This is a genomic window from Streptomyces sp. NBC_01012 (assembly GCF_045162755.1).
Classification (GTDB): Bacteria; Actinomycetota; Actinomycetes; order Streptomycetales; family Streptomycetaceae; genus Streptomyces.
On record NZ_CP108688.1, the window covers coordinates 7,025,834 to 7,141,176 of the forward strand.

The 115,343-nt window shown below is 70.9% G+C and carries 80 protein-coding genes and 2 pseudogenes (3 of these 82 only partly in view); 38 read left to right on the plus strand and 44 right to left on the minus strand.

Annotation, left to right across the window (positions count from 1 at the left end; all coding sequences use genetic code 11):
- A protein-coding gene (locus OG623_RS31455) for an ABC transporter ATP-binding protein (RefSeq protein ID WP_406150981.1) crosses the window boundary here: on the minus strand, window positions 1-3 show its start. 1,779 nt of this gene lie to the left of the window's left edge; 3 of the gene's 1,782 nt are visible here — the first part of the coding sequence; the start codon lies at window positions 1-3; its stop codon lies off the left edge, out of view.
- Window positions 1-1,886: the 5' portion of an ABC transporter transmembrane domain-containing protein gene (locus tag OG623_RS31460; protein WP_406150982.1), read on the minus strand. The gene continues 1 nt to the left of window position 1, outside the view; 1,886 of the gene's 1,887 nt are visible here — the first part of the coding sequence; the start codon lies at window positions 1,884-1,886; the stop codon is cut by the window's left edge — 2 of its three bases fall inside, at window positions 1-2. The genes OG623_RS31455 and OG623_RS31460 overlap by 4 nt, the downstream gene beginning before the upstream one ends.
- 228 nt (window positions 1,887-2,114) lie before the next feature.
- Window positions 2,115-3,587, minus strand: coding sequence for a Gfo/Idh/MocA family protein (locus OG623_RS31465; protein ID WP_406150983.1), 1,473 nt, complete (start codon window positions 3,585-3,587; stop codon window positions 2,115-2,117).
- 250 nt (window positions 3,588-3,837) lie between these two features.
- Window positions 3,838-6,780 (minus strand): FAD-binding and (Fe-S)-binding domain-containing protein, encoded by a 2,943-nt coding sequence (locus tag OG623_RS31470; protein WP_406150984.1) that lies wholly within the window; start codon window positions 6,778-6,780, stop codon window positions 3,838-3,840.
- A gap of 46 nt (window positions 6,781-6,826) precedes the next feature.
- On the minus strand, window positions 6,827-7,273 hold the full coding sequence (locus OG623_RS31475) for a MarR family winged helix-turn-helix transcriptional regulator (protein WP_406150985.1): 447 nt from the start codon (window positions 7,271-7,273) through the stop codon (window positions 6,827-6,829).
- 185 nt (window positions 7,274-7,458) lie between these two features.
- Between OG623_RS31475 and OG623_RS31480 the strand changes: the two genes are divergently transcribed.
- Window positions 7,459-9,267, plus strand: a complete 1,809-nt coding sequence (locus tag OG623_RS31480) for an ABC transporter ATP-binding protein (protein ID WP_406150986.1) — start codon at window positions 7,459-7,461, stop codon at window positions 9,265-9,267.
- Window positions 9,268-9,548: 281 nt separating this feature from the next.
- Here the strand turns inward: OG623_RS31480 and OG623_RS31485 are convergent, their stop codons facing one another.
- Window positions 9,549-10,706 (minus strand): NAD(P)-binding domain-containing protein, encoded by a 1,158-nt coding sequence (locus OG623_RS31485; protein ID WP_406150987.1) that lies wholly within the window; start codon window positions 10,704-10,706, stop codon window positions 9,549-9,551.
- A gap of 83 nt (window positions 10,707-10,789) precedes the next feature.
- On the opposite strand from OG623_RS31485, the gene OG623_RS31490 reads away from it, so the two are divergent.
- Window positions 10,790-11,215, plus strand: a complete 426-nt coding sequence (locus OG623_RS31490) for a secondary thiamine-phosphate synthase enzyme YjbQ (RefSeq protein ID WP_406150988.1) — start codon at window positions 10,790-10,792, stop codon at window positions 11,213-11,215.
- 90 nt (window positions 11,216-11,305) lie between these two features.
- Here OG623_RS31490 and OG623_RS31495 read toward each other — a convergent pair whose 3' ends face one another.
- Together OG623_RS31495 and OG623_RS31500 are read right to left on the minus strand one after the other, a co-directional pair.
- Complete coding sequence (locus tag OG623_RS31495) at window positions 11,306-11,656, minus strand: DoxX family protein (RefSeq protein WP_406150989.1); 351 nt, start codon at window positions 11,654-11,656, stop codon at window positions 11,306-11,308.
- Between the two features lie 33 nt (window positions 11,657-11,689).
- The gene (locus tag OG623_RS31500) at window positions 11,690-12,469 is read right to left on the minus strand and encodes a short-chain dehydrogenase/reductase (protein WP_406150990.1); all 780 of its coding nucleotides are present in this window, start codon (window positions 12,467-12,469) and stop codon (window positions 11,690-11,692) included.
- 137 nt (window positions 12,470-12,606) lie between these two features.
- Between OG623_RS31500 and OG623_RS31505 the strand changes: the two genes are divergently transcribed.
- Complete coding sequence (locus OG623_RS31505; RefSeq protein WP_406150991.1) at window positions 12,607-13,191, plus strand: TetR/AcrR family transcriptional regulator; 585 nt, start codon at window positions 12,607-12,609, stop codon at window positions 13,189-13,191.
- A gap of 93 nt (window positions 13,192-13,284) precedes the next feature.
- Here OG623_RS31505 and OG623_RS31510 read toward each other — a convergent pair whose 3' ends face one another.
- Both OG623_RS31510 and OG623_RS31515 read right to left on the minus strand, forming a co-directional pair.
- A complete protein-coding gene (locus tag OG623_RS31510; RefSeq protein WP_406150992.1) occupies window positions 13,285-14,556 on the minus strand; it encodes a hemolysin family protein in 1,272 nt (423 codons plus the stop codon).
- Between the two features lie 163 nt (window positions 14,557-14,719).
- Complete coding sequence (locus OG623_RS31515) at window positions 14,720-15,622, minus strand: universal stress protein (protein ID WP_406150993.1); 903 nt, start codon at window positions 15,620-15,622, stop codon at window positions 14,720-14,722.
- Between the two features lie 340 nt (window positions 15,623-15,962).
- Between OG623_RS31515 and OG623_RS31520 the strand changes: the two genes are divergently transcribed.
- The 3 genes from OG623_RS31520 to OG623_RS31530 all read left to right on the plus strand — a co-directional run bounded on the left by OG623_RS31520 (window position 15,963) and on the right by OG623_RS31530 (window position 18,479).
- The gene (locus OG623_RS31520; protein WP_406150994.1) at window positions 15,963-16,955 is read left to right on the plus strand and encodes a TerC family protein; all 993 of its coding nucleotides are present in this window, start codon (window positions 15,963-15,965) and stop codon (window positions 16,953-16,955) included.
- Between the two features lie 77 nt (window positions 16,956-17,032).
- The gene (locus OG623_RS31525; RefSeq protein WP_406150995.1) at window positions 17,033-18,049 is read left to right on the plus strand and encodes a helix-turn-helix domain-containing protein; all 1,017 of its coding nucleotides are present in this window, start codon (window positions 17,033-17,035) and stop codon (window positions 18,047-18,049) included.
- Window positions 18,018-18,479 carry a cupin domain-containing protein gene (locus OG623_RS31530; protein WP_406150996.1) on the plus strand — a complete coding sequence of 154 codons (462 nt, stop codon included), beginning with the start codon at window positions 18,018-18,020 and terminating at the stop codon, window positions 18,477-18,479. Before OG623_RS31525 ends, OG623_RS31530 begins: the two co-directional genes overlap by 32 nt.
- Window positions 18,480-18,547: 68 nt before the next feature.
- Here the strand turns inward: OG623_RS31530 and OG623_RS31535 are convergent, their stop codons facing one another.
- Window positions 18,548-19,087: a GNAT family N-acetyltransferase gene (locus OG623_RS31535; RefSeq protein ID WP_406152091.1), complete on the minus strand. Its 540-nt coding sequence runs from the start codon at window positions 19,085-19,087 to the stop codon at window positions 18,548-18,550.
- 315 nt (window positions 19,088-19,402) lie between these two features.
- Here OG623_RS31535 and OG623_RS31540 point away from each other — a divergent pair, with 315 nt between their 5' ends.
- Window positions 19,403-20,185 (plus strand): alpha/beta fold hydrolase, encoded by a 783-nt coding sequence (locus tag OG623_RS31540; RefSeq protein WP_406150997.1) that lies wholly within the window; start codon window positions 19,403-19,405, stop codon window positions 20,183-20,185.
- 21 nt (window positions 20,186-20,206) lie between these two features.
- Here the strand turns inward: OG623_RS31540 and OG623_RS31545 are convergent, their stop codons facing one another.
- The 7 genes from OG623_RS31545 to OG623_RS31575 form a co-directional block, all read right to left on the minus strand.
- Entirely contained in the window at window positions 20,207-21,199 is a 993-nt protein-coding gene (locus tag OG623_RS31545; protein WP_406150998.1) for an NAD(P)H-dependent flavin oxidoreductase, read from the minus strand.
- Window positions 21,196-22,818: an AMP-binding protein gene (locus OG623_RS31550; protein ID WP_406150999.1), complete on the minus strand. Its 1,623-nt coding sequence runs from the start codon at window positions 22,816-22,818 to the stop codon at window positions 21,196-21,198. Before OG623_RS31550 ends, OG623_RS31545 begins: the two co-directional genes overlap by 4 nt.
- Complete coding sequence (locus OG623_RS31555) at window positions 22,815-23,627, minus strand: enoyl-CoA hydratase/isomerase family protein (protein ID WP_406151000.1); 813 nt, start codon at window positions 23,625-23,627, stop codon at window positions 22,815-22,817. The genes OG623_RS31550 and OG623_RS31555 overlap by 4 nt, the downstream gene beginning before the upstream one ends.
- Window positions 23,628-24,833 carry a CaiB/BaiF CoA transferase family protein gene (locus tag OG623_RS31560; RefSeq protein ID WP_406151001.1) on the minus strand — a complete coding sequence of 402 codons (1,206 nt, stop codon included), beginning with the start codon at window positions 24,831-24,833 and terminating at the stop codon, window positions 23,628-23,630. It lies immediately after the preceding gene.
- On the minus strand, window positions 24,830-25,597 hold the full coding sequence (locus OG623_RS31565) for an enoyl-CoA hydratase/isomerase family protein (RefSeq protein ID WP_406151002.1): 768 nt from the start codon (window positions 25,595-25,597) through the stop codon (window positions 24,830-24,832). Before OG623_RS31565 ends, OG623_RS31560 begins: the two co-directional genes overlap by 4 nt.
- A gap of 49 nt (window positions 25,598-25,646) precedes the next feature.
- Window positions 25,647-26,597: a hydroxymethylglutaryl-CoA lyase gene (locus tag OG623_RS31570; protein WP_406151003.1), complete on the minus strand. Its 951-nt coding sequence runs from the start codon at window positions 26,595-26,597 to the stop codon at window positions 25,647-25,649.
- A gap of 62 nt (window positions 26,598-26,659) precedes the next feature.
- Window positions 26,660-27,145, minus strand: coding sequence for a MarR family winged helix-turn-helix transcriptional regulator (locus tag OG623_RS31575; protein ID WP_406151004.1), 486 nt, complete (start codon window positions 27,143-27,145; stop codon window positions 26,660-26,662).
- Between the two features lie 107 nt (window positions 27,146-27,252).
- On the opposite strand from OG623_RS31575, the gene OG623_RS31580 reads away from it, so the two are divergent.
- Window positions 27,253-28,611, plus strand: coding sequence for an MFS transporter (locus OG623_RS31580; RefSeq protein ID WP_406151005.1), 1,359 nt, complete (start codon window positions 27,253-27,255; stop codon window positions 28,609-28,611).
- 98 nt (window positions 28,612-28,709) lie between these two features.
- On the opposite strand, the gene OG623_RS31585 is transcribed toward OG623_RS31580, so the two are convergent.
- Window positions 28,710-29,462: an SDR family NAD(P)-dependent oxidoreductase gene (locus OG623_RS31585; RefSeq protein ID WP_406151006.1), complete on the minus strand. Its 753-nt coding sequence runs from the start codon at window positions 29,460-29,462 to the stop codon at window positions 28,710-28,712.
- 164 nt (window positions 29,463-29,626) lie between these two features.
- Between OG623_RS31585 and OG623_RS31590 the strand changes: the two genes are divergently transcribed.
- Window positions 29,627-30,466 (plus strand): helix-turn-helix transcriptional regulator, encoded by an 840-nt coding sequence (locus OG623_RS31590; RefSeq protein WP_406151007.1) that lies wholly within the window; start codon window positions 29,627-29,629, stop codon window positions 30,464-30,466.
- Window positions 30,467-30,523: 57 nt separating this feature from the next.
- On the opposite strand, the gene OG623_RS31595 is transcribed toward OG623_RS31590, so the two are convergent.
- Window positions 30,524-31,975, minus strand: coding sequence for an amidase (locus OG623_RS31595; RefSeq protein ID WP_406151008.1), 1,452 nt, complete (start codon window positions 31,973-31,975; stop codon window positions 30,524-30,526).
- 125 nt (window positions 31,976-32,100) lie between these two features.
- Here OG623_RS31595 and OG623_RS31600 point away from each other — a divergent pair, with 125 nt between their 5' ends.
- A complete protein-coding gene (locus tag OG623_RS31600; protein WP_406151009.1) occupies window positions 32,101-32,724 on the plus strand; it encodes a TetR/AcrR family transcriptional regulator in 624 nt (207 codons plus the stop codon).
- 87 nt (window positions 32,725-32,811) lie between these two features.
- On the opposite strand, the pseudogene OG623_RS31605 reads toward OG623_RS31600, so the two are convergent.
- The 5 genes and pseudogenes from OG623_RS31605 to OG623_RS31625 all read right to left on the minus strand — a co-directional run.
- Window positions 32,812-33,109: pseudogene (locus OG623_RS31605) on the minus strand (ATP-grasp ribosomal peptide maturase); the annotation flags it as partial.
- A gap of 18 nt (window positions 33,110-33,127) precedes the next feature.
- The gene (locus OG623_RS31610; protein ID WP_406151010.1) at window positions 33,128-33,781 is read right to left on the minus strand and encodes a DUF6357 family protein; all 654 of its coding nucleotides are present in this window, start codon (window positions 33,779-33,781) and stop codon (window positions 33,128-33,130) included.
- Window positions 33,782-33,838: 57 nt separating this feature from the next.
- Window positions 33,839-42,313: a type I polyketide synthase gene (locus tag OG623_RS31615; protein ID WP_406151011.1), complete on the minus strand. Its 8,475-nt coding sequence runs from the start codon at window positions 42,311-42,313 to the stop codon at window positions 33,839-33,841.
- Between the two features lie 150 nt (window positions 42,314-42,463).
- Window positions 42,464-42,979 (minus strand): DinB family protein, encoded by a 516-nt coding sequence (locus OG623_RS31620; RefSeq protein ID WP_406151012.1) that lies wholly within the window; start codon window positions 42,977-42,979, stop codon window positions 42,464-42,466.
- A gap of 145 nt (window positions 42,980-43,124) precedes the next feature.
- Complete coding sequence (locus tag OG623_RS31625; protein WP_406151013.1) at window positions 43,125-43,511, minus strand: ArsR/SmtB family transcription factor; 387 nt, start codon at window positions 43,509-43,511, stop codon at window positions 43,125-43,127.
- A gap of 96 nt (window positions 43,512-43,607) precedes the next feature.
- Between OG623_RS31625 and OG623_RS31630 the strand changes: the two genes are divergently transcribed.
- Complete coding sequence (locus tag OG623_RS31630; RefSeq protein ID WP_406151014.1) at window positions 43,608-45,602, plus strand: heavy metal translocating P-type ATPase; 1,995 nt, start codon at window positions 43,608-43,610, stop codon at window positions 45,600-45,602.
- Window positions 45,603-45,662: 60 nt separating this feature from the next.
- Here OG623_RS31630 and OG623_RS31635 read toward each other — a convergent pair whose 3' ends face one another.
- A complete protein-coding gene (locus tag OG623_RS31635; RefSeq protein WP_406151015.1) occupies window positions 45,663-46,031 on the minus strand; it encodes a VOC family protein in 369 nt (122 codons plus the stop codon).
- 363 nt (window positions 46,032-46,394) lie between these two features.
- Between OG623_RS31635 and OG623_RS31640 the strand changes: the two genes are divergently transcribed.
- Entirely contained in the window at window positions 46,395-46,610 is a 216-nt protein-coding gene (locus OG623_RS31640) for a DUF6243 family protein (protein WP_406151016.1), read from the plus strand.
- 102 nt (window positions 46,611-46,712) lie between these two features.
- Here the strand turns inward: OG623_RS31640 and OG623_RS31645 are convergent, their stop codons facing one another.
- Entirely contained in the window at window positions 46,713-47,327 is a 615-nt protein-coding gene (locus tag OG623_RS31645; protein WP_406151017.1) for a TetR/AcrR family transcriptional regulator, read from the minus strand.
- An 84-nt stretch (window positions 47,328-47,411) separates the two neighbouring features.
- On the opposite strand from OG623_RS31645, the gene OG623_RS31650 reads away from it, so the two are divergent.
- Window positions 47,412-48,149 carry an SDR family NAD(P)-dependent oxidoreductase gene (locus tag OG623_RS31650; RefSeq protein WP_406151018.1) on the plus strand — a complete coding sequence of 246 codons (738 nt, stop codon included), beginning with the start codon at window positions 47,412-47,414 and terminating at the stop codon, window positions 48,147-48,149.
- A 119-nt stretch (window positions 48,150-48,268) separates the two neighbouring features.
- On the opposite strand, the gene OG623_RS31655 is transcribed toward OG623_RS31650, so the two are convergent.
- From OG623_RS31655 to OG623_RS31665, 3 genes are read right to left on the minus strand one after another with little or no spacing between them, the layout of a single operon-like run.
- Complete coding sequence (locus tag OG623_RS31655; RefSeq protein WP_406151019.1) at window positions 48,269-50,980, minus strand: ATP-binding protein; 2,712 nt, start codon at window positions 50,978-50,980, stop codon at window positions 48,269-48,271.
- Between the two features lie 46 nt (window positions 50,981-51,026).
- Entirely contained in the window at window positions 51,027-51,731 is a 705-nt protein-coding gene (locus OG623_RS31660) for an SRPBCC family protein (protein ID WP_406151020.1), read from the minus strand.
- Between the two features lie 32 nt (window positions 51,732-51,763).
- Window positions 51,764-53,266, minus strand: coding sequence for a multicopper oxidase family protein (locus OG623_RS31665; RefSeq protein ID WP_406151021.1), 1,503 nt, complete (start codon window positions 53,264-53,266; stop codon window positions 51,764-51,766).
- Window positions 53,267-53,408: 142 nt separating this feature from the next.
- Between OG623_RS31665 and OG623_RS31670 the strand changes: the two genes are divergently transcribed.
- Window positions 53,409-55,097: an alpha/beta hydrolase gene (locus tag OG623_RS31670; protein WP_406151022.1), complete on the plus strand. Its 1,689-nt coding sequence runs from the start codon at window positions 53,409-53,411 to the stop codon at window positions 55,095-55,097.
- 34 nt (window positions 55,098-55,131) lie between these two features.
- On the opposite strand, the gene OG623_RS31675 is transcribed toward OG623_RS31670, so the two are convergent.
- Window positions 55,132-55,878, minus strand: coding sequence for an MgtC/SapB family protein (locus OG623_RS31675; protein WP_406151023.1), 747 nt, complete (start codon window positions 55,876-55,878; stop codon window positions 55,132-55,134).
- 166 nt (window positions 55,879-56,044) lie between these two features.
- On the opposite strand from OG623_RS31675, the gene OG623_RS31680 reads away from it, so the two are divergent.
- Entirely contained in the window at window positions 56,045-56,710 is a 666-nt protein-coding gene (locus OG623_RS31680) for a response regulator transcription factor (protein WP_406151024.1), read from the plus strand.
- A 389-nt stretch (window positions 56,711-57,099) separates the two neighbouring features.
- Window positions 57,100-57,843, plus strand: a pseudogene (locus OG623_RS31685) (sensor histidine kinase); the annotation flags it as partial.
- 46 nt (window positions 57,844-57,889) lie between these two features.
- Here the strand turns inward: OG623_RS31685 and OG623_RS31690 are convergent.
- On the minus strand, window positions 57,890-59,458 hold the full coding sequence (locus OG623_RS31690; protein WP_406151025.1) for an aromatic amino acid ammonia-lyase: 1,569 nt from the start codon (window positions 59,456-59,458) through the stop codon (window positions 57,890-57,892).
- A gap of 62 nt (window positions 59,459-59,520) precedes the next feature.
- Between OG623_RS31690 and OG623_RS31695 the strand changes: the two genes are divergently transcribed.
- The 4 genes from OG623_RS31695 to OG623_RS31710 are packed head-to-tail and all read left to right on the plus strand — an operon-like array spanning window position 59,521 to window position 65,175.
- Window positions 59,521-61,104: an NAD(P)-binding domain-containing protein gene (locus OG623_RS31695; protein WP_406151026.1), complete on the plus strand. Its 1,584-nt coding sequence runs from the start codon at window positions 59,521-59,523 to the stop codon at window positions 61,102-61,104.
- On the plus strand, window positions 61,101-62,171 hold the full coding sequence (locus OG623_RS31700) for an alpha-hydroxy acid oxidase (protein WP_406151027.1): 1,071 nt from the start codon (window positions 61,101-61,103) through the stop codon (window positions 62,169-62,171). Before OG623_RS31695 ends, OG623_RS31700 begins: the two co-directional genes overlap by 4 nt.
- Window positions 62,165-63,535, plus strand: coding sequence for a cytochrome P450 (locus OG623_RS31705; RefSeq protein WP_406151028.1), 1,371 nt, complete (start codon window positions 62,165-62,167; stop codon window positions 63,533-63,535). Before OG623_RS31700 ends, OG623_RS31705 begins: the two co-directional genes overlap by 7 nt.
- Window positions 63,532-65,175 (plus strand): MFS transporter, encoded by a 1,644-nt coding sequence (locus OG623_RS31710; protein ID WP_406151029.1) that lies wholly within the window; start codon window positions 63,532-63,534, stop codon window positions 65,173-65,175. The genes OG623_RS31705 and OG623_RS31710 overlap by 4 nt, the downstream gene beginning before the upstream one ends.
- Before the next feature lie 18 nt (window positions 65,176-65,193).
- Here the strand turns inward: OG623_RS31710 and OG623_RS31715 are convergent, their stop codons facing one another.
- A complete protein-coding gene (locus OG623_RS31715) occupies window positions 65,194-66,651 on the minus strand; it encodes a class I adenylate-forming enzyme family protein (RefSeq protein WP_406151030.1) in 1,458 nt (485 codons plus the stop codon).
- A complete protein-coding gene (locus OG623_RS31720; RefSeq protein WP_406151031.1) occupies window positions 66,644-68,188 on the minus strand; it encodes an NAD(P)-binding domain-containing protein in 1,545 nt (514 codons plus the stop codon). Before OG623_RS31720 ends, OG623_RS31715 begins: the two co-directional genes overlap by 8 nt.
- A gap of 456 nt (window positions 68,189-68,644) precedes the next feature.
- Between OG623_RS31720 and OG623_RS31725 the strand changes: the two genes are divergently transcribed.
- Together OG623_RS31725 and OG623_RS31730 are read left to right on the plus strand one after the other, a co-directional pair.
- Window positions 68,645-70,873: a serine/threonine-protein kinase gene (locus OG623_RS31725; protein ID WP_406151032.1), complete on the plus strand. Its 2,229-nt coding sequence runs from the start codon at window positions 68,645-68,647 to the stop codon at window positions 70,871-70,873.
- A gap of 201 nt (window positions 70,874-71,074) precedes the next feature.
- The gene (locus OG623_RS31730) at window positions 71,075-73,996 is read left to right on the plus strand and encodes a phosphatase PAP2 family protein (protein WP_406151033.1); all 2,922 of its coding nucleotides are present in this window, start codon (window positions 71,075-71,077) and stop codon (window positions 73,994-73,996) included.
- A gap of 63 nt (window positions 73,997-74,059) precedes the next feature.
- Here the strand turns inward: OG623_RS31730 and OG623_RS31735 are convergent, their stop codons facing one another.
- Window positions 74,060-77,014 carry an alpha-glucuronidase family glycosyl hydrolase gene (locus OG623_RS31735; RefSeq protein WP_406151034.1) on the minus strand — a complete coding sequence of 985 codons (2,955 nt, stop codon included), beginning with the start codon at window positions 77,012-77,014 and terminating at the stop codon, window positions 74,060-74,062.
- Between the two features lie 203 nt (window positions 77,015-77,217).
- Between OG623_RS31735 and OG623_RS31740 the strand changes: the two genes are divergently transcribed.
- Window positions 77,218-79,179 carry an acyl-CoA dehydrogenase family protein gene (locus OG623_RS31740; RefSeq protein WP_406151035.1) on the plus strand — a complete coding sequence of 654 codons (1,962 nt, stop codon included), beginning with the start codon at window positions 77,218-77,220 and terminating at the stop codon, window positions 79,177-79,179.
- Here the strand turns inward: OG623_RS31740 and OG623_RS31745 are convergent.
- Complete coding sequence (locus OG623_RS31745) at window positions 79,079-80,398, minus strand: MFS transporter (RefSeq protein ID WP_406151036.1); 1,320 nt, start codon at window positions 80,396-80,398, stop codon at window positions 79,079-79,081. The genes OG623_RS31740 and OG623_RS31745 overlap by 101 nt on opposite strands.
- A gap of 158 nt (window positions 80,399-80,556) precedes the next feature.
- Here OG623_RS31745 and OG623_RS31750 point away from each other — a divergent pair, with 158 nt between their 5' ends.
- Window positions 80,557-81,060 (plus strand): MarR family winged helix-turn-helix transcriptional regulator, encoded by a 504-nt coding sequence (locus tag OG623_RS31750; RefSeq protein WP_406151037.1) that lies wholly within the window; start codon window positions 80,557-80,559, stop codon window positions 81,058-81,060.
- A gap of 4 nt (window positions 81,061-81,064) precedes the next feature.
- On the opposite strand, the gene OG623_RS31755 is transcribed toward OG623_RS31750, so the two are convergent.
- Window positions 81,065-81,700: a ScbR family autoregulator-binding transcription factor gene (locus OG623_RS31755; RefSeq protein ID WP_406151038.1), complete on the minus strand. Its 636-nt coding sequence runs from the start codon at window positions 81,698-81,700 to the stop codon at window positions 81,065-81,067.
- 576 nt (window positions 81,701-82,276) lie between these two features.
- Between OG623_RS31755 and OG623_RS31760 the strand changes: the two genes are divergently transcribed.
- Window positions 82,277-82,957, plus strand: a complete 681-nt coding sequence (locus tag OG623_RS31760; RefSeq protein ID WP_406151039.1) for an HAD family hydrolase — start codon at window positions 82,277-82,279, stop codon at window positions 82,955-82,957.
- A gap of 106 nt (window positions 82,958-83,063) precedes the next feature.
- On the opposite strand, the gene dhaL is transcribed toward OG623_RS31760, so the two are convergent.
- Together dhaL and OG623_RS31770 are read right to left on the minus strand one after the other, a co-directional pair.
- Window positions 83,064-83,735 carry a dihydroxyacetone kinase subunit DhaL gene (gene dhaL / locus OG623_RS31765; RefSeq protein ID WP_406151040.1) on the minus strand — a complete coding sequence of 224 codons (672 nt, stop codon included), beginning with the start codon at window positions 83,733-83,735 and terminating at the stop codon, window positions 83,064-83,066.
- Window positions 83,736-83,793: 58 nt separating this feature from the next.
- Window positions 83,794-84,792 (minus strand): dihydroxyacetone kinase subunit DhaK, encoded by a 999-nt coding sequence (locus OG623_RS31770; RefSeq protein ID WP_406151041.1) that lies wholly within the window; start codon window positions 84,790-84,792, stop codon window positions 83,794-83,796.
- Window positions 84,793-85,091: 299 nt separating this feature from the next.
- Between OG623_RS31770 and OG623_RS31775 the strand changes: the two genes are divergently transcribed.
- Complete coding sequence (locus tag OG623_RS31775) at window positions 85,092-87,059, plus strand: family 20 glycosylhydrolase (RefSeq protein WP_406151042.1); 1,968 nt, start codon at window positions 85,092-85,094, stop codon at window positions 87,057-87,059.
- Window positions 87,060-87,086: 27 nt separating this feature from the next.
- Here OG623_RS31775 and OG623_RS31780 read toward each other — a convergent pair whose 3' ends face one another.
- Both OG623_RS31780 and OG623_RS31785 read right to left on the minus strand, forming a co-directional pair.
- The gene (locus OG623_RS31780; protein ID WP_406151043.1) at window positions 87,087-87,455 is read right to left on the minus strand and encodes a VOC family protein; all 369 of its coding nucleotides are present in this window, start codon (window positions 87,453-87,455) and stop codon (window positions 87,087-87,089) included.
- Between the two features lie 71 nt (window positions 87,456-87,526).
- On the minus strand, window positions 87,527-88,303 hold the full coding sequence (locus tag OG623_RS31785; RefSeq protein WP_406151044.1) for an oxidoreductase: 777 nt from the start codon (window positions 88,301-88,303) through the stop codon (window positions 87,527-87,529).
- 81 nt (window positions 88,304-88,384) lie between these two features.
- On the opposite strand from OG623_RS31785, the gene OG623_RS31790 reads away from it, so the two are divergent.
- Window positions 88,385-88,978 carry a TetR/AcrR family transcriptional regulator gene (locus tag OG623_RS31790; protein ID WP_406151045.1) on the plus strand — a complete coding sequence of 198 codons (594 nt, stop codon included), beginning with the start codon at window positions 88,385-88,387 and terminating at the stop codon, window positions 88,976-88,978.
- Between the two features lie 21 nt (window positions 88,979-88,999).
- Here the strand turns inward: OG623_RS31790 and OG623_RS31795 are convergent, their stop codons facing one another.
- Together OG623_RS31795 and OG623_RS31800 are read right to left on the minus strand one after the other, a co-directional pair.
- Window positions 89,000-90,319: an MFS transporter gene (locus OG623_RS31795; protein ID WP_406151046.1), complete on the minus strand. Its 1,320-nt coding sequence runs from the start codon at window positions 90,317-90,319 to the stop codon at window positions 89,000-89,002.
- A 298-nt stretch (window positions 90,320-90,617) separates the two neighbouring features.
- The gene (locus tag OG623_RS31800) at window positions 90,618-94,853 is read right to left on the minus strand and encodes a molybdopterin-dependent oxidoreductase (protein WP_406151047.1); all 4,236 of its coding nucleotides are present in this window, start codon (window positions 94,851-94,853) and stop codon (window positions 90,618-90,620) included.
- Between the two features lie 359 nt (window positions 94,854-95,212).
- On the opposite strand from OG623_RS31800, the gene OG623_RS31805 reads away from it, so the two are divergent.
- The 7 genes from OG623_RS31805 to OG623_RS31835 all read left to right on the plus strand — a co-directional run bounded on the left by OG623_RS31805 (window position 95,213) and on the right by OG623_RS31835 (window position 101,614).
- Window positions 95,213-95,782 (plus strand): molybdopterin-dependent oxidoreductase, encoded by a 570-nt coding sequence (locus OG623_RS31805; RefSeq protein WP_406151048.1) that lies wholly within the window; start codon window positions 95,213-95,215, stop codon window positions 95,780-95,782.
- A gap of 154 nt (window positions 95,783-95,936) precedes the next feature.
- Complete coding sequence (locus tag OG623_RS31810; protein ID WP_406151049.1) at window positions 95,937-96,683, plus strand: DUF1684 domain-containing protein; 747 nt, start codon at window positions 95,937-95,939, stop codon at window positions 96,681-96,683.
- Window positions 96,684-96,722: 39 nt separating this feature from the next.
- Window positions 96,723-98,240 (plus strand): ABC transporter substrate-binding protein, encoded by a 1,518-nt coding sequence (locus OG623_RS31815; protein ID WP_406151050.1) that lies wholly within the window; start codon window positions 96,723-96,725, stop codon window positions 98,238-98,240.
- Entirely contained in the window at window positions 98,240-99,205 is a 966-nt protein-coding gene (locus OG623_RS31820; protein ID WP_406151051.1) for an ABC transporter permease, read from the plus strand. Before OG623_RS31815 ends, OG623_RS31820 begins: the two co-directional genes overlap by 1 nt.
- Window positions 99,202-100,056: an ABC transporter permease gene (locus tag OG623_RS31825; protein ID WP_406151052.1), complete on the plus strand. Its 855-nt coding sequence runs from the start codon at window positions 99,202-99,204 to the stop codon at window positions 100,054-100,056. Before OG623_RS31820 ends, OG623_RS31825 begins: the two co-directional genes overlap by 4 nt.
- Window positions 100,053-100,853: an ATP-binding cassette domain-containing protein gene (locus tag OG623_RS31830; RefSeq protein WP_406151053.1), complete on the plus strand. Its 801-nt coding sequence runs from the start codon at window positions 100,053-100,055 to the stop codon at window positions 100,851-100,853. The genes OG623_RS31825 and OG623_RS31830 overlap by 4 nt, the downstream gene beginning before the upstream one ends.
- Window positions 100,850-101,614: an ABC transporter ATP-binding protein gene (locus tag OG623_RS31835; protein WP_406151054.1), complete on the plus strand. Its 765-nt coding sequence runs from the start codon at window positions 100,850-100,852 to the stop codon at window positions 101,612-101,614. Before OG623_RS31830 ends, OG623_RS31835 begins: the two co-directional genes overlap by 4 nt.
- A 17-nt stretch (window positions 101,615-101,631) precedes the next feature.
- Here the strand turns inward: OG623_RS31835 and OG623_RS31840 are convergent, their stop codons facing one another.
- Window positions 101,632-101,856, minus strand: a complete 225-nt coding sequence (locus OG623_RS31840; RefSeq protein WP_406151055.1) for a hypothetical protein — start codon at window positions 101,854-101,856, stop codon at window positions 101,632-101,634.
- A 139-nt stretch (window positions 101,857-101,995) separates the two neighbouring features.
- Between OG623_RS31840 and OG623_RS31845 the strand changes: the two genes are divergently transcribed.
- The 4 genes from OG623_RS31845 to OG623_RS31860 form a co-directional block, all read left to right on the plus strand.
- On the plus strand, window positions 101,996-103,129 hold the full coding sequence (locus OG623_RS31845; RefSeq protein ID WP_406151056.1) for an SDR family oxidoreductase: 1,134 nt from the start codon (window positions 101,996-101,998) through the stop codon (window positions 103,127-103,129).
- Entirely contained in the window at window positions 103,107-104,690 is a 1,584-nt protein-coding gene (locus OG623_RS31850; protein WP_406151057.1) for a PfaD family polyunsaturated fatty acid/polyketide biosynthesis protein, read from the plus strand. Before OG623_RS31845 ends, OG623_RS31850 begins: the two co-directional genes overlap by 23 nt.
- 43 nt (window positions 104,691-104,733) lie before the next feature.
- The gene (locus tag OG623_RS31855; RefSeq protein WP_406151058.1) at window positions 104,734-110,766 is read left to right on the plus strand and encodes an SDR family NAD(P)-dependent oxidoreductase; all 6,033 of its coding nucleotides are present in this window, start codon (window positions 104,734-104,736) and stop codon (window positions 110,764-110,766) included.
- Between the two features lie 112 nt (window positions 110,767-110,878).
- Window positions 110,879-115,343, plus strand: the 5' portion of a protein-coding gene (locus tag OG623_RS31860) for a beta-ketoacyl synthase N-terminal-like domain-containing protein (RefSeq protein WP_406151059.1). 3,308 nt of this gene lie beyond the right edge of the window; only the first 4,465 of its 7,773 coding nucleotides appear in the window; the start codon lies at window positions 110,879-110,881; its stop codon lies beyond the right edge, outside the window.

The window sequence follows — 115,343 nt, forward strand, 5'->3', positions numbered from 1 at the left end:
CATGCTCGCTCCTCGAATTCCTCGACCGTGCGTGCCGTGTGGGCCGCAGGGACCTGGTGCGGACCCTCGGCCGCGAGGATCCTCTCCCGCGCCTCGGCCTCGGTCGCCGTTTCGGCCTCGGCCTCGGTCTCCGTCTCACGGGTCACGACCGCCCGGTAGCGAGGTTCGTCCCGCAGCAGTTCGCGGTGCGTGCCCGCTGCCACGACCGTGCCCTCGTGCAGGAGCACCACCCGGTCGGCGAGGTCCAGCAACAGCGGTGACGAGGCGAACGCCACGGTCGTACGGCCCCGGCGCAGCTCCTCGATCCCGGCGGCGACACTGGCCTCCGTGTGCGAGTCCACGGCGGACGTCGGCTCGTCGAGCACGAGCGCCTCCGGGTCGGTGACCAGCGAACGGGCCAGTGCCAGCCGCTGCCGCTGACCGCCCGACAGGGACCGGCCGCGCTCGGTGATCCGCGTGTTCATCGGGTCGCCGTCCGTGTCGACGGACGCCTGCGCCAGCGCGTCCAGTACGTCACCGCACCGGGCCGCGGTGAGCGCGTCCTCGGCGGTCACGCCTCCCGATGAGGGGACGTCCAGCAGCTCGCGAAGCGTCCCGGAGAGCAGCACCGGGTCCTTGTCCTGCACCAGCACGGCGGCCCGCGCCGCATCGAGCGGCAGCTCGTCCAACGGCACCCCGCCGAGCAGGACCGAGGGCGCCGAGGCTGCGGCAGCGTCCTTGGCCGGTCCGGCTCCGGCGTGGCCGCCGAGCCGCTCAGCCAGCCGTCCCGCCTCGTCGGGGTCACCGCAGACCACGGCGGTGAACAGGCCTTGCGGCGCCATCAGTCCGGTCACCGGGTCGTACAGATCGCCCCGGGGCGCGGCGGTGACGTCCGCGGTCGGTGGTTGGGTGCCGCGGCGCAGGGACAGCACCCGGACCGCGCGCTGCGCGGACGGCCGTGAGAAGGAGTACGCCATCGCGATCTCCTCCACATTGCGCAGAGGGAAGAGCATCAGGGTCGCCGCGCTGTACACGGTGACCAGCTGGCCGACGTCGATCCGGCCGTCGCGGGCCAGCGTCGCGCCGTACCAGACCAGCGAGATCAGCAGAACTCCCGGCAGGAACACCTGGATCGCCGAGATCAGCGCCCACATCCGCGCACTGTGCACCGCGGCCTTCCGGACCTCCTGGGACGCACGCCGGTAGCGCCCGAGGAACAGCTCCTCGCCGCCGATGCCGCGCAGCACCCGCAGTCCGGCGACGGTGTCGGAGGCCAGCTCCGTGGCCCGGCCCGCCTTCTCGCGTTGCAGATCGGCGCGGTGGGTGGCCCGGGGGAGCAGCGGCAGGACGGTCAGTGCCAGGACGGGGGTGGCGACGGCGACCAGTACCCCGAGCGAGGGCAGATAGAGGACAAGACCGACGCAGATCAGCACGAGTGCGGTCGCGGCCGCCAAGAAGCGTGACAGGGCCTCGACGAACCATCCGATCTTCTCGACATCACCCGTCGACACGGCGACCACCTCACCGGCCGCCACCCTCCGGGTCAGCGCCGAGCCCAGCTCGGCCGTCCTGCGCGCCAAGAGCTGCTGCACCCGGGCCGCCGCGGTGATCCAGTTGGTGACGGCCGTGCGGTGGAGCATGGTGTCGCCCAGGGCGATGAGGACGCCGAGAGCGACGAGCAGGACACCGGCCACCGCGAGGCCCCGGCCGGAACGGTCGATGACGGCCTGCACCGCCAGGCCCACGGCGAGCGGGAGGCCCGCGATCGCACAGTGGTGAAGCAGCCCCCAGCACAGGGACTTGAGCTGGCCGGTGAGCTGCTGCCGCCCGAGCCAGACCAGAAAACGGGGGCCGGACCGCACATCGGGATCGCCGGGATCCGAATACGGAAGATCGCGAATCTGCATGACGTCCCAAGGATCGGAAGCGGAGATCCATGACGGACCTCGTGGAACAGGAGGAACTGGGCACTGGATGAACTGGGGAACAGCGGGGGACCAAACCGTGCAAGGTTCGCTTCCTGGCCCCGTGCACGGCAACCGATTATTCGGCCGTGACGGCCGGTTCCGTCTTCCGTGGGGGAGGGGAGCCCCGCCACCTGCCGGGGTTGGCGGGGCTCCGGCCGACAACTCCGGCTACTCCTCGGGCTTCTCGGAGTCCATGCCGGCGCGGGCCTTCCTCCACTCGCCCCGGGTGAAGTCGGGGATCTCCTGCGGCGCGCCCTTGGCCTTGATCGACAGATGGCTCAGCGGCACGGGCGCGGTCCAGGTGGCGGCGTCGTACACATCGAAGTCCGGGACGAGTCCGAGCCGTATGCACTGCATCAGCCGGAACACCAGCATGTAGTCCATCCCGCCGTGGCCGCCGGGCGGGTCGGCGTGCTCCTTCCACAGCCAGTGGTCCCAGTCGGCGTACGCGCCGAAGTCGCCCCACTCGTCGTTCGAGTGGTCCGGTTCCAGGTAGATCCGCTCGGGGTAGTCCTCGAACACCCCTTTGGTGCCGCCGAGGCTGTTGATGCGCGAGTAGGGATGGGGCGTGGAGACGTCGTGCTCCAGGCGGATCACCCGGCCCTTGGCGGTCTGGACGAGACTGATCGTCCGGTCGCTCTCGATGTACGTCTCCTTCCAGCTCGGGTCGCCGGCCGGCATGTGCTCCTTGCGGTAGGCGGCGAGCCCGAGTGAGGGAGAGCCGACACTCGTGATGCTGACGGCGCGGTCACCGCGGTTGACGTCCATGTAGCCGGCGACCGGCCCGAAGCCGTGGTTGGGGTAGAGGTCCCCTCGCATCCGGGTGTGCCACAGGCGTCGCCAGGGGCCCTCGTAGTAGTCCGGGTCGAACATCAGGCCGCGCAGATCGTGGTTGTACGCGCCCGCCCCGTGCAGCAGATCGCCGAAGAGACCGGCGTGCGCCATTCGCAGCACCCGCATCTCGTTCTGTCCGTAACAGCAGTTCTCCAGCTGCATGCAGTGGCGTCTGGTCCGCTCGGAGAGATCGACCAGCTCCCAGAGCTGGTCCAGTCTCAGGGCTATCGGACACTCGACACCGACGTGCTTGCCGTTGAGCATGGCCGTCTTCGCCATCTCGAAGTGGAAGTCCCAGGGCGTGGCCACGTAGACGAAGTCGATGTCTCCGCGCGCGCAGAGATTCTCGTAGTCGTCCTCCCCTTTGGTGTACACGGCGGGTGCCGGCTGGCCGGCGGCCGTCACCTTCGCGGCGGCCTGCTCGGTCTTCTCCTTCACCGGGTCGCAGAGGGCGACGACCCGCACCCCCTCGACGGCGAGGAAGAGGTCGATCATGCTGCCGCCGCGGTTACCGAGGCCCACGATGCCGACGCGCACCGTTGAACGCCGGTCGAAGGGGACCCCGGCCATGGTGGCGCCCTTGCGGGGAGGTACGGACAGAGGACTGCCGGCGTGTGTGTCCCGCGCGTCCTGCGCGGCCGATGCCGGGCCGGCGCCGAGTGCTCCGAGCCCGAGCCCGGTGCCGGCCACTCCCACCGCGCCGGCCGTGGTGCGAAGAACGGAACGACGGCTCAGCGAGCCGTCGTCCGTGGCCCGAGGGTCCTGCCCCTGGGGGTTCTGGTCCTGTGGTGCGTCGTCGTCATTCATCGGGCCTCCAGAGAGGGGATTCGACGGTGCGCATACGAGGTTCAGGGACCCGCGTGAACCGGCGGATCCCTGAACCTTGGTGAGGACCTTGGACGGTGGTGCTGTTCCGACGCAAGGGAAGCGGTTGGACTCCTGTGTCTAAACCATGGACTTCTGGACCCCGCTCCCGGTCCACGGGCAGCCTCCGACGGCCGAGCGGTGGCAGGGCGGTGGCAGGGCGAGTGGCGGAGCAGGCGGCGCCGGCCTCGGGTCAGAGCGTCGGCCGGGTCGCCCGCTCCAGCTCGATCAGCGCCGAGTGGTAGCGGTGGCCCGTCGCCCGGTCCATCCCGATCTCGCACATCCGGTTCGCCGACAGGTAGGCGTCGTACTCCCGGGTGCCGACCTCCGCCGCCTCCTTGGCCGTCGCCGAGTCGGTGAGCTCCTTGTGCAGCATGCCGCGGTCGCCGGCGAACCCGCAGCAGCCCGCGTCGTCCGGCAGGACGACCTCGTCGGCGCAGGCCTCGGCCAGCGTACGCAGCTGTGCCACATCGCCCAGATGCTCCATCGAACAGGTGGGATGCAGGACGGCGGAACCCGTCCTGCGGAACACGGTCAGCGTGGGCAGCAGCTCATCGGCGGCCCAGACCAGCGAGTCGAGGACGGTCAGCTCCTCGTGCAGCGCACGGTTGTCGTCGGAGAGATACGGAACCACCTCGTGCGCCAGGCCCAGCGTGCACGAGGAGGCGTCGACGACCAGCGGCAGCACGCCGCCGGCGGTCCAGCCCCAGGCGGCCTCGACGATGCGGTTGGCCATGACCGCGTTGGCCGTGTGGTACCCCTTGGAGTGCCAGATCGTCGCGCAGCAGGTCCCGGCGACGTCCTCGGGGATCCAGACGGGCCTGCCCGCCCGCGCGGACAGGGAGACGACGGAATCGGCGAGTGACGACGTCGCTTCGTCCTCCGGGCCGGCGAAGATGCGGTTCACGCAGGCGGGGTAGTAGACGGCGCTCGCACCCGCCCTGGTGGTGGGCGGGAGACGGCGAGAGGCGGCACCGGGGATACCGGGCAGCCACTCCGGCACCAGATCCGGGCGCACGGCCCTGCGGGCCAGCCGGGTCACGGCCACCGGCAGCCGGTCGCCGCCATGACGCGTGACGGCGTCCGCCACGCCGATGGCGATCCGCGCCGAGGTCTCGACCGCCTTGAAATACCGCGCGGTCAGCGCCGCGACCCGCTCCTCACGCGGGGAGTGCCGGTGATGCCGGAAGTCCCTCATCATCGCCCCGGTGTCGATGCCCACCGGACACGCGAGCTTGCACGTGGAGTCGCCCGCGCAGGTGTCCACCGCGTCGTAACCGTAGGCATCGAGCAGCCCCGCCTCGACCGGGGAGCCGTCGGGCTGCCGCATCATCTCCCGGCGCAGCACGATCCTCTGACGCGGCGTCGTGGTGAGGTCCTCGCTGGGGCAGGTCGGCTCACAGAACCCGCACTCGATGCACGGGTCGGCGACCGGCTCGACCTTGGGGATGGTCTTGAGCCCGCGCAGATGCGCCGCCGGATCCCGGTCCAGGACGATCCGGGGGGCCAGGACGCCGTCGGGGTCGATGGCCTGCTTCGTGCGCCACATGAGCTCGGTGGCCACGGCGCCCCACTCCCTCTCCAGGAAGGGCGCGATGTTGCGGCCGGTGGCGTGCTCGGCCTTCAGGGACCCGTCGAAGCGGTCGACGACCAGCGTGCAGAACGCGTCCATGAACGCCGCGTACCGCTCGACGTCGGCCGGTTTCGCGGCGTCGAACGCGAGCAGGAAGTGCAGATTCCCGTGCGCCGCGTGCCCCGCGACTGCGGCGTCGAACCCATGGACCGCCTGGAGCGCGAGCAGCGCCTCGCAGGCATCCGCGAGCCGGGACGGCGGGACGGCGAAGTCCTCGGTGATCAGGGTCGTGCCCGAGGGGCGGGAGCCGCCGACGGCGGTGACGAACGCCTTGCGCGCCTTCCAGTAGCCGGAGACGGTGGCGGCGTCCCGGGTGAACGCGTTGGTCACGGAGAGGGCCGGAGTCACCAGGTCGAGGTCCGCGACGACCGATGCGGCGGCCCGCTCGAAGTCCGCCAGCGCGCCGTCGTCCGGGGCTCGGAACTCCACCAGGAGCGCCGTCGTCCCCTGCGGGAGCCCCGCCCAGTCGGAGGGGACGCCTTCGACACGGACGGAGGCGCGCAGGGTGTTGCCGTCCATCAGCTCCACGGCGAGCGCACCCGCCTCGTTGAACCGGGGCACCGCCGCCGCTGCCGCCGTGAGCGAGGGGAAGAACAGCAGGGCGGACGAGACGCGCCGGTCCAGGGGCAGGGTGTCGAAGACGACCTCGGAGATGAAGCCGAAGGTGCCTTCGGACCCGACCATGAGGCCACGCAGGATCTCCACGGGCGTCGATCCGTCGAGGAACGCGTCGAGGCGGTAGCCGTTGGTGTTCTTGATCTCGTACTTGGCGCGGATCCGGTCGGTGAGCCGCTCGTCGGCCTCGATCTCCGCCTTGAGGGCCAGCAGCGTGTCGCACAGGTGCGGTTCCGCGTGACGCAGCAGTTCGTCGGCGTCCGTGTCGGCCGTGTCCACCACTGTGCCGCTCGGCAGGACGAAGGTCAGCGAGGAGACCGTACGGTAGGAATTCCTTGTCGTCCCCGCGGTCATCCCCGAGGCGTTGTTCGCCACGACACCGCCGACGGTGCAGGCGATGGCGCTGGCGGGATCGGGGCCCAGGATCCGGCCGTGCCGGGCGAGAGCGGCGTTGGCCCGCATGACGGTGGTCCCTGGCCGGATCCGGGCGCGGGCGCCACCGTCCAGGACCTCGACCCCCGTCCAGTGGCGGCGTACGTCGACGAGGATGTCCTCACCCTGCGCCTGGCCGTTGAGACTGGTGCCGGCGGCCCTGAAGACGACACCACGGCCGTTGCCGTGGGCGTAGGAGAGGATCGCCGATACGTCGTCGAGGTCCTCGGGGACCAGCACGACCTGCGGCAGGAAGCGGTAGGGGCTGGCATCGGAGGCGTATTTCACAAGGTCGGAGACCTTCCACAGGACCTTCTCAGGACCGAGCAGCGCGGTCAGGTCGGCCCTCAGCCGCGCCGGGGTCCCCGAGGCCTTCCAGCCGGGCACCCGATCGGGGGACGGCGCGCGGGCCGTCCGAGGGCGCAGGGCTTCCGGGTCCGGCTCCAGCAGCGGCATGTCAGGATCCCCTCGACGGCGCGGTGCGGTGGCCGCACCGGGTGCCTCAGCAGCGGCGGCGCTCCGGCATTCCGTCGACCAGAGCGGTGAGCAGCCCGCCGAGCACCTCACGCTGTTCGGCGGTCAACGGGGCCAGGATCTCCTCCGCGGCGGCCTTGCGCCCGTCGCGCATCGAGCGGAGCACCGCCCGGCCCTCCTCGGTGATCTCGATACGGATCACCCGGCGATTGGCCGGATCCGGGGCGCGCCGCACCCGGCCACTCGCCTCAAGGCCGTCGACCAGGGTGGTCACCGCCCGGGGGACGACGTCCAGGCGCTCGGCGAGATCGGCCATCCGGGGTGGGCCCTCGTAGTGCGCGGTCGTCCGCAGCAGGCGGAACTGGGCAGGGGTGATGCCTATCGGCTCCAGCTGACGGCTCTGAATGCGCTGGAGACGGCGGGTCAGCCGCAGCAGCTGCTCGGCGAGCATGCCGTCGGAGTCGGGGGATTCCATGGGGGAACACTACCAGGACCTGGCTCATTGTGTATAGAGGTAACAATGAGCTACGCTCTCAAAAGCCCGCTCATCTGTCAGCTCTTCCCGGACCTCCGCCTCTTCGCCCCGGACCTCCGCGTCGGCTGCCGGCCACACGGGCACCCCACCCGTCGCACGCCCGCCGCACGCTCTCGAAGGAGCCCATGAAACCCGACGAACCCACCTGGACACCTCCGGCCGAGGAACCCGGGCAGCCGCCCGCCGAGCTGCGCCGCATCTTCCGGCTCTTCCGTCCCTACCGAGGCAGACTCGCCGTGGTCGGACTGCTGGTCGGCGCCTCATCGCTGGTGTCGGTCGCCTCTCCCTTCCTGCTCCGCGAGGTCCTGGACACCGCGATCCCTCAGGGACGCACGGGTCTGCTGACGCTCCTCGCGCTCGGCATGATCCTCACCGCCGTGATGAACAGCGTCTTCGGCGTCCTGCAGACCCTGATCTCCACGACGGTCGGCCAGCGCGTCATGCACGACCTGCGCACCGCCGTCTACACCCAGCTGCAGCGGATGCCGCTCGCCTTCTTCACCCGGACCCGCACGGGCGAGGTCCAGTCCCGCATCGCCAACGACATCGGCGGAATGCAGGCCACGGTCACCTCCACCGCGACCTCCCTGGTCTCCAATCTCACCGCCGTGGTCGCCACCGTCGTCGCCATGCTCGCGCTGGACTGGCGGCTCACCATCGTCTCGCTGCTCCTGCTGCCCGTCTTCGTCTGGATCAGCCGTCGCGTGGGCCAGGAGCGCACGAAGATCACCACCCAGCGCCAGAGGCAGATGGCGGCGATGGCCGCGACGGTCACCGAGTCGCTGTCCGTCAGCGGCATCCTGCTCGGCCGGACCATGGGCCGCTCGGACTCCCTCACACAGGCGTTCTCCGAGGAGTCCGAGCGTCTGGTCGACCTCGAAGTGCGTTCCAGCATGGCGGGCCGCTGGCGGATGTCGACCATCGGCATCGTGATGGCCGCCATGCCCGCCGTCATCTACTGGGCGGCCGGCCTCACGCTCCAGTCGGGTGTCACGCCCGTCTCCATCGGCACCCTGGTCGCCTTCGTCTCGCTCCAGCAGGGCCTTCTCCGGCCGGCGGTGAGCCTGCTCTCCACCGGTGTGCAGATGCAGACGTCACTCGCCCTGTTCGCGCGCATCTTCGAGTATCTCGACCTCGAGGTGGACATCGCCGAGCCCGAGAAGCCCGTCAGGCTGGAGAAGATCCGCGGCGAGATCGCCTTCAAGGACGTCGCCTTCAGCTACGACGAGAACAGCGGCCCGACCCTGAGCGGTATCGATGTGACCGTGCCCGCGGGGAGCAGCCTGGCCGTCGTCGGCCCCACCGGATCGGGCAAGTCCACGCTCAGCTATCTGGTGCCGAGGCTGTACGACGTCACCGGGGGCCGGGTCCTGATCGACGGCGTCGATGTGCGCGACCTGGACTTCGACACCCTCGCCCGAGCCGTCGGCGTCGTCTCCCAGGAGACGTACCTCTTCCATGCCTCGGTCGCCGAGAACCTCCGCTTCGCCAAGCCGGACGCCACGGACGAGGAGATGGAGGCCGCGGCCCGCACGGCCCAGATCCACGACCACATCGCCGGGCTGCCCGACGGCTACGACACCCTCGTCGGCGAACGCGGGTACCGGTTCTCGGGCGGTGAGAAGCAGCGGCTGGCCATCGCCCGCACGATCCTGAGGGACCCGCCCGTGCTGATCCTCGACGAGGCGACCAGCGCGCTCGACACGCGTACGGAACACGCCGTGCAGCAGGCTGTCGACGCCCTCTCGAAGGGCCGCACCACACTCACGATCGCGCACCGGCTCTCCACCATCCGGGACGCGGACCAGATCGTCGTCCTGGACGAAGGCCGCACGGCCGAGCGCGGCACGCATGAGGAGCTGCTCGCGCAGGACGGGCGCTATGCCGCGCTGATCCGCCGCGACAGGGGCCATGCGGCCCCGGCGGCGGTCTGAGGCGGGGCGGGGCGGGGTGCGCGGGGCGGTCCGGTGTGGGGCCGGTGTCCCTGGCCGCGTTTCTCTACGCCGCACCGACACACGGCAGCGCCGCCGCTCCCGTGGGACGGGGAGCGGCGGCGCCGTTGTGCGGAGACGGTCAGACGAGCCAACCCACGAAGTGGACGATGCCGGCAAGCAGGTCGGTCAGGATGTTCATTCGGTGTTTCTCCTTGTGCGTGGTGCAAATGTGGGACGCGCGCAGTTGCGGTCTGCAGCCCGTTGTGTGCGCTCAGTAATCATCAGCTGCCGTGGGGTAGTTGAGCAACCAATCCCGGAGCGACCACGCGTTCGAGCGAACACCCGATCCCCTGTTCGTGTGTTCTGCTCTCTTGAGTGCCCAGCAACCGGCTGACGGAACGGACCGCGGCCCGGCCCGCCCGGTTGGCCCCGATCGTGCTGGCGGACGGCCCGTAACCGACGAGATGTACACGCGGGTCCCGCACCGCCCGGGTGTTCTCCACGCGGATGCCACCGCCCGGCTCCCGGAGTTTCAGTGGCGACAGATGGTCGACCGCGGCACGGAAGCCGGTCGCCCAGAGGATCACGTCCGCCTCCACGGTGCGGCCGTCGGACCAGGCCACGCCGCCCGGCGTGATCCGCTCGAACATGGGCAGCCGGTCGAGGACGCCCTGCTCACGTGCCTGCCGTACGGCGTCGTTGACCGGAAGTCCGGTCACACTCACCACGCTCTGCGGCGGGAGCCCGCGGCGTACGCGCTCCTCGACCATGGCCACTGCGGCCCGCCCCTGCTCCTCGCCGAACGGCCCCTCCCGGAACACCGGAGGGCGTCGTGTCACCCAGTACGTCTCCGCAGCCACCTCGGCGATCTCCATCAGATGCTGGGTGCCCGACGCGCCCCCGCCGACGACGACCACCCGCAGACCGGCGAACTCCGCAGGACCCGGATAGTCCGCGGTGTGCAACTGCCGCCCCCGGAAGGTCTCCTGACCCGGATAGCGCGGCCAGAACGGCCGGTCCCAGGTGCCGGTGGCATTGATCAGCGCACGCGTGGCGTACGTCCCCTCGGAGGTCTCGACCAGCAGCCGACCGCCCTCGCCCTCACGTACGGCGGCCACATCCACCGGCCGGTGCACCCGCAGACCGAAGTGCTGCTCGTAGTCGTCGAAGTAGGCGCCGATCACCTCGGACGAGGGCCGGGAGTCGTCCGCGTCCGTCAGCTCCATACCGGGCAGGGAGTGCATGCCGTGCACCTTGCCGTACGTGAGAGAGGGCCACCGGAACTGCCAGGCGCCCCCGGGCAGGGGTGCGTGATCCAGCACGACGAAGTCCTGGTCGGGCCGGTGGCCGGCCCGCAGCAGGTGGTAGGCGGCGGACAGCCCGGCCTGCCCGGCGCCGATGACGACCACGTCCAGCTCTCTCGCCCCAAAGTAGTTCACGCTTCTACCAACCGAGGGCGTGCCCTGGATCTTCCCGGATCTTCCCGGGGCGCGATCCGTCTCGGCGGCGAGAGAATGGGCTCATGTCATCCGACACCTTCACCACGCACCTGCTGAACGTCATCACAGGACGCACCGAAACGGTCCGGGACCTGACCGAGGACTGCGCGCGGTTCCTCGCGCGGGCGGCCCACGGGCGGGACGGCCTGCTCAACGTCTTCGTGCCCCACGCCACCGCCGGGATCGCGATCCTGGAGAGCGGGGCCGGCAGCGACGACGACCTCCTGGCCACCCTGAGGACCCTGCTCCCCAGCGACGACCGCTGGCACCACCGCCACGGCACCCCCGGCCACGGCCGCGACCACGTGCTCCCGGCACTGGTGCCACCACATGCCACCTTGCCGGTGATCGGGGGACAACTGGAGCTCGGAACCTGGCAGTCCGTCTGCCTGGTGGACACGAACGTCGACAACACGGACCGGCAGGTGCGGCTGAGCTTTCTGGGCTGACCAAGATCGTTCAGCTGGGGCGCGCCGCCGGTTCTCCGTACCGTGCGTGCGTGAACGGACCTCCGGCCTGCTGAGGGTGGTCCCCTTCTGTCACTGCACGATGCCGACGGCCGCCGTGGCGGCGGACGCCAGAGCAAGCCAGGCCGGGGGGATCAGGGCCGGTATGGCGTCACCGGCGCGCCGGTGCGCGAGCACGGCGCCGATGAGCAGTGCCACCAGCCCGACCGCCGCAGCCGTGCCCAGTGGCGTCCAGGCAAGGCCCGCGAGCAGCCCGAACGTGGCGGCGACCTCCAGGGTTCCGATCACTCGGAACGACCGGGCGGAGTAGCCGAGATGCTGTGCGGCATGGACGGTCCACCGCGCGCGGAGGATCTTGGCCGAGCCGGTGGCGAGGAACACCGCCGCCAGGGCGAGTGAGAGACCGACGAACGTGTAGTGCACGACAAGCGCCTCCTTGGGCCGGTACGACAGGGGTTAGACGCTGGATGCAGCGGTCATGCCGCCGTCCACGGTCAGGACGGCGCCGCTGGTGTAGGCGGAGCGGTCCGAGGCGAGGAAGGCGACGGTGTCGGCGATCTCGCGCGGGGTGGCGGCTCGGCCTCGCGGGAACCGCGCGGTGAGTTCGGCGTAGCGGTCGGCATCGCCCAGCCGTGCCTCGGCGAAGCTCCTGAGCAGCGCCACGATGCGTTCGGTGTCGACCGGTCCGGGGCTGACACCGACGACCCGGATACCGTCGAGGAGGCTCGCTCCGCCGAGGGTGCGGGTGAACGCTGTCAGCGCGGCGTTGCCGGTGCAGCCGGCGATGTAGGTGGCGTCGAACCGCTCGGCCGACGCACCGATGTTGTTGACGATCACACCGCCACCACGCTGCTTCATGCCCGCGTAGATGTGGCGGGTGAGGCCGATGTACCCGAGCACCTTCAGGTCGAAGGCGTGTCGCCAGGCGTGGTCGTCGAGGGTGTCGAGAGGCCCGCCGGGAATGTCGCCGGCGTTGTTGACCAGGATGTCGATGGAGCCGACCTGCTCGGCAAGGGCGGCGACGGCGTCCGGATCCCGCAGATCGACCGTATGGACCCGTGCCGCCACCCCGTAACCCGTGCTGATCTCCTCGGCCAGGCTGCGCAGAGTCGGCGCGTCCCGGGCAACGAGGTCCAGCGAGCAGCCCTCATCGGCCAGCACCCGCGCGATCGCGGCACCGATGCCCCGTGACGCCCCGGTCACGACGGCCCGGCGCCCGGTGAGGTTCAAGTCCATGCGAGACCTCCTGAGTTCGGCAGAGCACAACGGATCGTCGCGGACTGCCGCGGATCGGCGAGCATTTACGGAAGTCCTTGTTTCCGTTTTTACGGTGCCAAATAACAGAAGTCAAGGTTTCCGTTAAGATCGCGGGCATGGAGGATGCGACGAGACCGCGTGGCCGGCCCTTCGACCCCGCCGTCGGCGAGGCGGCGCTACAGGCCACCCGGTCCCTGCTGGAGGAACGGGGCTACGCAGGGCTGCGGGTCGCCGACGTGGCGCGATCCGCCGGGATCGGGCTGGGCGCGCTCTACCGCCGCTGGCCGGACAAACACACCCTCGTTCTCGAAGCGCTCCGGGGGGCCGTCAGCCACCAGGAAGTGCCGCAGACCGAGGACCCGATGGCCGATCTGCTCGCAGGGCTCGACACGCTGGCCGTGGGCCTGGCGGAACGTTCGAAGCCGCTCCTGGCGGTCGTCCTGTCCGGCAGCGACCCGCAACTGGCCGCGGCGGTCCGGGAGGCGAAACTCGCCCCGCTGCGGCAGGGACACCGCGACCGGCTGCGTCGGGTCCTGGGCGACGTACCGGATCTGGACGCGCGCGCCGACGTCGGACCGGCACTGATCATCCTGGACCTGCTCCTGCACGGCCGTCCGCCGTCCGCCCGAGAGATCCGCGAGCGCATCGTGCCGCTCATGCTCGCCGATCGAGAGCCGGACGCACCCGACGGCGACGGTTGACGGATGGGTCGAAGGTGCCGGCGGCCTTCCGGAATACGTGGGTGCATCCGACGACGAGCGAGCAGGGGACGAGGCTGCCCTGCCCCCCGCCCTTCACACCGGGCGGAGGCGGACGGCCGTGATCGCGTGCCGTTCGACGCCGGTGACCTCGATGGTCCATTGTCCGAGCCGGACGGTGTCCCCGGGCTGCTGTGGCAGCCGCCCGAGGAGGTCCAGGACGAGGCCGGCGATGGTCGTGTACGGGCCGTGGACGGAATCGCCGAGGTCGACCCCGAGGTCGGGCAGCTCATGGACGGGGAAGCTGCCGGGCAGGAGCAATGACCCGTCGGGCTGAGGGCGCACGATCGTCGTGTCGCTGTCCGTCTCGTCGTAGATCTCACCGACGATCTCCTCCAAGAGGTCCTCGATGGTGAGGATGCCGTCGATGGAGCCGTGCTCGTCGACCACGAGAGCCAGCTGCTCGTGGTCGGCCATCAGCCGTCGTAGCGCTTCGGAGACCTTCACGAAGTCTGAGAGGAACGGCGCCGGGCGGGCCAGTGCGCTGACGGAGGCCGTGTCCTCGCCGATGGTCAGGTCGCGCAGGTGTACGACGCCGACGACATCGTCGATGTGCCCGGCGCGCAGGACCGGTGCGCGGGAGTGGCCGGAGCGGGCCAGGGCGAGTCGAGCCTGGGCCGTCGGCATGTCGTCGGGCAGGGTGAACACATCCCGGCGCGGAACGAGGACCGCGCGCACCGGCAGTTCCTGGATCTCCAACGCGCTGGAGATGATCGTGCGCTGCTGTGCGGTCAGGCCACGGTGGCTGATGACCATGTCCCGCAGTTCCTCCGGGCCGGGCGGCTGCTGAGCCTCACGTGGATTGCCGCCCAGCAGGCGCACGATCAGGTCGGTGGCCCTGCCCAGCGTCCACACGGCGGGCCGGGCCGCGGTGGCCAGAAGATCGAGAGGGGTGGCTGCCACCAGAGCCCAGCGCTGGGCGTCCTGCATCGCCAGTCGTTTGGGCGCGAGTTCCCCGGCCACCAGGGTGACGAAGGTCAGCGCCAGGGTCACCAGGGCGATGGCCAGCGGTTCGGCTACCCGTCCGGTGAATCCCAGGAGAGGGACCAGAGGCTCGGCCAGGGACACCGCGGCGGTGGCGGAGGCCAGGAATCCGGCCAGTGTGATGCCGATCTGGATGGTGGCCAGGAAGCGGTTGGGGTCCTCGGTGAGGTGGACCAGCCGTGCCGCCCGGCTTCCCCCTCGGCGCCGCAGACGGCGCAGTTGGCCCTCGCGCAGGGAGATCAGCGCGATCTCGCTGCCGGCGAAGAGCGCGTTCAACAGGATCAGGATGGCGATGAGCGCCAGGTCGAACCCGTAACCGTTCATGGAGCCACCGTGTCATCAGCCAGGGCACACCGCTTTCATGACGCCGCCATCGTGGTGTCGCGGACGGAGGCGGTGTAGCCAGGCAGATCGCGCCCTGCGGGGAGACGAGCGGGACCGTGCATCCCGGCTTCAGCGAGGTTCGATATGGCCCCGTACTACGGTGTCAACGCGGCTCGGTGGGGCCCCGTACCACCGCCACGGGGCAGTGCGCATGGTGCAGCATGGCCTGGCTGACCGATCCCAGCAGCAGCCCGACGAACCCACCACGCCCCCGGGCTCCGACCACGAGCATCCGCGCGGCGCGGCTCTCCTCGATCAGTGCCTCACGGGTCCGGCCGCGGGTCACCCGGTGTTCCACGGTCACCCCCGGGTACCTCTCCCGATGGCCTGCCAGCGTCTCCGAAACCAGACGCTCCTCCGCGCAGGCGAGTTCACCCGACTGGTTCGCATACGGCTCCGCGTCATCCTGCGGCGCGGGCAGGGGCGCATTCCACGTGGTCCACGCATGCAGCGCCACCAGGGACGATCCCCGCAAGGAGGCTTCCTCGAAGGCGAAATCGACCGCCGCGTCACCAGCTGGTGAGCCATCGACGCCCAGGAGAATCCGACCACCGGGAACCGACTGCTCCCGCGCCACGAGGACCGGGCAGTGGCTGTGCGCGGCCAGATGCACCGCCGTCGATCCCAGCAGCAACCCCACGAAGCCCCCCAGACCCCTGCTGCCGACCACGATCAGCGCGGCGTTACGGGACTGGGCCTCCAGCACCATCAGCGGCTCACCCGTGACCACCGCGTTGGTGACCTCCACATCCGGCTCGACCGAACGCGCGCGCTGCACCGCCTCGGCCACCATCCGGCCCATGATGTTGCGCAGCCCGCCTCCCGGAGGGCCCAGCGACGACGGCCCCAGCGCCGACGTCCCTTGCGGCACGTGCATCATCGGCCAGATGAAGGCGTGCACCACCTTCAACCCGCGCCCTCGCAGCCGTGCTTCGCGGGCCGCGAGCTCCACCGCGCTCAGACTCGATGCCGAGCCATCCACACCCACGACAACAGGCGCACTCACGGCGAGCCTCCGATCTCCACATACGTTGCGCGCGACCGGCCGACGGCAGTCACGGCCGGACGCGACGCCCTTCGCCCCCGCCCTTACGCCCCCGTCCTACGCCTCCGGGCTTCGAGGAGGGGACCACGGTCCAGGGTTCCGCCCGGCCGCCCGGTCTCCCTCACCACGTTTCCTCATACGTGCCCGTCACGCCAACGCGGACGCACTCCCGCCCCGCCCGCACACACCGGTCCACCGACCAGAGGCCGCGGCACCGGTGTGTGCGGGCGACAGGCCGGAACCGCTGGGGCAGAACCCTGGCAGAGGTGGGCGCTCACCCCGCCCGTGTGAGGGGTCTGCCGTGCTCGACGTGCCGTTCTGGCTCTGGGCGGCCTTCGCTGTCACCGTGGTCGTGTCCCTCACCGTGGACCTGCTTGCGCACCGGGACACGCATGTCATCGGGTTCAAGGAAGCCGCCGCCTGGAGCGCGGTGTGGGTCGGCCTCGCCCTCGTCTTCGGCGCGATCGTCTTCCTGGTCCTGGGCGCGACACCAGGCGTCGACTACACCACCGCGTGGCTGCTGGAGAAGAGCCTGTCGGTCGACAATCTGTTCGTCTTCGCGCTGATTTTCGCCTACTTCAAGGTGCCGCGCGCCTACCAACACCGTGTGCTGTTCTTCGGCGTCATCGGCGCACTGGTGTTCCGGGGCATCTTCCTGGCCGCCGGAGTGGCCCTGGTCAACCGGTTCACCGCAGTGCTGTTCGCCTTCGCCGCTGTCCTCTTCTACAGCACGTACAAGATCCTCAAGGAGGAGGAAGGCAGTTTCGACCCGGGCAGCAGCATCGCCGTGCGGCTGCTGCGCAAGGTCGTGCCGGTTCGGGACGAGTACGCCGGGATGAAGTTCTTCGTGAAGGAAGCCGGCAAGCGCGTCGCCACCCCACTGCTTGCCGTTGTCGCGGCGATCGAGGCAGCTGATCTGATCTTCGCGCTGGACAGCGTGCCGGCCGTACTCGCGGTCAGCGATGACGCCTTCATCGTCTACTCCAGCAACGCGTTCGCCATCCTCGGACTGCGGGCGCTGTACTTCCTGCTCGCCGGGCTGCTGGACCGGTTCCATCACCTCAGCAAGGGCATCGCGCTCATCCTCTTCTTCATCGGCGTGAAACTGATCCTCCAGGCGTCCCACAAGCTGTTCAGCAGCAGCATTCCGGAGATCCCGTCGCCCATCAGTCTGGCGGTGATCGTCACGATCCTGGCCGCGTCCGTCCTGTTGAGCATCCGGCGCCCCGGCTCGGCCACCACACAGAAGACACAGAAGACACAGAAGACACGGCATTCGGGCGACGACGACTGACGTGGAACGGTGACCTCGCTGCGGTACGACCTGGCCCGAACACCGTGCCCGCAGAAGCGCCGCCATATCATCGGCCGGTGACCGGCAACCTTGAGTCCTTCCAGGACGAGCTGGCCGCCAGCGGGTTTCCGCGGCTGGTCAACAGACTGGCCGGGGCCGATTTCCGGGGCGGGATCGCCACCCGTGACCTCGGGCCGCTGCGGCTGGTCTCCCTCGACACACCCGCGAGCGCCTGCATCGGCAGGGAGCGCGACGCCTCCGACGGCGAGAACCTGGCGATCAAGGTGATGACCAGGGGCCGGACGCGGATCGAGCAGGGGCGCGGTGACGCCGAACTCGGGCCGACCGACCTGGTACTGCTCGATCCCACGCGTACGCTCCGGTTCGAGAGCACCGCCGCGGCGCACGTCACCATCCTGGTTCCGCGCACGGAGCTTCGGATCAGGCCCGCGCAGATCGACCGGCTCATCGGCGTACGCATCGACGGCAGCCACGGCCCGGGCGCGCTCGTCTCCGTGCTGGCCCGGGAGTCGGCGCGGTCGGCGACCGCGTTCCGCGAGGCGGAGGCGCTGCGGTCGGCGGCGGCTGTCGTCGAGCTGATCGCGGTCGCACTGGAGGCCCGGCTCGGCGACGAACAACCGGCCCCGGACGAGTGGCTGCGGAACCGGATCGCCGGCTACATCGAGGCCCGGCTGGCCGATCCCGAGCTGTCCCCGCCCGGCATCGCCGCCGCCCACCACATATCCGTACGCCGACTGCACAAGCTCTTCGAGGACCAGCCGCTCACCGTCGCGGCCCTGATCCGCCGGCGCCGCCTGGAGCGCTGCCGGGCCGAGCTGACCGGAAGCGGACGTACGGTCACGGTCACCGCTGTGGCCGCCCGGTGGGGATTCTCGGATCCCACCCATTTCAGCAAGCTCTTCAAGGCGACGTACGGCTACAACGCTCGCGCACTCGTAACCAGCAACCGTGCACGGACGACCAGGACGCGCACAGCCGGTCCGGAAAAGGATGGTGGTGACCAAGACAGGCAAGAGCAACCCAAGAGCAACAGGAGAAGTCGTGGCGAAGGTAAACATCGTCCGCCCCGGTGAGGGCGAGATCCTCGGCAGCGGGGCGCAGCAGATCCGCATCCTGGAAAACGGCGAACACACCGAACACCGGCTGGGGTTCGCCGAGGTCACCATCCCGCCGGGCACCCCGAGCCCGTTGCAGCACCGCCACGCCCAGCATGACGAGGGCTTCTATGTGCTGGCGGGAACCTTCCGATTCACCGTAGGCGAAGACCACTACGACGCCGGGCCGGGCACCTGGGTCATCGTGCCGACCGGGGCACCGCACACGTTCGCCAACGTCGGCGACGAGAACGCGGTCATGCTGAACACCTTCACGCCGGATCTGTATGTGCAGTACTTCCGCGACTTCAAGGCCATGATCGATTCCGGACAGCCGGTCAACGCCGAGACCATGCAACCGCTCTGGAAGAACTACGCCACGGAGATCTCGAACGAGTACGCCTCGTGAAGCGCGCGGATCGCTGAGTCCGGGTTCGAGCCACCACGCCCGGTCCGGATGAGGTTCTCGTCCGCGTCTCAGCGGCGCGCGCCGCCGTCGGCAGGGCGAACGTCGCTTGATCCGGACGTGGTACTGAACGAGATCCACACGTCAGGGGCCAGGTCGGGCCGGTTCGGCACCGGTCTGCGCTCCTCGGTCCAGGCGTCGCCGGCGATCTCTGTGGCGACACGACGCCAGAACCGCACCGCGCCCGGGTTGGCATCCTGGAACGCGATCTCCCACGGTCCCGGATGCCGAGCCACGATGTCCTGAGCAGCGTGCGTCCCCGTCCCCGCCCGTCGTGCCCCTCGCACCACGAAGAAGCTGTTCATCACGCGCGTCGGACCCAACAGACCGCGGACGAACGCGAACCCGACGGGCCGGTCACCGCTCGTCAGGAGATACGGTGCCCGATCGGGTTCGGAGAAGGCCATGTGGAGCCGTTCGTCTCGGAAGGATCCGTCAGGGTTGGGCAGGTCACCCTCCCACTCCGACATGTCATGTCGGAACATCAGCCACAGGCGTTCGGCTGTGGGCTTGTCGGCAAGGTCTGCGCGGCGCAAGGCGATGTCTGGCACGAGACTCCGTGGTGAGGGCTCCGTGGTGAAGGTGGTCGACTTCAGCACGAGGCAATCTGCTTCCGGGCATGAAAAAGCCTCCCTGGGGGATACCAACTCCTCACCAGGAAGGCGAGTTACTCAAGGTGAATCTAGCAGGCAAGTGCGCCGGAGGGTGCCCCGATCGGACGTGTGCTGTGGTGGCTGCATCGGCCGCTTCATTCCTCGGTTGCTCCGCAGATGGCATGGAGAAATCAAGCACAGCGGCGAACACGCAGGTCATACAGTCCTTGCGGTACTCGATTACGGACCTGCCCACGAGGAGTGACGACCTGAATGCCGCACACGACGACGCCTGACGGGGTGGATATCGCCTATCAGATCCGAGGGGAGGGGGAGCCGCTGGTTCTGCTGGCGGGCCAGGCGAACAACCATCACTGGTGGGACGGTGTGCGTGACGACTTCCACGCCGGCCGCAGCACCATCACGCTCGACTACCGCGGAACGGGTGAGAGCGACAAGCCCGACAAGCCTTACAGCACCGAGGACTTCGCTCTGGACGTGATCGCGGTGCTCGACGACCTCGGTGTCGACCAGGCCGACGTCTACGGGACGTCCATGGGCGGACGCGTGGCCCAGCAGCTCGCGGCCCGCCATCCGGACCGGGTGCGTGCCCTGGTTCTCGGTTGCACGTCGCCGGGCGGTCCGCACGGCGTCGAACGCGACGACGCCGTACGCACGTCGCTGGCGCAGGCCCAACCGGGCGCGGCCCGACAGGCACTGCTGGAACTGATGTACACCCCGGCCTGGCTTGCGGCCCACCCGGGCCCGTACCGGACGCTCGGCGACCCGGGCATGCCCGCCCACGCCCGGCGTCGCCACCTGGTGGCGAGCAACCAGCACGACGCGTGGCAGCTCCTCCCCGATATCGACGCACCCACCTTGGTCGTCCACGGGAGCGACGACCTGCTCAACCCGGCAGTGAACGCCTCCCTGATCGCGAACCGGATCCCCGGCGCCCGGCTGCACATGATCCCCGGAGCACGGCACGCCTACTTCGAGGAGTGCCGCGCCGTCGCAAGCCCACTCGTCCTGGACTTCCTCACCACGGTGCCGTAGGTCACCGTCCGGCTCCTGAGGTCACCCTGAGGTCACTGCGGGCGATACCTCGACGGGCAGGGGCAAGGGCAGGCGGCTGAGCGCGGTCCGGTACTCCGTGACGATGCGCGTGACGATGTCAGCGGCGGGAAGGACCGTGTCGACGAGCCCCGCCGACTGGCCGGCTTCCACCTTGCCGTCGCGTATCCGGCCATGCAGGGCGGCGTCCTTGAGACTGGCGGCCTGGAACTCCTCACGTCGTACGTCGAGTCCGGCGGCGGACTCCTCCAGGTCCTGCATGCGCCTGGTGAAGTCGTTTTCGACGGCGCGGATGAGCCCGAGGCCACGGCCGACGGTGCGGGTGTCCTCCACACCGGCGGCGAGAACCGCAGCTTTGTAGCCGGGGTGCACGGTGGCCTCCTCGCTGGCGAGGAAGCGGGTGCCGAACTGGGCGGCGCCGGCGCCCAGGGCCAGCATCGCGGCCAGCCCGGCCCCGTCGGCCACGCCGCCGGAGGCGATCACCGGGAGCTCCGGAACAGCTGACACCACGGCCCGTACGAGCACTTGTGTGGTCACCATGGCGGGCGGCGGGTGTCCGCCGGCCTCCGCACCGACGACGACCAGGCCGTCGACTCCCGCGTCGGCCGCCTTGCGGGCATGTTCGACACCTGCCACCACATGCAGGCAGATGGTGCCGACGTCGTGGAAACGCTCCAGATAGCGGCGCGGACCGCCCTGGGAAGCGATCAGTACCGGTGGGCGCCTGGAGAGGAGCAGGTCGATGGTGTCGTCGGCACCCGCGCGGTGGAGCGGCAGGTTGACCGCCCAGGGCTGGTCGGTGCCGTCGGCGGTTTCGTCGAGTACACGGGCGAGGTCACGCAGCCGCATGGGCCCCGCGGCGACGACTCCGAGCCCGCCGGCCCGGCTGACCGCGACGGGCAGCGCGGAACTCGACGAGGCCCAGGACATGCCCGCCTGGATCACCGGGAGGCGCACCCCGAGCAGGCGGGTCACCGGAGTGGGGATGCTCGTCATGCCGACACCTCTGCGTCCTGCTGGGCGAGGAGAGTACGGGCGTGCGCGGCGAGCCGGTTCTTCTGCACCTTGGAGCTGGCGGTCATACCGATGCCTTCGAAGCCCTCGACGATGCGCAGATGCCTGGGCACCTTGAAGCCCGCCATCCGGGTGCGTGCCCAGGCGATCAGATCGTCCCCGGTGGTGCCGGGTTCGGTCAGGACGACGAAGGCGAACGGCACCTCGACCAGTCGTTCGTCGGGGACCCCGACCACGACGGCCTGGCGGACGTGCGGATGACGGTGGAGTGTGTCCTCCACATCGGCCGGTGCGACGTTCTCGCCGCCGACCCGGATGATGTCCTTGGTACGGCCCATGAAGTGCAGCCGCCCGGTGGCATCGAGCGCGCCGACGTCACCGGTGGTCAGCCAGCCCTCGGAGTCGATGGCGGCTGCCGTCGCCTCGGGTGCGTCGAGGTAGCCCTGCATGACGTTCCAGCCGCGTACGAGAATCGAGCCCGCCTCATCCGGGGCGCAGTCCCTGGTTCCGTCCGCGGCGCGGATACGGACCTCGACGCCGGGTTCGACCAGCATCGCGCCGGACGCCCGGACCGCGTCATCCTCCCACCAACAGGACTGGGCGACGTTCGGTGAGGCTTCGGACAGCCCGTAGCCGGCCACGCACTCGACCGCACCCAACTCGTCGATCACCCTTCGGATGACGGTGGGCGAGGCCGCGACCCATGCGCCGCGCAGGTGGAGCGTACGCAGCGCCCGGTCGGGGTGGTTGAGCAGCATCAGGGCGATGGTGTCGTTGCCGGAGAAGTGCGTGCACCGCTCACTCTCCAGGAGACGGAGCGCCTCGGCCGGTTCGAATTTCGGCATCGTCACGAGGGTGGCGGCCTGCTGGACGGACGCCAGGACGGAGAGGGTGCTCCCGGCCACATGGAAGAAGGGCCGGGCGCTGTGGAAGCGGTCCCCGGGGCGCAGACCGAGACGCGCGCCGGAGAAGAACGCGTCGGCGCACATGCTGCGCTGTGTGAGCAGCACGCCTTTGGGCCGGGAAGTGGTGCCCGAGGTGTACTGGACAAGCAGGATGTCGTCCGGAGCGCCGGTCGCGGGGACCTCGCCGGGGGTGGCTTCGGACAGGAACCGCGACCAGGACATCGCCCAGCCGGGCGCTTCCTCCGCGCACACCACGACACGCCTCAGGTCGGGCAGACGGTCACCGGTGGCGCTGCCGTCCCGGCCGAGGCCGAGTTCGTCCAGGACGGTCAGGAAGTCGACGCGCAGCACCCGGTCGGCGACGAACAGAGTCGAGACCTTCGCGTGTACGAGGGTGTGCTCCACCTCGTCCGCGGTGTACCGGGTGTTGACGGGCACCGTCACCGCGCCGACCGAGCCCAGGGCCACGAACAGGGCGACCCAGCGGGGCCCGTTGCCCAGGCACAGGCCGACGCGATCGCCCCGGCCGATGCCCGCGGCGGCGAGAGCGGCCCGGATCCGGGCGACCTCCGCGGCGAGCGCGGCGTAGGTGATGCGCTCCTCGGCGGTGACAACGGCCTCGACGTCGGGAGCGAGCAGAGCGGCGCGCTCCAGCGCCTCGTGGGCGGTCAGCGGGCATACCGGCCTGAGATTCATCGCTGCTCCACATCGGTGGTCACGGAGTGGTCGGTGCCGCGGCGGGCGAACCGGTCGACGCCGTCGCGCCAGCCGCCGTCCGCCAGGCACTGTTCGATGGCGGCCATCTCGATTCTGATCCCGCGGTCGAGGTCGGTCTCGCTGCCGAGATCGACGGCTCGCTTGGTCAGCGCGATGGCCAGCGCCGGCGCCGTCGCGATGGTGGCCGCCACCTCCGTGCCGGTCTGTGCCAGCAGGTCGTCCGGTACGACCTGGGAGACGACACCCAGATCGAGGGCCTCGGCGGCGGGCATGGGCCGGTTCGTGAAGAGGAGTTCCTTCGCGCGGCGCTTGCCGATGGCCCGTTGCAGGCGCTGGGTGGCGCCGACCGTACCCCAGTGCGGCTCCGGGAAGCGAAAAGTGGTGCTCTCGGCTGCGACGGCGAAGTCGGCGGCCAGGGTGATCTCACCACCTGACCCCACGACCGCGCCGTGTACGAGGGCGATCACCGGGTGGCGGCACTGTTCGATCGCCTCGTAGGCGGCGAAGGAGGCGAGGCGCCGGCGGCGGACCCAGCCGGCGTCCCGGCCGTCCCGTTCCTTGAGGTCGGCCCCGGCGCAGAAGGCGGGTCCTCGGGCGGACAGGAGTACCACGCGGACGTCGTCGGCGGCATCGAGTTCCTCGAAGACGGTCCGCAGTTCCCCGCACATCGGCAGGTCGACGGCGTTACGGGCGTGCGGACGGGCCAGTTCGACATGGGCGATGCCGTCGGTGACCGCGCAGGTCACCCGGGGCGCGTCCGGGACGGGCGGCTCGGTGGACACGGTCATCTAGATCACTCCTGCGGCCCGCAGGCCCTCGATCGCGTGGTCGTCGAGCCCGGCGAACCGGGCGAGTACGGACTCGGTGTCGGCGCCCAGCAGTGGTGGGGTTCCCGCCGGCGCCGGCTCGCCACCGGTCTCCCGCAGCGGCGTACGCAGGGCCTTGAATGTGCCCTCCGTGGGGTGCTCGAAATCGGTGACCACGCCTCGTGCCCGTGCGTGCGGGTCGCTCAGTGCCTCACGTACTCCGCGTACCTCCCCGACCGGGACGTCGGCGGCGCGCAGTTCCTTGAGGAGCGGCTCGCGTTCCCGCCCGGCGACGGCCGCCCGCAGGGCGGTCATGACGCGGTCACGCTGGGCGACGCGTCCGGCGTTGTGCCGCAGCTCCGGGTCTGCCCCGAGGCCGGGCAGACCGAGCACGTCACACAGCGGCGCCCAGTGCTGGTCGCTTCCGCTGATGTGCAGCCACTCGCCGTCCGCGGCGCGGAAGGCGGCGGACGGGACCCGCCCCGGGTGCTGGGTGCCGGTGCGGACCGGGTCCTCGTCCAGGGCGAACAGGCGGGCGGCATTGAGGGCCTGGAGACTGAGCTGGACGTCCATCATGGAGACGTCGAAGTGCCGGCCGCGGCCGGTGGCACCTCGGCCGGCCAGGCCGGTGAGGGCGGCGATGGCGACCCAGAGCCCGGAGGTCATGTCCGCCACCGGGACACCCGCCTTGCTGGGCGGGCCCTCGGGCTCTCCGGTCATCGCCATGACCCCGGACAGTGCCTGGAAGACGGTGTCGTAGCCCTTGCGGCGGCGGTCGGGACCGCTCTGTCCGAAACCGGTGGCTGAAATGTACACCAGGGCGGGGTTGTCGGCGGAGAGGTCTTCGTATCCCAGCCCCAGCCGTTCCATGGCACCGGGAAGGAAATTCTCCACGATCACGTCGGCCCGGGCGGCCAGCCGTCGGGCGACCTCCTGGCCGCGTGGGTCCTTCAGATCCAGGGTGATCGAGTGCTTTCCGCGGTTGAAGGCGAAGAAGTAGGCGCTCTCGCCGTGCGGCAGGCGGGGTTCGAAGCCGCGGGTCTCGTCGCCGGCACCGGGCCGCTCGACCTTGATGACGGTGGCCCCCTGTTCGGCGAGGATCTGCGTGGCCATGGGGGCCGCGAGAACCCGGGAGAAATCGAGGACGGTGACGCCGTCGAGCGGACCGGGCGTGGTCGTGTGTGTCACCGGCGGAACCCCCGCATGAGTGCGTTGACGTCCTGGCCCACGCGCATCGCCGCTTCGGTCGGCAGATCCGCGACACGGTAGAACAGGTCCTTCGCCGCACGGAGAGCACGGGGTTCCACCGCGGCCCACCGCTCCGCCGTCTCCAGCGCGGAGTCGAGCACCTGGTCCGGCTCGACGACGCGGTTGGCCAAGCCGTGTTCCAGCGCTTCGGCTGCGGTCAGCAGCCGTCCCGTGCTGATCAGCTCGAACGCGAGTTTGCGGTTCAGGTGCCGCTGGAGCCCGGTCATCACCAGGGCCGGAACGATGGAGTGCTTCAGTTCGGGATAGCCGAACCTGAGGTCCGTGCCCACGACCGTCATATCGGCTCCGATGGCGAGGCCGGCACCTCCGCCCACCGCCGCACCCCGCACGGCGGAGACGACGGGCGTCCCCATCTGCTGCATCTGGGTCTGTACGCGTGCGGTGAGCGCCGCCCGCTCCAGCACGGCGTCCGGCTGGTCGGGGGTGAGAGCCGAGAACTCCGACAGGTCGGCGCCCGCGCAGAAGGCGCGGCCGGCGCCGGTGAGGACGACCGCACGCACCCCGTCGTCGTCCTCGGCCGCGGTCAGCGCGCTGCTCAGCGCCCGGGTGAGGGCCGTGTCCAGAGCGTTCAGTCTGTCGGGACGATGGAGGGTGAGAACACGGACGGGGCCGTGGTCATCGACGCGTAGTACGTCGGTGGTGGCACCCGCGTCGGCCGGCTGCCCGCTGGTCGTGACGGTCACGGAAGGTTCTCCTCGCTCGAGCGGTGGGAGGGGGGAGGGGGAAGGGGGTTCAGACAGTGGCGGCGGCGGCGGTGGCGGCGGTGGAGCGGTGGAAACCTGCGCGGGCCACCATGCTGTGCAACGGGCGACCCAGCGCCTCCTCGCAGGCCCGGGAGGCAGAGGCGAGCGCATCCAGGTCGATGCCGGTGTCCACGCCCATCGCGCTGAACAGGCTCACCAGGTCCTCGGTGCAGACGTTTCCGGTCAGGCCCGCTCCGTAGCCGATCTTCGACGGATGGCCGCCGACTCCTCCGATGGCACTGTCGAAGTGGCGGCAGCCGGCGTCGAGGGCGGCGACCGCGTTCGCGACAGCTGTCCCACGGGTGTTGTGGAAGTGTGAGACGACCGCGAGGCCGGGGTGCGCCCGCTCCAGACGCTTGAAGAGAGCGGTGACCGTCGGGGGAGTGGCGACCCCTGTGGTGTCTCCCAGCGTGACGGCGTCCGCGCCCAGGTCGACGAACCGGGCGACGTCCTCGGCGACGCGTCCGGGGTCGACGTGCCCCTCGAAGGGGCAGCCGAATGCCACGGACACCACGCCCACCAGCCGGAACCGGCCGTCGGCCAGGGCGACCATCTCCTCGACGCGCTGCCACTGTCGCATCCGGGAGGTGCGCAGGTTCTTTTCCGTGTGGCTCTCACTGGCCGATACCAGCAGGCTCAGTTCCTCGGCCCCCACACCGCGGTCGAGGTCTGCCAGAGCCCGTTCGACAGCGCGTGGGTTGGGGCACGTCGCCTTGAACGCCACCCCGGGGCGTCGGGTGACACCACCCAACACCTCGCCGGCATCGGCGAAGGCGGGCACCCACTTCGGATGGCTGTAGCTGGTCGCCTCGATGCGGCGGAAGCCCGCGGAGGCGAAGGCCTCCAGCAGATTGATTTTGGTAGTGGTAGGCACGAACGTGGGTTCGTGCTGCAGCCCGTCCCGGGCAAAACACTCGCAGACGGTGACCGTGTCGGTCATCGAGCCACCTCCTTGGGATGACTCGACAACACTTACCCGCCCTCTGTTGATAAAGTCAACAATCAGTTGTCGTCGAGGTGCTCCCGCTCCTGTCGTTCGAGGGACAGTGCCAGCTCGGCCAGTTTCTCCAGGGCGCGCTCCAGGGCGAGGGTCTCGTCCTCGGAGAGGGCCGCGGCGAAGGCGGCATCGCGTTCGTTCGCGGCGCGGATGAGCCCCCGGTACGCCTCGATACCGGAGTCGGTGAGGGCCAGCTGGCGGCTGCGGCCCGTGCTCTCGGTGCGCGTCACCAGGCCGCGTTCGACGAGGCCCCGCACGACGCGGCTCATCTGGGCCTTGTCCAGGCCGGCCCGTCTGGCCAGCCGGTTGAGCGTCAGGGTCGGATCGGCCGCGATGAGCGCGATCGACCGCCACTCGCCGAGGCTCACGTCGAACTCGCGACGGTATCTGAGCGCCGCGCTGCGCGACAGGGCCGACGAGGTCCGCGTGAGCCGGTAGGACAGTAGTTCGGAGATCGGCACCAGGTCTTGGCCGTCGTCACGTTTCACCATGGAGGCATGCTATCTCCGCCAAGGTGTTGACTTTATCAACTCAGGCGACGGAAACTCGCCCTGCCCGCCGCTCTCGGCGACATACCCCGACAAAGGAGTCGTACGTCGTGGCCGACCCCTCGACCTCCATCGAACCGCAGGACGCAGTCGACACCTCCGGAGTCGACCGCGCCGCGACCTATCGCACCATCGCCTGGCGCGTCATGCCGCTCCTGGTCATCTGCTACATCGTCAGCTTCGTGGACCGCACCAACATCGGAATCGCCCAACAGGGACTTGAGCGCGACCTCGGTTTCGACTCCGCCGTCTACGGTCTGGGCGTCACCCTGTTCTTCGTCGGGTTCATCCTCTTCGAGGTGCCCAGCAGCGCTCTGCTGGCCCGCCTCGGTGCCCGTAGGACACTTGTCCGCATCATGGTGTCCTGGGGTGTCGTCACCGTGGGCACCTCACTCGTCCACAACGAGATCACCTTCTACATCGCCAGGTTCCTCCTCGGCGTCGCGGAGGCCGGCTTCTTCCCCGGAGCCCTGTACTTCCTCTCGCGCTGGTTCCCCTCCGCGCGGCGTACGCGCATGACCGCCGTGTTCTTCGCCGGTGTCCCCGTATCCGGCGTCCTGGGCTCACTCATGTCGGGCGGCATCATGAAGGCCTTCGACGGCGGCACCGGCATCGCCGACTGGCAGTGGCTGTTCATCATCGAGGGAATCCCTCCCCTCCTGCTCGCCGGCGCCGTCCTGTTGTGGCTCGTCGACGATCCCGAGCAGGCGCGCTGGCTGACTCCCGCCCAGCGGGCAGCCGTCCGGGCGGACCTCGACGCGGACCAGCAGCGCAAGAAGGGTGAGCCGAAGACCGGAAAAGGACACGGAGGGCTGCTGCTCGCGTTGCGGGACCCCAAGGTGTGGATCATCGGCCTCTGTGCCTGCGGTGCTTACACGCTCGCCAACGCCGTTTCGTTCTGGACTCCGCGAATCATCGCAGAGGCAGGCGTGGGTGACGTCCTCGACCTGGGGTTCTTCTCCGCCCTGCCACCCCTGCTCGGCATCGTCGTGATGCTGATCGTCGGGCGGCACTCCGACCGCACCCTCGAACGCCGCTGGCACGCGGCCCTCAGCTGGACCGTCGCCGCTCTTGCCATGGTGGCGATCTCGGTCGCCGGAGACGATGTCGCCCTGGTCGTGGTCCTCCTCGCGGTCCTGGCAGCCGCCCATTACTCGGGCCTCACCGTCTTCTACTCGATCCCCTCCATCTACCTCGGTGAGCGTGCGGCAGCCACCGGGATAGCCCTTGTCACCTCCATGGGATCCTTCGCGGCGGCCGCGTCGCCGTCCCTGCTCGGGTTCATCCAGGGGCGCACCGGCAGCCTGTCACTCGGTCTGCAGATCAGCGCCGGAATCGTGCTGCTCGCAGTCGTCCTGCTGCTGGTCGGGGTCAAGGCGAAGGATCTGCGGGAACGGCGCCCGTCCTGATGTTCCGACTGATGTCCCGACTGATGTCCCGACTGATGTTCCGAAAGGGCGCGAGGACATGCGCGCGTACGGCGAACTGCGGCTGCCCCATGAGGGGGTCAGACCTGGCCGTATCCGCCGTCGACCTGGTAATCGGCGCCGTTGACATGGGAGGCCGCGTCCGAGGCGACGAAGGAGATGACGGCGGCGACCTCTTCCGCGGTACCGGCCCGGGTCATCGGTGTCCCGGTGCCCATCGTGGCGATGAGCGCCTCGCGCTCCTGGGCGGTGGCGGCCAGCTGCGCGATACCAGGCGTGTCCGTCGGGCCCGGGCTCACCACGTTCACCCGGATCCCGCGTGGGGTCAGCTCAAGGGCCCAGGTGCGGGCGAGGGCGCGGACCCCGGCCTTGGAGGCCGCGTAGAGACTCCGCCCGCGCGACGCCTTGTGCGCGGCCATCGAGCCGGTGAGGACGATGACGCCACCGTTCGCCAGCAGCGGCAGCGCCTTCTGCACGGTCATGACCGTGCCGGTGATGTTGACGTCGAAGACCGTCCTGATGACGTCCTCGGTGATGGTGCCCAGCGGTGCGGTCGCGATAGCCGCCGCGTTGACGATCAGCACGTCCAGCCGGCCGCTGCGCCGCTCCACCTGCGCGAAGAGCCGGTCGAGGTCGTCGGTCGAGCGCGAGTCGGCCCGCACCCCGATGACATCACCCGGTAGGTCCGCGGCCGCCGTCGTCACGGCGTCCAGGTCCCGTCCCGTGATGTAGACGGTGCCGCCCCCTTCGGCGATCTTCCGCGCGGTGACGTGGCCGATACCGGCACTGCCGCCCGTCACGACCGCGACCTTGTGGTGAAACGCGTTGCTCATGGAACTCGTCGTCCGTTCGTCCTGGTGATCGTTCCGAAGGGAACGTCCTGGGATACCCAGGCGGTGCGAGCCTGCGCCCTGTGCGGACACCGGTGCCAGGAGCCCGCTGATACGGGTACTGGCAGCACCAGGCCGACACCGTCCGGCTCTGGCACAGTGGACCTGTGCCGACCACCACGAACCGGACCGAACTACGGGAGTTCCTGCGCTCACGACGCGCGCGGGTCTCACCCGAGGACGTCGGCATCCTCCCCGGCCTCCGGCGGCGCACCCCAGGACTGCGCCGCGAGGAGGTCGCCCAGCTGGCCGGTGTCGGCATCACCTGGTACACGTGGCTGGAGCAGGGGCGGCCGATCAACGTCAGCTCCCAGGTGCTCGACGCGGTGGCCCGCACGCTGTCTCTGGATGCCGCCGAGCGCGACCACTTCTACCGTCTGGCCGAGGTCCCCCAGCCGCCGGTCACCAGCGATCCGCCGTCCGAACTCCCGGGCCACCTCGACACCGTCCTGGCAGCCCTGGACCCGTTGCCCGCCATGTTGGTCGACGCCCGTACCGACGTGCTGCGCTGGAACCGCGCATACGCGGCCCTGCACCCCGCTCTGGTCAGCGCCCCGCCCGGCAGGCGCAACACCCTCTGGCACCTTTTCGCGGCACCGGAGGGGCAGTACCGCATCGTCAACCGCGACGAGCAGGCGCCCGAGGCCGTGGCGGGGTTCCGCTATCGCTACAGCCAGAACGCGGGCGACCCGCGATGGCAGGACTTCGTCACCCGTCTGTGCGCCGCCAGCCCGCTGTTCTCCCGGCTCTGGGCCACGCACGACGTCGCTCCACCGCACCTGTGCGACAAGCGCTACGACATCACGGGAATCGGCGAAGTGAGCCTGCGTGCCACCGGCATGGAACTGACCGACTACCCCGGCGTCCGTCTCGTCGTCCAGACCCCCACCGACGGGTGCAGTCACGAGAACATCGACCGGCTGCTACGCCGGGCGACACGCCTGTGACTTCTGGGCCGGGGCCCGGGTACCGAGTGCCGATTCGTTGCGTGCAGGCGGCGTTCGTCAGCTGCCCGGCTGGTTCCCCGCCCATACCGTGGGGGTCAGACCCGACCACGGACTTGCCTGCTCCAGTTGTCCGGCGAGGCGGAAGAGCCGGCTTTCGAGGCCGTATCCGGCAGCGAACTGCATGCCGACCGGGAGCCCCGTCGCGGCGTCGGCGGTCATGGGCACGGACATGGCGGGCGTGCCTGCGACGTTGAACGGCATGGTGAACGGCGCCAGGTCATTGATGCGCTCGATCCAGCCGAGGCCGTCCAGTGCCTCTGCACCCTCGGTATGGGTGCCCAGGGGCAGGGGAGGCTCCGGCAGAGTCGGCGTGAGGAGGATGTCGTACGCGTCGAAGTACCGCGCCAGGCTTCGGGCCACCCGGTTCCGCATCGCGAGAGCGGTGAGGAATTGCGCACCGCCGACCCGCTGCCCGTAGTGGTAACCGGCGAGTGTCACCGGCTCGAGGGTCGAGGCGTCGACGGGACGGTCGAAGGCGTTGGCCAACCCGTCGACCAGGGTGGTGAGGTTCACCGCCAATAGCCGGGCATTGGCCAGGACGAACTCCTCCCAGTCGGCGCCGAGGCCGATCTCGGCCTCCGTCACCTGGTGGCCGAGGGATTCGAGCAACCGTACGGTGCGGGAGAGGGCGTCGGTCACCGGAGCGGTGGTGGGGCGCCCGCCCCACGCGCGGGCGAGGACACCGATGCGCAACGAGCCCGGATGACGGGTGACTTCCTCCGCGTACGGCCGTGACGGCTGCGGGGCGAAGTAGGGGTCGCCCGATTCCGGCCCGCGTATCTGGTCGAGCAGTACCGCACTGTCGCGTACGGTGCGGCTGACGCTGCCGTGCACGGCCAGGCCGTTGAAGACCTCGTCGACGTCGGGCCCCATGGACACCCGGCCACGGGTGGGCTTGATCCCGAAGAGGCCGTTGTAGGCGGCCGGGATACGGAGCGATCCGGCGGCGTCGGTGCCATGGGCGACCGGGACCACCCCGGCGGCGACAGCCGCGGCCGCGCCCCCACTTGATCCGCCCGCACTCCGCTCCAGGTCCCACGGGTTGCGGGTCGCGCCGTACAACGCGGATTCCGTCGAGATGCCGTACGCCATCTCCGGCGTCGCGGTGCGCCCGAACGTCACGAGGCCCGCGCGACGGAAGCGCAGCATCAGTGAGGAGTCGGCACCCGCGACGTTACCGGCCGCCAGGCGGCTGCCCAGCTCCATGCGCCTCCCGGCCATGGCCACCGCGATGTCCTTGATCAGAAACGGGACGCCGGCCAGTGGTGCGCTGCCGGGGACAGGCTCGTCGTCGGTCTGCCATGTCTCCACGACGGCGTTGATCTGCGGATCAACTGCCTGTACAGCCTTGCGCGCGGCTGCCTCCAGTTCGGCTGGGGACACCTCGCCCTTGGCCACCAGCTCCGCCAGCCCGACCGCGTCAAAGCTCACGTACTCAGAAACTCTCACTGTCACTCCCTGACAAGAACGATACCGCTTGGTGCTGGGCGATACCATACGGTATCGAAGAGGTCGGGCTGGTACCGTGAGGTGTGTGAACCCCACGATTGACCGGCCGGAGTGATGGAGCAGCGATGGCATCGACCCTCAGCAGGCCGAGCAGAGTGGCGAAGCTGCCACCTCGTGAGCGGATTCTCGACGCGGCCGAAGAACTCTTCCAGAAGGAAGGGATCCGGCAGGTGGGGGTCCAGGCGATCGCCGACAAGGCCGAGACCACCAAAATGGCGATCTACCGGCACTTCGAGACCAAGGACGCGCTGGTCGCCGAGTGGCTGCGGATCGTCGCCGCCGATTATCGGGCGGCCTTCGACCGTGTGGAAACCGAGTACCCCGGCCGGCCCGAGGAGCAGATTCTGGGCCTGGCCCGCTTCATCGCCGAGGGGCTGCCGACGATCTCGTACAGGGGCTGCCCGTTCATCAACTCCCTCGCGGAGCTGCCCGACCGCCTTCATCCGGCACGGCAGGTGATCGAGGAGCACAAGGCCGACCAGACCCGCAGGCTGATCGGCATGTGCACCGAAGCCGGGATGCCCGACCCGGGACAGGCCGCGGCCGAGATCACCTTCGTACTCGAAGGGGTGCAGGTCAGCACAGAGAACGGAAGCATCGATCGGACGGGAGACCGGCTGATGAAGATCGTCGAGGGAATCGTGGACCGGCACCGCTCACACGTCGGCGCACCCAGGGTGGCTGACTGACCGGTCAGCCATCGCCGACACCATGGGCAGCTCCGTCTCCGCCTGAAGCCACGCCCATTGACCCGACGGGTCGCACTCCAGGAACCCGGATGTGATCAGCGTGGGCGGGACGAGCAGCCCGGCGTCGACGGCTGCGGGAGCCCGGACGGTTTGAACTCCGCGTCCCCGATGCGGTGCGGATGGTTCACGTACAGGCAGGCGGGCAGCGAGGCGAGGACACCGCCGAGTCCGTAGCGGGCCTCAGCGACCGCGAACCTGGCGGTCTGCGCCTCCAGCCCCGGGAAGGTGACCCGGACGGCCGTCGGTAGGACAGCGGGCACACCGAGGCCAGGTCGGCGATCCGGCTCGGCGTAGACAGCGTGCCGCTCAGCCCGTTGCCCGCGATCGTCGATGTGCCATCCGTTCATGACCACCGTTCGAATGCGGCGTCGAGGCGGGTATCGGTGCGGACCCAGACTTCGCCGTCGGAGGACTCGGCCGGGGTGTCGACTCGGTCGATACCGAGAAATTCGATCAGCTTGAGCAGCTCGGCTCGTTCGGCTCGGTCATCGCCGGCATCGTGCGAGTCGAAGAACACGTAGTACTCGTCACTCGGATCCACGATGCCCGAATCCGCCCAGATCCGGGCGACTTCTTCGATGGCTGCGGCTTCGGTCGTGATCGTGTCGGCGCGGGTGGCACCGCGAGTCTCCGGCGACGCGTCGAGATCCGCGAGGTCCGAGAACCACTGGCCGAAGCGGTCGAGGCCGGCACATCCCTTCTCGAAGAACAGCATCGTGCTCGGCAGGTAGCGGTTGGCCCTGCCGACTCGGAGGTATTCCGACCGCGGCTGCTGCGACGTCTCGATCCGGGCGATCACACCTTGACCGGGCATGAGCACCAGCCTCTGGCGCGCCGGTTCGTCCTCGATCGTGTAGATGTCGGAGTCGCGACTCCCGAAGAACGCGGAGAACGCTTCGTACGCCTCCTGAGGGTCGCTCACGGAGACCTGCTGGTCGTTGCCGTCACCGGCGGCGAAGACGAACTGCTTTGGTCCGGGGTGGTACGGGCGAGCCACGTGCGTCCTCCTGCTGTAAGTATGACAACCGCACCAGCGTAGCCGCGTCCGAGCCGCTCACCGTGTGGCGTCCTGTCCTGGCGTGGCCGCCGGGCGGTGCTCGGAGAGCCAGGTGTGGATGGCGAGGGCGGCTGTACGGGAATGGTCCTCCAGCACGGTGAAGTGGTCACCGGGCACGGTGATCTCGGAGTGCGGCAGGCCCCATGGCTCGGCCGCCTCGATGCCGGGCAGGCGGTCCGCGGCCCGTACGAACAGGGTGGGGGCGGCAACGGCCGTGGGCTTCCAGCCGGCGAAGAGCGCCAGGTAGTGCGCCATCGCGGTGAGCCGGCCGGTGTCGGCCGAGGCGAACTGCGCGGCGTTGTCCAGCATGCCCGCGGTCATCGCCGAGAGTGCGGGGCTGTCGCCACTGCCGCCGCCGGGACCGCTCTCCTCGCCCGGATAGGTGTCGATGAGGACGACGGCGGACGGAATCATGCCCGCGCTCTCAAGCTCCTCGGCGACTGCGTGCGCCACCCATCCACCGGCCGAGCGCCCCAGCAGGACGAACGGCTCGTCGCCCGCGCACGCGCGCACGGCAGCAGCCTGCGCCGCCACGAAGGTGGCCAGCGTGGCGGGCAGCCGTTCCTGTGGCAGGAACCCCGGGTTCGGCACCACCGAAACCGGGCGCTTGCCCTGGAGGCCCGGCCCGAAGCGGGCGTACTCGTGAGGCCCTGACAGCGTGCTGAAGGCGGGGAAGCAGATCAGGCGTGGCCCGGAACCCCCTGTCGCGAGGGTGACGGCCGAGGGCGCTGAGCCGGGGACCTCGGCGGCATCGAACACCTCACGGAAACGTGCCGCGATCGTCAGGAGAACCATCCCGTCCCACGCCTTGCCACGAGCGCATGCCGTACGGAAGAGCGCGGACAAGGAATCGGCGTCCCTGCTCTCCGGGGCCGGGGTCCCTCCCACCGCGCTGTCCGGCTGCCGGGGCGGGACACCACCCGGAGCCACGTCGGCCGATGCCGGACCTGCGGTGCCTGGAGTGGCCGAGGGGCCGGGTGCTTCGAGGGCCTCCAGGGACCAGCGTTCCTCCAGGTGGGCGGCGACCCCACGCGGCGTCGGGTAGTCGAACAGGAGCGTGGCCGGCAGGGCAAGCCCCGTCAGCGACGCTAGCCGATTACGGAGTTCGACCGCGGCCAGTGAGTCGAGGCCCAACTCCGCCAGCGCGCGGTCCGCCTCGACCGCGCCACCGTCAACTCCGTGGCCGAGTGCCAGGGCGGCCTCCGCGCGGACCCGCGAGAGGAGCAGAGCACCTCGTTCGCCCGGGGGCACGGCCGCCAGCTGTCGGCGCAGGGAGTCCTCGTCCTCGGTGCCGGGCCCCGTGAGCGAGACGGAAGACCTCCTCCGTTCGGGCTCCCTGCCCGGTACGCGGGAGAGTGGCGCCGTAGGTCCCCCGAAGGCCCGGGGCGCGGACTGGTCGAGACGGGCGGCCACGACGGCAGCGTCCTGCCCCTCGATCGCGGTGTCGAAGAGCGCGAGGCCCTCCTCGGTCCGCAGCGGGACGAAACCGGAACGGGTCATCCGGCGCAGGTCCGCGGCCCGGAGCCCGGCCGTCATCCCGCCGCTCTGCTGCCACGGCCCCCAGGCGAGTGAGGTGCCGGGCAGCCCGAGCGCCCTGCGGTGCTGTGCCAGCGCGTCCAGGAACGAGTTCGCCGCCGCGTAGTTGCCCTGGCCGCCGGAGCCGAACACCCCGGCCACCGACGAGAACAGGGCGAACACCGCGAGGTCGCTGTCCCGGGTCAACTCGTGCAGGGCGAGGCCCGCGTCCACCTTCGGCCGCAGGACGCGGTCGAGCCGTTCCTCGGTGAGCGCCGGGACGACGCCGTCGTCCAGCACCCCGGCGGTGTGCACCACACCGGTCAACGGGTGTGCCCCCGGCACGCTCGCGAGCAGAGCGGCGAGGGAAGTCGGGTCGGCGACATCGCACGCCGCCACCGTCACCTCCGCGCCTCGCTCGGTGAGTTCCGCGCGCAGTTCGGCGGCTCCGGGCGCATCGGCTCCCCGCCGCCCCACGAGCAGCAGGTGACGCACTCCGTGCGCGACCACGAGATGCCGGGCGAATGCCATGCCCAAGGAGCCCGAGCCCCCGGTCACCAGGACGGTCCCGTCCGGGTCCAGGTGACGGGACGCACCATCGGCCGTTGCCGGTGCGGTTGTTGTGGGAGTCGCAGCGTGGGGTGGTACGCGGACCAGTCTCGGTACGTACGTGGCACCGTGGCGTACGGCCGTCTGTGGCTCCGAGTTCGTCAGGACTCCGGCCAAGGCGGCCGTGGACGCGGGATGGCCGTCGATGTCGATCAACGAGAAGCGGCCCGGGTTCTCTGTCTGGGCCGAGCGGAGCAGCCCCCGGACGGGCGCGTGGACGAGAGCGGCGTCGCTGTCGAGAGTGTTTCCGTCCGGCTCCACTCCGACGGTGACGGCTCCCGAAGTGAGGATGACGAGACGCGAGTTGGCGAGACGGTCCTCGGCGAGCCAGCCCTGGACGAGCCTCAGCGCCCAGCTTGCCGCACGGTGTGCGGCCGAAGCGCGATCCGCTCCGTCCGCTCCGTCCGCTCCGTCCGCTCCGTCCTCTCTGTCTGCTCCGGTGAGCGGAGGACAGGCGACCACGACGGCCGGGGCGTCGGCTGCCGCCGATGCCGGATCCGCGTAGACCGTCGACAGGAATCCCGACTGCCGGAGTGTCTCGGTCAGTTGGGCGCCTGGATCGCCCAGGAGCCCGCACCGAGGTGGCTCCGCCGGCGTCGGGGCGGCGGGATCCGGCAGACGTGTCCAGTCCAGGCGGAACAGACAGTCGCGCGGTGCGCGTACGCCGCCCCACTGCTCGCGGGACAGCGGCCGCAGTGCGAGTGCGCGCACCGTGGCCACGGGAGCTCCGGCCCTGTCGGTCAGCTCCAGCCGGGCCGTGTTCCCCTCTGCCCAGGACACCCGCACGCGCAGTGTGCGGGCGCCGGACGCGTACAGCCGCACACCGCTCCAGGCGAACGGGAGCGACAGCACCGCCCCGGCTCCGCCCGCGCCCGCGTCCGGGCGGCGGTGACCCAGCGTCAGGGTGTGCAGCGCAGCGTCCAGCAGAGCCGGGTGCAGGATGAACCGGGCGGCGTTTGCGCGTTCCTCTTCCGGGAGTTCGACCTCGGCGAGCAGCTCGTCACCCAGGCGCCAGGCTGCCCGCAGGCCCTGGAAGGCCGCTCCGTAACGGAGTCCGCCCTGTGCGAGTTCCTCGTAGAGACCGCTGCCTGCCTCGGCGGCGAGCGGGAGCGGTACGGCGCTCGCCGGAGGCCACGGGGACGGCGCGTCCACGGAAGTCCGTACGTGCGAAGGGTCGGAGTCCGCTGGGCTCAGGACGCCGGAGGCATGGCGGGTCCAAGGACCCTCGCCACCCTCGCCGTATCCGGGGGCGTGCGTCCGTGCGTGGAACACCACGGTGCGGCGCCCGTCCGTGTCCGCTCGCGCCACCTTCACCTGGAGCTCGGCCGTCTCGTCGAGGGTCAGCACGAGCGGTGCCGTCAGCGTCAGTTCCTCCAGCAGGGAGGCTCCCGCCAGGTCCCCGGCGTGGATCGCCATGTCGACGAAGGCCGTCGCCGGTAGAAGCACCGTGTCCAGCACCGAGTGGTCGGCGAGCCAGGGTTGGTCACGCAGGGACAGCCGGCCCCTCAGCAGCAGACCGTCGTCGTCAGCCGTCGTCGTCGCCTCCCGCAGGAACGGGTGGGACGCGGCGTCGGGCTCCGCCGCCGAACCGGACGGGTCGGCCTCCAGCCAGTACCGCTCACGCTGGAACGCGTACGTGGGCAGCGCCGTGCGCCGTGCGCCGCGCCCGGCGAAGAACGCGTGCCAGTCCACCTCCACACCGTGGGCGTGGAGGGCGGCCACAGTGGTGAGAAGCGCGTCGGCCTCCGGCCGTGGGCCGCGCAGTGTCGGGACGACCAGGAGTGCGGGGCCGTCTCCGCCGTCGTCGGACGCGCCCGCCGCCATCTCATCCTCGACCGGGCGGCGGCCGGAGGAGAGGACATCGCGTGTCAGGCCGGCGAGCACACTGTCCGGGCCGAGTTCCACGAAGTGTGCGGCCCCCTGCTCCCGCAGGTATCGCACCGAGTCGGCGAACCGGACCGGTCGGCGTACGTGGTCGGTCCAGTACCGGGGCGAGCAGATCTCCTCGACGGTTGCTGGTCTGCCCGCCACGGCGGTGACCAGGGGAATCCTTGGAGCGGAGTAGCTGATTCCGTGCGCGACCCGGCCGAAGGCTTCGAGCATGGGTTCCATACGCGCCGAGTGGAAGGCGTGGCTCACCCGCAGACGGGTGGTCGCGCGCCCCTGTTCGCGCCAGTGTGCGACGACCTCCAGTACCGCGGGCTCGTCCCCGGAGACCACCACCACGGATCGCCCGTTCACGGCTGCGATGTCAACGCCCCGCACCTCGTGCGCCCCGGCCGCGAGGTACGCGGTCATCTCGCTTTCGTCAGCCTGTACGGAGGCCATCGCCCCACCGCTGGGCAGTGTGTCCATCAGACGGCCGCGTGCCGCCACCAAGGTGCAGGCGTCCGCGAGGGACAGCACCCCCGCGACGTGTGCCGCCGCCAGTTCGCCGACCGAGTGTCCTGCGACCATGTCCGGGCGTACGCCCCAGGACTCCAGCAGCCGGAACAGGGACACTTCCAGAGCGAAGAGCGCGGGCTGCGTGAACCGCGTCGTGTGCAGGAGCCCGTCCGTCCGCGAGCCCCCGGAGCCATCGGCGGCGTCAGTGCTCTCGGCGGCGAAGACCACGTCCCGTAGTGGCTCCGGGAGAAGCGGGTCCATCAGCGCACAGATCTCGTCGAAGGAACGCGCGTAGGCGGGATGGGTCTCGTACAGACCCCGGCCCATACAGGCTCGTTGGCTGCCCTGGCCGGTGAACATGAAGGCGACCGGGCCCGCAGGACGAGGGCCGCCCGTGCTCAGGCCCGGCCGGTAGCGGCCTTCGGCCACCGCGTCGAGCGAGGCGAGCAGTTCTGCGCGGTCACCGGCCACCGGTACCGCGCGGTACTCGAAACGGGCACGGGTCGTGGCCAGGGAGAAGGCGAGGTCCACGAGGTCCGCCAGGTCTGCGTCGGGACGCCCGCTCACGTGGGCATGCAGCCGTCGGGCCTGTGCGCGCAGCGCCGGTGCGCTCCTCGCCGAGACGAGGAACGGCACGGCTGTCACCGGTGCCGGCTCGGTCGTCACCGGGAACGGTTCTGCCGGCACCGTGACCGCTGTCGGCGGGTCGGCCGGGGCCCCGTTCTCCGGGTGGACCAAGGCCCCGGGCTGCTCCACGGGCGCCTGCTCGATCACCACATGCGCGTTGGTCCCGCTGATCCCGAAGGACGACACGCCCGCCCGCCGGGGACGCCCGGTCCGGGGCCAGGGCACCGAACGGGTGAGCAGCGACACCGCGCCCGACGACCAGTCAACGCCGGGGTTCGGCTCCTCGGCGTGCAGCGTACGCGGCAGTACGCCGTGTGCCATGGCCTGGATCATCTTCATCATGGCGGCCATACCCGCCGCCGCCTGCGTGTGCCCGATGTTGGACTTGACCGAGCCGAGCCACAGCGGGTGTTCCCGCGAACCGGCCTGCCCGAAGGTCTCCAGGAACGCCTTCGCCTCGATGACGTCGCCCAGGCGGGTGCCCGTGCCGTGCGCCTCCACCGCGTCGATCTCCGCGGGGGCCAGGCGCGCGTCCGCCAGAGCCTGACGGATCACCCGTTGCTGCGCCGGGCCGTGCGGTGCGGTCAGGCCGTTGCTGGCGCCGTCCTGGTTCACCGCGGAACCGCGCACCACGGCCAGGACCGGGTAGCCGGCTCGTCGGGCCTCCGACAGCCGGGTCAGCAGCAGCATTCCCGCGCCTTCGGCCCAACCCGTGCCGTCAGCCCCCGCCCCGAACGCCTTGCAGCGGCCGTCGGGGGCGAGGGCCCGCTGCCTGCTGAACTCGACGAAGGAGCGGGGTGCCGTCATCACGGTGGCGCCTCCGGCGAGCGCGAGCGAGCACTCGCCCCCGCGTAACGCCTGGGCCGCCAGGTGCAGGGCCACCAGTGACGACGAGCACGCCGTGTCCACGGTGACAGCAGGCCCCTCCAGGCCCAGTGTGTAGGCGATGCGGCCGGAGGCGACGCTTCCCGCGTTGCCGATGCCGAGGTAGCCCTCCACCCGTTCGGGTGTGCGGGCGAGACGGCCGGCGTAGTCGCTGTACATGAGTCCGGCGTACACACCGGTGGGCGTGGAGCGCACCGTGCTGGGATCGATCCCCGCGTGTTCGAAGGCCTCCCAGGCGACTTCGAGCAGCAACCGGTGCTGCGGGTCCATGGCCAGCGCCTCGCGGGGCGAGATCCCGAAGAAGGCCGGGTCGAAGCGGTCCACACCGGTCAGGAAGCCTCCCTCACGTACGTAGGTACGGCCTGACCGCCCGGGTTCAGGGTCGTACAGCCCGTCCACGTCCCACCCCCGGTCGGTGGGGAAGGGCGTGATGGCGTCGATACCGTCGTCGACGAGCCGCCACAGATCCTCGGGGGCCTTCACACCGCCGGGGAAGCGGCACGCCATGGCGATGATGACCACGGGGTCCTCGTCGGTGCCTGCCGCTTCCGGACGGCTGGGCGTGGCAGCCGCCGTTCCGCCAGTGAGCCGCGCCCGAAGATGCGCGGCGAGCTCGGCCGTGGTGGGGAAGTCGAAGGGCGCGGCCTCGGACAGCGGGAGACCGGTCGCCGCCGACAGCCGGTCGCACAGCACCGTCGACGTCAACGAGTCCAGCCCCAGGTCACGGAACGCGGTGCCCTGCTCGACCTCGTCCACGGCGCAGCCGAGCACGGCGGCGACCTCGGTCCGCACCAGAGCCGTCAGGTCCACTGCCGGCGCACCGGTCGGTGTGGGGGCCCCGGTGGGGGCCCCGGGCGGCAGACGGCGTGCGGACAGGTCTGCGAGCGCGTACCGCCTGATCTTGCCCGATGCGGTGCGCGGGATCGTGTCCACCTCGTAGAGGGCGGCAGGCACCTTGAACGGTGAGAGATGTTCCCGGCACGCGGCGAGGATCTCCCTCGTGTCCAGGACTCCGTCGTCCGCCGGGACCAGATAGGCGGCCGGGATCTCACCGACCGCGTCATCCGGAAGGCCGGCGACGGCGGCATCCTGGATTCCCGGCAGCGCCAGCAGTACCGCCTCCACCTCGGAGGGGTGGATGTTCTTCCCGGCCCGGATGATCAGCTCGCTTGCGCGGCCGGTGAGGGTGATTTCACCGGCCGCGTCGATTCGGGCCAGGTCGCCGGTGCGGTACCACCCGTCGCGCAGCACCTCGGCGGTGTCGTCGGGCCGTTGGTGGTACCCGGCCATGACACCGGGCCCGGAGACCCACAACTCGCCCTCGCCCTCGCCCGTGGCTTCGGCACCGGATCCGTCGCCGATACGTGCCCGCATGCCCGGCAGTACACGGCCGCAGGAGCCGGCCACCCGGGCGGCACCGGGCGCCGTCATGGTGACGGGCCCCGCCTCGGTGCTTCCGTAGTGTTCGAGGAACGGAACCCGGCACACGTCCTCGAACTCCCGCTGGAAAGCGGGAGCCGCGGCCGCGCCCCCGCTGACGCAGCCACGCAGCGCGGGTGCCCCCAGCCCGCCGTCACCCACCGCGTCGAGGAGCTTGGCGTACGTCGCCGGGACACCGGCCAGCAGCGTGAACCGAGCGTCCGTCCGGCGTAGTTCACCCAGTACGTCCGTCACGGAGAACCGCGGCAGGAGCACGGCGGATGCGCCGGTCGCGGTCACCCCGAGTACGCACAGGACCTGCCCCATGGCGTGGTGAAGAGGGAGGGGCCAGAGGAGGAGGTCGTCAGCCGTCAGGCCGAGAACGGTGACGAGGCCGGACGCCACCGAAGACAGCCGGCTGCGCTGGGTGGACAGCACGCCCTTGGGCCGGCCGGTCGACCCGGAGGTGTAGAGGAGCCAGGCCACTTCGTCGAGCCCGAGATCATCCGGAGCCTGCACGGGCGGCTCGGTGGCGACCAGGGGCGCGTAGCGGAACATGCCCGCCTCGTCGGCCGGTCCGCCACTCGCCCCCGCCGCGGGGGATCCACCTTGCGCTCCGTCATCCTGGACGAGCACCACGCTCAGCCGAGGGCGGTTCGGCAGTAATGGCAGCAACTGACCCAGCGAGGACTGGTCGGTGAAGACGACCCGGGCTCCGCTGTCGTCCAGCAGATACGCCAACTCGGCGCCGGTGCTCCGCGGATCCATCGGCACACCGACCGCGCCCGCCCTCACGACCGCGAGCACGCTCTCGACGGCCTCCACCCGGCTGCCCAGAAGAATCGCCACTCGCTCGCCGTGGCGCAGACCGAGGTTGACGAGATGCCCCGCGAGCCGGCCGGTTCGCAGCTCCAGCTCCCCGTAGGTCACACCGCAACGGCCGTCCTGGAAGGCGGTCTTGGTACCGAGGCGCCGGGCATGCTCGCGGAGCAGATCCGACAGAGGACGCAGGGCGGGCATGTGCGCTGTCACCGAAATGAACGCCTTCTCTGGATTGCGAGAGTTGCCGGTTTTCAGGATAGGCGAACCGCGCCCGGGAGGGGTGATGGTTCGCCTGAGGTCCTCCTCGTACGGGCCTGGCTACTCGGACGAGGGGCCCGCGCCCGCCGCGCGCAGCCGCGCTTAGTAGTAGCCCTTCGCGCCGTCGAGCAACTCCCGGACGATGTCCGCGTGCCCCGCGTGCCTCCCCGTCTCCTCGACGAGGTGGATCAGCATCCAGCGGAGGTTGGCACTGCCGGCACGGAAGTCGGGGTGCCGGCCGATGTCGTCGAGTGAGGCCGCGGCGACAATCTCATTGCTGCGGGCGCACTGAGCCTCGTACTCCGCGAGGAGCTCGGTGAGGGGGCGGCCATCGGTGTGCCAGTCGGCGTCCTCCCTCGACTCGTCGAACGACGGGTTCTGCTCCTTGTCGCCGCCGAGGAACGCCACCTCCAGCCACACGTGTTCGGTCCAGCGCATATGGGAGATGAGACCGGCCATCGTCATGGCCGGTGACGTCGGGATGACGGAGCGGTGCGCGTCCTCGTCGCCCAGCCCCTCGCACTTCCAGCGCAGGATCTGCCGCTGCAGGTCCAACCAGCCGATGAGCGCGGTGCGTTCGTCCGCTTGGAATGGAGGGCGTTCCAATTTCGATGTCATGCCGGCGCACGCTACCGGGGCGGCCTGGAGAGGGGCACCTGGGTTCGTACCGGCTTCGCCACGCGGGCGCCGACGATGCCCAAGCCGGGTAGCTACAGCGGAGGTTCGGCGCGGGTGGATCAATGCGCCGGTGCGGGTGCCCTCGTCAGTGGGCGACGGTGGCGGCGGGTTCGCCGGCGGGGGCGTCGTGCAGTCCGAGACGCAGGTGCTCGACGTGGTAGAGGGCCTGGTCGAGGAGTTCGGCGACGTGGTTGTCGTAGAGGGAGTAGACGATGCTGCGGCCCTGGCGCTCGCCGGTGACCAGGCCGAGGTTGCGCAGCAGGCGGAGCTGGTGGGAGCAGGCCGAGTTCTCCATGCCGACGGCTTCGGCGAGGTCGCCGACCGAGCAGGGGCCCTCCTGGAGGCGGGCCAGGATGTAGAGCCGGGAGGGGGTGGCCAGGGCCTGGAGAGTGGCGGCGACGTCGCCGGTGCCGACCGCGTCGAGGCGCTCGCGGGTGCTGGCGCTGGTGATGGTGTCGCGTCCGTGGCCCATATTCACCATCATAGCGACGACATGTGAATACATGTTCATGTGTTCCTGTACGGTGTGAGTGTTGCCCTCGGCCCGCCTGTGAAGGGTTCCTTTGCCATGTCTTCCGTCCTGGACCAGCGGTCCGCGCCGCCCGCCGGCGGCCCCCGCCCGGCCCCGCCCCGGCGCCACACCCGTCTGCTCGCGCTGCCGGAGGCCCGGTGGGCGCTGGCCTCCCTGGTGCTGTTCCTGCTTGCCCTACCCGTCTACCTGCTGGACGGCCCCGGCCGGCTGTGGGGGGCGCTGTTCGCGGTGACGTACGTCGCCGGCGGGTGGGAACCGGGCTGGGAAGGGCTGAAGGCGCTGAAGGACAAGACGCTGGACGTGGATCTGCTGATGGTGGTGGCCGCGCTCGGGGCCGCCGCGATCGGCCAGGTCCTCGACGGCGCGCTGCTGATCGTCATCTTCGCCACCTCCGGCGCCCTGGAGGCCCTCGCCACCGCGCGGACCGCGGACTCCGTGCGCGGTCTGCTCGACCTCGCCCCCACCACTGCGACTCGCCTCCTGCCGGACGGTGGCGAGGGGACGGTGGACGCCGAGGAGACGGTGGACACAGAGGACCTGGCGGTCGGCGACCTGATCCTGGTCCGCCCCGGTGAGCGTGTCGGTGCCGACGGGCAGGTGGTGGAGGGCGCAAGCGACGTGGACCAGGCCACCATCACCGGCGAGCCGCTGCCGGTGCCCAAGCGGACGGGGGACGAGGTGTTCGCCGGTACGGTCAACGGCACCGGCGCCTTGCGGGTGCGGGTGGAGCGGGATCCGTCGGACTCGGTGATCGCCCGGATCGTGAAGATGGTCGAGGAAGCCTCCGAGACCAAGGCCCCCACCCAGTTGTTCATCGAGAAGATCGAGCAGCGGTACTCGATCGGCATGGTCATCGCGACCCTCGCCGTCTTCGGCGTCCCGCTCGTCTTCGGTGACGCCCTCGATGCGGCGCTGCTGCGGGCGATGACGTTCATGATCGTGGCATCGCCGTGCGCGGTGGTGCTGTCCACCATGCCGCCGCTGCTGTCCGCCATCGCCAATGCCGGGCGCCGGGGCGTGCTGGCGAAGTCCGCCGTCGTGATGGAACGCCTCGGCCGGATCGACACCGTCGCCCTGGACAAGACCGGCACCCTGACCGAAGGCGCCCCCTACGTCACCGACATCCGCCCGCTGCCCGGCAGTCATCTCGGCGACGCCGCGCTGCTGGCCCTGGCGGCCTCCGCCGAGCACCCCAGCGAACACCCGCTGGCCCGTGCGATCGTCGCCGCCGCCCGGGACCGTGGCCTGGACCTCGCCGACGCCATGGAATTCACCTCGACTCCGGGCCAGGGCGTCACCGCCACTGTCGACGGCCGCACCGTCACGGTCGGCGCTCCCGACCGGCTCCTCACCGACACCCGGGACACCCCGCACCGCAGGACCGTGAGCGAACTGGAAGAGGCCGGACGTACCGCGGTGACCGTCCTGTCCGACGGCGCCCCGGTCGGGGTGCTCGGCGTCGCCGACCGGCTGCGCCCGGACGCGGCGGCCACTGTCGCCGCCCTCACCCGGCTGACCCGCCGCGCCCCCGTCCTGCTCACCGGCGACAACGAGCGCGCCGCCGTGCGCCTGGCCGCCGAGGTCGGCATCACCGAGGTCCGCGCCGGGCTGCTGCCCCAGGACAAGGTCGCCGCCGTCAAGGAGTGGGAGGCGCAGGGCCGCAAGGTGCTGGTCGTCGGCGACGGTGTCAACGACGCGCCCGCCCTTGCCGCCGCGCACTCCGGTATCGCGATGGGACGGGCCGGATCGGACCTCGCTCTGGAGACCGCCGACGCGGTCGTGGTCCGTGACGAACTGGCCACCATCCCCTCCGTCGTACAGCTCTCACGCATCGCCCGGGGTCTGGTGCTCCAGAACCTGGCCATCGCCGGGACGTTCATCGCCGTCCTCGTCGCCTGGGACCTGATCGGCACCCTTCCCCTTCCGCTCGGTGTCGCCGGCCACGAAGGCTCCACCGTCATCGTCGGCCTCAACGGCCTGCGCCTGCTGCGCGAGGCCGCCTGGCCCCGCCTCACCAAGGACACCGCGTGACTGCACGCACCCGCCGAGAAGGAGGCCGACCGGGGCCTGGCCGCCGGACGCGGTGCAGCGTCACCGAGGCGGGATCGGCTGGGTGAGGTTCACCGGGTTGCCGTCGGGGTCCTGGATGTGGGCGACGCGCTGTCCCCACGGCATGTCGTTGGGGCCGCCGCTGACCGAGCCGCCCAGCGCCTCCACCCGGCCGAGCGTCTCGTCGACGTCGTCGACACCGATGCTGAGCAGGATCCGTGGCCCCGCCCCGGTCCCCGCGTCCTCCTTGGCCACCAGCCCGAGGTCGGTGTCGCCGATGCGCAGGCCGAGGTAGAAGGCCGGGCCTTCCTCCGGTACCCGGAAGATCTCCTCAGCGCCGAACAATTCCGTATAGAAGCCGAGCAGAACGTCCTGGTCAGCGGTCAGGATCACTGGCTGGATGGTGGACATGGCACTCCTGTCGAGAACGGTCGTGTCGATGGATGGACCGTTCGAGGACGCTGAACTCATCGGCAACCACCCCGCCGGACGATCTGCACCCCAGGCAGCCGCCCACGACCAGCACGAGCACCCCGAAACGAGGTCACGCCACCCCACTGACCAGCCACTTCAAGGTGGCGGAGCTTCTTTCTTGTCGGGGCGGCGAAGGTGTTGGTGTGCGGGGCCGGCGGAACCGGGTAACGTCTTCGGCATGTTCTTCGGACGCCGATGTGTGAATGGGCGCGTGATGGGGCCCCGCTGACGTCCTTCGATGTCGCCGCCCCCCCCGCCGATGAATCCGTAGATCACTTCACATCACTTCCAGGAGAACCCATGACCGTGAGCAAGAACATCAACAACCCCGTGGGCATGGGCGGCGGTCAGCGCAAGAAGCTGTCCCGGACCGAACGGCAGAACAACGGTCCGCACCGCAACCTCGACCGCCAGGGTGCGGCCGACCGGAAGGCGGAGCTGGTGCGCAAGATGCGCGAGAAGGCAGGCTCAGCTGAGGGCGCCGGGCAGGCGGGCGACGACACCGCACAGGGCTGACACAACGCAGCACCGGGCTGATACGCAGCACAGAGCTGGCACACCGCGCAAGAGCTGACCGCCCAGCGTCAGGCCAAGGGCAGGCCGGCAGCTCCGGCGCCGTCACGGGTGGCGGTCGTGGCCCCCGGGCGTCGGCAGGACCGCCAGTGCGGTGTCCGCGATGTTCCGTACCTTCTCCGGGGCCAGGCCGGCCTTGCCCACCGCCTCGATGCCGCGGACCACTGTCAGCAGCAGTGCCGCCAACCGCTCCGGATCCGCGGCGCTGTCGATGTCGCCGTGGCGCTGGGCGGCGCTGATCTCCGTCCGGAGCAGGGTCAGCAGTGCCGTCATGGTCTCGGCGGACCGGTCGGCGACGGTCGGATCCTGCTCGGCCAGTTCCGCCGCGCCCTTCGCCAGCAGGCACCCGCGGCGCTCCGTGTCGGAGGCGGTGTTCTCCGCCATCAGGTGCACGTATCCCGACAGCCGGGCCAGGGCCTCCGCGTCCGGACCACCTGCCAGCCGTCCTTCGGCCACCTCGACGACCGCGGTGCACCAGTCGCCGAACACCTGGTGGAACAGCTTGGCCTTGTCGCCGAACGCACCGTACAGGCTGCCCTTGCCCAGGCCGGTGGCCCGGGCGATGTCGTCCATCCGGGTTCCCGCGTAGCCGGTCGCCCAGAACTGTTCCCGGGCCCGTTCCAGGACTTGGCGTTCGTCGAATGCGCGTGGTCTCGGCATGTCCTCAGACTATCCATTCTTGACTCGATCGTCCATTACTGCCTACGTTGTGGACGATCCATTCCACAACTGAAGGGGATCGACATGGCAGGCGTGCTCCAGGAGAAGGTGGCCGTGATCACCGGCGGGACCAGCGGGATCGGGCTGGCCATCGCCCACCGTTTCGTCCGGGAGGGCGCACGGGTCTTCGTGACCGGCCGGGACACCGACCGTCTCGAAGCGGCGGTCGAGGAGATGGGCCCGGCGGCCACCGGCGTACGGGCCGACGTCTCGGTCCTGGCCGACCTGGACGCGCTCTACGAGCGGGTCCGCGAGGAGGCAGGACACATCGACGTGCTGGTGGCCAACGCGGGAATCGCCGCGGACGCCGCGCTCGGCGCCCACACCGAGGCGAACGTCGACCTGACCCTCGCCGTCAACGTCAAGGGCCCGCTCTTCACCGTCCAGAAGGCGCTCCCGCTGCTGTCGGAGAACGCCTCCATCCTGGTCATCGGCTCCAGCAACAGCATGCGCCCCAATGAGCAACTCGAGGTCTACAGCGCCTCGAAGGCGGCGTTGAGCAACCTGGTGCACAACTGGGCCCGGCAATCGCGGGAGCGCCGATTCCGGGTCAACGTCCTCAGCCCGGGACCCACGCGGACCCCCGCTCTGCGGCGTGCCGCGGGGCAGGACGCCGACCGCTTCGCCGAAGCCGTCGTGCCACTCGGGCGGCTGGCCGAACCCGAGGAGATAGCCGAGGCCGCCCTCTTCCTGGCTTCGGACGCCTCGTCGTTCGTCACCGGCGCCGAACTCTTCGCCGACGGCGGCTACACCCGGGCCTGAACGACGGCCGGTGGCGCGGACGCGGACCGGGTTTCCTGGAGCGCTGCAAGGCGGCAGGACAGCGGCACTTCGAGCGGCGGTGGAGTGCGCTCAGCCGGGCAGTGCTCGGTGGAGTTCGCTCAGCCGGGGCCGTCGGCATCGGTGGGGTCCGCCGATCGTAGGTCGGGCCGGTCCCTGAGCTGTCTGCGGGAGTTGATGCCCAGCTTGCGGTAGATGTTGCGCAGGTGCGCGTCTATGGTCCGTGGGCTCAGGAACAGCCGGGCGGCCACCTCTTTCGATGTCGCGCCGGTGGCGACCAGCCGTGCGATGTGCAGTTCCTGCATGGTGAGCTGGTCGCGGGCGTGATCGGTGCGGCTGCGCGCGGTCTCGCCCGTGGCCCGCAGCTCGTTGGCGGCGCGCCGGCCGAACGCTTCGAGCCCAGCGCCGGAGAACAGCTCGTGCGCGGTGCGTAGATGGGGACGGCAGTCCTGCCTGCGGCCCTGCCGCCGCAGCCATTCCCCGTACAGGAGGTGGGCCCTGGCCCGGTAGGGGAGCATCGGTGTGTCGGTGAGGTGGACGATCGCCTCCCGGTAGTCGCTCTCCGCTCCCGTCACCAACGCCCGTGCGTACGCGGCGATCCCCAGGCCCGAGGGGGTTCCAGAGGCCTCGGTGCGTTCGGTCAGCGAGGCCAGCGCGGTGACGGCGGTGGCGTGCTCGCCGCAGCGTACGGCGGCCTCCACCAGCTCCGGCAGGGTGAAACCCGCGGTGAAGAGCTCCCCGTCGGCGGTGGCACGCCGCGCGGCTGCCAGCGCCTCCTCGTAGTTGGCCAGGCCGTTGTTGAGTACGGCGCTCGCCCAGTGGATGTTGGAGACCACCTGCCCCGTGGCGGTGGCCGTCGCCATGACGGCTCCGAAGAGCGCCGATGCCTCGTCGCGGCGTCCGCGCATCGCGGCCAACTGCAGCCGGTGGTAGATGACCGGAGGCGCACCGGTCGCGTCCGCGATCGCCTCCTCCTCCGTGATGGCGTCCATCGCCCCGTCGAGGTCGCCGGAGAGCGCGGCGGCCGAGGCGGCCTGCGCGAGACCGAGCCGCAGGACGTGCGGTGAGCCGGACTCACGGCCGTGCTTCAGGAGCCATTCGACGATGCGCATATGGGTGTCCAGGTCCCACAGCTCCGCCGCGATGATGATCGCGAGCGCGGGGTGCCGGGTCCACAGGGGGCCCTCCGCCCCGTCGAGAGCCTCCCTGACCAGGCTCACGGCCGCCCGGTGCCCGTTCGATGTGAGGATGTCCAGCGCGTCCAGGATGTCCGGCGGGTGCGGCGCCGCGGATCTCGCCTCGGCGAGGACCGTGTCCATCACACCGTTCGGGCGTCCCATGAGCAGACTCATCTCGAGCGCTTCCAGGTAGCTCTCCCGGGACCGCTCGGGGTCCAGGGGCGCCAGCCTCCGCGCGGCCCGCAGCATCCACGCGGGACCCTCGCTGTCCTCGGCCCTGACCAGGGCGATCCGGCCCCTCAGCAGGTCGGTCTCCGCCTGCTGGAACCTGTCGAGCCCCGAGCTTCCGGCCGTCCTCAGCAGGGCGGCAGCCCTGTCGGTGTCGCCCGCGTCGAGATGGGCCCGGGTGGCCGCGAGGGTCCGTTCGATCCGCTGTGCGGCGTCGGGCGACAGCTCCGCCGCGCGTTCGAGGAAGGCGGCCGTGGCCACCGCGCCTCCACGCGCCCGGGCCCGGGACGCCGAGCGTTCCAGCTCGGTGGCGACATCCTCGTCGGGCACCGCGGCGGCCTGGGCGCGGTGCCACGCGCGCCGGTCGGGGTCGGTGACCGGGTCGGTGGCCTCGGCGAGCACACGGTGGGCCAGCCGCCGCTCGCTCGTCGCTGCGGCGCCGTACGCCGCGGTCCGCGCCAGGGGGTGGAAGAAGCGCACGCGAGTGCCGAACTCGACAAGGCCGGTGGCGGTGGCGGCCTCACCCGCCGCCGCCAGGTCGATGCCCAGACCGCGCGCGGCCGGCCAGAGCAGCCCGGGATCGCCGGTCGGGTCGGCGCCCGCGATCGTGAGCAGGAGCCGTGCCTGCGCGGGCAGCCCGGAGAGCGTGGCCCGGAATTCGTGTTCGACCCGGGTCGGCGCCGAGGTGGGTCGAGGCGGGGCGAACCCACCGGCCCTGGGCAGCGCGACCAGCGCCAGGGGGTTGCCCCGGGCCTCGTCCACGAGCCGGTCACGCACCTGCTCGTCCAGCGTCTCGTGGCTCTGCGCGGCGAGCAGCGCCCGTGCGTCGGTGTCGCTCAGACCGTCGACGCCCAGGCCTGGCAGGGCGTCGAGCTCCTCCGTCTCGCACGGCAGTCGCACGGCGAGCAGCATGGCGACCGGCTCGGCGGAGACGCGCCGGGCGAGGAAGGTCAGCGCCTTCGACGAGGCCGCGTCGAGCCAGTGCGCGTCGTCGACGACACAGAGCACCGGGCGCTCCTGGCCCGCCGCCGACAGCAGCCCCAGGGTCGCGAGGCCGGCCCGGAACACGTCCGGTGTCCCGGACGCCAGGTCGAAAGCGATCAGGAGGGCCTGACGGTGCTCGTCGGGCAGCTCGGCCAGGTGCCCCAGCACCGGAAGGCAGAGCTGGTGCAGCGCGGCGAACGGCAGCTCCGCCTCCAGGGGTGACCCACCCGCGCGAAGCACGCGGAATCCGGACGCGGCCCCTTCCGCGTGCTCCAGCAGCGTGCTCTTGCCGATGCCCGCCTCACCGCGCAGGACGAGCGCGCCGCCCCGGCCCGTCCGTGCGGCGCCGATCAGCTCGCGGATGCGCTCGGTCTCGTACTGCCTGCCGAGCAGCGGACCGTGGGTGGGAGCCGGCGTGTGCACAGCGCGTAGGCTACCGCCCGCAGGTCAGCCGGCCCGCCAGGGGCGGTCAGGCCGCCTGGGCCTCGACTTCCTTCTTCAGGGCCTGGATCCAGACGTCAAGACCTCCGCCGAGCATGTCAGCGACGGCGTCACGGTCAGCCCCCTGCAGCGAGTCCAGGAGCGGGGCGTCCCAGGACTCCTGGGTGTGCACATGGGTGCCCTTGTCGGTCTCGGTGAAGATCCAGAGGTGCGTTCCCTTGTCGATGGTGATCGCCTCGCCCTTCGCGGGCCCTTCCCAGATCACGCACGTGCCGGGCTCCGCGTGCTGGACGCTCGATGTGATCGTCAGTGTGTCGGCCGGAGCGAATTCCGACTTGGGCACGGGAGTCGTCCACCGGAACGTGGATGTGGACGAGAAGTCGCCGGAGTCGAGGCGCTCGATGGTCAGCACCGCGTCCTGCCACTCCTTCCACTTCACGACATCGGTGTGCACGTCCCAGACCTTGTCGACGGGCGCGTCGATGTCGATGTCGGACGAGCGGGTGAGGGCCGCGTCGGGGTCCGTGCTCTTCCCGCCGCACTGGTTGTCCTCGGTCGGTCCGGCCGCCCCGGTGGCGGATGCGGAGGCCGACGCGGTCGGGGTGTCCTGTGCTTCGGTCCCGGAGTCGTCGCCGGAGGAACAACCGGTGAGGGCGATGGCCAGGCCCAGGGAAGCGGCGATCGTGGCGGCGGCCTTGCCGGCGGAGCGGCGCGGGGAAACGGAGACGTGCATGGCGATCCTTGATCTGGTCGGGGGTGGGGATTTCAGGAGTGGTGGTGTGTGTGCGGTACGGCGCCGACCTTCTCGCCCTCGCCCAGGACGACGAACTGGCCCATCATTCCGCTGTCCTCGTGCTGCAACAGATGGCAGTGATACATGTACGGCGTGTTCGGGTCGGTGTCGCCGTGAAAACGCATCGCCAGCCGGTAGTGCTTTCCCTGCACCAGCAGGACGGTGTCCTTCCAGCCGCGCAGGTGTGGTTCCGGCTTCCCGCCGTCGACCGTCAGCACCTGGAACTGCACGTCGTGTACGTGGAAGTTGTGCAGGAACCCGTTGTCGTTGACCACGTCCCACACCTCGACGGTGCCCTCGCGGACACCGAAGTCGATACGGTCCATCGCCATCGACCGGCTGTTGATCTGGTCGGACGACAGGACGAACGAGCGTTCCTTGGTGACCTTTTCGCCGGCGAGGTCCGGTGCGACGCCGAGCGAGGCGGGTATGTCGGTGTCGTCGGACAGGGTGTCAGCGGCCCGGAACCGGCAGATGTCGAGACGGTCGTCGAAGCCGTCGACCCGCCCCAGGGTGCCGCCGTACTCCGACGGGTAGGAGCGCAGCTCCACCTGCTCGCCCGGCTTGAAGGCGACCACGATCTCGGCGCGTTCACCCGGCGAGAGGTACAGGCGCTCGGTGTTCCACGGCCGGGAGAGCAGGCCACCGTCGGTGGCGACGAGCGAGAACGTCCGGTCGTCGGAGAAACCGAAGTTGTACAGGCGGGCGTTGGAGCCGTTGAGCAGGCGCAGCCGCACGAGCCTGGTCGTGACGTCGACGTACGGGCCGATGGTGCCGTTGACCAGCACCTCGTCGCCTATGATGCCCAGCGAGCCGCCCAGCGGCGTGCGTTGCTCGAACTGGTTGTCCCCGTCGAACGCACGGTCCTGGACGATCATCGGGATGTCGTCCACGCCGTACTCGGACGGCAGCTTCGACGCCTCGGTGGTCTCGTCGTCGAGGATGAACAGTCCGCCGAGTCCCCGGTACATGTGGTCGGCGGTCGAGCCGTGTACGTGCGGGTGGTACCAGAGCGTCGCGGCGGGCTGGTCGACCGTCCACCGCGGCTGCCAGGTCTCTCCGGCCGCGACGACCTGGTGCGGTCCGCCGTCCATGGCCGCGGGCAGGTGCATCCCGTGCCAGTGGAGCGAGGTCTCCTGGTCCAGGTCGTTGCGTACGGCGAACTCGACCTTCTCGCCGCGCGCCGCACGGATCGTCGGCCCGAGGTACGTACCGTTCACACCCCAGGTGCGGGTGGCTGGGCCGTCCTTGAAGGGGGTCTCGCCCGAACGGATGTCGAGCGTGAAGACCCGGGCACCCGAGGCGTCGGTCTTCGACTCGGCCAGCGGCGGGATCGACAGCGCCTTGTCGAAGGCGACCTTGCCGAAGGTGTCCTGCTTCGCGACGGCGTAGTAGACGCCGTATCCGCCGCTCGTGAGGACGACCGCGCCCCCGACACCGAATCCGAGGGCCTTCAGCGCTGTGCGTCGTTTCATGGGAACACGGTCCCGCGCCGGACGGACGCTTCGCGTCAGCGGAAATTACGTAGACCGGGTGCTGGACCGACGGCTCGGCGGCCGTGCCCTCGAACGGACTACACGCTGTGCGCCTCCGGTCTGCCCGCCCGAGGCTGGGTCCATGCCACCGATGCGAGTGATATCCGCTGCTGTCCTGTTGTCCGCCGCCGCCCTGCTCTCCTCCTCCCTGGCGGCCTGTGGGCCGGCGGCGCAGGACGCCGACCAGGACGCCGACCAAGGTGTCGGCCGTGGAACCGCGGCCGAAGGACCGGACAAGGACCGTCTCCGGAAGCAGTCCCTGGACTGGAAGGACTGCGCCGCCCCCTCATCCCTCCAGGGCGGTGGCGAGGCCCCCCGCCCCCTGCCGGACGGCACCCGGTGGCAGTGCGCCACCATGCGGGCGCCTCTGGACTGGAAGAAGCCGGCGGGGGAGTCGATCGGCATCGAACTGATCCGGGCCGGCTCCAGCGCCCGTGCGAGCGACCGCATCGGCTCGCTGGTCTTCAATTTCGGCGGCCCCGGAGCCTCGGGAGTCGCCACCCTGCCCGGCCTCGCCCCCGACTACGAGAAACTCCGCTCCCGCTACGACCTGGTCAGCTTCGACCCGCGCGGCGTCGGCAACAGCCGGGGCGTTCGCTGCCTGGACGCGGGCGCCGCCGATGGCGACGGCGATGACGACGGTGTGGACGAGACCCCCGACGACGGCGACGACGAGATCGACGCGCTGGTCGAGTACAACCGGGAGACGGCCGCGGCGTGCGAGAAGAACTCCGGCGACATCCTCCCGCACGTCGGCACCACCGAGGCGGCCCAGGACCTGGACCTGATGCGGCACGTCCTCGGCGACGACAAGCTCCGCTACTTCGGGATCTCGTACGGCACCGAGCTCGGCGGTGTGTACGCCCATCTGTTCCCCCGGAACGTCGGCCGGGCCGTCCTGGACGGCGTCGTCGACCCCACCCTCAACACGATGGAGGAGGTCCTCGGGCAGACCGGCGGGTTCCAGCTCGCCTTCGACCACTTCGCCGCGTGGTGCGTCGAGCGGGGCTGCACGCTCGGCGACAGTGCCGCGGAGATCGTGGAGACCGCCGTCGAGCTGGAGGCCGAGCTGGACGACGCTCCGCTTCCCACATCGGACGGCAGCGAGCTCGACGGCGACACGTTCACCGGTGCCATCAGCAGCGCGCTCTACAAGCAGGACTACTGGCCCGCCCTCCTCGTGGGCCTGGAAGCGGCGGTCGACGGCAAGGGCGACACCATGCTGGACCTGGCGCAGCAGCTGGGACAGCGCCGTTCCGGCGGCGGTGACGGAGGAGGTCACGGCGGCGACGGCGGCGGTGACGGCGGCGCCGACGACGACGCGAGCAACGAGGACGACGCCTTCAGGGCCATCACCTGCGCCGACCACAGCGACCGCTACACCGTGGCGGACGTCGAGGCGAAGATGCCCGAGTTCGTCGAGAGGTCGCCCCTGTTCGGGCCCGGCATGGCATGGAGCGCGCTGTCCTGCGACGGCTGGCCGGTGCCGGGGGAGGCCGAGCACCCCGAGGTGAGCGCGCCGGGCGCGCCGCCGATCCTGTTGGTCGGCAACACCGGGGACCCCGCCACCCCTTACGAGGGCGCGGCCCGCATGGCGGAGCGGCTCGGCAAGGGCGTGGGCTTCGAGCTCACCTACGAGGGCGAGGGCCACGGGGCGTACGACAGCGGGAACGCGTGTGTGCAGAGCGCGGTCGACGCGTATCTGCTCGGCGGGCAGCTCCCCAAGAGCGACGCGGTCTGCGAAGCGGAGCCGCTGCCGGAAGGCAAGTAGGCAGGCTCGCAGGACGCGGCGGAGGCCGGCGGTGTCATTCGTCGGCCAGATCACTCCTGCTGCAGGCGAGCACGCCGGACGTGCCGGCGAGCCGCGCGGTGAGAGCGTCCACGTCGCCGCGTCCCTGGACGCTGAGTGCGATCTCCACGGTCCCCTCGGCCGAGCGCGGCGCCTCGCGCTGCCGCCGGCGGAACATGCCCCCGGCCGTCAGGGTGGTCAGCTCAGAGATGGAGAACCCGGCGTCGGTGCAGTGGTTGACCAGCTCCCGCAGGGTGCCCATTCCCTCGGTGTAGGTGATCCGGTACCCGATGGAGAGGTTACGGAGCGCCGGGAGCTTGTGCGCGAGCGGTCGTACCCCGTAGGCGACCAAGAAGTACGAGAGAGTGGTCAGCGTGGCGAGGACGGGAAGGCCGGCTCCGGCGGCAGCACCGATCGCAGCCGTGAGCCAGATGGAGGCCGCCGTGGTCAGGCCCCGGACGGAGCCCCGGTGGACGAAGATGACGCCACCGCCGATGAAGCCGAGCCCGGAGACGATCTGCGCCGCCACCCGCGAGGGGTCGAGCTCCACCTGTCCCTCGACCAGGACATCGCTGAAGCCGTACTTGCTGACCAGCGTGAACAGGGCCGCCCCCAGCCCGACGATCGTGTACGTGCGCAGCCCCGCGGCCTTCTGGCGGATCTCCCGTTCCAACCCGATCGCGCAGGAGAGAGCGAACGCGATGCCGAACTGAGCGGCATGCGTCCAGTTCTGTCCGAACGGTTCATTGATGTCGAGTGCCACTGTCCCGCCCTCTCTGTCCTGTGTTATCCGATCTGATGCGAAACAGTAGTGGCCCCGCGGCCCGGCCGGGACGTGCCCCGCCCGGCCGGGAACCCCATGACCCACAACGGCGTTGACTGGTGTTGCGGGGAGGGGTGAGGGGACTGAGACGTTGAAACAGGGGCGTATGCGGGATCCGTGGCGGCTGTTGCTCGTCGAGGACGACCGCGAGCTGGCCACCATGCTCTCCGAAGTGCTGTGGGGGGAGGGGTACGCGGTCGATGTGGCGGCCGACGGCCAGCGGGGCCTGCATTTCGGCCTCACCCGGCGGTACGACGTGCTGGTCCTCGACCGGCGCCTGCCGGTGCTGGACGGCATCGATCTGCTGGAGCGGCTGCGGTCGAGCGCGGTCCACACACCCGTACTGCTGCTCACCGCGATGGGCACCGTGCACGACCGGGTCGACGGACTCGACGCGGGCGCCGACGACTACCTGGTGAAGCCCTTCTCCCTCGACGAACTCAGCGCTCGATTACGGGCGTTGTGCCGCCGGGCGCTCGACGGCACCGATGTGCTGAGCATCGGCTCGGGGCGTCTGCACGTCGGGCACCGGGAGGTCAGGCTCGCCGACGGCGAGCGGATCACCCTCGCGGCCCGCGAGTTCGAGCTGCTGTGGGTGCTCGCCTCGCACCCGGAGACCGTGCACTCCCGGGAGCAACTGCGCCGGACGGTGTTCGAGGAGGCATCCGCCTCCTCCCTCGTCGACACCTATGTCTACTACCTGCGCCGCAAGCTGGGCCGGCGGGTCGTCCGCACGGTCCGCGGAGTCGGTTACCGCCTGGGGGCGTTGTGAAGTCATCGGCCGACACGGAGCGGGCGGCGGTACGCGCCGCGCGGCTGCGGATCGCGGTGATCACCGGGGTGACCATCACCCTGCTGATCACGGTCGCCGGCGCCGTCTCGTACGGGGTGATGGTGCAGGCGCAGAACGAACAGGTGCGGCGGGAACTGCACTACGGTGCGGCGTACGGCGACCTGTCGAGCCCGCCCGTCTGCACCTGGCTGTACGCACCCGGCGCGACCCCGCTGCCGAACGCCCCCTCCGGTTTCCCGATACGCGCCGACATCGACCAGGTGCTCAGGACACGCGAGCCCGTGGAGCGCACCGTACGGCGTAACCGCACGGAGTATCTGGTGCGCACGCAGGTCCGGGACGGGATGCCCGTGCAGGCGGTGTTCGACATGCGTTTCCAGCTCGCCGACCGGGACCACCTGTGGACCGCGCTGGGCGTCGCCGAGCTGGTGGGGCTGTTGGCGGCGGCCGTCACGGGGGTGGTCCTCGGCCGCCGGGCGGTGGAGCCGCTGGCCGAGGCGCTCGCCCGGCAGCGACGGTTCGTCACCGACGCCAGTCATGAGCTGCGCACCCCGCTCACCCTCGTGTACACGCGGGCACAGGTGCTGGTGCGGCAGGCGGCCGCCGACGAGCTGCCGGGAGCGCATCGTGAAGGGCTGACCCGGCTGGTCGGTTCGGTCGGTCGGCTCGGCGACGTGCTGGACGACCTGCTGCTGTCGGCCAGCCTCGCCACGGACCCGGCACGGCGCTCGGAGCACCGGCCGGTCGATCTCGTGGCGCTGGCCGGTTCGGTGGTCGCCGAGGAGTCCGACCGGGTGCGGGAGGGACACCTCGTGGCCGTCGTGGAGAGCCCGCCGTATCCCCTGTACGTCGACGGTGTCGAGTCCGCGCTGCGCCGCGCCGTCGGTGAACTGCTGTCCAACGCGATCACCCACACCCCGGCGGGCGGGCGGATCGAGGTGACCCTGACCCGCTCGGCCGGCACGGTCGGTCTGTCCGTGTCGGACACCGGACCCGGGTTCGAACTCGGCGGGGCCGAAAGGCTGTTCCAGCGATTCCACCGCGCCGGCGACCGCGGCCGGTACGGGCTGGGGCTCGCGCTGCTGAGGGAGGTCGTCACGCACCACGGCGGCACGGTCGCCGCGGCCGGCCGGCCGGGGAGCGGTGCCCGGTTCACCATCACGTTCCCGGAGTGCGCACCCCGGCCCAGCCCTGCTCAGGCACGTCCGGTCGGGGCAGGTCGCGGGTGGCGAGCAGGCGGGCAGCGGCGCGTACATCCGCATCCAGCGGACGGTCAGGATCAACGGGCGGGATCAGGTCGATGAGGGCGTCGAGGAGTTCGGCGCACCCCGGGGCGGTGGGACGCCGGGCGCCGACATGGACGGTCTGGCGCAGGCCGAGCGCGAGCGACCCGCACAGCAGACCCAGCAGTTCCGCCATGTCGTAGGAGCGCAGGGCCGCCTGCGTCCCGAACGGCACGACGTCCTGGTTGTGCAGGTTCGTCGGCAGGCTCTGCATGCCGGCCGGTGTCGCCGCCCGGCGGATCTCCGCCACGAACGCGGTGGTGGCCAACTGCACGCCCTGCAGACCGTGCTGGGCGCCCGGCACCGTGGCGAGCATCGGCGGCAGGCCCCCGTTGCGCGCCGGATCGATCAGCAGGTCGAGCTGGCGCTCGGCGAGATTGCCCAACTGGGCGGTCACCGAGGCGAGCAGGTCGGCCGCGAACGCGGCGGGCTGCCCGAAGAAGTTCCCGCCGTGCACCACCTTGGCGCTCACGTCGTCGTGGTCATCGGGGAAGAACAGCGGGTTGTCGCTGACGCCGGCGAGGTCCGCGGCGACGACACCGTCGACGTAACGCAGCGCGTCCTCGGCCGCGCCGAGCAGCTGCGGGGAACAGCGGATGCTGTACGGCTCCTGCAACGGCCGGGTGCCGGACGGCATGGTGCCCGAGAGGGTGCGCCGCATGTGCGCCCCGGCGTCGATCGCACCGGCGTGACCGTAGGCGCGCAGCAGATCCGCGTCGAGGAAGCCGGGGTCACAGCCGAGCAGGTCGGCCAGCAGACAGGTCAGGTCCATCAATGAGCGATGTGCCGCGCGGACCGCGTCGTGGGCCAGCGCCAGGGCCGCGGTGGTGACCGAGGTGCCGTTGACGAGGGCGAGGGCGTCACGGCCGTCCAGGGCCAGCGGCCGCAGACCGGCGGCGGTCAGAGCCTCGGCGGCCGGCATGCGGCGGCCGTCCACATAGGCGTGGCCCCGGCCGCGCAGTGCCTGGGTGGCGTAGGCGAGCGGGATCAGGTCTCCGCTGGCCCCGACCGATCCGTAGCGGGGTACGGCGGGCGCGAAGGTCGTGGCGAACATCGCGGCGAGCCGGTCGACCACCTCGGGGGACACGCCGGACAGCCCCTGGGCGAGGGACCGGGTACGCAGCAGGAGCGCGGCGCGGCAGATCCCCTGCGGCAGGTCGGGCCCCTGGCCCGCGCCGAGGTGGGCCAGGGTGTTGTCGCACTGGTCGGCCTCGTCGGGCCGGCCCGCGTATCCCACGAGCGCGCCGAATCCGGTGGTGGCGCCGTAGATCGCGGGAGCCTCGTCGCCCTCGCCGTGCCGCAGATCGTGGAAGAGCCGGCGGCCGCGGTCCAGGCGTGCCCTGGCCGCGTCGTCCACCGTGACGGTGAGCGGTGCCGCCGCGCGGAGCAGGGCGGGGGAGTCCAGGGGGCCGGTGAGTGAGACGCTGTCCGTGGTGGTGAGCACGTCGGGAAACGTAGACGGGGAATCTCAGAGCGCTCTGAATTCCGGTGGATAGCTTCCGGAACATGACCCATGACTATCTGATCATCGGAGCGGGGCCCGCCGGACTGCAACTCGCCGCCTTCCTGGAGCGGGACGGCGCGGACTACGTCGTTCTGGAGCGCGGCAGTGGTCCGGGCACGTTCTTCACGCGCTTTCCCCGGCACCGCTATCTGATCTCGAACAACAAGGTGCACACCGGGTACGACGATCCGGAGCTGCGGCTGCGGATGGACTGGAACTCCCTGCTGAGCGACGACCCGGAGCTGCTGTTCACCCGGTACAGCCCCCGCTACTTCCCGCCGGCCGACGATCTGGTGCGCTACCTGGCCGACTTCGCCTCCAGGACCGGGGTGCGCGTACGGTACGACACCGCGGTCGAGAGGGTCTCCCGTGACGACGAGGGCTTTACCGTCACCGACCACACCGGCAAGGAGTGGCGGGCCCGGCACCTGGTGACCGCCACCGGGATGACCCTGCCGAACCTGCCGTCGGTCCCGGGCGTCGAACTGGCCGAACGTTACGACACGATCGACACCGATCCCGGGTCCTACACCGACCAGCGGGTGCTCATCATCGGGCGGGGCAACTCCGCCTTCGAGACCGCCGAGAACCTGATGGAGACGGCGGCGGTCATCCATGTCGTCGGTTCGGGCTCGCTGAAAATGGCCTGGCGAACGCATTACGTGGGACATCTGCGCGCGGTCTACAACAATTTCCTGGACAGCTACCAGCTGAAGTCGCAGAACGCCCTCCTCGACGGCCGGGTCCTCGCGATCCACCGGGACGAGGACGGCTTCCGCGTCCCGGTCGCCTTCGAGCGGGCCGACGAGGTGATCAAGGACCTCCGCTACGACCGGGTGATCGTCGCCACCGGATTCCGGTTCGACGCCTCGGTCTTCGACGACACCTGCACACCGGACCTGATCGTCGACGGCCGCTTCCCCGCCCTCACACCCGTCGGTGAGTCGGTCAACGTCCCCGGCCTGTACTTCGCCGGAACGCTGATGCAGGGCCGTGACTTCAAGAAGTCCACGACCGGCTTCATCCACGGCTTCCGCTATGCGGTGCGGGCCCTGCACCGGGAACTGCGGCAGCGCCACCACGGTGAGCCATGGCCGGTGACGGAACTCGGGGAGACCACCGAGCGGGCCGTCGACGCGGTGATCACCCGCGTCAACCGGTCCTCCGCGCTGTGGCAGCAGTTCGCCGTCCTCGGTGACCTGCTGCTGCTCGACCCGGACGGCACACTCCGCTACGCCGAGGAGGTCCCCGTCGACCACGTGCCGGACGCGGTGCGCGCCGGAGACTTCGGCGATGTCGACGCGTACGGGGTGATCACCCTGGAGTACGGGGCCGACCACGACTCGGTGGACCCCTTCGACGTCACCGCCGGCCGCAAGACCCAGCGGGATGTGGCGGGGCTGGACGGGCGCTATCTGCACCCGGTCGTGCGCTGGTACAGGGACGGCGCGTTCGTCGCCGAGCACCACATCACGGAGAACCTGGAGAACGAGTGGGACGACGAGGAGGTTCACCGCACCCCGCTGAACACCTTCCTCGCCGCGCACCGGAGCCCTGCCACCCCGGCCACCACGGTGGCGCCGTGACGCTCCGCGAACTGCACGAGACCGCGCGGAAGCTGCTCGACCCCGTTGCCTACGACTACGTGGCGGGCGGCGCGGGCGACGAACGCGTCCTCGCCGAGAACGAGCAGGCGTTCGACCGGTATCGGCTGCTGCCCAGGGTGCTGTGCGGCAGCGAGGAGCGTGACACAGCGGTGGACCTGCCGGGCGGCCCCCGGGCAGCGCCGGTACTCGTCGCACCGACCGCCTTCCACCGGCTGGTCCATCCGGACGGCGAGCTGGCCACGGCCCGCGCCGCAGCCGCCGAGGGCGCGGTCCTGGTGACGGGGACCGCGGCGACCACAGCGGTCGCCGAGGTCGTCGCCGCGGCGCGCGAGGCTGCCCCGGCCCCCGCCGTGTGGTTCCAGCTGTATCCGCATCCACGCCGTGAGGTCACCGAGGCGCTCGTGCGGCGCGCCGAGCAAGCGGGATGTACGGCACTGGTGGTCACCGTCGACTCACCGGTGTTCGGCCGGCACACCAGGGACCTGCGCAACGGGTTCACCGACCTTCCGCCCGGCTACGCCGCGGAGAACATGCGCGACCTGCCGGGTGCGGAGCCCGGCGCGCTCACGGACATCCCCATGTCCCCGGCGGTCCACTGGCCGGACCTCGCCGGGATCGTGCGCGGTACGGCACTTCCCGTACTGGTCAAGGGCGTACTGCACCCGGACGACGCGGAGTCGGCCGTCGAGCACGGCGCGGCCGGGGTGATCGTCTCCAACCACGGTGGCCGCCAGTGCGACGCCGTCCCGGCGGCCGTGGACTGCCTGCCCGCGATCGTCCGCGCGGTCGCCGGCCGGGTGCCGGTCATCGTCGACGGCGGGGTGCGCAGAGGCAGCGACGTGGCCGTGGCCATCGCCCTGGGCGCGGCGGCCGTCGGCGTGGGACGCCCCGTGGTGTGGGGCCTGGCGGCCGAGGGGGAGCCGGGCGTACGCCGTGTTCTGTCGACGCTGCGCGACGAGTACGACCACACCCTGGCCCTGTGCGGCGGGCGCCGGAACTCCGATCTGACGGCCGGTTCGGTCGTACGGAAGGGCGGGACGTGGTGAGCGGCCGGACGGGAACGGACACATGGTGGCTGCCGCGCGGTGTGGTGTCACTGCGCGTGCGCCTCTTCGAGAAGGTCAACGGCGACCGGGTGGTGACCCTGCCCAGCGCGGCACACGGTCCCGAGGTCTTCGAGCGGGTCTACGCCCACCCGGCCGCCGACGGACGGAGCGAGGGGGCCGGCCTGTCGGACCTGTTCTGGTACTGGCTGGCGCCGGGCCCCGAGGTGCACCAGGAACACCTCGAGCCAGGCGAACGCTACGAGGACGTGGCCGCGACGACGCGGCGCATCGTCGCCGGAAGCTCGGCCGGACTCACGGCGGCGGCCGGCCGCGCGGTCGCAGGCGCGCTGGACGCGGTGCCGGACACCCGGGTGAGCCTTGTCCGGCTGCGGGACCTGGTGATGCCCGCGTGGGCCGCCTTCGCCTACGAACTGGTCTTCCAGGAGCCGTGCCCCACGCACGCCCGCGACCTGATCACCGCGCACGCCGGTGATGTGATCACCGCTCTGAAGTGCACCGGCCTGCGCCACCCGCGGCGCAGGGCGCGGCTGACCACGTATCTGCGCGAGCGTGTCGAGGCCGGCGACGTGGCACACCCGCTGCCGGCCTCCCTGTCACTGCCGGAACAGGTGCACTACCTGCAAGGGACCTTCTTCAACACGGCGGTCGTCCAGCTGTCCGAGGCGACCGCGCACGTCCTGCTCGCTCTCGCCCGCCACCCCGAAGTGCAGAACCGGCTGGTGGCCGATCCGGAGAACGACCGGTACCTGACACAGGTGCTCGACGAGACGATGCGGCTGTACCCGCTGTTCGGGATCGCCCACCGCATCACCACGGGCGAGATCCCGCTCGACGACGCGACCGTGCTGCCGGCCGGCTCCGTGGTGTGCTTCAACTACCCCGACTACCAGGCCACCGGATACGAACGGCCCGACGCGTTCGACCCGGAGCGCTGGACGGACATGGCCGCCAAGGACGTCCACCACATCCCGTACGGCATGGCCGCGAACCGGCCCTGCCCGGCCTGGCGGCTGTCGCCGCTCGTGCTGCGCGCCGCGGTCCGTGAGGTGCTGAACCGGTACCGGCTGGACTCGACGGCCTCACACACCCGCTCCAACCCGCACCGGGCCCCGTGTCTGCTGATTCCACGCGACCTGCCTCCCCGGCCCCGTCGCCTCCATGCGCTGCGGACGTTCATCAGGCTGCGGGACGGTGTGGAGGACGTCACCCGGGGCGTACGCCAACTGGTGCTCGGCACGGTCATGGTGCTGCACGCCCGGCGACAGCGCCCGGCCGCACGCTACTTCGACGAGGCGCGGGCCGGGAGCTGCCCCGTCTCTCACCCGGAACGAGGAAATGGATGACGCCCCAGGATCCCGGCCATGGGCCCCCGCTGTCCGGCGTCACGTCGGGCCCGCAGGCCGAGCGGTCGGCATCGCTGATACCCCGGCCCCTGATGTTCTGGACCGGCGTCGCCCTCAACTGCGCCGGTGTCGGCCAGCACCTGTGGATGTTCATCGATTCCTCGTCCATGGGATTCCACATGGCCATGATGGGGATGTCCTGGGTGATGTGGGGCGCCATGGTGGCCATCGTCGTGGGCGTGGTGCTCTCCGGGTTCGCGGTCATGCCGCGTCCCGGAGCAGGTCCCGCGGCTGCCCCTGTTCCTGCCCCCGCCCCCGCTCAGGTGCACAGGAACCCGTCGAGCAGCCACCGCCGCCGTCTCATCGCCGTTCTCAGCTTCGCGCTGATGGTGGACCAGATGAAGCCCGCGACCCTGGCGTTCATCCAGCCGGGCATGCGTGCGGAGTTCCACCTCAGCGCCTCCGAGGTCGCGTGGCTGCCCACGGTGGCGCTGAGCGGCACGGTGCTGGGATCCCTCGTCTGGGGCCGCGCAGCGGACCGTATCGGCCGCAGGGCCACGATCCTCATCGCGTCCCTGCTCTTCCTCGGTACGACGGTGTGCGGCGCCATGCCGACCTTCGGCGGCATCCTGGTCATGTGCGCGCTGATGGGGATGGCGGCCGGAGGCATGCTGCCGGTCGTCTACGCCCTGATGACCGAGAGCCTGCCACCGGGACGGCGCGCGGCCATCATGGTGCTCCAGGCCGGACTCACCACCACCGGCGGGTACATGGCGGCCGCCGGACTGGCCGCCGTACTCATCCCGCTGACCGGGTGGCGCGTCCTGTGGTTCGCCCAACTGCCGCTGGTCCTGATCCTGATCGCGCTGAACCGCTGGATTCCGGAGTCGGCCGCCTTCACCGCCCGGCAGTCGCAGCGTGGGCACGTCCCGGCCTCCACCCTGTTCAGGCGTCCTCAGACTGCCAAGACACTGGTCGTCAGCGGCTACGCACTCGCGTGGGGCCTCGTCTACTGGGGATTCATCACCTTCCTGCCCAGCCAGCTGGAGTCCTCGGGCCGGCACGGCATGTCGGCGGCCACACTGCTGTTCATCTCGTCGCTGCTGTCCATCCCCACCTGTGTGGTGGCCGCCTGGCTCTACATGCGCTGGTCGGCGCGGGGCACCATGGTCGTCTACGCGTCCCTCACCGTCGCGGCACTGCTCGTACTGGCCGTCGTGGGGATGGACGGCAACAGGTCCGTCCTTCTGACGGCCGTGATGCTCCTGTTCGCCGGAACCGCCGGTGTCATCGCCCTCATCGGTCCCTACACGGCCGAGATCTACCCCATGCCCATCCGGGGAACCGCGGGCGGCTGGGCCGCGGCCGTCGGAAAGTCCGGCGGAGCCTTCGGACCGCCGCTCATCGCGCAAGTCCTCTCCGCTCCGGGAGGCATGCGCACCGCCGCGGTGTTCGTCGCGCTCCCCATGGGCCTGGCAGGGATCGCCGTCGCGGTCCGCGGGAGCAGCCGGCCGGACGCCGCCCAGGACGAGGGCGACATCCGGCTGAACGCCGAGCTCGACGATCTGGTGCGCGGCGAAGCCGTCCCCGCCGATGGGCCCACGACGACAACGCCCCTGTCGGGAAAGGGAGACGGGTGACCTCGACCTGATGGGCCGTCAGGCACCGGTTTCGAGACGCCGTTTGTCGGGCTTTCCGGCAGGGGTCAGCGGCACCTCTCCGATGAGGGTGAGGCGGGTCGGAGCGCACGCCTCACCCAGGTCCGCCGTGACCAGGGCACGCAGTTCACCGAGGTCCGGGACCTCCTGGCCCGCCGCAGGTACGACGTAGGCGTGGACGGCCTCACCCGTACGGTCGTCGGGGACGGCGACGACGTACGCCTCGGCCACCGATCGGTGACGGGCGAGCAACCGCTCGACCGGTCCGGCGTAGTGCACCTGGGCGTTGATGATGACCACGTCGCGGACGCGCCCGGTGAGCCACAGCCGGCCCGCGGTGTCGAGCCGGCCGAGGTCGCGGGTGCGCACCCAGCCGTCGGTGAACACCTCGGAGGTGAGGGCCGGTTCCTCCCAGTAGCCGCAACCCTGAGACGGGGTACGGACGAAGACCTCACCGTCGACGCCGCGCGGGACCGGCTGTCCTGAGGCGTCCCGGATCTCCAGCTCGACGGGCGGCACTCCGAGGGAGCCGGGCGGATCCTCCGGCACGGCCATGGAGATCATGCCGGTCTCCGTCTGCCCGTAGCCATGGAAGACGACCGGGCCGAGCACCTCGGCCGCCTCGCGCAGCCGTCCCGGTTCCAGCGGCGACCCGGACACCATCAGCGCACGCAGACCGCCGAGGTCCACGGGCGATTCGCGCTGGCTCGCCACGAGTTTCGTGAGCCGGGCCACCGTGATGACGCTCGCGGTCGCCCGGTGCCGTACGAGGGCATCGGGAAAGGCCGGCGGGTCGGCGGTGACGAGCGTGCCGCCGGAGGCGAGTGCCAGCAGCCCGTACTCCATCATCACCTGGCTGGCCAGGGTGCCGAACACCAGGAAGCGGTCCAGGCGCAGGGCCAGCTCACGGATGGCGGGCGGCCGGTCGTCGGGGCGGAGCGCCCAGCCCGCGGTCAGCGCCGCGTAGGTCTGGGCGCACGCCTTGGGGAGGCCGGTGCTGCCGCTGGTGTGCAGGAGCCGGGCGATGTCCCCGGGGCGTGCGGAGACCCGTGGCCGTACGCCGTCGTCCGCCGCCGACAGCAGCTCATCGAGTGCCAGGACGAGTCGGGTGTCGTGCGGTGGGGCCTCGGGGCGGTCGGGCCGGTCGGTGACCAGGACGTCGACATCTCGTAGTACGTGCGCCTGCTGACGTGCTGTCAGCCGGGGCGGGACGCCGACGACGCGGGCCCCGACCACATGGGCGGCGATGATCGCGGCGAACGCCTCGGGGCCGACCCCCAGCAGCAGGGCGAGTCCGTCGCCGGGTCCGATGCCGCGCCGCCGCAGGCCGTTCGTGACGCACCGCACCATGCGAAGGAGTTCCGCACCCGACACCTCCCGGTCGCCGTGTTCGAAGACCGGACGGTCGCCCGCCACGTCGAGGATGTCGAGTACGGCCCCGGGGAACTGCTCAGTCAAGGCACTCCTTCACGAACGCGGTGAGCGGCTGACGGTGGATCGCCGCGAGGTTCCACTCGTTCTCGAGGTTCTCCGCCAGATGATGGGTGCCGGCGAGGGCGCCGTCCCGGTAGTGGCGGACCACGGGATGGAGATACGTGGAGTCCATGGCATGGTCGACGTCGTTCTCCAGGACGCGCGGGACGTCGATGTCGAACGGATCGGTCGTGTCGTGATCGGGCCCGTACTCCAGGTCGACGACGAACCGGTGTGCGGCGCTCCCGAGGCCACCGTCGGCGATGTAGTCGAGCGGCACCTCCTCCTGGTACCGGACACGGTCGCCCTCCACCGCGACCACGTCGCCGAGGAACCCGAACTGCTGCCAGAGCCCCGACGAGCGGTTGACGCGGGCGATGACGGCGTCGGCTATCGCCTCCGGCGACGCGGTGAGCGTCCGGGCGGGCCAGGGGGTCTCCAGATGGCGGGCGCCCAGGATGCGGTGCAGGGCGCGCGTCCCGTAGCGGAAACCATGGATGAAGCCGCTGGTGGACTTCTTGAAGTCCCGCTGCTGCATCACGGTGCCGGCGAAGTAGAGGTCCGGTACGTTCACCGACTCGAAGGCGGAGGTCTGCTCGGGGAAGCGGTCGTTGATGGTGAGCGCGGGGCGGCAGGTCTCGTCGAAGACCGATGCGTCGAAGCGGAAGCCGGTGCACGCGATGATCCGGTCGTAGTGCAGTTCGCGGAGCGGTTCCGTGGTCCTGGTGTAGCGGAGCATCACCCGGAAGCCGCCGTCCGCGGATTTCTCGATGCTTTCCACGATGCCGTCGAGGACGGAGTTCTGCGACTTGAGCTGGTAGGTGTCCAGGAAATTGTTGTTGACCGCGCGAAGATGCCCTACGTAGTGGGTTTTCCAGGCGAGTTTGACCGAGTGGGGACCTGCGACATGGATCACCGCGGCCTTCTCGATGAGGGAGCCGGCGGTCTCGAAAGCGGAGTTTCCCTTACCGATGATCAGCACCCGCTGATTGGTGAAAGACGTGGGATCGGGGTCGAAGGTGTCGTACCGCTCGGCGAGTTCGATGCCGGGGACGGGCGGCTCGTTGAACCGGGACACACCGGTCGCCATGACGAGCCGCCGGGCCTGCCGGCTGCGTCCACCGCCGTCGAAGGCGGTGAAGACACCGTCCGCGCGGGATATCCGGATGACATCCGTGTCGTACTCGACGCGGATGCCGGTACGGGCGGCGAAGTCGGTCAGATAGCGCACCCAGTCGTCGGCGGGCGGGAAGTAACGCTCGCTGTACCGGGTGAACAGCAGATCAGGGTCGTCGCTGAGCAGCGAGTTCCAGTCCATGCGCAGGTTGAGCTCCGGGTCCGTGAAACCCGTGTTCACCTTGTTGTTCGAGATCATCTGCCGATGGCGGGGATACCGGGTGAAGAACGTCCCGGGTCCGCTTCCCCGCTCAAGGACGACATAGTCGCACCCGTCGCGTTCCAGCAGAGAGGCAAGTTGAAGTCCGGCCGGTCCGGCCCCGATGATGAGGTAGTCGTGCACCATGGGCCGGGATGCTAATGACGCCACATCAGAAGGCTCTGAGATTGCACCGATCGGAGATCCCCGGCCTCTACGGTGCCAGGGTCCGCAGGACGCGGCACCCGTTGCCCTCGGTGCTGCCGTCGATCGGGCTGCCGTCGAGGTGGAGCCGGTTCTTGGCGTGACCCCGCAGTCACGCTGGGCGATGCGCGCCGATCATGAGATCCAACACCTCCGGTCGTGGCTCTCCGGCACCACCTCCTCACGGTCTGTCCAACATCCGTACGGGCTGCCCATCGTCGCAGGTCCGGTGGTCGGCCGGGGGGACGGGCGTCACGGATCGCGTTCGAGGGCGGTGGGGAGGTGGAATCGTCACCCGCTTTGTTCTGCCGGGCCGTCCAGCGGCTAGTTTGGGTGCAGGACAGACGGACAGGACAGCCCGTGGGGGCACAGGCGCACAGGGGCAGGAGGTCGGGAAGAGTGTCGCTGCGCGGAGATGATCCAGCAGAGATCGGCGGCTATCCGCTCGAGGCGCGGCTCGGTTCGGGCGGCATGGGCACGGTTTTTCTGGCCCGTACGAGTTCGGGGCGGCCGGTCGCGATCAAGCTGATCCACCAGCAGTTCGCGGGGGACGACGAATTCCGCACCCGCTTCCGGCAGGAGGTGGCGGCCGCGAGGCGGGTGAGCGGCGCGTTCACCGCCGCCGTGGTCGACGCCGCCCCCGAGGCCGAGCAGCCCTGGATGGCCACGACCTACATCGAGGGGCAGACGCTTGCCCAGCGCATCACGGCGAAGGGCCCGCTGGACGGGGTGGAGCTGAGGAGGCTCGCCATCGGGCTGGCCGAGGCGCTGCGCGACATCCACCGGGTGGATGTCGTCCACCGTGACCTGAAGCCGTCGAACGTCGTGCTCTCGCCCGAGGGCCCCCGCGTCATCGACTTCGGCATCTCGCGTGCGGCGGACCAGCAGACGCTGACGATGACAGGGCGTGTGATCGGTACGCCGCCCTTCATGTCGCCGGAGCAGTTGCAGGCGCCGCGTGGCGTGGGACCACGGTCCGATGTCTTCTCGCTGGGGACACTGCTGGTGTACTCCGCGACCGGCCACGGGCCCTTCGACGCGGACAGCCCCTACATGACCGCGTACCAGGTGGTGCACGAGGAGCCGTCCCTGGGTGCGGTGCCCGAGGCCCTGCGCGCCGTCGTCGAGTCCTGCCTGGACAAGGAGCCGGAGAAGCGCCCCTCGGCGGACGAGCTGCTCGTGCTGCTGCGTGACCTGCCGGCCGACCTCGGCGGGACCACGCAGGCGGGGGCCGGCCGGGGCCGCACCCGCGACGTGAGCACCCAGAACCACCTCATGACGCCTGCCGCACCGTCCTCGGGCGCCGCTCCGGCAGATCCCGACACCGGGAGCACGGACACCACCGCCGGCCGCCTGCTGCGCCGCAGGTGGCGGCCGGTGCTCGCGGCGGCGGTCGCCGTGGCGGCGATCGGGGGCGGGATCGCCGCGGTGACGGCCGACGGCTTCGGGAGCAGCGGCGACGGGACCAGGAGCGTCGCGGTGCCGGTCGCCGCACTGCCGGACGGCTTCGCGCCCTGGCACAAGGCCGTGCTGGGCGGGCGCAAGGACATTCCTGACGAGGTGCGGTGCGTCGCGCGCGGCGACGCCCTGTTCTGCGGCGGTGGCGGGGTCGTCGCGACCCGGATCAAGGTCTCCGACGGCTCGCGGGTGTGGACGGCGAACAGCCCGGGTGTCCCCGTCCAGGGCATGCACATGGTGGGCGCCACCGACGACACGGTGATCGGCTACCGCTTCGCCGCGGAGGACGCGCCGCAGGACCCTCGTAAGGAGGTGGTGGCCTTCGACGCGGACAGTGGCCGGGAGCTGTGGTCCGTGCCGTCCGGAGCCCAGTCGACGGCCGTCACGGGCCGGACCCAGGACGCCCTGGTGGTCGGCTCCGATGTCGTGACGGTCGATGTCTCCAACTCCCGCTTCGAGGCGCGGGACGCACACAGCGGTGAGGTCAGCTGGACGAAGACCTTCCCCGCGGACACGCAGTGCGCCCCCGTACCGCTGGGGACGGAGCTCATGGCGATGTGTGCGTCGAACGCGGAGGTGGACGACCTGGAGGTGCGCCACCCCACTCTGTACACGGTCGACCGTGCCTCGGGGAAACTGGGCAGGCCCATCGCGGTCGACGGTCCCGCCGTACCGGTGGGTGTCGCCGACGGCAGTCTCGTACTCGTCCAGGAGCACAGGGAGGGCCCGGCGCTGACCGGCTACGACGGGGTGGCGCGGGTCGATCCCGCCTCGCGTAAGGTCACGTATTCCCGGCTGGCCAAGACATACGGGGGGACACCGGGCATGGCGGACGGCACCCTCTACATGAGCGGGCGGACGGGCCTCGTGACGGCGCTCGACCCCGAGACCGGCCGGAAGAAGTGGTCGCGGCAGACGAGCGTGGAGGGCGCGTCAGGGCCCGTCGCGGGATCAGGCGCACTGTATTTCAGCTCGGCCACCGGCCGGGTGGTCGCGCTGTCGCCGCGCGACGGAAAGACCCTGTGGGCCACGGATCCGCAGGCCGACGGCCTGACGGGCGGGCAGGGCGAAAGCCCACGCGTGACCCTTGCGGGGCGTGCGGTGATCGTGGCCGCGGACGGGAACACCCTCTTCGCCTTCGACTCGCAGAACCCCCCCAGGTCCGACTGACCGTACGGACACCCACGACCGGGACCGGGAGTAGGCCGCGCCCGGTCGAACCCGCACGGCCCGCCGTGGTCCCGATCCGGCCAACTGACGTGGAGAAATGCGGGGTGTGGGTCCTGGGCATTGACAGAGCGCCCCATGAGACCCAGGCTCGCCCATGCTGACAACGTTGTCCAAGACATGGGGTGAGGCGTGCGCTCGCTGATGAGACATGGGAGAGGCAGAGGGGCCGGGCTGGTCGTCGCCGCGCTCCTGGCCGGTTCGATCGGGGCCGGCGCAGGGTCCGCGTCGGCCGATGCCGGCGGGGCGGTGGCCGGCGCGCCGAGGAGCGGGGGGTACTGGGCGACGTCCTACGAGCCCGGTACGCCCAGGCCCGCCGGCTTCCCGGCCAAGGGGGCCGCCCGCAACACGCGGGGCGAGACCGCGCGGGTGACCACCACCGTGGACGAGGTGCGCTCCGGGCATCCGAACGACACCAGCGCGACCGAAGGTGTGGGGAGCCTCGCCGACCAGGACCCCGGGACCAAGTGGTACGCACGGGACAGCGGCCGGCCGACCGAGGACGCGCCCGTCCATGTGATCTACAGCCTGCCCGACGCGGCGGCCGTCACCGGCTACTCGCTCACCTCCGCGAACGACGCCGCTCCCCGCGACCCCGCCACCTGGACCGTGCTCGGGAGTGACCGTGACACGGCCGCCGAAGACGCCGACGACCCCTCCTGGAAGGTGCTGAACCAGCAGAAGGAGCAGCGCTTCGACGCCCGGGGGCAGAGCAATTTCTACGCCATCGGCACGCCGCACCCCTATCGGCACTACCAACTCCGCATCACCGACACCTGCGCCGACCGCTGCGAGGGTTCGTCCGGCGATCACGAGAAGCTCCAGCTCGCGGACTGGACCCTGCGCAGCTCCGCCGGCTCATCGGCTTCGGCGCTCGGGGCGTCCGTGGAGAACGCCGACTCCGCGGGCGCGGCCGACGGATCGGCCGCGCTGCGCTACGCGGGCCGAGTCCTCGACTCGGGGCGGGCCTCGTCGACGGTCGTGCTGCGCTCCGGACTCGATGTCCCGCTGGGACGCACATCGAAGCTGAGCTACGCGCTCCGCCCGGAGAACGCCGCATCGGCCCATGTCTCGATCGAGGTCGTCCACAGCGACCTGGACGGCCGTGACCCCGGAACGTACGAGGTGGACAGCAGCACGACACCCGTACCGGGGGAGTGGGGCACCGTCGAGGCAGACCTGGGCACGCTCGCGGGCAGGCGCGTCAGCGAGATCCGGCTGCGGTACGAGGACGAGCACGCCGAGTCCGGCGCGGCGCTCACCGGCTGGATCGACGACCTCAGCCTGGGCAAGGCCGTCGTCGACGACACGACGACCTGGAGCTACCTCGACACCCCGGACGTCGACCCGGCGCGCGGCGGGAGCGACCGCACGGCCTGGACCCGGACCGGCTTCGACGCGGGAGACGTTCCCTGGAAGCAGGCCACCGGGCCGTTCGGCGTGAAGAACGACGGTGTCGACCTCGGGTCCGGCTTCCCCGTCCGCACCAAGCTGAACCTGCGCAAGGACTCGGGCGACGACATCGAGGCCTACTTCTTCCGGACCTCCTTCACGGTGGACCGCGCCCAGCTCGCCTCGCTCACCGGCCTGGTCGGCACGGTCGTCTTCGACGACACCGTCACCGTCTATCTCAACGGCAGCCGCATCGCGGGCCACGCCGACGGGGAGATAGAGAAGAACCTCCAGTACCGGACCCCGGACGGCGCCACAGGGAGCGGTGATCCGGAGAAGGCCCGCTTCGTCGCGCCCGCATCCGCGGTGCGCGAGGGCGTCAACACCCTCGCGGTCGAGGTGCACCAGAGCGACGCCGACAGCTCGGACGCCTACTTCGGGCTCGGTTCGCTGGCGCAGGCCACCGACTCCCTGCCCTTCACCGACCAGCAGCTGAGCACCTCCTACGCCTCCGACGACCGGCCCACCGCGCCGGACGGCGGCGACTACGTCACCTGGCTGCTCCGCTCGTTCGACACGGCGCGCGACACACCCTCCCTCATGGGCCCCAACGAGGAGATGGAGAAGGGCACGACCTACGAGGACCTGACCGCGATCAACGACCGTACGGTCGTGGACATCAACAACGCCCCCTCAGGCCCCGGGGACAGCCGTGTGCACAAGGCGCTGGTGGACGGAGCGAACAGCCCGTACGTGACCATGGCGGACGGGCTCGGTACCGCGCTCGGACCGCTCTACAGCCAGGCCATGAAGAACGGCGAACTGCCCAGGACCGAGGCACTGCTGTCCGCCCGGATCGAGAAGACTCCGGAGTCCTCCGCCGACTGGTACCAGCTCGCGAAGGACGCGTACAGCTACAAGCGGCCCTTCGTCCGTATGGGTTTCACCGGCGACCAGGGGCTCATCGAGCAGTGGGACAGTCCCGGTGGTTACGACGGTCTCGCGGGTGACGGCTCTTTCCCCAGCGGCCACACCAGCCACGGCTACGCCCAGGGCATCACGCTCGCCACACTGCTGCCTGAGCTGGCACCGCAGATCCTCGCCCGTGCCTCCGAGTACGGCGACAACCGGATCGTGCTGGCCTTCCACTATCCGACCGACATCATGGGCGGCCGTGTCGTCGGCGCCAAGACCGCGCAACTGCGCTGGTCCGACCCGGAGTTCCGGACACTCCTGGGGCAGGCCAGGGACGAGCTGGAGAGCGTCCTCACGCAGAAGTGCCGTGAGTCCGGAGCGGGCCGCACGCTGACGCGGTGTGCCGGCAGCGGGACGCCGTACCTTCCCACCGCCGAGGCGCTCAAGGTGTATCAGCAGCGGATGACCTACGGTTACCCGCACATCGGTGACGAGGGCCTGCCGCCCGCCGTGCCGGACGGGGCCGAGGACCTGCTGCGCACGGCACACCCCCAGCTCACCGACGACCAGCGGCGTACCGTCCTGGCCGCCACCCAGATCCCCTCCGGGTCCGCCCTGGACGAGCAGGGTGACGGAGGGAGCTGGCAGCGGATCGACCTGGCGGCGGCGATGGCCGCGAAGGTCGCCGTGCACCGCGACGGGACACTCACCGTCGGCGGGGTCCGGGTGAGCGCGGAAGGGGTCCCGATCGCCGGGTGACCCCCGGCCCCGGCGCCGGTGGTTCGAGCGGACGGCGCGCCCGCTCGAACCACCGCCGACCCTCTACGGCGCCCCGTCCGCCCCGTCCGCCCCGTCCGCCCCGTCCGCCCCGTCCGCCATGACGACGCAGGCGCTCAGGTGCCAGGTCCGCTCCTCGTCGGAGGACAGCTCCAGGTCCACCACCCGCCCGGATTGCCCGCCGTCCAGCGGCACCCTGAGCCAGGTGAACTCCCGGCCGTCGAGCTGCTCGCTGCGCGCCCTCGCGTCCCCGTCCACCCGGACGATCAGCGGCCTGTTGAACGTGTTGGGGTCGCCGGTGAGCAGATGTGCCGTGGCGCGTCCCGCGGGCACCCTCAACCGCAGTACGGCGGGCGCGGCTGCCCGTACGTAGTCGCGGCGGACGACGTCGAACAGCCCGGTGTCCGTGGCCTCGGGCGTGGTGTCGACCCAGCCGAAGTCCGCGCCCTCGTGCCAGCCGCTGTCGGGCGCGAGGCGGCTGTAGTCCTTGAGTACGGGTGCGTCGGAGGGACCCGCGTCCAGTGCGTGCACACAGCGGGCGGCGGGCGGGACGACGACGGTCCTGGCCTCGCTGCGCAGCGAGGAGTCGAGGACCTGTACGGACCCCGACCTCGGGCGGGCGTGCAGGGTGGCGAGCGCCGGGGCCGACGGGGGCACGACCGTCATCTTCACCGTCCGGTCGCCCCGTGAGTCCACGTAGCAGTTCGCCGGCTCGGAGCTCCAGCCGTCGGGTACGTCCAGCGTGATGTCCGTGCGCAGCCCTGAGCCGGTCGCGTTGACCACCTGTACGGGCAGTTCGTTGCGCTCTCCGCCCAACAGTGCCGTGTCGGCCGGGGCGACGACGGCCTGGAGCCAGCTGCGGTGCGCGTCGAGGATCCGGCTCAGCTCGAACCAGTACGCGACGAGGGTGTCACGCCAACGGACGGCCTGGACCGACTGTTCGTCCAGCCGGCGGTGGACGTCCGAGAGCCGGCGGTGGTCGATGCGCCGGCGCAGCCCGTCCCAGGTCCCGCGCATCTCGGCGACCCGTGCCGCACCCGAGAAGTGGGTGTCGTAGATGTGCTGGATCACCGTCTTCCCGCTGTCCAGCCGGTGCGTGTACGGCACATGGTGCAGGAAGAGGAGCAGTTCCTCCGGGCAGTTCTCCAACGACTCGTAGGCGTCGCGGACGGCCGGCGCGTACAGGTCCGTGTAGCCGTCGCCGGTCGCTGAGGTGCGGTCGTAGCCGATGCCCTCGCGGTCCGACCTGTGGAACTGGGTGGTCGTGGTCGGGCTGGGGTCGAAGTGGCCGGTCACCGAGCCGTCCGGCGGATGTGTGAGGTATCCGGTGCCCAGCGGCGAGGTGTAGTCCTCGTAGGTGTGCCAGGAGCCGAGCAGCAGGCCGGAGACGGTACGCACGACGTGCGGGTCGTTCCCGAAGGTCATCCGGGTCCACTCGGCCGCGAGTTCGGCCGCTGACAGGTCCGGGTTCCACGCCAGCCGCCCGTAGCCGTGGGTGTTGGCGGCGGCGAGGTGGGAGCCGGTCCAGTTCCTGGCGTCGCCGAAGTTCATCACGCCCGCGAACCCGAAGTGCGTGTAGGAGTGCACCCGGCCGGTCACGACGCGGGCCACGGTGCTGCCCGGCCCTTCCTTGAGCGTGTCGAAGTCGAGTACCTCCTTCCACTGGGGCACCTGATAGCACAGGTGCGTGGAGTGCCCGGTGTACTCCTGCGTCACCTGCAACTCGACCATCGAGTTGGTCCTCGGCAGGGCGCCGAAGAGCGGGTGGGCGGGTTCGCGGACCTGGAAGTCGATCGGGCCGTTCTTGATCTGAAGCACGGCGTTGTCCGCGAACTTCCCGTCCAGCGGGGTGAAGTCGAGGTAGCCCTGCCGGTCCCACTTCTCGTCGGTGTCGTGCACGAACGCCCGCCACATCACGATGCCGCCGTACGGGCGCAGCGCGTCCGCGAGGAGGTTGGCACCGTCGGCGTGGGTGCGTCCGTAGTCCAGCGGGCCGGGTCGGCCCTCGGAGTTGGCCTTCACCAGGAAGCCGCCGAAGTCCTCGATGCTGTCGTGGATCTCCTCGGCCTTCTCCGCCCACCATCGGCGCACCCCCGGGTCGAAGGGGTCGGCGGTGTCGAGTCCGTCCAGGTCGATCGGCGCGGCGAAGTTCGCCGTGACGTACAGGGCCACGCCGTAGCGACGCAGCACGCCTGCCAGCGCGGCCAGCTTGGTGAGGAACGGTTCGGCCAGGTAGGTCGCGGGTGTGTTGACGTTGTTGATCACCGCGCCGTTGATGCCGAGGGAGGCGAGGGCGCGCGCGTAGTCCGTGTAGCGCTCGTCGAGTTCGGGCAGCTTGTCCCAGTCGAAGAAGGAGCGGCCCGCGTAGCCCCGTTCGATCGAACCGTCGATGTTGTCCCACTGGTCGGCCACGCGCAGTGGGGCGGCCGGCCGTTCGGCGAGGTCGATGTGTTCCAGCGGCTGTCCGGTCTGCACGAGCCGCAGGAGGTGGAAGGCCCCGTAGAGGACACCCCGGTCGGCGTGGGCCGCCACCACGACACGGGATCGGCCGCCCTCGGTGACCCTGCGGATGACGTAGCCCTCGTCGCCCAACTCGGCCAGGTCGGCCGCGGGGACGAGCGCGCGGACGAGGGCGGAACTCGTCGGCGTGCCCACCACGAGCGCCGCGCCCGACGGGGCGTGGGTGCGGGGTGTCACCTTCGTGCCGAGCAGCGCGGTCAGGCCCCGGACCAGCTCGTCCGCTGCCGAACGTTGCAGCGGGCCGCCGCCCTCCCTGACGAGGGAACCCAGCGCCTTCCGGTACCGCCCGAGCTGACCGGGGTCCCGCACCTTCCGGTAGCGAAGCCACAGCTCATAGCCGTCCTCGGCGGGCAGTGCTCCTCCCGAGGAGGCATCGGCGCCGACCGCCGATGCCGGTGTGGCCGCCAGGGCGAGCGAGCCTGCGGCGCTTCCGAGAGCGGCCGCCGTGAGGACGCTGCGGCGGCGTATTCCTGAGCTCATGTGTCTCACTTCCGTCGGTGGACGAACAGTGCATGTGCGGGGTGAGGCCGAGTGCCGTCGTAACGGTCACACGGGCTACGACGACTGTCTACATAGGCAACCAGAAAAGAACATCCAAGCTTTGCGGTGCGATCAAAAGGCAACAGGAGGCTGCCACCCGGTCGGCCGCTTTTGATCGTCACGGGGCGGGGTAGCGGAGGGGCATGGCCATTGACGACACACCCGCTGCCGCGAGCGGATACACCCGGCCCGACATCGACGTCCGGGCGCTGACCGAGGTGCTCGACGGCGAGTACGCCGAGATCCGCGACCTCGTCCGGACGAACCTCGTGACGCATGCGTCCGTACTCGATGAGGCCGAGGAGCTCGGCTTTGACGCGTTTCGCGAGCGGGTCCGTGAACTCGTGGTCGAGATGGCCGCGACGGGCCAGACCGGCATGGGCTTCCCGAGCCGTTACGGCGGGGGCGGTGACATCGGAGCCTCCATCGCCGCGTTCGAGACGCTCGCCTTCGGTGACCTGTCCGTACTGGTGAAGGTCGGTGTGCAGTTCGGACTCTTCGGCGGCGCGATCCTGCATCTGGGCACCGAACGCCACCATGACGCCTATCTGCCTGATCTGATCACCGGGCAGCTCATGGGCTGCTTCGCGATGACCGAGACCGGGCACGGCTCCAACGTCCAGGCGCTCGGCACCCGCGCGGTGTACGACGCCGACCGCCAGGAGTTCGTCATCACCACGGATGGCGACCAGGCCCGCAAGGACTACATCGGCAACGCCGCCCGCCACGCCGAGCTGGCCGTCGTCTTCGCCCAGCTGGAAGTGGGCGGGAAGTCCGAAGGGGTGCACGCCTTCGTCGTGCCGGTCAGGGCCGGCGGTGAAGTGGCTCCCGGTGTCCGGATCGAGGACGACGGCCGCAAGATGGGCCTCAACGGCGTGGACAACGGCCGCATCCGGTTCGACGGCGTCCGGGTGCCACGCGAGGCGCTTCTCAACCGGTTCGCCGACGTCACCGCCGAAGGCGTCTACGAGAGCCCGATCGAGAACCCCGACCGCCGCTTCTTCACCATGCTCGGCACCCTGGTGCAGGGCCGGGTCAGCGTCGGCGGCGCCGGGGTCGGCGCCGCCAAGGTCGCCCTCGTGATCGCCACGAAGTACGCCGTGCGACGCCGGCAGTTCGCAGCGTCCCCGGACGCGGGGGAGCAGTTGCTCCTCGACTACGGTCTGCACCAGCGCCGACTGCTGCCGCTCATCGCGCGTACGTACGCACTGCACTTCGCGCAGGACGTCGTGCGTACGCAGCTGCACGAGGTCTTCTCCGGCACCGAGGACGACCCGCAGGGGCGGCGCCGGCTGGAGTCACGGGCCGCCGGCACCAAGGCGCTCGGCACCTGGCACGCCACCCGGGTCGTCCAGGAGTGCCGCGAGGCGTGCGGCGGCGCCGGCTATCTCTCCGTCAACCGGTTCGCCGCGCTCAAGGGCGACAGCGACATCTTCACCACCTTCGAGGGCGACAACCACGTCCTGCTGCAGCTCGTGGCCAAGGGCCTGCTCACCCACCACGCCAGCGAGTTCGAGGACCTGGACCAGCTCGGCATGGTCCGCTACGTCACCAACCTGGCCGTCGAGACGGTCATCGAGAAGACATCGGCCCACAAGCTGCTGGAGCGGGTACGTGACCTGCTGCCCGGCGGTGACGCGTGGGACCAGGAAGCCGGTCTGCTCGACTCGGAGTACCAACTCGCCATGTTCCGCTACCGCGAGGAGCACATGCTCGCGGGCGTGGCCCGCCGGCTCAAGCGCGGGATCGACCAGAAGCGCGATGCGGGCGCCGTCTTCTCGCAGGTGCAGGACCACGTCATCGCGGTCGCCCACGCACATGTCGAGCGGCTGGTGCTCGAGGCGTTCGTCGACGCGGTGCGCGCGCTGCCCGAGAGCGGCAACAAGGTCGCGCTCGGCCTGCTGTGCGACCTGTTCGCCCTCTCGACGATCGAGGCCGACCGTGCCTGGTTCATGGAGCACGGCCGGCTGTCCGTCCAGCGCTCCAAGGCGATCAGCCGAGAGGTCAACGACCTGTGCCGCAAGGTGCGTCCACTCGCGGTCGATCTGGTCGACGCCTGGGGTGTCCCGCCCGAGATGCTGCGTTCACCGGATCTGCTGGGCTGATGCGACCGTGCCTGACGGCCGCCCGGCGCGCGAGGGCGAGCAGCCCTACGCAGGCCGTCAGCAGGCCGGCGAGCGTGAGCGCCACACCGGCCACGTTGCCGATGGCCAGGGGGAGTTGGGCGCCGGCGCCGGAGCCGAGGTTCAGCAGGAAGCCGTAGGCGGCGATCGCGGTGGTGCGGGCGGTTCCGGCAGTCGCGCCGATCGCCTGGACGACGGCGGGGCCCGCGGTCGAGACGGCCAGGACGAAGACGAACAGGGCGGCCCCGAGTGCCACGGTGCCGCCCCCGGCCGGCGCCGCGCCGACCAGCCCGGCCCCGGCGAGGCCGAGCGCCGCGGCGGCCCGCCGCAGCGCGGGAACACGGCCGAGCAGGGGAGCGGCGAGAACGGCGAGCACCATCGCGGGCAGCGCACTCGCCCGCAGCCCCAGCATCGCGCCGGGGTCGCCGACCAGATCGGCCGGTCCGTACAGCTGCACGACGGTGTAGATCGCGGTGATGCTGCCGAGCAGGGGCAGGGAGATGACCAGGAGCGGCAGCAGCCGCGCCGAGAGCAGGACGCGCGCACCACCGCCCGGGACCGCGCCGCCCTGTCCGTGGATCCTCACCGTGCCGGGCAGCAGGACCCGCCGGATCGCCAGGGCCCCCAGGGCGAGCAGCGGCGCCGACAGGAGGAAGACCGCCCGCCAGCCGAGCGCGGAGCCCAGCACCTGGCCCTCGATCTGGCTGAGCACCGCGCTGGCGCCCCCGGCCGCATTGACGGTGGTCAGCGCCAGCGGTAGTCGCCGCTCCGGCACCCGCTCCGAGAGATAGGCGTACGACATCGGCATGAACGACCCGGCCGTGAGGCCCTGGAGGGCCCGTGCCGCCGATGCCCAGGTGAGGCCGGTGGCGAGCGGCACGAGCGCGGTCGCCACGGCCATGGCGGCGACGGAACCCGCCAGGACGGTGCGGCGGCCGTAGCGGTCGGAGAGCGGGCCGCCCGCCAGGGAGCCGCACGCGTAGGCGACGGCGAAGACCGTCGTCGCCCAGGACGCCGACGCCTGTGACACGCCCCAGGCGCTGCTGAGCCGCGGCATGAGCGGAATGGTGATGAACGCCTGGCCGACGACGAGGACCGCGACGACGGACACCACGGCCACGGTGATGCCGAACCGGTCCTGTGCGGGTGCCGCCTCATCGCCCGAAGGCCCGGGGGCGGCCACGTGTTTCTCCTGAGTCATGGTGCTCCACCTCTCGACATGCAACTGACCTGCGTCCGAGCGCACTTGACGGGAGCGGATGCGACGGGGCCGCCGCGCTAAGCTCCCTCCTCATACGAACACCACAGGTATCTGAGCGTCAAGTCTCTGACTGTTCAGATAATGACTGAGGAGAGACCATGTCCGACGCAGTGGACGCCATCCGTGACCTCTGGCGCGCCGAGCGCCCCGACCTCGACACCTGGCCTGCGGGCATCGTGGGCAGGGTGCAGCGGCTGAGCCGCACCCTGGAGCGGGAGTTGCGGCAGTTCGACACCCGACACGGCCTGGAGTCGGGCGAGTTCGACGTCCTGACCACGTTGCGCAGGTCGGGTCCGCCCTACCGGATGACCGCCGGCGCCTTCCTGAAGGCCTCGATGATCACCTCGGGTGCGGTCACCCGGCGTATCGACCGCATGGAGGCCAGAGGTCTGGTGGAGCGGGTGCGCCCGCAGGGCGGCGACCGGCGTTCGGTGCAGATCCAGCTCACGGAGAAGGGGAAGCGGGAGGCGGACACGCTCTTCCCGCAGCATCTGGAGAACGAGATCCGGATGCTCTCGGCCCTCAGCCGGGAGGAGTCCGACGAGCTCGCCCGCCTGCTGCGCAAGCTCCTGGAGTCGCACGGTGACACGTCGCTGACGTGACCCGTCAGTGCCGCGCGGGGATCCGCGCCCGCGCACGGGCGAGCAGGCCGGCCGGGTCCGGGTTCGCCTGGAGGGGCTTGAGTACCAGCAGCCACCACTGGTCGAGCTGTTCCCTCCAGTCCCGCCCGCCCGGCAGGTCGTCGGTCAGGGTGCAGAGCCCGAAGAACGCGCACACGAGTGTCACGGCCGCGGCCGAAGGCTTCACGCCTGCCGCGAGTTCGCCCCGCGTACGCGCCTGGGCGAGGAGCCGGGTGACGGCCAGGTTCCAGGTGTCGAACGGCGTGGGCACGACCGCCTCGATGCCCCGGCGCTCCGCCCACAGCCGTGCGCCCGCGCGTGCCACGACGTCCTCGCTGAGGGAACGTGCGACACGGAAGCTCAGGGCCACCAGCTTCTCCAGCGGGGGGATTCCGGGCGCGGTGTAGGAGGTGGCGAGCTGCGGCCAGGTGGCGAACTGCTCCCGGGCCACGGCCAGTGCCAGCTTCTCCTTGCTCGAGTAATGGAAATAGATCGCCCCACTGGTCTTTCCCGAGTGATCACTTATGTCATTGACACTCGTTCCCGCATAACCTCGTTCGACAAATAGATGTGCTGCTGATTCCAGCAAAGCCTTGCGAGTTGCGCGGGCCCTGTCCTGCACTTCAGTTCCACCTTCGCTCAAACGTGCTATCGCTGCGGCGTGGGGATCCGGTCCCTCCCGACGGAAGGTGCGGTCGCATCGCGCGAAGATCCTATTATTCGTCAGCCGTGCACATGCGGCGGATGTTTCACGCAATCTGACGCCCGCCGGGGAATGAACGTTTCGCCTGAGTCCGGCGGTTGCGGCCCGTGCGGCGTCCCTGTGTACCGGAAGTGCTGCCCCACCAGGTGTGTTGTCCGCGTGCCGGGCTTCTCGGCTCTCCTCTCCGTCCCGTGTGCCGGTTCCCGCTGTCCGTGGCCGGAGAATTTTCATGCACTCGAATTGGTGATTGCGGAAATCGGAGAGTCCGAAATAACGTAACCGCCACGATGTTTTCGGCACGTGCCGAAAACAACGATCTATGTCCGCCGCGACGTGCTGACGTACTGACGTGCTCAGCAATGTGCGCGCGGTCGCCCGCAGCGGTGCGAAATCTTCCGATTCCTCACCGCTGCGCACCACGTCGCCTGCATCCCGGCATCCCTCTGCATCTGTGCATCGAACGGGCCGGGCGCAGCCTCCGAGAACGGCAGTTACATGACAGTTCGAAACATCCTGGAGTGGTCCCCATCAGCCATCGTCTTCGACTGCGACGGGACCTTGATGGACACGGAACGGCACTGGCAGGAGGCCCGGAACGCCACATTCCGGGTGTTCGGCCTCAAGCCGCCGGCCGGATTCGCCGACCGTGCCAAGGGCGTGCATTACACCGAGTGCGGTGCGCTCATGGCCGAGGAGACCGGGAAACCGGACCTCGCGGACGACCTGGCGGACACCCTCCTCACCACCTTCACCGCGCTGGTCGACGCGGACCCCGTCACCATGCCGGGCGCCGCCGCGCTGGTCCGGTTGGCCGCCCGCCATCTCCCTCTCGCGGTGGCGAGCAACTGCCCCCGTGAGATGGTCGAATCGTGCCTCGACCGGGCCGGTCTCCTGGGCTCCTTCGGCCATGTCGTGGTCGCGGGCGAGGACGTACGGCCGAAGCCGGAGCCCGATGTCTACAGCGTGGCCGCGCGGCTGTGCGGGGTGCCACCCGAGGAGGCCCTGGCCGTGGAGGACTCGCTCACGGGCATCGAGTCCGCCCGCCGGGCGGGCCTGCGTGCCCTCGGCGTCGGTCCCTGCCCGCCCGGCCCTGAGGCGGAGCGGGCCGACCTCTGGGTCGCGAGCCTCGCCGACCGTGAGCTGGTGGCGTGGGCCCGCAGCCGGATCGGCGCGTAGAGGGGGCCCGCAGTCACGGGGCACGGGGTGCGCTGCGGTCACCGGGAGCGCCGCGGTCACCGGGCGCCGGGGGCGTTGCGGCTACCGGTGGCCGGGAGCCTCGCGGTCAGCCGGTGGCCGGATCCAGATGCGGGCCCAGGGCGTGCACGGTGCCGGCGGCCGAGGCGAAGAACAGGGCGATCCCCACCGCTCCGGGGTCGGGAATGCCCGTGGCGCGTTCACCCAGATAGCTCGCACGGCCCATGCGCGCCGAGAGGGATGCGGTGTCCCGCACCCCCCGCCATGCGTCGTCCGCCGCCGTGGCCAGAGCGGTCGCGGGCGGCGCACCCTCCGCCGCCCGCAGCGCGGCGGAGGCCGGGGTCAGGGCGTCGACCAGCGTCTTGTCCCCGGGCGAGGCGTCACCCACCCGGCGGATGGCGGCCAGGCCCTGTGCGGTGCCGTCGGCCAGTGCGGCCGTCGTCAGACCCGGCCCGGAGTCCGGTGCGGCCCTGCTCAGCGCCTGGAACAGCAGACCGAACAGGGGGCCGCTGGTCCCACCGATCTCGTCGAGGAAGGCGGTGGCCATGGTGCCCAGGGTCTCCGCCGGCCCGGCGGCGCGGTTCGTGCGGTCGAGCAGGAGTCCGGCGGCCCGGACACCGGCCGCGAGATTGGTCCCGAAGTCACCGTCCCCCGCACGCTGGTCGAGCGCGGTCAGCTCGGCCTCGGTGGCGTACACCGACTCGGTGAACCGAAGTATCCAGCCACGGGTCTGCGTCCCGTCGAACGAGGCAGTCGTCATGGGCCCGTCCTCCTGCTCCTGTCGCGGGCCGCCGGGGCCACGGCGGCCCGGCTGCCGCTCACCATCGCAACGCCGGGGTGCGGACCGGCGCATCGTAGAAGCGCAGGGTGTCGGGGTCGGCGACCATGAGGGTCAGGGAGAAACCCCGCATGTCGAGTGCCGTGACGTAGTCACCGACGAGGTGCCGGACGAGCCGCACCCGCCGGGAGTCGAGGACCCGCGCCAGCTCACCGAAGATGCCGTACAGCTCGAGCGAGGTCACCGAGCCGAGACCGTTGACCAGGGCCACGACCGGGTCGTCGGGCCCCGGGCGCAGCGCGTCGAGCAGAGCGCCCGCCATGTCCTCCACCAGCGCGCCCGTGTGCTTCTGGCTCCTGGTGCGGTCGGCGCGCTCGCCGTGGATCCCGACGCCGTACTCCAGCTCTCCCGACGGCAGATCGAACGCCCGCTCGCCGGTGGCCGGTGCGTGATGCGCGGCGGAGGCCGCGGCGAGCGTCCGGCACCGGCCTGCCAGGGCGGTGCCGAGCTCCACCAGCGCGTCGAGTCCCATTCCCGTGTCAGCGGCGCCGCCCAGCACCTTCTCCACCAGCATCGTGGCACCCGTGCCACGGCGCCCGGAGGCGACCTCCTCGGAGTCGGATGCCAGGTCGTCGTCGATGAGGACCCGCGCGCAGGTGATTCCCGCGTCGGCGAGCCGCTCGGCCGCGATCCCGAAATTGATCCGGTCGCCCGTGTAGTTCTTGACGATGTGCAGCACGCCCTGCGGTCCCGCCACCGCGCGGGAGGCCCGGAAGATCTGCCGGTTGTGCGGGGAGGCGAACACCCTCCCTGGGCAGGCGGCGTCGAGCATGCCCGCGCCGACGTATCCGGCGTGCAGGGGCTCGTGCCCCGAGCCGCCGCCCGAGAGCAGACCCACCCGCCGGGTCGGTGCGGGGTGCCTGGCGGTGAGGAATCCGTCGGTGGGGTCGTACGCCACGAGGTCCGCGTGTGCGCGGGCGAAACCGGACAGCGCGTCGGGGACGAGTTCACCGGTGCCGCTCTCGAAGTACCTGGCCATACGCCGAACCCCTTCCGTCCACGACCCTGGGACCGGACGAGTCGGCCTCCGGACGAGACCTCCATGGTGGGGGTGACCATGCGCGTTCGGCAACTCGCGGAGGGTGTCGACGGGCGGGATGGTGGCCGCGGGCCTGGACAAGGGCGCCCGGACAAGGAGGTAAGACGTGTGGGGTCTAGACCTCTGTGATGCTCGCCCCTACTCTGACGAACGCCGCCTGATCGGGCTTCTTGCTTTGGCATGTTCCTGCCCGCGCGCTGCCCGGACGAGCGGAAACCGGCGTCGACAGAGAGGTGGCCATGGGAAACGGACGACGGCGCGGGATCATCGGAGTGTTCTGTACGGTCGCGGCGGTCGCGGCGGCACTGCTCCAGGCTCCCGCCGCGGGGGCCCGGGAGCCGGGCGTGGCCACGGCCGACGAGGCGGCCCCGGCGGTGCTGCCCGCTCTGCGGGAGTGGAAGGCGGAGCCCGGAGAGTTCCGGCTCGCCGCGGGTGCGCGGATCGTGCTCGATCACGCCGACGCCCGGACCACCGCGGACGCCCGCAGATTCGCCGGTGAGCTGGGAGAGGTCACCGGACGGAGCCCCGCGGTGGTGACGGCCCCGGACGGCGGGCCGGGCGACATCGTGCTGCGTCAAAAGGCCGGCGGTGACCAGGATCTGGGGAGCGAGGGTTACCGACTGGAGTCCGGCGACCGGCTGACCGTCACCGGTGCCACCTCCACCGGCGTCTACCACGGCACCCGCACGGTGCTCCAACTCCTGCGCGAGGACGGCGTCGCGCCCGCCGGCACGACCGTGGACGTCCCCGAGTACCGGGAGCGCGGAGTCGGCGTCTGCGCTTGTTACATCCACATCTCGCTGGACTGGTTCGAGCGGCTGATGCGCGACATGGCGTACCAGAAGCTCAACCAGCTCTGGATCGAGGCGAAGGTGAAGAGCGATGTCGACCCGGAATCGGCGTTCTGGGGGTACTACACCAAGGACGAGGTACGCCGACTGGTCGCGATGGCCGAGCGCTACCACATCGAGCTGATCCCGGAGATCAACTCACCCGGCCACATGGACACTTACCTGGAGAACCACCCCGAACTCCAGCTCAAGGACAAGGACGGCACGGCGTCACCGCCCCGGCTCGACATCACCCGCCCCGAGGCGTTCACGTACTACACCTCACTCGTCGACGAGGCGCTCGACGTCTGGGGAACCCGGTCCTGGCACATGGGCGCCGACGAATACATGATCGGCTCCGCCTACCCCGACTTCCCGCAGCTCCAGGCGTACGCCACCGAGGAGTTCGGCCCCGACGCGACGCCGGACGACGTGTTCACCGACTTCGTGAACCGGGTGGGCGGCCACGTCCGCGAGAGCGGCCACACGCTGCGCGTCTGGAACGACGGGCTCCTGGGGCGCAACGCGGTCGTCCCGCTGGACGCCGACATCGCCGTGGAGCACTGGCTGGGCGGCGAAGACCCGCAGAAGCCGTCCTCGCTCATCGCCGAGGGCCGCCCGGTGATGAACTCCGCCTACTCGCTGTATCTGGTGCGCGGCGGATTCACCATGGACACAAGGAAGTTGTACGTATCCGGCTGGACGCCGCTCAGCTTCGAGGACGAGACGCTCACCTCACGGCCCGCGAACCTCACCGGCGCGAAGATCAGCATGTGGCCCGACAGCGGTGCCGCGGAGACGGAGAACGAGGTCGAGGCCAAGGCGTTCATGCCCCTGCGGTTCATCGCGCAGGCCACCTGGGGCGGACCGACGCCGCGTGCCACGTACGACGGGTTCGAGGAGTTGGCGCGGGGGATCGGGCATGCGCCGGGGTGGGCGGACCACGTCCGTACGTCCCTGCCCGACGGTACGTACGCACTGGTCGGCCCAGGCCGGAAGCGGCTCGGGCCGGATGCCGATGAGGCGGGTGCGACGGTGGGCTTCGCGTCCGGCGGTGCGGCGGCCTGGAAGGTCACCGCAACCGCTGACGGCTATCGGACGCTGCGGTCGGCGGAGACCGGCCTCTGCCTGGACGTCGACCGGGGCAAGCGCTACCTGGGCGCGCCGCTGGAGCCCGGAGCCGAGCTCACCCAGGAGACATGCGCGGCGGACAAGCGCACCCAGCGCTGGCAACTGGATCCGTCGGCCGCCGGACTGACGCTCACGAACGCCATCTCGCAGCTCCATGTGACGGCACGCCAGACGGACGGAACGGCTGTCCAGACGGCGCCCGATGTCACCCCGCCCGCCCGCGTGCGGGTGCTCCCGCAGCGCTGAGCGAGCGAGCGGCGGCCCCGGTCGCGCTCAGGAGGAGCGCACGCAGAAGGGATGTCCGGCAGGGCTGGCGTACACCCGCGAGCCCTGCCGGGCGGCGGAGCCGACGTCGTCGGTCGGCCGCAGCCGGCGACCTCCGGCCGCGGTCACCCGTGCGTCCGCGCTCGCCGCGTCGTCGGTGAAGAGGTCGAAGTGCATCTGCTGGGAAGAGCCGTCGGGCCACTGCGGCGGCACATGACCGGGGGAGTGCTGGACCACGATCACGGGCAGACCGTCGGTCTGCACGAAGTGGTGGGTCGCCGTCCTCGTGAGGGAGCCGCCGAGCAGCCCGTGCCAGAAGGCGCCCTCGCTCTCCAGGTCTGCGGCCTCCACGACCAGTGAAGCCAAGCTGAAGTTCATGATGTCTCCGTACGTTGTCGGACGGCCCGACAAGAGCCGGGAGCCGGGAGGCCCGAGAGGCCCGGGTGCGGTCAGACCGCGGGGATGATGCCGCCGTCGACCCGGAACTGGGCCCCGGTGAGCCATTTGGCGCGGCGGGAGGCGAGGAAGGTGATCATCTCCGCGACGTCCTCGGGTTCGCCGGGGCGTCCCATCGGCACCTTGAGGTGGTCCACGAGCTGCTGTTCGACGGTGTCGATGCCCACGCCCCGGCTGCTCGCCATCTGCTGGAGATGGTCGGTCGCCCCCTCGGTCACCACGAAGCCCGGCAGCACGCACACCACGCGTACGCCGCGCCCACCCACCGCCGTCGCCAGCTCGCGGCTGTAGGCGTTGAGCGCCGCCTTCGACGCGGCGTACGACGCCTCGGCGGGCTGGGGGAGACGGCTGGCGATGGAGGAGACGTGTACCACGACGCCGGAGCCGCGTTCGGTCATCCCGGGAACCAGGGCCCGGTCGAGCCGGACCGCGCTGAGCAGGTTCATCTCCAGATCCGCGAGCCAGGACGCGTCGGACCGCTCCAGGGTCGGTGTGGGCGGGGTCGCCGCTCCGGCGTTGTTGACCAGGACGTCGACGCCTCCGACGCTGTCCGTCACGCGCCGTCCGAGCGCCGCGGCTCCCTCGTCGGACCGCAGGTCGGCGGGGATGAAGAGCGCGGGCAGGTCCTCCGGGGGCGGGGTCCGTGAGGCCGTCAGCACGGTGGCGCCGGCCGCGGCGAAGCGACGCGCCGTCGCCTGCCCCAGCCCCCGGCTGCCTCCGGTCACCAGTACGCGCAGGCCGCTGAGCCCGTCGTCCTCGTTCATCGTCATGGTCGTACTCCTCGGTTAAAGTGAACCTGACTCCGGAAACCGTACATCTAAACGGAGTCCGATTCACCTTATGGAGGACCGTTGCCGTCATCACGTCCGCTGCGCGCCGACGCCCGCCGCAATCGCGAAGCGCTCCTGACCGCGGCGCGGGAGGCCTTCCTCGCCGACGAGGACGCCCATGTGGAGGAGATCGCCCATCGGGCAGGCGTGTCCGTCGGCACGCTGTACCGCCACTTCGAAACGCGCGAGGCGCTCATCGCGGAGGTGTACCGCCAGGAGGTCGCCGAGCTCTGCGCGGCACCCGCCGGGCTCCTGGCGCGGCAGGCCCCGGACGACGCCCTGCGCGCCTTTCTGCTGCTGCTCGTGGAGCACGCGGCGGTGGGCAGGGGCATGGGTGAGGTGCTGGAGAGCATCATGGCGACCGATTCGCCGATCTTCGAGGACGCGCGGCTGGAGATGGCCGGCGCCCTGGACGAGCTGCTCGCTGCGGGTGTCGCGGCCGGACTCGTCCGCGAGGACGTCAGCGGGCGTGTGGTCCTACGCGCCCTCGGCGGCATCTGCGGCTTGCGCGCCGAGGGCTGGAAGGACGACGCGATCCGCATCGCAACGATCCTCCACGACGGTCTGCGCCACGGGGCGGCGGGCGCCACGGGCCAGGACGCGGCTCGCGTGTAGCGAGCGTGCGCGCCGGGCGGTCTACTGCTCCGCCGCGGTGCCGTCCAGGGCTGCTTTCCCCCGCGGGCCCGTCGCGGCCTCGTGGGCCGTGCGGCGGCGCAGGGCGTCCTCGTCGGTCCTGGCGTCGTAGGTCAGAAGCCTGGGCAGGGCCGCGGCGAGGGCGCCCACCGTGGCCACGCAGGCCAGGCCGCCGGTCCAGATCGCCGGGCGGGCGCCCGTCCAGCCGGCCATCGCGCCTGCGCGCACCTGGCCGAGCTGGGGGCCGATGCTGTACGAGAGGACCTCGATGCCGGCGAGCCGGCCGCGCAGTTCGTCGGGGATGGTCTGGTTCCAGAGGGTCGAGCGGCCCAGCCCGCTCAGCATGTCCCCCGCGCCGGCCAGGGCCAGGCACACCAGCACCAGCCAGACGTTGGACGTCCAGCCGGCCGCGGCGATGGCCAGTCCCCAGCCGGCCGCGCCGAACACGACCAGCAGCCCGTGCCGTTGTGTCCTGGACACCCAGCCGCTGGTCAGGCTCACCAGCGCTGAGCCGACCGAACCCGCGGTGTACATCAGGCCCAGGGCCCAGTCTGCGTCCAGCTCGTCCGCGAGGAAGGGGAAAATGGTGTTGGGGAAGGCGAAGAACATCGCCGCCAGGTCCACCGCGTAGGTGCCCAGCAGCACCGGCCGCGACCAGGCGTAGCGCGCGCCCTCGGCGATGCCGCGCAGCGACGGCTTCCCGGCGTTCTCGGCGGGCGGCACGGAGGCCAGCCGAAGGCACATCGTCACCGACACCGCGAAACAGGCCACCGTGGTGCCGTACGCGGGCACATTGCCGGCGTACGCCACCACCAGGCCCGCCAGGGCAGGTCCGGCGATGGCGCCCGCCTGCCAGCGGATCGCGTTGAGCGCGGCCGCCGCCGCGAGCTGGTCGTGCGGGACGATCCGGGCCAGCAGCGAGTCCATCGCGGGCCGTTGGAGACCGGCGAGCGCCGCAACGCCCGCGGCCACCACGTAGAGCGGCCACAGCATCGGCTCCGGCAGCATCGCGTTCACCAGCAGGACGACCGCGAGCAGCCCGAGCCCGGCCTCGGTGAGCAGGATGACCTTGCGCCGGTCGACCGCGTCCGCGAGCGCTCCGCCGTACAGCCCGAAGACCACCAGCGGCACCAGCTCGACGGCGCCCATCGCGCCGACCGCGAGCGGTGACCCGGTCAGTTCCTTGATCTGGAGCGGCAGGGCGACCAGCGCCATGAAGCTGCCGAAGTTCGTGATCAGCCCCTGGCCCCACAGGAGCCGGAAGTCACGGGAGGAGCGCCAGGGGGAGAGGTCGGGCAGCACCGCGGACAGTCCGGACCTCATGACCGGCCACCCGTGGCAGGCGCGGTGGCCCGCGGAGGCCGGTCGTACGGATGCATGGCGGAGCTCCAGGGTTCGGGTGCCTGAGGTGCCGGTTCACCCACCCGGGCACAGCCGTGTCGCCGCGGAGTGTTCTGGACGCACCAACCGAAATTCAGGTAAGGCTTGCCTTTCCTGAAGGCAGTCTAGGAGGGCGTGCGGAGGTGTCGCAATCGATGGGTTGGGACACCTCGTGTAGCGATCAGGACACGGGTGCGATCAGGACAAGGCGCGATCGGGACGAGGCGGGTGCGAGGCGTTGTCAGTAGACGTCCCGGACGTAGCGCTTGTCCGCGGCCAGCCGCCTGACGAAGGCGGTGGCCTCGTCGCCCTCCATGCCGCCGTGGGCGACGGCGATGTCCTTGAGCGCCTGGTCCACGTCCTTGGCCATGCGTGCGGCGTCGCCGCAGACGTAGAAGTGGGCGCCGTCCTGGAGCCACTGCCACAGGCGCGGGCCGTGTTCCCGCATCCGGTCCTGGACGTAGACCTTGTTGCGCTGGTCGCGGGAGAAGGCGAGGTCGAGGCGGTCGAGGTGACCTGATGCCAGGTGGGCCTCCAGCTCCTCGCGGTGGTAGAAGTCGGTGGCCCGGCGCTGTTCGCCGAAGAAGAGCCAGTTGGGGGCGGTGTGGCCGCGGGCCAGACGGTCCTCGAGGAAGCCGACGAAGGGCGCCACACCGGTTCCGGGACCGACCATGATCATGGGGGTGGCGGGGTCCGCGGGCGGGCGGAAATGCGGTGAGCGCTGGACGAAGACCTGGACGGGGCCGTCGTCGGCGCAGTCGGCGAGGTAGGTGGAGCACACGCCCCCGCGCTCGCGGCCGAGGCCGTTGGCGTAGCGGACGACGGAGACCGTGAGGCGGACCTCGCCGGGGTGGGCGAGCGGGCTGGAGGAGATGGAGTACAGGCGCGGCTGGAGACGCTTCAGGATCCCCGTCCACTCCGTGGCCGAAGCGCGGACGGGGAATTCGGCGACGACGTCGGCGGCCTGCCGGCCCCAGCTCCACTTCGCCAGCGCGTCCTTGTTGTCCGGCCGCAGGAGGCGCTTCAGATCATGGCTTCCGGTGCGGTCCGCCGTGAACCTGAGCAGGTCGGTGGTGATGCGGGCGATGTCCAGGCGGGTGCGCAGCGCCTCTTCGAGGGAGAGCGGCGCGCCGTCGCCGAGGTCGACGGGCTCGTCGGGGCCGAGCCCGGTGAGGGCGAGCCACTCGGCGACGAGCGGTGCCCCGTTGGCCGGCCATACGCCGAGGGCGTCCCCCGCGTCGTAGGCGAGTTCGCCGTCACGTGTGTCGAAGGCGAACTGCCGTATCTCCTTCTGGGAGCCGGGCAGGCTCAGGAGCTTGTTGCCGACGAGCAGGGTGGCGAACGGCGATGCCTTCGTGTGGCCCGCCGGTGCGGGAGCCGAGGGTGACGCCGTGGCGGCCGCCGGGGCCGCGCCGGGCTCGGGAAGGGGCGTATCGGCCGGGCCCGCCGGCACGGTCCGCCGCTCCTCGGCAGCCGTCAACGCGGCGACGACCTGGCCGAGCCAGCGGTCGGCGTCCTCGTCGAAGTCCGGCTCGCAGTCGAGACGGGGGACCAGCCTCGTCGCCCCGAGGGCCTCGAAGCGCTCGTCGAGCCGGCGGCCGTGGCCGCAGAAGTCGTCGTAGCTGGAGTCACCGAAGGCGATGACCGCGTACCGGATTCCGTCCAGCCGTCCGGCGACCGGGGCGGACAGTTGCTCCCAGAAACCGACGCCGTTGTCGGGGGCGTCACCGTCACCGAAGGTGCTGGTCACCAGGAGCACATCGGTGTCCGCGCCGAGCTGCGCCGGGGACGCCTCGGCCATCGGCAGCAGTTCGGGCGTACGGCCCGTCCCGGTGAGGCGGTCGACCGCCCCGGTGGCGAACTCCTCCGCGTTACCGGTCTGGGAGGCCCACAGCACGACCAGACGGCGGGTCGGTACGGCGCTGTCGCTGCCCGGGGCGCCGGGCAGCGCGGGCGACGCGGTGGCAGCGACGCCGCCGGGCGGTGCGGAGCGGGAGTACAGACCGGCGAGTACGCCGTCGACCCACAGGGCGTGACCCGGGCCGAGCGGGGCGCCCGGCGGCAGGACGGGCACACGCCCGTCGTCGGGTGGCGACAGGGCGAGACCGGAGAGATAGCCGGACAGATAGCGGCGCTCGTGCTCGGCCAGGGGTGCGGGGGCGAGGCCGTCGGTGCCGAACAGCGCGGCGAGCGCGTGGACGTCCACCGCCGCTGCAGCCGGGGCGGGCACGGGGTCGGGGGTCACGGGTGCGGTCTCCGGCTGGGTGTGCGGGTGCGCGGCCGGCACGGGGGCGGCTGTCCTGGAGACAGCGACGGCGCAGGCCTTGAACTCGGGCTGGAAGGAGAGCGGGTCGACGGCGTCGCTGGTGACGGCGTTGACGCTGAGGTACTCGCCGAACAGGTCGTTCCAGTGGAAGGGCGCGAAACAGTTGCCGGGAAGGACACGGTCGGTGACCACGGCGGGCAGCACGGCGCGCCCTCGGCGCGAGGCGACTTCCAGATGGTCGCCCTCCACGACCCCGAGGGCGTCGGCGTCCTCGGGATGGACCTCCACGAACGGCCCGGCGTCCAGCTTGTTGAGCTTGGCGACCTTGCCCGTCTTGGTCATCGTGTGCCACTGGTGCTGGAGCCGGCCTGTGTTGAGGACGAACGGGTAGTCGTCGTCGGGGAGTTCAGCCGCCGGCAGGTGCGGACGGGCGAAGAAGCGCGCGCGTCCGCTCGCGGTCGGGAAGGCCAGCCGGGGACGGGTCCCGTCCTCGCGCTCCAGGAGGGTCTGGCTCACCCCGTCGTTGAGGTAGCGCACCGGATTGCGGTCAGGGCCGTCGGCGGCCGGTGCCGGCCACTGGACCGGTGCGGTGCGCAGCCTCTCGTAGGTGACGCCGCGCAGATCCCAGCCCGTCGTGGGGTTCCAGGCCCGCTTGAGCTCCTCGAACACCTCCTCGGCGTCGCTGTAGGTGAACGCGTCGGCGAAGCCCATCTCACAGGCGACCCGGGCGATCAGCTGCCAGTCGGGCAGCGCCTGCTCCGGAGGGTCGACGACGCCCTGTACGAGGGTGAGGTTCCGCTCGGAGTTGATCATGATGCCGTCGGATTCGGCCCAGAGCGTCGCGGGCAGGACGGCATCGGCGTAGGCGTTGGTCTCCGTCTCGGCGAAAACGTCTTGTGTGACGACGAGTTCGGCGGCTTCGAGACCGGCGATGACGGTCCTGCGGTTGGCGACCGAGGCGACGGGGTTGGTGCAGATGATCCAGCACGCCTTGATGTCACCGGCGGCCATCCGCTCGAACATCTCGACCGTGCCCCGCCCCACCTCGGTACGCAGGCTGCCCTCGGGGATGTTCCACAGGTCCTCGACGAAGGTGCGCTCGGCGTCGACCAGGACCGAGCGCTGACCGGGCAGCCCGGGGCCCATGTAACCCATCTCCCGGCCCCCCATGGCGTTGGGCTGGCCGGTCAGGGAGAAGGGCCCGGAGCCGGGGCGGCAGAGGGCGCCGGTGGCGAGGTGCAGATTGACCAGGGCGTTGGTGTTCCAGGTGCCGTGGGTGGACTGGTTCAGGCCCATGGTCCAGCAGCTCATCCACTCGCCTGCCTCGCCGATCCACCGCGCGGCCCGGCGGATGTCGCTCTCGGGGATGCCGGTGATCTCCGCCGTCCTGCCGGGCGGGTAGTCGGCGAGGAAGGCGGGCATCTCCCCCCAGCCCTCGGTGAATTCGGCGATGAACGCCTCGTCCGTGTGGCCGTTCGCGACCAGCAGGTGCAGCAGGCCGTTGAGCAGGGCGAGGTCCGTGCCCGGATTGATCTGGAGGAAGAGATCGGCCTTGTCGGCGGTGGCGTTGCGGCGTGGGTCGACGACGATCAGCCTGGCCCCGGCCGACTTGATCCGGTCCACCATGCGCAGGAAGAGGATCGGGTGGCAGTCGGCCATGTTGGCGCCGATCACGAAGAACGCGTCCGCGTGGTCGAAGTCCTGGTAGGAGCCGGGCGGGCCGTCGGCGCCCAGCGACAGCTTGTAGCCGGTACCTGCGGAGGCCATGCACAGCCGGGAGTTCGACTCGATCTGGTTCGTCCGGACGAAGCCCTTGGCCAGCTTGTTCGCCAGATACTGCGCCTCCAGGGACATCTGCCCGGAGACATAGAAGGACAGGGCGTCCGGCCCGTGCTCGTCCAGGATCGCCCGCAGCCCGCCGGCCACCGACGTGATCGCCTCGTCCACGTGCGTCTCGGCGGGCTGGGCGCCCCGCTCGGTGCGCAGCAGCGCCCTGGCCGCGCGTCCGGGCGCCGCCATCATGTCCGCGCTCGTCGCGCCCTTGGTGCACAGGCGGCCGGAGTTGGAGGGGTGGGCCTTGTCCCCGGACGCCTTCACCGCGCGGCGCCTGCCGTCGGCGGGGTCCCGCGTGATGTCCAGAACGATCCCGCAGCCGACCCCGCAGTACGAACAGACCGTACGGACACTGTCCTTCTTCGAGCCAGCCGGCACCGAACCTCCACTTCCCGCCTCGCGTACCCCGTGAGCGGGCCCGTGCGGTCACCGCAGACCCGGGTCCCTCACCAGCACCGTAGAAAGACCGGGTTTCCGCGCCGTCACGCCGGGGGAGCGTCCGGGATTACACCTCACGCACACGCCAGGGCGTCCCGGTGTGAGATGCCTGGCCGCGCCGTGTGAGCGGCACCTGCCGTGACCTCGGGGAACCGGGGGAGAGAATGTATGTACGAGGTGTGTTCCGTGCCTCGCCGTGCCTGCCTCCAGGGAGATGATCACACGTGGGAAGTGACTGCCCGGCCCCGTCTCCTCCCGGGCCGCAGACAGCCGACCGTCTCCCTCCGGGGCAGAGCAGGGTGGCCGGCTGGCCGGTCTCCCACTACGGGCCGGTCCCGCGCTTCCGGCCCGAGCGGTGGGACCTGAAGGTCTTCGGTGCCACGGCGGGGGATTCCACCCACAGCTGGACCTGGGACGAGGTCACCGCGCTCCCGCGGACCACCGTCGTCGCGGACCTGCACTGTGCGCAGGGGATCACATCGACCGGCCACGAGTGGTTCGGCGTCCCCGCCGCCACCCTCCTGCGTCTGGTGCCACCGGCCCCCGGGGTCACGCATGTGATGGCCTGGGCCGAGTACGGCTACAGCGCCAATCTGCGGGTCGCCGACTTCGCCGCCGCCACGACCCTCCTGGCCACGCACCGCGGCGGTGAGCCCCTCACCGTCGAACACGGCTTCCCGCTGCGCCTGGTCGTACCCCACCTGTACGGCTACAAGAGCCCCAAATGGCTTCGGGGGATCGAGTATCTGACCGCGGACCGGCCGGGCTTCTGGGAGGAGCGCGGCTACCACAACATCGGGGACGTCTGGACAGGGAAGCGCTACAGCTACCAGGACGACGGCGAGACCCAGGGGCTCTCCCGGCCGTGACGGGCGAGCCCCTGGGCGCGACGGGAGAGATCCGTCTCACAAAATGGCGCGGACGTTTGACATTAGATGAGCTTATGGTCAATAAAGGTGATGCTTTGGCCACTTATTCACACCTTGTTGATCAGGGACTGTGAGGGGCTGCCCGCCTAGACGAATGAGTACTGCTGTGTCCCACTCCGCCCCCGTCGACCCCGCCGATCCCGTCGATCCCGCGGAGGAATGGGACGCCTGGCGTGCCGAGCGCCATCGCTCGCTCACGTCACCGACCGGGAACCTCGCCCTGGTCGAAACCCGCTGGGCTCCGCCCGGCGAGATCCCGGACGCGGTGGACGCCCACGCGGACCTGCCGGACACCGTGACCGTCACGACACTCAGGCGCACCGAGCGGGTCACCGGTGAGACCGAGTACGGTCTGCGCTTCTGGGACGCCGACGCGCCCGCCATCCGTCACTTCGACCGGGTCGACGCCTTCCCCCACGACCCCGACTGGGTCCTGGAAGCGACGTACACCCCCGTCCCCGGCGCCCGGAGCATCGCCTTCGAGCACATCCGGGACAACGGCGGCAGCCGCGACCTGGTCGTTCCCGGCGACATCACCCTCACCGTCGACGGCCGGGCCTACACGCTCAGCGCCTTCGACGACGACGGCACCCTGCTGCTCGTCTTCGGCGACCCGACCAACGGCGGGACCACCTACGGGGCCGGCCGCTTCCTCTTCGTGCGGCGCACGGACGACGAGAACCGGGTGGTCCTCGACTTCAACCGGGCCTTCGTGCCGCCCTGCGGATTCTCCGATCAGTACAACTGTCCGATGCCGCCGCGACAGAACCGCTTCCACCTGCCCGTCGAGGCCGGCGAGAAGCTCCCCCTCTTCCGCGACGGCTTCGACGCCCAGCACTGATCACCCCCGCAGCTCCCCGGACCGAAAGAGCCCCCACCCATGAGCACCAAGAAGAAGATCTCGTACGGCGTCGCCTCCGCCGCCGCTCTCGCCGTGACGCTCACCGCCTGCGGCGGATCCGGCGGCTCCGGCGCGTCGGGCGGCACCTGGGACAAGGACGCGGTCGTCAACATAGGCTCGCTCTACGAGCCGCAGAACCTCGACAACACCGCGGGCGGCGGCCAGGGCGGCACCGAGGCGCTCAACGGCAACGCCTACGAGGGCCTGTTCAGACTCACCGACGACGGCAAGGTCGACAAGCTCCTCGCCCAGGACTACACGACCAGCGACGACGGCCTCACCTACACCTTCACCCTGCGTGACGGCGTGAAGTTCCACAGCGGCAAGGAACTCACCAGCCGGGACGTCAAGTACAGCCTGGAGAAGGTGCTCGCGGACGACTCCCAGTCCGCCCGCAAGAGCAACCTGGAGGTCGTCAAGGACATCGCGACCCCCGACAAGCGGACCGTGAAGGTCACGCTGTCGAAGAAGTCGATCTCCTTCGTCTACAACCTCTCCTACGTCTGGATCATCAACTCCCAGGCGAAGAACCTGAAGACCACCGAGGACGGCACAGGTCCGTACACCCTCAACAAGTGGACCCGCGGTTCCGCGCTGAGCCTGAACCGCTTCGACGGCTACTGGGGCGACGCCGCCGCCAACAAGCAGGTCGTCTTCCACTACTACAAGGACGCATCGGCGCTGAACAACGCGCTGCTGACCAACGCCGTCGACGTGGTCACCAGTGAGCAGTCGCCCGACTCCATCGAGCAGTTCAAGAACACCGGCAACTACAAGGTGAACGACGGCGACTCCACCACCAAGCTGCTGCTGGCGTTCAACGACAAGGCCAAGCCCTTCACCGACGTCAAGGTGCGACAGGCGGTGTCCGCCGCCATCGACGACAAGAAGCTGCTGGAATCCGTCTGGGGCGGCTACGGCAAGGAGATCGGGTCGATGGTCCCGCCCACCGACCCCTGGTACGAGGACCTCACCGACGTCAACGCCCACGACGTGGCGAAGGCCGAGAAGCTGCTCGCCGAGGCCGGTTACGCCAAGGGCTTCAGCTTCACCCTCGACACCCCCAACTACGACCCGCACCCGACGGCCGCGACCTTCATCAAGTCCCAGCTCGCCAAGGTCGGCATCACCGTCAAGATCAACACGATCACCCCGGACGAGTGGTACACGAAGGTCTACAAGAACCACGACTTCACGGCCACGCTCCAGGAACACGTCAACGACCGCGACCTCGTCTGGTACGGCAACCCCGACTTCTACTGGGGCTACGACGACCCGCAGGTCACCAAGTGGGTGGAGCAGGCCGAGGAGGCGTCCAGCACCGAGGAGCAGACCGAACTGCTCAAGAAGGTCAACCGCAGGACCGCCGAGGACGCCGCCAGTGACTGGCTGTACCTCTACCCGCAGATCGTCGTCGCGAGCAACAAGCTCTCCGGCTACCCGCTCAACGGCCTGAACTCGCAGTTCTTCGCCTACGACATCAAGAAGACGGGCTGATGGCGCGCTATCTGCTGCGCCGGCTCGCCTTCCTGGCCGTATCCCTGGTCCTGGCGAGCGTGGTGCTCTTCGTGCTGCTGCGCATGCTGCCGGGCGACCCGGCCAACGCGCTCACCGCGGTCGGCGCCGGGCCCGAGCAGATAGCGGCCGCCCGCCACTCCATCGGCTCCGACCGCCCGCTGCCCGAACAGTTCACCCACTGGATCGGGCAGCTGGCGAGCGGCGACCTCGGCACCTCGTTCGTCAGCTCCCTGCCCGTGGGACCCGAGGTCGGCGCCCGGCTGAACGTCACCGTGCCGCTCACGCTGGCCGCGTTCGTCCTCGCCGTCCTGGTCGCCGTGCCCGCCGGGTTCGTCGCCGCGTACAAGCGGCACACCTGGTACGGCGCGCTGCTCAGCGGCGTGTCCCAGCTGGGCATCGCGATCCCCGTGTTCTGGCTCGGCATGATCCTCATCGCGGTGTTCGCGCTGAACGCCGGCTGGCTGCCGTCGGGCGGCTTCCCGCAGGACGGCTGGGCCGACCCGGCGGAGGCGGTCCGCGCCCTCGTCCTGCCGGTCGTGACCATCGCCCTGGTGATGAGCGCGTCCCTGATCCGCTACGTACGCTCCGCCACCCTCGACGTCCTCGGCAGCGACTACCTGCGCACCGCGCGCGCCCTGGGCTCGTCCTTCGGGCTCGCCATGTGGCGGCACGGGCTGCGCAACGCCGCCGTACCGGTGATCTCCGTCCTCGGCATCGAGCTCGCCTCGACCTTGCTCGGCGCCGTGGTCGTCGAGTCGGTGTACGCCCTGCCCGGCCTCGGCTCGATGCTCGCCACCGGCATCGCCCAGCACGACTACCCGGTCATCCAGGGCGTGCTGTTCGTATCGACCCTCGCGGTGCTGGTGATCGGCTTCGTGGCCGACCTGGTCCAGCGGACCGTCGACCCGCGGCTGCGCGGCCGGCTCTCGGGAGGTGCCCGATGACCGGGACGGACCTGCTCGCCCCCACGAAGCGGCGCACCCGGCGCTCCGCCACCCTCGTCGTCGGCTGCGTACTCGCCGGCCTGATCGCCCTGTCGGCCGTGGTGTCGTTCTTCTGGCTGCCCTACGACGCCGACGACACATCCGGCGGACGGCTCACAGGACCCGACGGCTCCCATCTGCTCGGCACCGACAAGCTCGGGCGCGACCTGTTCACCCAGGTGATGACCGGCTCACGCATCGCCGTCGAGGCGGGGCTCGGGTCGGTGCTCATCGCGGCCGCCGTCGGGGTCACCCTCGGCGTGCTCGCGGCGTACGCACAGGGCTGGCTCGACGACACCCTCTCGGCGTTCCTCGACATCCTGATCGCCTTCCCGACGCTCCTGCTGGCGATGCTGGTCGTCGCCGCACGCTCGGCGACACTCGGCTCCGCGATCCTGGCGATCGGCCTGGCACAGAGCGCGATCGTGGCACGGCTCGTGCGCATCCTGGTCAAACGGGTCCTGGCCCAGGACTACATCACCGCGGCACGCACCTCGGGCACCTCCTGGCCGCGCACCGTCCTCTCCCACGTGCTGCCCAACATCTGGCCCACACTGGCCGTCAACCTCGCCCTGCAGTTCGGGCTCGCCGTGCTCGCCGAGGCGGGGCTGTCCTACCTGGGCCTCGGAGCGCCACCGCCCAACGCCTCCTGGGGCCGCATGCTCCAGGAGGCCCAGGCCACCTTCACCACGGCGCCGGCCGGCGCGCTCGCGCCAGGCATCCTGCTCGTCCTGCTCGTCATCGGCGTGAACCTCATCGCCGACGGCCTGCGTGACACCCTCGACCCGGCCACCCGGCGGAGGCGCACATGACTCTCCTCGACGTCAGCGGACTGACGGTACGCGCCCCCGACGGACGGACCCTGGTCGACGACCTGTCCTTCACCGTGGCCGGCGGAGAACGACTGGGCCTCATCGGCGAATCCGGTTCGGGCAAGTCCCTGACGACCCTCGCTGTGCTCGGCCTGCTGCCCGACGGCATGACCTCGGCGGGCAGCGTCGAACTGGCCGGGACACAGATGGTGGGCGCCCCCGAGAAGCGGCTCACCGGCGTTCGCGGCCGGGACGCGGCCGTCGTCTTCCAGGAGCCCATGACCGCGCTCGACCCGCTCATGCGGCTCGGACGCCAGATCGCCGAACCGCTCGCCCGCCGTACCGGCCTCAAGGGCAGGCGACTGCGCGAGGCCGTCCACGAGGCCATCGAACAGGTACGGCTGCCCGACCCCGCCCGTATCTCCCGCGCCTTCGCGCACGAGATCTCCGGCGGACAGCGTCAGCGCGTCGCCCTCGCCATGGCGCTGGCCTGCGAGCCCAAGCTGCTCATCGCCGACGAGCCCACCACGGCCCTGGACGTCTCCGTGCAGGCCGAGATGCTGGAACTCATCGACGGCCTGGTCCAGGAGAGGGAGATGGCCGTCCTGTTCGTCAGTCATGACCTCGCGGTCGTGGCCGCGGTCACCGACCGGGTGCTGGTCATGAAGGACGGCCGGGCCGTCGAGCAGGGCGCGGTCCTCGACGTCGTACGCGCGCCGCACGAGGAGTACACCAGGGCCCTGGTCGCCAGTGCCCGGAAGCTGGAATCCGCCCTGGACCTGAGGAGCCCGCGATGACACCCGTGCTGGAGCTCAAGGACGCCGCGGTCCGCTACCGCAGGAGCGCGCCCGACATCGTGCGGGATGTGTCACTCGCCGTCGAACCGGGCGAGAGCCTCGCGCTGGTCGGCGAGTCCGGGGCGGGCAAGACGACACTGCTGCGCCTGCTGCTCGGCCTGGCGCGCCCCACCGCCGGCACCGTCCGCTTCGACGGGGCCGACCTCGACACGCGCGACCGTGAGCAGATGCGCCGCTTCCGCAGCAGCGTCCAGTGCGTCTTCCAGGACCCCTACTCCTCGCTCGACCCCAGCCGGCGGATCGGTGCGATCGTCGCGGAACCGCTGCGCTCCCTCGGCCTCGACACCCGCTCCACGGCGAGGCCCAAGGTGGCCGCCGCGCTGGAGCGCGTGGGTCTCCAGGCGGACGCGGTCGACCGCTATCCGCACGAGTTCTCCGGCGGCCAGCGCCAGCGCATCGCCATCGCCCGCGCCACGGTCTGCGACCCCCGTGTCCTGCTCGCCGACGAGCCGGTCAGTGCGCTGGACGTCACCACCCGGGTGAAGGTCGTCGATCTGCTGGCCGAGCTGAAGGAGGAGCGAGGGCTGACCCTGGTGATGGTCTCCCACGACCTGTCGGTCGTGGCGTCACTGTGCGAACGCACCGCCGTGCTGGAGCGCGGTCGGGTCGTCGAGCAGGGGGCGACGTCCCAGGTGCTCGGCGCACCCGCGCACACCTACACCCGCCGACTGATCGAGAGCGTGCCCCGACTGCCCGTCTGACCCACCCCAGGGTTCCGTCAGGACGGCTTCGCGGCTGTCGTGAACGGCAGGACCAGCCGGGAGGGATGATCGGCGTCACGGTAGATCTTGTGCGTGACGGGACGTCCCACCGGCAGGTGGAAGGCGTCCGGCGCGGGTCCTGACGTGTGTGCGCCCGAACAGGCAGGGAAGAGCGGACCCTTGACCGTCACCTGCCGGAACGCGGGGCCAATCGGGTGAAGTTGAGCCAACGCGACAGGCATGAGCGTTTCCCTGAACGGCGAACGGTGGTTGTCCGTGACGGGAGACCGATCGGGTGTGACGCACGGCTGTTCAGCCGACTCCACGGTTCCTGGGCGAGCCAACCGGATGCCCGTTCTCTGGACCTTGGAGTTACACACAGTGCGAGTCGCTCTCACCGGGGCCACCGGCTTCCTAGGACTGCGTCTGGTCCGTGAGCTGCTGGAGCGCCACGACTCGTTGACGGTCCTCGCGCACGCCGGGTCGGCCTGCGCGCTCGGGCGGATCGCACGCTTCCTGGAGCTGACCGACGCCCCGGGCGCGCTGATCGCGGACCTTCCCCGCAGGCTCCGTGTCGTTGAGGTCGACCTGGGCCGGCCGGGCCTCGGGCTGACCGACGAGGCGTTCCAGCGGCTCGCCGACGAACTGGACGTGATCTGGCACAGCGCGGGCAACATCAACCTGGACGACGACATCGGCAACCTCCGCCGCGTCAACGTCGAAGGCACCCGGCGCGTGCTGGAGCTGGCCGCTGCGGGCAGCCGTAAGCCACTGCTCCACCATGTCGGTACCGCATTCGTGGGCGGGGCACGCCGCGAAGGTGTCGTCTACGAGGACGAGTTGGACAGCCGCCACGGCTTCGAGAACAACTACGAACGGTCCAAGTACGAGGCCGAGGTCCTCGTCCACGACTGGGCGCGCGCTCAGGGGCGTCCCGTCGTGGTCATGCGGCCGAGCATCCTGGTCACCGATCTGCCCCCGTACCCGGAACTGCCCCAGCACCCCCTGCAGTTCCTCTCCCGGATCGTACGGGCCTCACTGCGGAGCGACGGGTCCGGCCCCGGTGTACCCGAGGACCGCAGGCCGGTGGTGCGGCTGGCCGGCCACCCGGAAGGGCACCTGAACCTGATGCCGGTGGAGCACGCCGCGGCCGTCATGGTGCGGCTGGCGAGCCGGCCGCCTTCGGGACGCGCCGACGTCTACCACGTCGTCCACGACCACGATGTGGCGGCCACGGTCCTCACCGCCCTGATGGAGCGGATCGCACCGGTGAAGGTGCGGCTCGTCGAGAAGAGGCCGGACGACCCGGAACCGCTGGAGGCGGCCGCGGACCTCTTCCCCGGATTCACGCCGTACCTCAGCCACCGCCGCCGGTTCGACGACACGCGTGTACGCGCCCTGCTCGGCCCGTGCTCGTCCGGGATCCGCGTCGATCTCGACTATCTGACCACCGGCACGACGCCCACCCCTCCTCCTGACGGGAATCCGACCCTTGTCCCTGCCGGCACCTCCTGACGAGGCCGTCACCGCCTCACCGGTCTTCACCCCGGAGCAGATCGCGGCCCGCGTCGGGCGGTTCCGGGACCCCGCCCATATCGTCGCCGACCCCACCGGCCGCGCACTGGGCCTGGTGACCGGGCCCAGGCCCCCGGGCGACACCGTCGGCACCCTGCCGCCGCTGTACCCGGAGTGGCTGGGAGGGCGGACCTTCTGCGAGGCCCACGGTGTCCGCTTCCCCTATGTGGCCGGGGAAATGGCGAACGGCATCGCGACGACACAGATGGTGGCGGCGATGGCCAGGGCCGAGATGCTCGGATTCTTCGGCGCCGGCGGCCTGGCCCTTCCCGAGGTGGAGCGGGCGGTGCGCGCGCTGGCCGCTGAGCTGGCCGGCCTGCCCAACTGGGGGGTGAACCTGATCCATTCACCGAACGAACCCGATCTGGAGTACCAGGTCGCCAAGCTGCTCCTGCGCCACGCCGTCCCCTGCGTCTCGGCGTCGGCGTACATGGAACTCACCCCGGCCGTGGTCCTGTGCTCGGCCGCCGGGCTCCGCCGGGGCCCGGACGGACGGATCGTGCGGCGCACCCGGGTCTTCGCCAAGGTGTCACGGCCCGAGGTCGCGGCCCGCTTCCTGTCGCCCGCGCCGCCCGAACTGCTGCGCCGCCTGGTCGAGAGCGGGGAGCTCGGTGCGGAGGAAGCCGCACTGGCCGCGCTGGTGCCCGTGGCCGAGGACCTCACGGTGGAGTCCGACAGCGGGGGACACACCGACAACAGGCCTCTCGGCGCCCTGTTGCCGCGGATCCTGCTCCTCCGGGACGAACTCGCCCGGCGCTTCGGATACACGCGGGAGGTCAGGGTCGGCGCCGCAGGCGGTCTCGGCACCCCGGATGGGGTCGCCGCCGCGTTCGGACTCGGCGCCGCCTACGTCCTGACCGGGTCCGTGAACCAGGTCGCCGTCGAGGCGGGAATCTCGGACGACGCGAAGGCGATGCTGGCCGACGCCGACACCGCCGATGTGATCATGGCACCGGCGGCCGACATGTTCGAGGCGGGCGTCAAGCTCCAAGTCCTGCGCCGGGGCACCCTGTTCGCCCAGCGGGCCGGTCATCTCCACGAGGCGTACCAGGCGCACCCCTCGCTGGACGACCTGCCGCCGCAGCTGCGTGCCAAGCTCGAACGGGATGTGTTCAGGGCCCCGCTCGACGAGGTGTGGGAGCGGACCCGGCACTTCTGGCAGCAGCGTGACCCCGCCCAGGCGGACCGCGCGGCGAAGGACCCCAAACACCGTATGGCGCTGGTCTTCCGCTGGTATCTGGGGAGTTCGAGCCGCTGGGCGATCACCGGGGACGCCTCCCGGCGCAGCGACTACCAGATCTGGTGCGGTCCGGCGATGGGTGCGTTCAACCGGTGGACCGCCGGCAGCTTTCTGGCGGACCCGGCCAACCGTTCCGTCGTACAGATCGCGCTCAACCTGCTCGAAGGAGCCGCCGTCGCGACCCGTGCGCACCAGCTCCGCACGTACGGCGTGCCCGTGCCGCCCTCCGCGTTCGCCTACACCCCGCGCCGCCTCGCCTGACCGTCCTTCGCGCCCGCCCCTCATCAGCAAGGAAGTGGAGAGCATGTCCGCCTCTCGCCCCCGACAGGTCCCGATCGCCGTGGTCGGTATCGGTGCTCTCATGCCCGGTGACCAGGGTGCCGACGGGTTCTGGCGTACGGTCCTGTCCGGTCGTGACCTGATCACCGACGTCCCGGCCGACCGCTGGCTCGTCGAGGACTACTACGACCCCGACCCCACCGTGCCGGACAGGACCTACGCCCGTCGGGGAGCCTTCCTGTCCGATGTCGCGTTCGACCCGTTGGCGTTCGGGATCCCGCCGAACAGCCTCAGCGCCACGGACACCGTGCAGCTGCTCGCCCTCACCGTCGCCGAGCAGGTCATCGCCGACGCGGGCGGCCTCGCCGGAGCGGACCGTGACCGCGTCTCCGTGATCCTCGGAGCGGGCGCCACGGAACTCCTGACGCACATGGCAGCGCGGATGCAGCGCCCCGTCTGGCTCAAGGCACTCCGGGAGAACGGGATCCCGGAGGCGGAGGCACAGGCCGTCTGCGACAGCATCACCGGCCACTACGCCCCCTGGCAGGAATCGACCTTCCCGGGACTCCTCGGCAACGTCATCGCGGGCCGCATCGCCAACAGATTCGATCTGCACGGCACCAACCACATCACGGACGCGGCATGCGCCAGCTCCTTCGCCGCACTCTCGACGGCGGTTGCCGAACTCTCCCTCGGCCGCTCCGACCTCGTCATCAGCGGAGGTGTCGACGCCTCCAACGACGCGAGCACGTTCATGTGCTTCTCCAAGACGCCCGCCCTCTCACCCAGCGGCGACTGCCGGCCGTTCTCGGACGCGGCGGACGGCACGATGCTCGGCGAGGGCATCGCCATGTACGCCCTGAAGCGACTGGCCGACGCCGAGCGCGCGGGTGACCGGATCCATGCCGTCATCCGGGGGATCGGTACCTCGTCGGATGGCAGGAGCGGCGCGATCTACGCACCGATGCCGAAGGGACAGGCCCGAGCCCTGCGACGTACCTACGAGGAGGCGGGCTACGGCCCGGAGACCGTGGAGCTGGTGGAGGCACACGGCACCGGCACACGTGCGGGGGACGCCGCGGAGTTCGCCGCACTGCGTCAGGTCTACGAGGAGTCGGACCGCGAGGACCGGCAGTGGTGCGCCATCGGCTCGGTCAAGTCGCAGGTGGGCCACACCAAGTGCGCCGCCGGTGCCGTGGGTCTGCTCAAGAGCGTCCTCGCCCTGAGCCACCAGGTGATCCCACCGATGATCAAGGTGGAGCGGCCCGACCCCGCGATGAACATCGACGACAGCCCGTTCTACCTGAACACCCGGACCCGCCCGTGGGTACGCTCCGCCGACCGGCCGCGCAGGGCCGCCGTCTCCAGCTTCGGCTTCGGCGGCAGCAACTTCCATGTGACCGTCGAGGAGTACACGCCCTCCGTCGGCTCCGGCGCGCGTACGGCCTGGCGTACCCGGACCGTTCCCAGCGAGCTGGTGCTCCTGAGCGCCCCGACGGCGGCCGCCCTGCTGGAACGGAGGACCGACAGCGACCGGCCCCTGTCCGAGGTCGCACGGGCGAGCCAGCGGGACTTCCGCGCGGATGATCCCGTACGCCTCGCGATCGTCGCGGCGGACAGCGACGACCTGTCCGACAAGCTCGACCAGGCCTGCGCACTGATCGGGCGGCAGCCGGGCACGAACTTCTCCACACCGACGGGCGTCCACTACGCCACCGGTGAGGCCTCCGTCGGCCGGATCGGATTCCTCTTCCCCGGACAGGGCGCGCAGTACGTCGGAATGGGCGCGGACGTGGCGATGCTGTCCCCGGCCGCCCAGTCGGTCTGGGACCGGCTGGGGACGATGGAGCCAGGCGACGGCGGACAGGGCGAGCTGCACCGTGTGGTGATCCCGCCGCCCGCCTTCAGCGACGCTGAACGGGACGCGCAGCAGGCACTGCTGACCGCGACCGAGTGGGCGCAGCCCGCCCTCGCCGTGCACAGCCTCGCCTTGATCGAGGTGCTGCGCGGTCTCGGCGTACGGCCGGACTGCGTGGCGGGACACAGCTTCGGCGAACTGGTGGCGCTGCACACGGCGGGCGTTCTGGACGCGGAGTCCCTGGTGAGGCTCGCCCGCAGGCGCGGGGAGCTGATGCGCGAGGCGGCCGCGCTGCCGGGCGCGATGGCCGCCGCGGCGGCCGGACCCGAGCGTGTCGAGGACGTCATCGCCGGGTGCGGCGCCTCGGACGTCTGGGTGGCCAACCACAACGCCCCTGCCCAGACGGTGATCTCGGGAGCCGCCGAAGCGGTCGGCGTCGTCGAGCAGAAGCTCGCCGCCGATGGCATCACCACGCGACGGCTGGAAGCCGCCACGGCCTTCCACAGCCCGGTCGTGGCAGGGGCGACCTCTCCGCTCCTCGCCCACCTGGCCGGGGTCGCCGTCAGCGAGCCCCTGCTCGACGTCTACGGGAACGCCGATGCCTCGGTGTACCCGTCGGCCCCCGACGAGATCCGGCAGAGGATCGCCGGCCATCTCGCCTCACCCGTGCTGTTCAGCGACGAGATCGAGGCGATGTACGCCGCAGGGGTGCGGACGTTCGTCGAGGTCGGCGCCGGTGACACGCTCACGGGCCTCGTCGCACAGATCCTCGGCGACCGTACGCACCTCGCGGTCGGCCTGGACCGCAAGGGACGCAACGGCGTCACCTCCCTGCAGGACGCACTCGGGCGGCTCGCCGTGTGGGGCGTCCCGCTCGACCACGAAGACCTGTGGGCACCCTACGCGCCGCCCGCAGCAGCAGCCGAGGAGCGGAAGCCCGGAATGACCGTGCAGATCAACGGCAGGAACCAGGGGCGTGTCTACCCGCCCGCCGGAGGCGCAGCATCACTGCCGGCGCCGAATCCGCCTCGTACGCCCGAGGCACCGCCGGCCGCTGTGCCGGTCCCGGCACCGGCCCAGGCACCGGCACCGGCCCAGGCACCGGCACCTGCCCAGGCCCCGGCAGCCGCCCAGGCCCCGGCAGCCGCCGTGCCGGCGTCCGTATCGATGCCCGCCGCAGCCGCCGCGCCTGTGGTAGCCGCCGCGGGCCCGGAGACGGATGGCGGCGGCCTGCTCGCCGTGCTCGACAACGTGCAGCGCTACACCGCGCAGGCCCACGAGGCCTGTCAGCGCATGCTGATCGACAGTCACCTGGCGTTCCTGCAGATGACGGAGACGACCTTCAGCGCGATGCTCGGGGCGCAGGGGGCCGGCGGGGGTGCTCCGGCGGTGCTCACGCCTCCCGGCATGCCCGTCGTGGCGCCGGCGGCTCGGCCCTCCGGCGTACCCGAGGGCGCCACGCCGCCGGATGCCGTCACGGCTCCTCCGGCGGCCGTGGTGTCTGCTGCTCCGGTCGCTCCGGTCGCTCCGGTTGTCCCCGTTGCCTCGGTCGCTCCGGTGGCCCCTGCCGTTCCGGTCACGTCTGTCGCGTCTGTTACGTCTGTCGTACCCCCGGACGTCTCTGCCGACGGCTTCGAGGAGTTGCTGCTGTCCGTGGTCGCGGAACGGACGGGGTATCCGGTCGAGATGCTGAACGCGGACATGGAGCTCGAATCCGATCTGGGGGTGGACTCGATCAAGCGGGTGGAGATCCTTTCCGCCGTGCGGGAGCGGGTCGGTGCCCATGCGAACGGCGACGTGGGAGAGCTCCTGAAGCTCCGTACGCTGCGGCAGATCGTCGAGGCGTTCACCGTCGCCACCGCCACCGGCCCTCCGGCCGCCGCTCCTCCGGCCGCCGTCGTCGTGGCCGCGCCGGAGGTCCCCGCCCCCCGGCGCGAGCCGGCCGGGGCATCCTCGGTCAGCAGGCTCGCCGTGCGTACGGTGGACACCGCCGCACCCGGACTGACCCTGGCCGGTCTCGGGGACGAACCGATCGCTGTGACCGACGACGGGCTCGGCGTCGCCGAGCTGGTGGCGGCCAAGCTGACCGACCACGGGCTGCGCGCCACCGTTGTGTCCAGCGTGTCCCCGGACGCACGGGCGGTCGTGCACCTCGGGGGCCTCGCCCCGGCGGACTCACCCGAGGCCGCGCGGGCGTTGCAACGGGACGCCTTCGAAGCGGCGAGGTCACTCGCGCCGCAGTTCACCACCCATGGCGGGGTGTTCGTGGCCGTACAGGACACCGGAGGTGACTTCGGGCTCCGCGGCAGTCAGCCCGAGCGTGCCTGGCTCGGAGGTATCGCCGCGCTGGCCAGGACCGTCGCCAAGGAGTGGCCCACGGCCGTGGTCAAGGCGATCGACTGTGAGCGCGGAGGGCGCGACGCGGACGCCGTCGCCGAAGCGGTCGTACGGGAACTGCTCGACGGCGGACCGGCGACGGAGATCGGCCTGCGCGCCGACGGTACCCGTACCACCCCTGTCGTGATTCCGGCACCGGCCGAACCGGGCCGGGCCGCGCGCATCGGCGCCGAATCCGTCATCGTGGCCACCGGCGGAGCCCGCGGGGTGACGGCCGCCGCGCTGCTGGACCTCGCCGGTGCCCACAGGCCCCGCATCGTGCTGCTCGGCCGCACCGAGCTCGCCGAGGAACCGCACGGTCTGGCCGGGGCGACCGACGAGGCCGCACTCACCCGAGCCCTCGCCGAACGCTCAGACGGGGCCACCCCCACCGCGATCGGCGCCGAGGCCCGGCGGATCCTGGCCACCCGTGAGGTCAGGGCCACCGTGGCAGCCCTCCGGAGCGCCGGTTCCGAGGTCCGGTATCTGCCGGTGGACGTCCGGGACGGCGAAGCCCTGCGCGGGGCACTGGAGGAGGTACGCCGCGACTGGGGGCCGGTCACCGGAATCGTGCACGGCGCCGGAGTGCTGGCGGACAAGCTGATCGCCGACAAGACCGACGCGCAGACCGACCTGGTCCTGGCCACCAAGACGGGCGGCCTGCGCGAGCTGCTCACGGCGACCGAGAAGGATCCGCTGGACACGATCGTCCTGTTCTCCTCCGTGGCCGCGGTCTTCGGCAACGCCGGACAGAGCGACTACGCCATGGCCAACGAGGTGCTCAACCACGTGGCCTGCGCCGAGCGCGCCAGGAGGCCCGACTGCCTGGTGCGGTCGATCGCCTGGGGCCCGTGGCAGGGCGGCATGGTCACGCCCGCGCTCGCGGAACACTTCGGCCGCTCCGGAGTGCCGCTCATCCCCGTCGGACAGGGCGCCGCGGCCTTCACCGCCGAGCTGGGCACTTCGGGCACCGACACCAGGGTGGTCGTCATCGCGGCCGGGGAAGGCCCCGACTCCCCGCTGGGGGCGGTCGTCGAACCGCTCGCCGCGCAGATGCGCGTCCACGCACGGACCCACGCCTACCTCGCCGACCACGACATCGCCGGCGTCCCCGTTCTGCCGGTCGCGATGGCCCTGGACCGTTTCGCGGGCGCGGCCACGGCGTGGCGGCCGGACGCCGGTCACCTCGTGCTGAGGGATCTCCGCGTCTTCAGTAGGGTCGCTCTGCCGCACCTGGACGGTGCGGGCCACCGGCTCACCCTGAGCGGCCGTCGGGCGTCGACGGGCTCGCCCTCCGCTCTGGAGGCCGAACTCGTCGGGGACGAGGGCACACCGCACATCCGGGTCCAGATGGACTTCGAGCCGACCCGGCCACGACCGGAGAGCTGGGAGACCCCCTCGGGGCTTGCCGCGCCGCAGTGCACCGAGATCTACGACGGCCGGGTGCTGTTCCACGGTCCGGGCTTCCACGCCCTGCGGGCCGTCCACGGCGTCGGCGCGGACGGAGCCGAGGCGACGGTGGCGGGCCTGACCGAGCTCGGCTGGGGCGGTGACCACTGGCAGCTCGACACGGCCGCCACCGACGGTGCTCTTCAACTCGCCCTGCTGTGGGCGGACCACGCGCTCGGTGACGCCACCCTGCCGATGGCGGTCGCGGAGTGCCGGGTGCACAGGCCCGGCCCCCTCCAGGACACCGTGCGGTGTGTGGTGCGGGCCAGGAAGGTGCACGACACGGGAGCCCGCTGCGACGCGGCTCTCATCGGCCCCGACGGCCTCCCCTCGGTGGAGCTGCTCGGCGTGGAACTCGTACGACGCCCCTCCTGAGCCCGCGCCGACGCACCACCGCGGTCACTCGCCACACCAGTGCCGCCACCGCGGCCACTCGCCGCACCACCGCGCTACCCGGATCGTCCGTGTTCGTGAAATGAGACCGGTAATGGGATTCGACCCGATCGCCATCGTCGGCCGTGGCTGTGTCTTCCCCGACGCGCTCGGCCCCGACGCCTTCTGGGACAACATCGCCGCGCGACGGTGCAGCCTGGCACCGGTCCCGGACGGCAGATGGCGCCTGCCGCGCCGGTGGGCCATGGGCACCGTCGACGACCACCTCGACCGTACCTGGACCGATGTCGGCGGCTACGTACGGGACTTCGGGCCGGCGTTCGACCCGACAGGGTTCCAGGTCGCACCCGAGGAGATTCTCGGCCTCGACGAACTGTTCCACTGGGTGCTCCACGGCGCCCGGCAGGCGCTGCGCGAGGCCGGGCGGGAGGGGCCTTCGGCCCGTGCGGGGCTGGTCCTGGGCAACCTGTCCTACCCCACGAGCTCGGGATCCGCCTACGCCGAGCACGTATGGCTGTCGGAAGGCGCGCCCTCCCTGCTGCCCGCGGCCGTACGCAGCAGGCCCGACGCCCGCAACCGCTTCTCCTCGGGGCTTCCCGCGCACTTCGCGGCCAAGGCTCTCGGTCTTGGCGCGGGAGCCTTCGCGGTCGACGCGGCCTGTGCCTCCTCCCTGTACGCGATCAAACTGGCCTGTGACCGCCTGCATGACGGGACGGCGGACATCATGGTGGCCGGCGCGGTCAACCGGGCCGACAGCCTGTTCCTGCACGTGGGGTTCTGCGGACTGTCCGCGGTGAGCCGTACCAGCCGAAGCCGCCCCTTCCACCGGGACGCCGACGGGCTGCTCCCCGGCGAGGGGGCAGGGTTCGTCGCACTGATGCGTCTGCGTGACGCCCTCGCGCAGGGTGCGCCGGTCCTGGGAGTCGTCCGAGGAGTCGGACTGTCCAACGACGGGCGTGGCAGAGGACTGCTCAGTCCCGCACAGGAAGGCCAGGAGCGCGCGATGCGCCTGGCCTACGCCATGGCGGACATCGCACCGCGGACCGTCTCGCTCGTGGAATGCCATGCGACCGGAACACCCGTCGGGGACGGGGAAGAGGTCCGCAGCATGGCGCAAGTCTTCGCAGGAAGCGCCGATGTGCCCATCGGCTCGCTGAAGTCCAACGTCGGACATCTGCTGGCCGCTGCCGGTGTGGGCGGGCTGCTCAAGGTGATCGGCGCGATGCGAGCAGGCGTCCGCCCCGCCACCCTCGCCGCCGAGGAGCCGCTGACCGAGCTGCGCGGCACACCACTGCGGGTACTGAGCGAGTCCGAGCAGTGGCCTGGCCTCCGTCGCGCGGCGGTCAGTGCTTTCGGGTTCGGCGGCACCAACGCCCATCTGGTCGTGGACGCCTGGGACGGTACGGACGGTGTCACGGACGCTGCTCTGCCCTGCCCGCAGCGCCCGCAGCAGGGACAGCCGTTGGCGATCGTGGCGATGGCCGCCCGGGCCGGCGAGGGAGCGCGTACCCAGGACTTCACCCGCGCGGTACTCGACGGCAGCGGGAGCGGTCCGGCGACAGAGATCGATGTGACCCTGCCCGGTCTCCGCTTTCCGCCGCTGGCGGTCGGGCAGGCGCTGCCCCAGCAGATCCTGATGCTGGAAGCCGCACGGGAGGCGGCGCGGGACGTCACCCTGCCGCGGGAGCGGACCATGGTCGTCGTCGGGACGGGCATGGACACGCAGAACAGCCGTGCCCCCGCACGCTGGCGTGCACCGTTCTGGCTGGAGGAGGACGCCGGGAAACCCACAGGCAAAGCAGCCACTGATCCAGGCCCTGCCGCGCGCTTCCGGGATGCCTTCAGCGCCCCCATGGGCCCGGAGAGACTGGTAGGCACCCTCCCGAATCTCGTGGCCAACCGGATCAACACCCAGCTCGATCTGGGCGGTCCCGGCTACACCGTCTCTGCCGAAGAGGCCTCCGGCACGGTCGCGTTGGACCTCGCGGCACGGGCGCTCCGCGCCGGGGAGGCGGACGCGGCGCTCGTCGGCGCCGTCGACCTCTCCTGCGAACCGGTCCATCGGGCCGCCCTGCGCGAGCTCGGACGCGAAACCACCACAGGCGACGCCGCCGTGGTCCTCGTACTCAAGCGCCTTGCCGATGCACGTCGTGACGGCGACACCGTGCTCGCCCTCCTCGACGCCGAGGCGACCGGCGACCCGGACGTGGTGATCGGCGACGGTTCGGACGCCCGATTCGACCCGGCAGGACTGTTCGGCCGCGCCCACGCCGCCCAGGGGCTGCTCGCGGTCGCCGCCGCGGTGACCGCTCTACGGCACCGCGCCCTGCCACGGACCGGCGGACCTGCCGACGCCGCTCCGGGGCTGCGCACCGCGCACGCGGTGGTGTCACCGCTGGAGGCGGTCCCCATGCGTGTCGGGCTACGGGCGGCCGACGCCGGGGCATGGGCGACCGGACCGGCGCCACGGCTGCACGTGTACTCCGGGCGGGACCGTCAAGACGTCCTGGCCGCCCTGGAGTCGGGCGCCGAATCCCCCGAAGGACCCGCGAGGCTGGCCTTCGTGTCCGACGGAGACCCCCGTACGCGCCGGGACGCCGCGCGCCGCTGGCTCGCCGGGGACGGCGTCAAGCCACCCGGCGCCGCTTACCGCGAGACACCCGTGCGGGGCGAGGTCGCCTTCGTGTTCACGAACGGCTCGGCCGCCTACCCGGGCATGGGCCGTGAGGTGCAGTTGGCCCTGCCCTCGCTCGGCGACACGGTGGCGGCCACGTACGGGGACGCCGTCGGGCAGCCCCGATCCGGTGAGGCGCCGACCGTGCTGGACCAGATCTGGGGCGCCGCCCAGCTGTCCGCGGTCCATGTCGAGCTGACCCGGGGTCTGCTCGGGCTGCGTCCGGACGCCGCCATCGGTTACTCCTCCGGCGAGTCCGCCGCCCTGGCTGCCCTGGGCGCATGGCGCGATGTGGCCGCCCTCCACCGGGACACCCGGGACAGCGGCCTGTTCACCAGCGAACTCACCGGCGAGCTGCGAGGGGTACGCCGTGTCTGGGAACGGATCGGCGTGGACGGTGACCGCTGGGCGAGCTATCTGCTGACCGCACCCCTCGACCAGGTACGTGAAGCGCTGACGGACGAACGCGCCGTCCATCTGATGGCGGTCAACGCCCCCGGCGTGTGTGTGGTCGGCGGCGAGTCACGGGCCTGCGCGGCAGTGGTGGCGCGGCTCGGGACCGCACACGCGATCCCGGTCGACTACGACCTGGCCGCCCACGCCCCCGAACTCTCCGAGGTACGCGACCGGTGGTGGAATCTCCACCACCGGCCCACCGACGCCGTACCCGGGGTGCGGTTCTACAGCGGTGCGACCACCCACTGGTACACCGTCACGGCCGAGCGGGCGGCCGACGCCGTCACCGCGCAGGGCATGGGGACGATCGACTTCGTGGGTACGGTCGAACGGGCGTGGGCCGACGGGGTCCGCGTGTTCGTCGAGCACGGGCCGCGCGGCCTGTGCACGGGATGGATCAAGCGGATCCTGGGCGAACGCGAACATGTGGCCGTCGCACTCGACGCGGCGGACAGAGGCCTCGGACCGCTCCACCTGGCCGTGGTGGAACTCGTCGCCGCCGGCGTACCCGTCCGCGCGGAGGCACTCTTCGAGCGACTGCGGTCCGCGGTCGCCCCCTCGGCGGCCGATGACACCCCCACCATCACTGTTCCGGCCCACCGGGAGATCACCTTGCCGTCCCTCGATCAGCCCGCGGTGATCATGCCCAGGGCGCCCCGGCTGGACCAGGTCCCGGCCTGCCGGCCCGCCGAACCCACGGCCACCGAACCCGTCGCCGCCGCCCTCGCCTCCGCCGAACCCACGGCCACCGAGCACGTCGCGGCCGGATCCGCCGCCCTGCCATCCGCCGTCGCTCCCGTCGCTCCCGTCGCCCCCGCGGTCCTCCCCGCCGCGATCCAACCGCGCGCGACGGACATGCGCACACTGGTCGCACGGCACACCCACCGGGTCATCGCCCTCCACCAGGACGTCACCGCCCAGCACGCCGCAGCGCACCAGAGGTTCCTGCGGACCAGGACCCAACTCGCCACCGCACTCGCACAGATGGCGGCCGGCACCGCAGTGCCACCCCCGGCGGGCCCTGCCCCCGCCCCTGCTCCCACTCCCGCCCCCCGGCCGGTCACCGTGTTCGACCGGGCACAGCTCGAACACCTCGCCGTACAGCCGGTCTCCACCCTGTTCGGACCCAAGTTCGCCGGACAGGACGCCTACGAGGTGCAGACCAGGATGCCCGGCCCGCCGATGCTGCTCGCCGACCGGGTCACGGGCATCGACGCCGTCCCCGCCGCCCTCGCCGAACTCGGCCCGGAACACGCCACCGGCACCATCAGGACCGAGACGGACGTCCGCCTCGACAGCTGGTACCTCGACTCCGCCGGACGCATGCCGGCCGGCCTGATGATCGAGGCGGGCCAGGCGGACCTGCTGCTGATCAGCTGGCTCGGTGTCGATCTCCTCAACCGGGGCGCACGGGCCTACCGGCTGCTCG

What these genes read in the sequence shown, in the direction of transcription:
- OG623_RS31465 (WP_406150983.1), bottom strand. Translation starts at nt 3,587, where the DNA reads ATGAATGACGACGACGCACCACAGGACCAGAACCCCCAGGGGCAGGAC.
- OG623_RS31470 (WP_406150984.1), bottom strand. Translation starts at nt 6,780, where the DNA reads ATGCCGCTGCTGGAGCCGGACCCGGAAGCCCTGCGCCCTCGGACGGCC.
- OG623_RS31475 (WP_406150985.1), bottom strand. Translation starts at nt 7,273, where the DNA reads ATGGAATCCCCCGACTCCGACGGCATGCTCGCCGAGCAGCTGCTGCGG.
- OG623_RS31480 (WP_406150986.1), top strand. Translation starts at nt 7,459, where the DNA reads ATGAAACCCGACGAACCCACCTGGACACCTCCGGCCGAGGAACCCGGG.
- OG623_RS31490 (WP_406150988.1), top strand. Translation starts at nt 10,790, where the DNA reads ATGTCATCCGACACCTTCACCACGCACCTGCTGAACGTCATCACAGGA.
- OG623_RS31500 (WP_406150990.1), bottom strand. Translation starts at nt 12,469, where the DNA reads ATGGACTTGAACCTCACCGGGCGCCGGGCCGTCGTGACCGGGGCGTCA.
- OG623_RS31505 (WP_406150991.1), top strand. Translation starts at nt 12,607, where the DNA reads ATGGAGGATGCGACGAGACCGCGTGGCCGGCCCTTCGACCCCGCCGTC.
- OG623_RS31510 (WP_406150992.1), bottom strand. Translation starts at nt 14,556, where the DNA reads ATGAACGGTTACGGGTTCGACCTGGCGCTCATCGCCATCCTGATCCTG.
- OG623_RS31540 (WP_406150997.1), top strand. Translation starts at nt 19,403, where the DNA reads ATGCCGCACACGACGACGCCTGACGGGGTGGATATCGCCTATCAGATC.
- OG623_RS31545 (WP_406150998.1), bottom strand. Translation starts at nt 21,199, where the DNA reads ATGACGAGCATCCCCACTCCGGTGACCCGCCTGCTCGGGGTGCGCCTC.
- OG623_RS31550 (WP_406150999.1), bottom strand. Translation starts at nt 22,818, where the DNA reads ATGAATCTCAGGCCGGTATGCCCGCTGACCGCCCACGAGGCGCTGGAG.
- OG623_RS31555 (WP_406151000.1), bottom strand. Translation starts at nt 23,627, where the DNA reads ATGACCGTGTCCACCGAGCCGCCCGTCCCGGACGCGCCCCGGGTGACC.
- OG623_RS31570 (WP_406151003.1), bottom strand. Translation starts at nt 26,597, where the DNA reads ATGACCGACACGGTCACCGTCTGCGAGTGTTTTGCCCGGGACGGGCTG.
- OG623_RS31575 (WP_406151004.1), bottom strand. Translation starts at nt 27,145, where the DNA reads ATGGTGAAACGTGACGACGGCCAAGACCTGGTGCCGATCTCCGAACTA.
- OG623_RS31585 (WP_406151006.1), bottom strand. Translation starts at nt 29,462, where the DNA reads ATGAGCAACGCGTTTCACCACAAGGTCGCGGTCGTGACGGGCGGCAGT.
- OG623_RS31600 (WP_406151009.1), top strand. Translation starts at nt 32,101, where the DNA reads ATGGCATCGACCCTCAGCAGGCCGAGCAGAGTGGCGAAGCTGCCACCT.
- OG623_RS31620 (WP_406151012.1), bottom strand. Translation starts at nt 42,979, where the DNA reads ATGACATCGAAATTGGAACGCCCTCCATTCCAAGCGGACGAACGCACC.
- OG623_RS31625 (WP_406151013.1), bottom strand. Translation starts at nt 43,511, where the DNA reads ATGGGCCACGGACGCGACACCATCACCAGCGCCAGCACCCGCGAGCGC.
- OG623_RS31630 (WP_406151014.1), top strand. Translation starts at nt 43,608, where the DNA reads ATGTCTTCCGTCCTGGACCAGCGGTCCGCGCCGCCCGCCGGCGGCCCC.
- OG623_RS31635 (WP_406151015.1), bottom strand. Translation starts at nt 46,031, where the DNA reads ATGTCCACCATCCAGCCAGTGATCCTGACCGCTGACCAGGACGTTCTG.
- OG623_RS31640 (WP_406151016.1), top strand. Translation starts at nt 46,395, where the DNA reads ATGACCGTGAGCAAGAACATCAACAACCCCGTGGGCATGGGCGGCGGT.
- OG623_RS31645 (WP_406151017.1), bottom strand. Translation starts at nt 47,327, where the DNA reads ATGCCGAGACCACGCGCATTCGACGAACGCCAAGTCCTGGAACGGGCC.
- OG623_RS31650 (WP_406151018.1), top strand. Translation starts at nt 47,412, where the DNA reads ATGGCAGGCGTGCTCCAGGAGAAGGTGGCCGTGATCACCGGCGGGACC.
- OG623_RS31660 (WP_406151020.1), bottom strand. Translation starts at nt 51,731, where the DNA reads ATGCACGTCTCCGTTTCCCCGCGCCGCTCCGCCGGCAAGGCCGCCGCC.
- OG623_RS31665 (WP_406151021.1), bottom strand. Translation starts at nt 53,266, where the DNA reads ATGAAACGACGCACAGCGCTGAAGGCCCTCGGATTCGGTGTCGGGGGC.
- OG623_RS31670 (WP_406151022.1), top strand. Translation starts at nt 53,409, where the DNA reads ATGCCACCGATGCGAGTGATATCCGCTGCTGTCCTGTTGTCCGCCGCC.
- OG623_RS31680 (WP_406151024.1), top strand. Translation starts at nt 56,045, where the DNA reads ATGCGGGATCCGTGGCGGCTGTTGCTCGTCGAGGACGACCGCGAGCTG.
- OG623_RS31695 (WP_406151026.1), top strand. Translation starts at nt 59,521, where the DNA reads ATGACCCATGACTATCTGATCATCGGAGCGGGGCCCGCCGGACTGCAA.
- OG623_RS31710 (WP_406151029.1), top strand. Translation starts at nt 63,532, where the DNA reads ATGACGCCCCAGGATCCCGGCCATGGGCCCCCGCTGTCCGGCGTCACG.
- OG623_RS31720 (WP_406151031.1), bottom strand. Translation starts at nt 68,188, where the DNA reads ATGGTGCACGACTACCTCATCATCGGGGCCGGACCGGCCGGACTTCAA.
- OG623_RS31730 (WP_406151033.1), top strand. Translation starts at nt 71,075, where the DNA reads ATGAGACATGGGAGAGGCAGAGGGGCCGGGCTGGTCGTCGCCGCGCTC.
- OG623_RS31735 (WP_406151034.1), bottom strand. Translation starts at nt 77,014, where the DNA reads ATGAGCTCAGGAATACGCCGCCGCAGCGTCCTCACGGCGGCCGCTCTC.
- OG623_RS31740 (WP_406151035.1), top strand. Translation starts at nt 77,218, where the DNA reads ATGGCCATTGACGACACACCCGCTGCCGCGAGCGGATACACCCGGCCC.
- OG623_RS31745 (WP_406151036.1), bottom strand. Translation starts at nt 80,398, where the DNA reads ATGACTCAGGAGAAACACGTGGCCGCCCCCGGGCCTTCGGGCGATGAG.
- OG623_RS31750 (WP_406151037.1), top strand. Translation starts at nt 80,557, where the DNA reads ATGTCCGACGCAGTGGACGCCATCCGTGACCTCTGGCGCGCCGAGCGC.
- OG623_RS31760 (WP_406151039.1), top strand. Translation starts at nt 82,277, where the DNA reads ATGACAGTTCGAAACATCCTGGAGTGGTCCCCATCAGCCATCGTCTTC.
- dhaL (WP_406151040.1), bottom strand. Translation starts at nt 83,735, where the DNA reads ATGACGACTGCCTCGTTCGACGGGACGCAGACCCGTGGCTGGATACTT.
- OG623_RS31770 (WP_406151041.1), bottom strand. Translation starts at nt 84,792, where the DNA reads ATGGCCAGGTACTTCGAGAGCGGCACCGGTGAACTCGTCCCCGACGCG.
- OG623_RS31775 (WP_406151042.1), top strand. Translation starts at nt 85,092, where the DNA reads ATGGGAAACGGACGACGGCGCGGGATCATCGGAGTGTTCTGTACGGTC.
- OG623_RS31780 (WP_406151043.1), bottom strand. Translation starts at nt 87,455, where the DNA reads ATGAACTTCAGCTTGGCTTCACTGGTCGTGGAGGCCGCAGACCTGGAG.
- OG623_RS31785 (WP_406151044.1), bottom strand. Translation starts at nt 88,303, where the DNA reads ATGACGATGAACGAGGACGACGGGCTCAGCGGCCTGCGCGTACTGGTG.
- OG623_RS31795 (WP_406151046.1), bottom strand. Translation starts at nt 90,319, where the DNA reads ATGAGGTCCGGACTGTCCGCGGTGCTGCCCGACCTCTCCCCCTGGCGC.
- OG623_RS31810 (WP_406151049.1), top strand. Translation starts at nt 95,937, where the DNA reads ATGAGTACTGCTGTGTCCCACTCCGCCCCCGTCGACCCCGCCGATCCC.
- OG623_RS31815 (WP_406151050.1), top strand. Translation starts at nt 96,723, where the DNA reads ATGAGCACCAAGAAGAAGATCTCGTACGGCGTCGCCTCCGCCGCCGCT.
- OG623_RS31820 (WP_406151051.1), top strand. Translation starts at nt 98,240, where the DNA reads ATGGCGCGCTATCTGCTGCGCCGGCTCGCCTTCCTGGCCGTATCCCTG.
- OG623_RS31825 (WP_406151052.1), top strand. Translation starts at nt 99,202, where the DNA reads ATGACCGGGACGGACCTGCTCGCCCCCACGAAGCGGCGCACCCGGCGC.
- OG623_RS31830 (WP_406151053.1), top strand. Translation starts at nt 100,053, where the DNA reads ATGACTCTCCTCGACGTCAGCGGACTGACGGTACGCGCCCCCGACGGA.
- OG623_RS31835 (WP_406151054.1), top strand. Translation starts at nt 100,850, where the DNA reads ATGACACCCGTGCTGGAGCTCAAGGACGCCGCGGTCCGCTACCGCAGG.
- OG623_RS31840 (WP_406151055.1), bottom strand. Translation starts at nt 101,856, where the DNA reads ATGCCTGTCGCGTTGGCTCAACTTCACCCGATTGGCCCCGCGTTCCGG.
- OG623_RS31855 (WP_406151058.1), top strand. Translation starts at nt 104,734, where the DNA reads ATGTCCGCCTCTCGCCCCCGACAGGTCCCGATCGCCGTGGTCGGTATC.